The organism is Pseudomonas sp. EL_65y_Pfl2_R96 (genome assembly GCF_963970905.1).
Lineage (GTDB): Bacteria > Pseudomonadota > Gammaproteobacteria > Pseudomonadales > Pseudomonadaceae > Aquipseudomonas.
The window spans coordinates 1-115,030 of record NZ_CAXAQH010000015.1 but is presented as its reverse complement, the minus strand read 5'-3'; the positions used below and the strand labels follow the sequence as shown (position 1 = coordinate 115,030).

Below are 115,030 nucleotides of genomic sequence, written 5' to 3'. Positions count from 1 at the left end.
ACAATACGATCAGTGGCGCCGCGACACCTAGCGTGGCGTAACCCGGCACGCAGGCAATCAGCACGGTGCCGGCGGCCATCATCGCCAGTGTGATGATCAGGCCTTTGCGGCGGCCATGGCGGTCGATGTAGGCGCCGAGAAAAATCGCCCCCAGCGGACGCATCAGGAAGCCGGCGCCGAAAGTGGCCAGCGACAGCATCAGTGAAGCAAACGCGCTATCGGCAGGAAAGAAGGTTTTGGCAATGGCCGTGGCGTAAAAGCCGTAGACCATGAAGTCGAACATTTCGAGAAAGTTACCGCTGACAACGCGAAAAATCGCTTTGCCTTTGCTCGTGTTGGAAGACATTTGTAGGTACTCACGCTGGTAAGTCTTGTTTTGACTGACTGGCGCCGGGGCAGGCCTCGCTCCCATGCGCTCTGAGGCCCATAATGGCGGGCGCGGTTTTGAGGGGAGATGAAGATTTGTTAACTGGACGGTGGCGTGGGCTTGTGATGCTGGTCGGTGTTTTGTTCGGTTGCGGCAACGGCGACAGCCTGGAACGCTTCGACGGCCCGACCATGGGCAGCAGTTATTCGATCAAGTACGTGCGCCATGCCGGTCTTCCCGCCCCGGCGGAAGTCCGCGTCCAGGTCGAAAAGATCCTCGCTGATATCGATCAGCAGATGTCGACCTATCGCAGTGACTCCGACATCGAACGCTTCAATAACTTGCCCGCCAACCACTGCCAGACAATGCCTGCGCCGATCCTCGAATTGGTCCGCGTCGGCGAGCGATTGTCTTCGCAAAGCGAAGGCTCCTACGACCTGACGGTGGAGCCGCTGCTCAACCTCTGGGGATTTGGCCCGCAAGCGCGTGAGGAAAAAGTCCCGAGTGCCGAAGCGCTGGCCGAGGTGCAGCAGCGCGTCGGCCACAGCCACTTGCGCATCGACGGTGACCGGCTGTGCAAGGATGCTGCGGTCGAGGTCGACTTCAACAGCATCGCGGCCGGTTACGCGGTCGACACGATTGCCGCAAAACTTGAAGCGTTGGGCTTCCACGACTACCTAGCTGAAGCCACCGGCGAGCTCAAGGCCGTCGGCAAAAAACTCGACGGCTCACCATGGCGTATCGCCCTGGAAGAGCCCCGCGATGACCAACAAGTGGCCAAACGCATCATCGCTGTCGATGGCTATGGCGTGTCCACCTCCGGCGACTACCGTAATTATTTCGAGCAGGGTGGTCGGCGCTATTCCCACACCTTTGATGCCCGCACCGGAACACCGGTCCTACACACCCTGGCATCAGTCACGGTGATTCATCCTTCAGCATTGATGGCCGATGGCTTATCGACGCTGTTGCTGATTCTTGGCCCTGAACGGGGTTGGGACTATGCCCAAACCCACGACATTGCTGCATTCTTTGTGATTCGTGCCGATACAGGGTTTGTTACACGCACCAATCAGGCTTTTGAACGCCTGGCGGGTGATAAAACCGAGTGATTGCGGCATCAAAAGCATTTTTCGATGGCGTTGTAGTGCAGGCAAAACTAGCCTACGACGCGACCAAGGGTTAATGTGCGCGGCGTTGACGCTTCTATAGACTGTGTCCGGGTTCTGCACTGGCCCCAAATTGTTCCTTCGCGCCGCCGATCGGCGTGATTTAGCCGCAGGTGCCGAGGGCGCCGCGGCCTGTTCTGAGGAGTACGCATGGCTGTCTACAACTACGATGTGGTGGTGTTGGGTTCCGGCCCGGCGGGGGAAGGCGCGGCAATGAACGCCGCCAAGGCAGGGCGCAAGGTGGCGATGGTCGATAGCCGTCGGCAGGTCGGCGGCAACTGCACCCACCTGGGCACCATCCCGTCCAAGGCCTTGCGTCACTCGGTCCGGCAGATCATGCAGTTCAACACCAACCCGATGTTCCGGGCGATTGGTGAACCGCGCTGGTTCTCGTTCCCGGACGTGTTGAAAAGCGCTGAAAAAGTCATCTCCAAACAAGTCGCCTCGCGCACCGGCTACTACGCCCGTAACCGCGTCGACGTGTTCTTCGGCACCGGCAGCTTCGCCGACGAGCAAACCATCGAAGTGGTGTGCGCCAATGGCGTGGTCGAAAAACTGGTGGCCAAGCACATCATCATCGCTACCGGCTCGCGTCCTTATCGCCCGGCAGACATCGATTTCCATCACCCGCGTATCTACGATAGCGACACTATCCTCAGCCTCGGCCATACACCGCGCAAACTCATCGTCTACGGCGCCGGCGTGATCGGTTGCGAATACGCGTCGATCTTCAGTGGTCTGGGTGTATTGGTTGAGCTGGTGGACAACCGTGGTCAATTGCTGAGCTTCCTCGACTCGGAGATTTCCCAGGCCCTGAGCTACCACTTCAGCAACAACAACATCACGGTTCGCCACAACGAAGACTACGACCGCGTCGAAGGCGTAGACAACGGCGTGATCCTGCACCTGAAATCCGGCAAGAAGATCAAGGCCGACGCCTTGCTCTGGTGCAACGGTCGAACCGGTAACACCGACGCACTGGGTCTGGAAAACATCGGCGTGAAAGTCAACAGCCGTGGCCAGATCGAAGTCGACGAGAACTACCGCACCTGCGTGCCGAACATTTATGGTGCCGGTGACGTGATCGGCTGGCCGAGCCTGGCCAGTGCCGCTCACGACCAGGGCCGTTCGGCCGCTGGCAGCATTGTCGACAATGGCAGCTGGCGCTTCGTCAACGACGTGCCAACCGGCATCTACACCATTCCGGAGATCAGCTCGATCGGCAAGAACGAGCAGGAGCTGACTCAGGCTAAGGTGCCGTACGAAGTGGGCAAGGCGTTCTTCAAGGGCATGGCGCGTGCGCAGATCGCGGGCGAGCCGCAAGGCATGCTGAAGATCCTGTTCCACCGCGATACGCTGGAAGTGCTGGGCGTTCACTGCTTCGGTTATCAGGCGTCGGAGATCGTGCACATCGGTCAGGCGATCATGAACCAGCCGGGCGAACAGAACACCCTGAAGTATTTCGTCAACACGACGTTCAACTACCCGACCATGGCAGAAGCCTATCGGGTAGCGGCGTACGATGGCCTCAACCGGCTTTTTTGAGCGGCTCCGGCCGGTGGCCTGAGCCGGCCGGGGAGACCGATTTCAGCAATTCTCGAGCGTGGCGATGGCCAAACCGGGAAAGTCTGTAATCAGGCTGTCAACGCCGAAGTCGGCGAGCCTGCGCATCAGCGCGGGCTCGTTGACTGTCCACACCGACACATGCAGCCCCTGACGCTGCGCCTTCTGCAGGCGTTCCGGCGTACACAGGGTCCAGTTCAGCGCCAGCATCTCACAGCCATAGTTTTGCGCGACCTTCAGCGGGTCGAGCCAGGCGTACTCGGCCACCAGTCCGCGAGACACGTCCGGCACCAGGTCCAGCGCGGCTTTCAACACTTCGCGCGAACTCGACGTAATCGTGATCTTGTCCCGCATGCCGAAACGCTGCGCCATTTCACGGATCGCCAGCACGGTGGTCGCGGCACGGGTGCGTGAAGCGCTTTTGACTTCCAGCTGCCAATGATCGAAGTCGCATTTCTCGAATAATTCTTCCAGCGTTGGAATCGGGCAGGGCTTGATCCAGCCCGGGCCGCCCTTGCGCGCGTCGTAGGTCACCAATTGTGCGGCCGTGTGCTCGGCCACTTTGCCGCGGCGGTCGGTGGTGCGCTTGAGGGTCGGGTCGTGGATGACCATCAACTCGCCGTCCCTGGACAGGTGCAGGTCCAGTTCGCAGCGGCGCACGCCGTGCTTGAGGCATTGCTGAAAGCTGGTCAGGGTGTTTTCCGGTGCTTCGCCCTTGGCGCCGCGATGGCCGTAGATGAGAGTCACGGTTCTTCCTTAATTAATGGCCGGTTTCGTTTTGTTCGCGCGCCAGGCGTCGTTCTTGTGCCTGACGCTGCAAGATATAGCGGGCCAGCAATTGCCGCTGGGCATCGGACAAGTATTCGAACTCGGTGCCGATGTCATAGCCGTCGCCCTTGCGGTCGCAATGGGTGGCACGGGCCCGCAGCAACAGGCCGAGGGCTTGCGGCATCAGCACCAGTTTGACCGACAGGTGCGCGCCGATGGCGATGGGCGTCGGATGCTGAAAGTCGATGCCCCCTTCGGAGATGATCACTGGCTGCGGTTCGCCGATCTGTCCGAGTACGGTTAGGGCGACCACTTGGCTTAGCAGATCGATGCGTTTGTTCTGTGATTTCAGGAAAGCGGCAGTGTTGCGGTCGCGCTCGCTGATCTGGCGCAGCAGGTGTTGGGACTCGAATTCGCTCAGGTGCAGTTCGCTGAGCAGGTTGAACAGTGGGGAAGCATCCTGCAACACTTCCTGGCCTGCGGCTTCGGGAGCAGACAGGGGCCTAATTTCCAGTGCGATCGTGTCCTCGATACGGTAGTATTCGCGGCGATCTTCTTCATCTAATGTCGACATGGCGAACCCATGGTAGCGGCGGTGGTCTGAGTGTAAAGCTGGTTATCGACCCCCGCCACAAGGACGTTCCTTTTCCCTCCGAACAAGCCCCGACATGTTCAGACCTCTCTTCGTATTTATTGGCACGCGTTATACCCGTGCAAAGCGTCGCAATCATTTTGTGTCGTTCATTTCCCTGACCTCGATGATCGGACTCGCCCTCGGCGTGGTCGTGATGATCGTCGTGCTGTCGGTCATGAACGGCTTCGATCATGAAATGCGCACCCGCGTGCTGGGCATGGTGCCCCACGCGACCATCGAGTCCGGTGAGCCGATCAGCGACTGGCAAAGCCTGGCCGCCAAGGTCAAGCAGAACCCGCAGGTGGCGGCGGTTGCGCCCTTCGTCCAGATGCAGGGCCTGCTGACCAACAACGGCAAGGTGTCCAAAGTGCTGCTCAATGCCATTGATCCTGTGCAGGAACGGCAGGTGTCGATCATCGATAACTTCATGCAGCAGGGCAAACTCGACAACCTGGCGCCGGGCAGTTTCGGCATCGTCATCGGCGACAAGGCCGCGGCCAAGCTCGGCGTGGCGGTCGGCGACAAGCTGACGTTTGTCGCGCCGGAAGTCACCGTGACCCCGGCCGGGATGTTCCCGCGCATGAAACGCTTTACCGTGGTCGGCATCTTCCATGTCGGCGCCGGTGAGCTGGACGGCTATCTGGGCCTCACCAACCTGCAGGATCTGGCCAAGCTGCACCGCTGGCAACCGGATCAGGTCCAGGGTCTGCGGTTGAAGTTCGACGACCTGTTCCAGGCGCCGCGCACCGCGTGGACCATCGCCCAGCAGCTTGGCGATGACAAGTATTACGCCCGCGACTGGACCCGCACCCACGGCAATCTGTATCAGGCGATCCGCATGGAGAAAGCCATGATCGGCCTGCTGTTGCTGCTGATCGTCGCCGTCGCTGCGTTCAACATCATTTCCACGCTGGTGATGGTGGTGAACGACAAGAAGGGCGATATCGCGATTCTTCGCACTCTTGGCTCCACGCCGGGGCAAATCATGGCGATCTTCATGGTCCAGGGCACGGTCATTGGCGTGGTCGGTACGCTGATTGGCGCCGTGGTCGGGGTCTTCGCCGCGCTGAACGTCAGCGCCGCGATCTCGGCCCTTGAAGGGCTGATTGGCCACAAGTTCCTGAACGCCGACGTGTATTTCATCGATTACCTGCCGTCGCAAGTGCAGAGCCAGGATGTGTTGATGGTCTGCGCCGCCGCGTTGGTCCTGAGTTTCCTCGCCACCCTGTATCCAGCCTGGCGTGCCGCGCGCACCCAGCCTGCGGAGGCGCTACGTTATGAGTGAGTCGGGCATGAGTGATAAAGCAATCTTGAGCTGCCGCAACCTGGGCAAATCCTACGTGGAAGGCCCGGAATCGGTAGAGGTTCTGGCCGGTCTGCAACTGGAACTGCATCCGGGTGAGCGCGTGGCGATCGTCGGTACGTCGGGTTCGGGCAAAAGTACCTTGCTCAACCTGCTGGGCGGCCTCGATACACCGACCAAGGGCAGCGTCTGGCTGGCCGGTGAAGAACTGTCGGCACTGAACGAAAAGGCCCGTGGCCTGTTGCGCAACCGGTCGCTGGGTTTCGTTTACCAGTTCCACCACTTGCTGCCTGAGTTCACCGCGCTGGAAAACGTCTGCATGCCGCTGCTGATCGGTAAAACCGCGATCCCGCAAGCGCGTCAGCGTGCGACGGCGTTGCTGGAGCGGGTAGGGCTGGGCCATCGCCTGGAGCACAAACCGGCGGAATTGTCCGGTGGCGAACGCCAGCGTGTGGCCATTGCCCGCGCCCTGGTGAACAAGCCAGGCCTGGTGATGCTCGACGAGCCGACCGGCAACCTCGACTCCCACACCGCCCAGGGCATTCAGGATTTGATGCTGGAACTCAGCACCTCGATGCGCACGGCGTTCCTGGTGGTGACCCACGACATGAACCTGGCTCGCCAGATGGATCGCGTCCTGCATTTGCAGGAAGGTTGCCTGACCCCCATCTGATTGGCTGAAACCCGGCGCACTGAACAGTGCGTCGGGTCTTTTATTTTTATACGGTGCCCCAGCGAATGTTCAGACCGTTATCGATCTTTATCGGCACGCGCTATACCCGCGCCAAGCGCCGCAATCGCTTTGTTTCCTTCATCTCGATGACCTCGATGATCGGCCTCGCCCTAGGCGTGCTGGCGATGATCGTGGTGCTGTCGGTGATGAATGGCTTTCAGCGCGAAATGAGCTCGCGCATCCTTGGCATGGTGCCCCACGCGACCATCGTCGGCGTGAACCCTATCGACGATTGGCAGCCGGTGGCCGCCGCGGCGATGAAGAATCCTGAAGTCACCGCCGCCGTGCCGTTCACCGAGATGGAAGGCATGCTGTCCTACAAGGGCACGATGCAGCCGATCCAGGTCAGCGGTGTCGACCCGGCGCTGGAAGGCAAGGTGTCGATCGTTGCCAAGCACATTGTTCAGGGACGTCTCGACGCCTTGAAGCCGGGCGAGTTCGGCGTGGTGGTCGGCGAGATCACCGCTCGCCGCTTCCGTTTGAATGTCGGCGACAAGATCACCCTGATCGTGCCGGAAGTCAGCACCGCACCAGGCGGCATCACCCCGCGCATGCAGCGGCTGAACGTGGTGGGCGTGTTCAAGGTCGGCGCCGAGCTGGACGGTTCGATGGCGCTGATCCACATGGCCGATGCCGCGCAGATGCAGCACTGGCAGCCGAATCAGGTGCAGAGCGTGCGTCTGGCGGTGAAGGATCTGTACGCCGCGCCGCAAGTATCGAGCGATATCGCGACGGGCCTGGGCGCCGCTTACAAGGCTGACGACTGGACCCACACCCAGGGCAGTCTGTTCAGCGCAATGAAGATGGAAAAAACCATGATCGGCCTGTTGTTGCTGATGATCGTCGCCGTGGCGGCGTTCAACATCATCGCCACCCTGATCATGGTGGTGAACGACAAGGGCGCGGACATCGCGATCCTGCGCACCATCGGCGCGACACCTCGGCAGATCATGGCGATCTTCATGGTGCAGGGCACGGTGATCGGGATTGTCGGCACCTTGATTGGCGGCGTGCTGGGCGTGATCGCGGCGTTGAACGTCAGTGAACTGGTGGGCTGGATGGAGCGGGTCAGCGGGCAGCACATCTTCAGTTCCGATGTGTACTTCGTCAGTAACTTGCCGTCCGAATTGCAGGGGGCGGATGTGTTGTTGATCTGTTCCGCCGGTTTCATCATGAGCTTTCTGGCGACGCTGTATCCGGCGTGGCGGGCGGCGAAGGTCGAGCCGGCTACTGCGTTGCGGTATTCGTAAGCCTGTGTAGACCGCTATCGCGGGCAAGCCGGCTCCCACAGTGACCGAGTTGAATCACAATGCTGTGAACGACTCGAGACCCTGTGGGAGCGGCGATGCGGCGATCCGACTTGCCCGCGATAGGGCCGGCCCTGGGGCCCTCAATCCCCCTTCGGCAACTCAATCACAAACCGCGTCCATCCGTTATCCGATTCGCAACGAATCTGCCCACCATGGGCACGGATGATCGATTGGGTGATCGCCAACCCCAGCCCCGCATGCTCACTGCTGCCTTCCCGGCGCGCGGGGTCGGCCCGGTAGAAACGGTCAAACAAACGCGGCAACAAGTCTTCAGAAATCCCTTCACCACTGTTTTCAACGGTCAGGCTCAAGCCGATCGGTTGCTCGACAATCTTCACCCGCACCTCGCCACCGACCGGTGTAAACCGCAACGCATTGTCCAGCAAGTTGGAAAGCGCCCGGCGCAACATGCTACGGTCGCCCTGCATGCTTGCGCTGCCCTCACGACTCAACTTCACCTGAGCGTCTTCGGCCAGCGGCGCAAAAAACTCCAGCAACACGTCTGTTTCTTGCGCCAGTTCCAGCGGTTCGCGCTTGGGCATCAGCAAGCCGTGGTCAGCCTTGGCCAGGTACAACATGTCGTTGACCAGTTGCGCCATCCATTGCAGTTCTTCGAGGTTGCTGTGCAGCGCTTCGCGGTAATCCTCAAGGGGGCGAGGGCGTGTGAGCGTGACCTGAGTGTGGGTCAGCAGGTTCGACAGCGGCGTACGCAGTTCATGGGCGATGTCGGCAGAGAAGGCCGAAAGCCGCTGAAAAGAGTCGTCGAGGCGTCCGAGCATGGCGTTGAAGCTGTGGGCCATTTCTGCGAGCTCCGGCGGCATGTCTGCTTCTGGCAGCCGTGCGTTAAGCGATTGTGCGGAAACGCCGCTGGCCACCGCACTCATGCGTCGCAACGGGCGCAAACCACTGCGCGCCGCCCAGGCACCGAGCAGGGCGGTGGCCAGGGCCGACAAGCCGACCGTCAGCCAAATCAGATGCTGCATGCGCTGTAGAAAATGCTGGTGATGGGTGATGTCTAGCAGCAGGGTCAGTTGCGGCGAATCAGCTTTGTCGGGGTGCAACGGCGCGTTCAAGACGCGGTAATCCGTGCCGTCGTCGCTCATCGTCGACAGGCCTGGCTGGCGTGGCAAGTCTTTGGGTAAGCGGGCCGAGCTGTCGTACAGCCGTTGGCCGTCACTGCCAATGATGCGCAGCGAAAGATCGGCTTGTCGGCTCAATTCATCGGCCAGCCTAGCCTCGGCTTCGCTGGAGCGAATGTCATCCAGCGCCCGGCGCAAGCCAATCAGTTTGCCGTCCAGCAACTGCTGATCCAGCTCGACAAAGTGCGCCTCGCTGGCGCGGCTGAACAATACGCCGGCGAACAACGACACCACCGCGGTGCAGGCTGCGAACAGCAGCGCCAGGCGATTGCTTAATGAAAGTCGGCGCATCAGGCGGGGCGCTCTTCAAGGACGTAACCCATGCCACGCACGGTGTGGATCAACTTGTTCGGGAAATCGTCGTCGATCTTCAGGCGCAAACGGCGGATCGCCACTTCGATGACGTTGGTGTCGCTGTCGAAATTCATGTCCCACACCTGAGAAGCGATCAGTGACTTGGGCAGAACTTCGCCCTGGCGTCGTAGGAGCATTTCCAGCAAGGCGAATTCCTTGGCGGTCAGGTCGATGCGCTGACCGTTGCGTTCGACCCGACGGCGGATCAGGTCCAGACGCAAGTCGGCCAGTTGCAGGCTGGTTTCCTGAGGTGTGGCGCTGCCGCGACGCAGCAGGCTGCGAACCCGGGCCAGCAGTTCGGAGAAGGCGAAAGGTTTGACCATATAGTCGTCGGCGCCCAGTTCGAGGCCGTGGACCCTGTCCTCCACTGCGTCTCGCGCTGTAAGAAACAGTACCGGCGTGTCCAGGCCAGCACCGCGCACCGCTTGCAGAATCTGCCAGCCGTCGCGACCGGGCAGCATCACATCGAGAATCAACAAGGCGTAATCGCCGCTCAAGGCCAGTTGCTGGCCGGTGCTGCCGTCGGCCACCAGTTCGGTATTGAAACCGGCCTCGGTCAAGCCCTGGCGCAGGTAATGGCCGGTTTTCGGTTGGTCTTCGACAATCAGCAGTTTCATGGGCGACTCGGGTAGTTGGAACAGGTGCGTTATACCGTGGGCGGCGGCGATGCAGGCCAACCTGACAAAGTTGTAATCTGCCTGTCAGGTGGCTGGCAGAGCCCGCGGGTTAGAGTTTCCCACAAGCTGAACCTCATCTTGTTGGAGTGCGACTATGTTTTTGCGAAAGCGTCTGGGATTGGCCGCTTGCTTGCTGATACTGAGTGTAGGGCTAGAGGCCTCGCCGGCGCAGTCCTACGAATTCGGTCAACCGGCCTCGGCCGCCCAGGCTACCCGCAGCATTGAGGTGGTGATGGGCGACATGTCCTTCACCCCCAAGGCGATCGAGATCAAGGCCGGGGAAACCGTACGTTTGGTACTGGTGAATAAAGGCCAGTTGCTGCATGAATTCAACCTCGGCGACGCAGCGATGCATGCCAAGCATCAGCAGGAAATGCTCCAGATGCAGCAAAGCGGCATGCTGATGCCTACAGGCATGAAGGCAATGGATCACGGCTCCATGGCTGGAATGGATCACGGCGCCATGGATCACAACATGAAGCACGACGACCCCAACAGCGTGTTGGTGGAGCCGGGTAAAACCGCCGAGCTGACCTGGACCTTCACCAAGGCCACTAACCTGGAATTTGCCTGCAACATCCCCGGCCATTATCAGGCTGGTATGGTCGGCAATCTGACAGTCAGTCAGTAAGCACTCAAAGGCGGGAGCAAAGGCTGGTAGAATCCGCTGATTCTTCAGTCAGGTTTCCGCCATGCATCCCGCAGCCGAACATTCGCCGCTGGGCAAATCCAGCGAATACATCGCCACCTACACGCCGTCCTTGCTGTTCCCGATCCCGCGCACCGCGAAATGGGCCGAGCTGGGCCTGACGGCTGAAACCCTGCCGTACAAGGGCCTGGACTTCTGGAACTGCTTCGAACTGTCGTGGCTGTTGCCGTCCGGCAAGCCCGTGGTGGCGATCGGCGAATTCAGCATTCCGGCGGATTCGCCGAACATCATCGAATCGAAGTCGTTCAAGCTGTACCTCAACTCGCTGAACCAAACGGCGTTTGCCGACACCGCGAGCCTTGAAGCGACGCTGGTAAAAGACCTCTCGGCCGCTGCCGGCAAACCGGTGGGCGTACGGGTTCGCAGCCTGAAAGATGTTGAGGCAGAAGGCGTCGTGGCGTTGCCGGGTGTGTGCATCGATGACCTGGACATCAGCGTCAGCAACTATGAGCATCCGCGTCCGGAGCTGCTGCGGTGCGATGAGTCGCGCATTGTTGAAGAATGTGTGCACAGTCATTTGCTCAAATCCAACTGCCCGGTCACCAGTCAGCCGGACTGGGGCAGCGTGGCGGTGGAGTATCGCGGCGCGGCGCTGGATCACGCCAGTTTGCTGGAATACATCGTGAGTTTCCGTCAGCACTCGGATTTCCATGAGCAGTGTGTGGAGCGGATTTTCCTCGACCTTCAGCGGTTGCTGAAACCGGAGAATCTGACGGTGTATGCGCGGTATGTGCGTCGCGGCGGGCTGGACATCAACCCGTATCGCAGCACCGAAGAAGTGCAATTGCCGAACCATCGCCTGGTTCGTCAATAGAGATCCAATGTGGGAGCGAGCCTGCTCGCGGAGGCGGATTTTCAGTCAACATTAATGTTGGATGTGCCGGCCTCATCGCGAGCAGGCTCGCTCCCACAGGGGATTGCATTTGCAGACCCCGGATATGAAAAGCCCCGCTATCGATAGCAGGGCTTTTTTGCTTTTGGCGGGTTCAGATCCCCATGTTGCCCAAGGCTTGCACAATGTTGCGCAAGGTGCCGGCCAGGGTGGGATGTTCGAGTTCGAAGCGCTCAACGGCCAGGTTCACATTGTCGGCGAGGTTGGTGTCCTGGGTTTTGGTTTCCAGCTCAAGCTCCAGTTGGATCTGTTGCATCAGCGCGTGCAGGTCTTCGCGCTCGGCTTCAGTCAGTGGTGGATTCTGTTCCAATTGCTCGCGCAGTTTGTTGAGCTGTTCTTGCAGTTCGCGGGCAGGCATGGCGTTCTTCCTTTTCTCGATAGGCACTGGCATAGACCGCAGCAGCGCGCCGAAGGTCTATGGCTGACCTTTAGATTAATCCACTCCCGGGCAACCTGCATGCCTTCATGGGTGTGAGGCGGCGATCAGGGCTTTTCGCCCTTGAGCCGGCGCAGGCTGATGTCGGCCAGGCAGGTGTCGAGTTCGCCCAGATGATCGATCACCGAATGTACGCCCAGGCCGAACAACTGCACCGTCGCCTTGCCGCGCAGATGTTCCCGTTCCTTTTGACTCAAGGCCTGCCATTCGCTCGGCGCCAGCCCGCAGAGCGAGCCGCAGGACGCCAGGCCAATGGTCCACAGCCCGGCATTCAGGCCCGATTGCAGAAGACGCGGTTCGCCGCTGACCAGCACACAACCGTCCAGACGCTCGACATTCAGCGCCATCAAGGCTTGCCAGCAGGCATTCGGCGCCGGCCAGGGATTGATTGTTTCCGAGTGTTGCGAAGGTTTGACCCAAGCCGGGAGAGCCGCGGCCAGAGAATAGCTGAGGGCGGGGGACAGTTCATCGAGCCAGGCACAGGGGATCTGTTGGCGCAGCAAGCTCGACAGGCTCTCCAAAGCACCGTGCGTGACTTCGGCGTGCTCGGCAGAAACGGCGCCGTGCTGGCGCGTGCGGGCACCGAAATCCACCAGGCAACCACTGAGGCCGAACAGCACGGCGGTCAGACTCGGTGCGACAACGGGCAAGACTTCGGCATGCGGCATGGAAACGTCCCTGAAATAGCGACAAGGCTATTCAAGGGCGGTGACAATTGAATGACACGGATGTGAATCGCTCACGGTCAGGAAGAATCATCCGCAGACCCTCGCGCACGATGCTGCCTAAACCGGGATTTCCGTCATATACTAGCGGTCTTTGCGACTGGGCCAAGCGCCCGCGTCAGTACAATCCAAGGAGTTTCTCTATGCGCTGGAGCAATCGACTCGCTCAGCTTTGTATGTGTGCCAGTGTATTGCTGGTTCCGTTCGCGGCTCAGGCTGCCACGGAAGAAGACCCTTGGGAAAGCATCAACCGCCCGATCTACAAATTCAACGATTTTGTCGACACCTATGCACTGAAACCGTTGGCTCAGGGCTACCAGTTCGTCACGCCGCAGTTTCTGGAAGACGGCATCCACAACATGTTCCGCAACGTCGGCGACGTGACCAACCTCGCCAACAACCTGTTGCAGGTCAAACCCGCTGCGGCTGGCGTCGACACCGCGCGTTTGATCTTCAACACCACTTTTGGCCTGCTGGGCTTCTTCGACGTGGGCACCAAAATGGGGCTGCATCGCAACGACGAAGACTTCGGCCAGACCCTCGGTTACTGGGGCGTGGGCAGCGGCCCGTACGTGATGCTGCCGCTCCTGGGCCCAAGCACCTTGCGTGATGCGCCTTCCAGGTATGTCGACGGCTATACCGGTCCGTATCCTTACATCAACGACGTGCCGGTGCGTAACTCGATTTTCGGCCTGAACATCGTCGACACTCGCGCCAGCCTGTTGTCGGCCGAGAAACTGGTCAGCGGCGACAAATACACCTTTATTCGCAATGCGTACCTGCAAAACCGCGAATTCAAAGTCAAGGACGGTAAGGTCGAAGACGATTTCTAATCTCGACCGGTAATAAAATGAGGAAGGCGGCCATTTTGGCCGCCTTCTTTCGTTTGGTTTGCGGGTTGAATCGGGTTATTTCATCTTCAGGATTGTAAGGCCGAGTTTCTGACTTCCACCGTCCTGTTCTTTCACCCACACCACCTCGGTGTCGGCCTCAAGGCCTTTCAGCGCTGCGTGATCGGAATCGATCCGCACACTGAGCCGGTCGCCGACCTTGAACAAGCGGGGCGTCTCAACCTGCATGCCACTGCTGGAAAGGTCAATACAGACGGCTTGCACCTCATCGCCTTCATGAATCAGCGACACATCGGCATCAACCCGCATGCGGATGAAGTCGCGCTTTTCGCTGTAGTCCCGATCGGTTTGGCTCATGGGCTCGGTCCTTCCTTTGGGTTACGGATTTGCCTGTTCTTATAACTCCCGGTGATTTGACAAGTAAAGACGTCAAGCGACCATCGGCGTGAGCTTGAAACACCTCGCGGATGGGAGTACCGTCTGCGCCTTAGAAGGGCACCTCTGGTGGACCTGTGAGTAGGGCAAACGCTCGAAAACGGTGCGGCAGAGAGGCTAGAAAGCGAATCCAGTAGTGTGCGCAGGGCCAAATGCCCAGCCTGCTACGCCAACCTAATTCTGGCGCCGTTTGCCCACATGCCAAAAACCAGTGCCACGCTGCTGATAATCGATGATGACGAGGTAGTGCGCGCGAGCCTCGCGGCCTACTTGGAAGACAGTGGTTTCAGTGTCCTGCAGGCCAGCAATGGCCAGCAGGGTCTTCAGGTATTCGAGCAAAACAAGCCCGACTTGGTCATCTGCGATCTGCGCATGCCACAGATGGGCGGACTCGAACTCATTCGCCAGGTCACCGAGCTGTCGCCACAAACCCCGGTGATCGTGGTTTCGGGCGCCGGCGTGATGAACGACGCCGTCGAAGCCCTGCGCCTGGGCGCGGCGGACTACCTGATCAAGCCTCTCGAAGATCTGGCCGTGCTCGAGCACTCCGTGCGCCGGGCCCTGGATCGTGCGCGTCTGCTGCTGGAAAACCAGCGCTACCGCGAGAAGCTGGAAAAGGCCAACCGCGAGCTCGAAGCCAGCCTGAACCTGCTCCAGGAAGACCAGAACGCCGGTCGCCAGGTGCAGATGAACATGCTGCCGGTCAGCCCCTGGAGCATCAACGAGTTCCAGTTTGCCCACCAGATCATCCCGTCACTGTACCTGTCGGGCGATTTCGTCGACTACTTTCGGGTCGACGAGCGACGGGTAGCCTTCTATTTGGCAGACGTTTCCGGTCATGGCGCCTCTTCAGCCTTCGTCACTGTGCTGCTGAAATTCATGACCACGCGCTTGCTGTTCGAATCCAAGCGCAATGGCACATTGCCGGAGTTCAAGCCTTCAGAAGTCCTTGGTCATATCAACCGGGGCCTGATCAGTTGTAAGCTGGGCAAACACGTCACAATGGTCGGTGGAGTCATCGACGAGGAGACAGGTTTGTTGACCTATAGCATCGGCGGTCATCTGCCGTTGCCTGTGTTGTACACGCCAGACAGTGTTCGTTACCTGGAAGGGCGCGGTCTGCCGGTGGGCCTCTTCAATGAAGCCACCTACGAAGACCACGTACTGGAATTGCCACCAGTGTTCAGCCTGACGCTGATGTCTGATGGCATTTTGGACCTTTTGCCAGAACCCACACTCAAAGATAAAGAAGCTGCCTTGCCTCAACGGGTTAAGGCGGCGGGCGGCAGCCTGGATGGTCTGCGCCAGGTTTTCGGATTGGCCACGCTAGGGGAGATGCCGGATGATATCGCCCTGTTGGTGTTGAGCAGGAATCTTTAATGAGTACCGGTAGAATCCAGTTCGCCGAGCAGGACGGCACCTTCGTCCTGAAGTTCGTCGGTGAAGTTCGCCTGACCCTGTGTTCGGCGTTGGATGCGACTATTGAGCGGATCTTCACTGCGTTGAATTTCAACGCCATCGTGATCGACCTGACCGAAACCCGCAGCATCGACAGCACCACCCTGGGCCTGCTGGCCAAATTGTCGATCCTGTCACGGCAAAAGGTCGGCCTGCTGCCGACCGTCGTCACCACCCACGAAGATATCACCCGTCTGCTGCAGTCCATGGGCTTCGAGCAAGTGTTCAACATCGTTGATCGCCCGATTCCATGCCCTGAATGCCTGACCGACCTTCCAGACCAGGACCAGTCTGAAGAAGTGGTGCGGATCAAAGTCCTCGAAGCGCACAAAATCCTCATGGGCCTGAACGACTCCAATCGTGAGGCGTTTCATGACCTGGTGAATGCGCTGGAGCGGCATTGATCCTTTGAAGTGATGGAGGGTCGCTCTGCCCCCATCGCGAGCAGGCTCGCTTCCACACCAATCTCAGCCATACCATAAATCCTGTGGGAGCGGGCTTGCCCGCGAAGGCGTCCGTACACCCACCACGGCCGCCAGCCCGAAGCCAGCCCAATCCCCACTACCAAACGCGCACAAAAAAGGGCGAACCCGCTAAGGTTCGCCCTTTTTGACACTACAAACTAGATCACAGCTTGGCCTGCAACAACGCCTCAAGCTTCTCCTGATCCCGAGCGAACTGACGAATCCCCTCAGCCAGCTTCTCGGTCGCCATGGCATCCTCGTTGGACAGCCAGCGGAACTGCGCTTCATTCAAGCTCAGACGCGCCTCACCGGCATGCCCCGGCGCCAATTTACGCTCCAGCTTGCCAGTATCCGCCGCCAGCTTCTCCAGCAGATCCGGGCTGATGGTCAACCGATCACAACCGGCCAACTGCTCGATCTGATTCAGATTACGGAAGCTCGCGCCCATGACCACCGTCTTGTAGTCATTGGCCTTGTAGTAGTTGTAGATGCGCGTCACCGACTGCACGCCCGGATCACCCGCGCCGGTGTAGTCGTTGCCGTTGGCCTTCTTGTACCAATCGTAGATACGACCCACGAACGGCGAAATCAGGAAAACCCCGGCGTCAGCACACGCCGCCGCCTGAGCGAAAGAGAACAGCAAGGTCAGGTTGGTCTGGATACCTTCTTTTTCCAGCTTCTCGGCAGCGCGGATACCTTCCCAGGTGGAAGCGATCTTGATCAGCACACGGTCACGGCCAACGCCGGCCTTTTCGTACAGGTCGATCAGACGGTGCGCGCGCTTCAATACGGCGTCAGTGTCGAACGACAGGCGTGCATCCACCTCAGTGGAAATACGGCCAGGAATCACTTTCAGAATCTCTTGCCCCACCGCAACGCCAAAACGGTCACTGGCCAGGCCCACATCGCCCTTGCAGTCACTGACGCAAGCGTTCAGCAACTCGGCATAACCCGGAATGGCCGCCGCTTTGAGCAGCAGGGAAGGGTTGGTGGTAGCGTCCACGGGTTTAACGCGAGCGATAGCTTCGAAGTCGCCGGTGTCGGCAACCACGGTGGTCATTTGTTTGAGTTGTTCCAGCTTGGAAGTCATGGGCGTGCTCTGTCCTATGGGTCTAATGACATTACCCGAGCGCTGACAGCCACTCAAGGGTGCATGTACGTATCGATGGCCCCAGCGGCAACATCCTGAAAATGGATGTTTGAAAGGTGGGGCGTGGTGTTGGTAGATACGATGCTGAAATGGGGGGCAGGTTCAAAGCAACTGACCATTAACGCCCTTCCAACAACTCCGCCGCCTGATCCAGCAACGCCAAAGGCTCTTTAGCCTTGTGAATATCCACCGACAACAACTGCCGAAACTTCCGCGCCCCCGGAAACCCGGTGCCCAACCCCAGCACATGCCGAGTGATGTGGTGCATCGCGCCACCCGCCAGCAAATGCTCGGCAATATAAGGCCGCAACTGCGCCAGCGCCTCCGCCCGGCTGATCACCGGCGCCGTGCTGCCGAACAACTGCTGATCCACCTCAGCCATCACATAAGGGTTGTGATACGCCTCACGGCCCAGCATCACACCGTCAAACGTTTGCAGATGCTCGTGACAAGCCTCCAGCGTCTTGATCCCGCCGTTGAGGATAATCTCCAACTCCGGAAAGTCCGCCTTCAACCGCGCCGCCACGTCATAGCGCAAGGGCGGAATGTCGCGGTTCTCCTTCGGCGACAACCCCTCCAGAATCGCAATCCGCGCATGCACCGTAAAACTCGTGCACCCGGCATCCCGAACCGTGCCGACGAAATCACACAACTGCTCGTAACTGTCCCGCCCGTTAATCCCGATCCGATGTTTCACCGTCACCGGAATCGACACCGCATCACGCATCGCCTTCACACAATCGGCCACCAACTGCGGATGCCCCATCAGGCACGCACCGATCATATTGTTCTGCACCCGATCACTCGGGCAGCCGACGTTCAGGTTTACCTCGTCGTAGCCGTGGTCCTGGGCCATGCGTGCGCAGGCGGCCAGGTCCAATGGAACGCTGCCGCCGAGCTGGAGAGCTAGCGGGTGTTCGGCTTCGTTGTGACGCAGAAAACGGTCGTGATCGCCGTTGAGGAGCGCGCCGGTGGTGACCATTTCGGTGTAGAGGAGGGCGTGTTTGGAGAGCAGGCGCAGGAAAAAGCGGCAGTGGCGGTCGGTCCAATCCATCATGGGTGCCACGCTAAAGCGGCGGGAGAGGGCTGGCACAGAGTTTGGAGCAAATGATGGGAGCATTGGGTATCTGGGTGTGTGAGGCGAGGAGTGGGAGTTTATCAGGAATGTGTGTTGGGGCGGAGGAGGGGGCTGTAAGGCCATCGAACTGCGTTGGGATAGGCGAAAAATATTTTTTGTCCTCGCTCTCGCATGATCTTGAAAATGCCGAGTTTCTGACTAGCCTCAAGGCACTGAGGGTGTCAAATTGACATTTTCTGATTTGGATAATGAAGCTTTAGGCGCAGCAGTAATGTAAAGCAGGACGCATGCTTGATGATAAAGGAGCTATCAGATGATTGAGGTTCAACCCTGCAACCAAGCGTTATTTATTGGTCCGCTTCCTGCGCCGAATAATATGGGTGTTTGTTTTTCCCTATCGATCCATTGGTTAGCAAACGACTGTGAAGATGTAATGTTTCAATCTGTCGCAGATAGTGCATTGGCTGCGTATGGGCCTGGAAGTGCCAACCGATTAAATCAAATGCAAAATGCAGGTAATATGATGGCTGGCGGTGGTATTACGCTGCAAACGTTGGTTGCGATGGCCCAAGCATTATATTCAAATATTAACCAGGTGGTGCCTGTGCCGGCCAGTGCTCTATCGTTTGGCAATCTTTTTGCCGCGTTTACTCTTGCCTTGTACGATGAAAGTATTGTGTGGTTACAGAATCCTTTAGTTGCTGGAGATAGAGGGCATGTTGTTGCCTATAATCGTCGTTCAGGACGATTTTATGATGCCAACAACGGGAGCTATAACGAAGAAGTCGACCTGCACTCGGAAATGGCCAGCTTTATTGTTCATGAGTATGAGAATACATACACTCATTTTCAGGTTTTTTCGCTTGATATTCACTGAAAGGCGCGTGTAAAAGGTAGTGAGTAGATAGATTGGTCCCTTTTTTTAAATGGCTGAGAAAAGAAGTCTGCCCCTGAGAAATCCCCGATTTTTCTTACGATAAATCAAGAAGTTAGGAATTGAAGAGACCTGCATGGGTCGGCAGCTTGTATTGCACCACACAAAAACAAGACCCCGATCTTATGCAGGCCATCCGATTCTTACACAGCGCGCTCGCCCAAGCACTTCCCACTGTCCACTGTCCATTCTCGTCGTCTGAAAACGTTGATGTGTTGTGTCAGCGCATTACTCCAAGGGCGTCGGCTCACTCTGACGGGGCTTGGCCGATTCATGTCAGGCAAGGCCTACCCCAAACACGCCATCAAACGAGTCGATCGGTTACTGGGTAATCGATATCTGCAAACTGAGCGCTCGCTGTTTTACTGGGTCATGTTGCGAGCCTTGCTGGGGTCGCTGAGACATCCATTGATCCTGGTCGATTGGTCACCGATCGATGCGGCTGGAGAGTTCTTTTTGTTGCGCGCGGCCATTCCTTTGGCAGGACGTTCGTTCCCCATTTACGAGAGCGTTCATGAGCGCGAGGGTTGTCCGAAATATCAAAAACGGTTGCTGCAAACGCTGGCCGAAATGTTCCCCAAAGACGGTGTTCCGATCCTTGTAGCTGATACAGGTTTTCGCCGGCCATGGATCAAAGTCGTCGAGGCGCAAGGCTGGTATTACGTGGGGCGAGTGCGTAACCGGGACCTCTACCGCAACGACGCACACACTTGGCTACCGGTTAAAAACCTCTATGCCCTGGCATCGTCCTCACCGAAATCACTAGGTCGGATCGAGATGACCCAAAGCGCTCCGCACTTCATCCATTTGTACTGCATCAGGCATTCGGCAAAGGGTCGCAAACATCAGCGTGTCACCGGTTCAATCGCCAAAAACAAACTCAGCAGGCAATCGGCCAATCGTGAAACAGGCGCCAAAGCGAAGGGACTTGCAATGAGGCGCCGCCGATACACGGACACCCCTGTAAGTTAATACGTGGTGTCCGCCTAATTACTTAGTGAGGTCAGTACTAAGTAGTAGCTAAATTTTGAAGGTATACGGCGACCTCCAATTAATGCCATTGATTCTTGATTTCCTGCCACTGGTCGTCTGACAGCCACTTATCTGCCGCCGGAAAGAAAATATTTTCTTCAGCGTCCATATGATCGTAATATTTTTTAATGAAGTCATCGATAGTGTCTGCAATTACTCTCGTTTCCTGAGTTGTGTCCTCCAACATCTTCAGCTGTCCAGCAATGCGCCCAAATGCCTGATGATCTCGCTCGATATCCTTGACCCGTTGGTGGATCGGCGCCTCAGTTTCTAGCAAGGCCAGCCGAATAAGCTCTTCATTTTCATGGTGGTGTCGCTCTGCATCACCATGCAAGGCTTCCAGCATCTTGAACAACAGCTTACAGTCATCAGCCCCATCGGATTCATGTCTCATCTTTCTCAGCAACTCTTTGATCTGAGTGATTTTCATAGCCACTTCATGATGATAGGCCAGAAGTTCTTTCAACAGGACGTTCATATCAAATCCTCGTCACGACGCCGAATCATCACAGAAAGATGTTTTTAACCAGTAACTCCGAAGGATACCTAAACTTTTAAAGTTCAATAGTTTCAATATCTTGTCAAACGCATTCGCCTACGCTATTTAACCTTTTTAGTATAGGCGAGCAAAAAGCTCTCACCCCAGGAATTTTGCCGCCCTTGGAAAAAATTGAAATATCAAGTGTATGTTTATATGCACTATTTGATCTGCTGGATCTCCGCCAGCGAAAACGGAAGGAAAAAGCAGCGCCCAAATCGACGCGGTGGCAGCTGTGCGCGGGACTGCAAGACCGGGTAACCGGGAACCCGGCAGACCCGAAGGTCTCCCGCACAAAGCCGCCATTGAGCGGACACAAACGAGCGGTCGCTTCAGAAAAAACAAGGATGCTGAACAAACGCTGTCACTCATCAATGTTTCATCAAGTTTGGCGATTTTGCGGTATAGGATGACCACCTGTCGCCATGCTTCCACCCTACAGGAAACAGAAAAATGATCTCGAACCTCTTCAAAGCCATGCTGATCACCGGTGCTTTGCTCTTGAGCGCCTGTTCGGGTGTGAGCACCAGCACGTGTTTTTCAGAAGGCTGCCAATCATTCGATGGCCATGGTGCCAACAAGGTGAACGTTGGTGGGAGCGCGATCGGGAACAGCTTTAATGAGTACAGCTCAGGTTTGCTGCACGACTGAGGAATGACGTAACGGCTTGGGTATTTTCGCCGTTGCGTGATCTGCCTGATGCTCCGCGACGACGACGACGACGACGACGACTGCTGCGCAGCCGGACGCAGGCTTCGCCAGCTGCTACAGGAAGTGTGTAGCGGCAACTAATGGGCTATTTAGCCTCTGGCGTCGCGATCCACTGACCCAAAATTTTCTGGTGACTCCCCGTCACCTTAGCCAAGTGCAGCCACTGATCGACATACAACTTCCAGCTAATGTCATCACGCGGCAGCAAGTAAGCCTTCTCCCCATACTGCATAAATTGCGTCGGGTTAACCGCACACAAACCCGGTTTGAGTTTCTGCTGATACAGCGCTTCCGACGCATCGGTAATCATCACGTCAGCTTTCTTGTCCAGCAGTTCCTGGAAGATGGTCACGTTGTCGTGAAGCTGCAGTTGCGCTTTGGGCAGGAAGGCGTGAACGAAAGCCTCGTTGGTGCCGCCGGCTGGTTCGACCAGGCGAACCGAAGGCTGGTTGATTTGTTCTATGGTCTGGTATTGCGCCTGATCTTCGCAGCGCACCAGCGGGATTTTGCCGTCGACATCCAGCGTGGTGCTGAAGAAGGCTTTTTTCTGGCGTTCCAGGGTGACGGAGATGCCGCCGACACCGATGTCGCATTTGCCCGCGAGCATGTCGGGCATCAGGGTTTTCCAGGTGGTCTGGACCCACTCAACCTTCGCGCCCAGGCTGTCGGCCAGTGAGCGGGCCATGGCGATATCGATTCCCGAGTATTCGCCGTCTTCACCTTTGAAGGTATAGGGTTTGTAGTCGCCTGTGGTGCAAACGCGAAGTTGGCCTTGTTGCAAGACGGTGTCCAGGTGCGAAGGGCTCTGTTCTGCCTGAGCGCCGCAGGATAGAGCCAGCAGGCCACCGAGCAGCATTGTGCTTTTTATGGTTTTCATTGTTTTCGGGCTTTTGTGATGGAGTAGGGCAAGGCGGGATCAGTGTAGTGAAAGCGCTTCTTGGCTGTCATCCACGCTGAATGTGATGCTCCCCGGCTCTGGTTCAATGTGCTCAGTCAATCGCGGCTCGGCGCAGGCGCAAGGCGTTGAACACCACCGAGGCAGAGCTCACGCTCATGGCCAGTGCAGCCACCAACGGGGACAACAGGTGCCCGGTCAATGGGTAGAACAACCCGGCGGCGAGGGGGATGCCCATGGCGTTGTAGGCCAGGGCAAAAGCCAGGTTCTGGTGCATGTTGCGCACGGTTGCCACCGACAGCTTGCGGGCATGCAGAATGCCGAGCAGGTCGCCCTTGACCAGGGTGACTTGAGCGCTGTTCATGGCGACATCGGTGCCGGTGCCCATAGCGATGCCGACGTCGGCACGGGCCAGGGCCGGGGCGTCGTTGATGCCGTCGCCGGCCATTGCCACACGGTGCCCGCGTTCCTGCAATCCGGCGACCAGGCGCTCCTTGTCCTGCGGCTTGACCTCGCCATGGACGTCTTCGATACCCAGTTGGCGGGCGACGGCGCGGGCGGTAGTGAGGCCGTCTCCGGTTGCCATAATCACCTGCACACCATTGGCCTGTAGACGCTCTACGGCCAGCCGGGTGGTGGATTTGATCGGGTCGGCGACGGCGAGTAACCCCGCGAGCACGCCATCCACGCCCAGGTACATGATGCTGGTTCCGTCGCTGCGCAGTTGCTCGGCGTGGGGTTGCAGGGTTTCCAGGGCGATGCCGGCTTCCGCCATCAGTGCGGTGTTGCCCAGTTGAACACTGTGCCCGTCGACCTGGCCGCGCACGCCGATCCCTGACGCCGACTCGAACGTCTGCGGTGTGCTCAACACCAAGCCATTGGCGCGAGCACGTTCGACGATGGCATGGGCCAACGGGTGTTCGCTGCCCTGGTCAAGGCTGGCGGCCAGGCGCAGTACCTCGTCAGCATTGTAACCGGGCGCAGGTTCGACGCTGTGGAACGCCGGACGACCTTCGGTGAGGGTGCCGGTCTTGTCCACGATCAGGATGTCGATCTTGCGCAGGTTCTCGATCGCCGCCGCATCCCGGAAGAGCACGCCGCTGCCGGCCGCCTTGCCGGTGGCGACCATTACCGACATGGGTGTGGCCAGACCGAGGGCACACGGGCAGGCGATGATCAGCACGGCCACTGCATTGATGAGGCCGAACACCCAGCTAGGTTGCGGCCCCCACAACCCCCATCCGACAAAAGTCAGCGCGGCAATGGCGATCACTACCATGACGAAGTAGCCGGCAATCACGTCTGCCAGCCGTTGCATCGGGGCCTTGGAGCGTTGTGCCTGGACCACCATCTGCACAATTTGCGCGAGCACGGTCGCTTGGCCCACTTTCTGCGCCTGCATCACCAGGCTGCCGTGGGTATTGAGGGTGGCGCCGATCAGCCCGTCCCCAGGCCGTTTCATCACGGGGACCGGCTCGCCTGTGAGCATGGACTCGTCCACCGCGCTTTCGCCCTGCAGCACCACACCGTCGACCGGGACTTTCTCGCCGGGGCGCACGCGCAAGGTGTCGCCGCTGTGCACATGGCTCAGTGCAATGTCTGCTTCGCTGCCGTCGGCGTTGATCCGGCGCGCGGTCTTGGGCGTCAGGCCGAGCAGTGATTTGATCGCGGCCGAGGTTTGCGAGCGCGCCTTGAGTTCCAGCATCTGTCCGAGCAGCGTCAGGGAAATAATTACCGCCGCTGCTTCGTAGTACACGCCAACCCGGCCGTCCATCATGAAGGTGGCTGGAAACAGGCCGGGTGTCAGGGTGGCGGCAAGGCTGTAGAGGAAGGCTGCCGCAGTGCCCAGGCCGATCAGCGTCCACATGTTGGGGCTGCGCTGGATGACGGAGCGCGCGCCACGCACATAGAACGGCCAGCCGGCCCAAAGCACGACGGGCGTGGCGAGCACCAGTTCGACCGCGTTCTGTGTGGCGCCGTGAAACAGGCTCAAGCCATGGCTGCCCATCGCCAGCGCGGTCACTGCCAGGGTCAGCGGCAGGGTCCACCAGAAACGTCGGGAAAAGTCCGCGAGCTCAGGGTTGTCCGACTCCTCCAGTTCGGGCAACACCGGCTCAAGGGTCATGCCGCACTTGGGGCATGTCCCCGGACCGCGCTGGCGTATTTCCGGGTGCATGGGGCAGGTGTACACTTTTTCGGTCGTCGGCTCCGCTGCCTGCTGCGCCAAAGCAGGTGATTTGAGGTGATCCAGATGGCGATGCATGGGTCAGTGTCTGCCGCCGTGGTGATGCCCGAACAGGTGCATCAGCGGGCACAGCAATAGAATCAGGTAGGGCAGAATCGGGTAGATATGACCGTAGTGCTCACGAGCCAGGTAGAACATCCCGATCACCAGCAGCATGCCCAGCGCGATGCCGGGTTTGCTGCGCCAGAAAGAGGGGGCTGGCGGCGTCGAGGGCGATGAATGGTTCATGTGACTAGCTCCGTCCTGAGGTAAGTGTCCTGAGGGGCGTCCTGCCATGCCGGCCAGTGCGAACCTCCGCGACGGGGGGGCTATGGCGTGATGTTTATTGACCCATCGGCATCTTCATCATGCTGGATTGTTGATCCATCATTTTCATCATCATGTCCATCATCGCTGTATCCGAGCCGTTCTTGCCGCCGGACATGCCTTTGCCCATCCCCATACCCATACCTGGGCAATTGTCATGCATCATGCCGAGGCTGTTTCTCATCGTAGTCATGGCTTCCTGCATCGCCGCCCGGCGTTCGACCGGAGTTTTGGCGGCGATCATTTTGTCGTGAGCTGCCTGCATTTTCTTCATCTGTTCGCTCATGGCCTTGTCTTGCATGGGCATGGTTTGGGCTGCGTCATTGGCGGGGGCGGCGGGCGCCGTTTCGGGGTATTCGGTAGCCAGTGCCAGCAATGGGCCGCTCATGAGCAGAGCGGCCAGGAGGGGTTTGATGTAGATGTGCATGGCGATCTCCACAGTGATAGCGCGGATCGGCAGCGTCGGATGGCTGCGAACCAGAGTATGTCGTGTTCCCGTTAGAGGGAGTGATCTTGAACTTACGCCACGGTTGGAGGGCGTTGTTGATCCATATCAAACGACGCCCACAGAGCATCATTGTGCTTTTTATGGTTATCAGGCTTTTGTGATGGAGGGGGCAAGCGGGAATCAGTGGAGTGAAAGCGCTTCTCCAGTGTCCCAGCATCCCGATCATTCCAATGCGCGATACGTGTCAGGCAAGGCCCGACACGTATCCCTTCACATGAGTTGTTTATCCACAAGCCACGGACTTCGAACTCTTAAGATGCGCTTCAATCGAGTTGCTGGCAGAGTGGACTCTTACTCCCTTGAGTTTATCGAGTGGCGGCTCTTTCCAAAGTTTTGATGCGTCAATGGGAAGGATGACCTGTATAGCAGCCCCTTGGGGCGGATCAGCAACAAAATCGAAGTCTTGAATGCCGTCAGGCGGGAACTGGATATAAACCCGTGGCTCCAGTCTCGGGTTTGTCCATCCACCAGAATTCACCAAGCCAATTGCCGATATGTGTAGCTGCGGTGGGTTTGATTTAAGTATTTTTAAGTCGACATCCACTACTTTCATTACTTCAGCCATTTTCGAACTCCTTTCGATAATTGCGCCGCTTTTTCACCTTGGCGCTTGGGTGTTGAACCCTTTGGCTTGAAATCTGGTGTGGTTAGACGCTAGTAAAGGACCCTCTTCCTGTCCACCGACTGCCTGGCCGGTCATCGGATGTTGCAGATATACATTCTCTACAGTGCGTCCATCTCCGGACTCAACGTCCCCAGCCAAGCCACCAACCCCACAATCAACACCGCCGCTGCCAGCTCCACCACCACGCTGCGCCGCAGCGCATTGGCGGCGACCGCGTATTGCCCGTCCCGCAACGATCGCTGCAAAAACGGCCCAAGGTGAAACCGGTTCAACGCGGCGAGCACCAGCATGCCGGCAAACAGCATCACTTTGATAAACAGCAAAATCCCGTAAGTGCTGAGAAACACCTCATCGAGCTTCGGCCCAACGATGAACAGATAATTCACAACCCCCGTTACCGTGATCACCAATACGATGGCCGCGCCAACAACCTCAAACCGATTAACAGCGCGGACCAACAACCGGAGGCGCACTTCAGTTTGTAGGGCGTTGATTTTCGCCATCAACGCAAACGCCATCAACGCCCCAAGCCAAGCCCCCGCCGCCAGCAGATGCAGAATATCCACTGCGAAATGCCAATAACGACGACTGCCTTCATCCATCGCCCCATGCCCGCTCCAGGCCAGGCTGGAGAGGGCGATGCCGCCGGCAAAAACGGCGACCAACAAGCCGACACCCGGCGCACGGAGCATCACCGCTAAACCAGCGACAACCAGCGCAACGACGCGAACCGTCCAGGCCAACCCGACGTCCGTCTCCAACACCATCATCTCGATGTGCGGACGCAACTCGGCAAAGTCCGATTCCCCGCTCATGGCGCTCACCATCATCACCATGCTGGCGACGGACAACACCGCGCCAAGCACCGCCGTTCCCGCCAATATCGACCGGAACGGCAACACTGCTCCCGACACCCGTTCCTGCCCTTTAAGGCTGTACAGCCCAAAAAGCGCCACTCCAAACAACAGCATCAAATCCACATACAACGCAAACCGCAGGGCAATGCCGACCGAGTCGCTCATCAATCACTTCACTTTGAACGTAACATTACCGGTGATCGGGTGAGTGTCCGAAGACACGGCGCGCCATTCGACTTTGTAGCTGCCGGTGGGCAGGGGCGAGAGCGGGGTGATGACCATGGTTTTCGGGTCACTGCCACCGGAGACTTTGGCTTTCATGGGCATGGGGGAGTGGGCCATGCCGGGCATTTCGGTCATGACCAGTTTGGCGCCGGAGAATTGGGTCATGAGGTTTTCGGAGAAGTGCAGTTCGATATTACTCGGCGCCGCACCATCCGAGCCTTCGGTCGGGGTGGAGGAGAGCAGTTTCGGGTGGGCTTGAGCCAGTGCGCTCATGAGCAGCCCGGTGGAAAGTGCGATGACGACAGCAGTGGTTTTGATGATGCGCATGCAAGGCCTCTTACCGCTTCAAGCGGTTGGTTTTTAGGTTTTGAGTTGAAGCGTTTAGAACCACAGCCGAACGCCGAGGACCAGGCGGGCTTCGCTGCGGTCCTCGCCTTCGTCCCTGGCGTAGTCGGCGGTTTTGCCGTAGGTGCGGTTCCAGGTCACGCCGATGTAGGGCGCGAATTCCCGGCGGATTTCATAGCGCAGCCGCAGCCCGGCTTCGGTGTTGGACAGCCCGGAGCCGATGCCCCGTTGCGGGTCGTTTTTGCCGTAGACGTTGAGCTCGGCGGTCGGCTGCAAAATCAGCCGGTTGGTGAGCAGGATGTCGTAGTCGCCTTCCAGCCGTGCAGCGGTCTGGCCGCCTTCGCCGATGAACGCGGTGGCCTCGGTTTCGAAGTTGTACAGGGCCATGCCTTGCACGCCGAACGCGGCCCAGGTTTGCGGGTCGCCGGGTTTGAAGTCCTGGCGCACGCCAGTCACCACGTCCCACCACGGGGAGATGGCATGACCCCACAGGGCCTGGACTTCGGCGTCTTCGGTTTTGCCGTTGACGCGTTCGCCTTCGGAGCGCAACCACAGGCGATCGATGTCGCCGCCGATCCAGCCGGACAAATCCCACGCCAATGCGCTGCCGTCGTCGGCGTCCTGCCATTCGAGTTTGTCGGCGAGGAAGTAATAGTTGAGCGCACTGTCGTGCATGTCATGGCCGGCGGGGCTGACGAATACGGCGGCGCGGTCGGCGTCGGTCAATGTCGGGATCGGCGTGCGGCTTTGGGTCGGCGCGGCGGGCTGCATTTGCCCATCGTCCATGCTCTGCATTTGGCTGTGATCCATGCCTGGCATCTGGCTATGGTCCATGCCCTGCATGTCGTCGGTGGCGGCCATGGCCGAAGAGAGCGTCAGGCCCACGGTAACGAGGGCCAAAGAGAGCGGAGTGAGTCTGGTCATGGGGAGCGCCTTATTCTTCCACGCGAACTTCACGGAACATGCCCATTTCCATGTGGTACAGGAGATGGCAGTGGTAGGCCCAGCGGCCGAGCGCATCGGCGGTGACCCGATAGCTGCGCTTTGATCCCGGTGGCATGTCGATGGTGTGTTTGCGCACCATGAACTGGCCGTTCTCGTCTTCGAGGTCGCTCCACATGCCGTGTAAATGAATGGGGTGAGTCATCATCGTGTCGTTGACCAGCACCACCCGAACCCGCTCGCCATACTTGAGTCGCAGCGGTTCGGCGTCGGAGAACTTCACGCCGTTGAACGACCAGGCGAACTTCTCCATGTGGCCGGTGAGGTGGAGTTCGATGGTGCGGCCGGGCTCGCGGCCGTCCGGGTCTTCGAAGGTGCTGTGCAGGTCGGCGTAGGTCAGCACGCGACGGCCGTTGTCGCGCAGGCCGATGCCCGGGTCGTCGAGTTTTGGCACGGTGCTCATGGCTTGCATGTCCACCAGCGGGTTGTCTTTTTCCGTGTCGGGATGGGATTGCATACCGGCCATGCCACCCATGGCCATGCTGCTGTGATCCATTCCGGTCATGCTGTCCATGCCCTGCATGTCGCCGCCGTCCATGCCTTGCATGGCACCGTGATCCATCCCCGCCATGTCGCCGCCCATGCTGCCGTGATCCATGCCGCCCATGCCCATGTCATCCATGGTCACCAGCGGTCGCGGATCCAGCGCTGGAACCGGCGCCGACAACCCGGCCTTCGCCGCCAGGGTGCCTCGCGCATAACCCGTTCGATCCATCGATTGCGCGAACAGGGTGTAGGCGTCCTGGGTCGGCTCGACGATCACATCGAACGTCTCCGCCACCGCGATGCGGAATTCGTCGACGCTCACCGGTTTGACGTGCAGGCCATCCGCCGCGACCACGGTCATTTTCAAGCCCGGAATACGCACGTCGAAGTAGGTCATCGACGAGCCGTTGATAAAGCGCAATCGCAACTTTTCTCCCGGCCGAAACAGGCCCGTCCAGTTCATGTTCGGCGCCAGGCCGTTCATCAAGTAGGTGTAGGTGGCGCCGCTGACGTCGGCCAGATCGGTAGGGTTCATCTTCATCTCGGCCCACATCTTGCGATCGGCGACTGTCGAGCCCCAGCCTTTCTCGCTGACGTCGTGGATGAAGTCCCCCACCGTCCGTTTGTTGTAGTTGTAGTAGTCCGATTGTTTCTTGAGTTTTTTCATCAGGCCGACTGCGTCTTCGTCGGTCCAGTCGGTGAGCATCACCACGTAATCGCGGTCGTACTGGAAAGGCTCCGGGTCCTTGGCATCAATTACCAACGGCCCGTAAACCCCGGACTGTTCCTGAAAGCCCGAATGGCTGTGGTACCAGTAAGTGCCGTTCTGCCGGACTTTGAACTGGTAGACGTACATTCCGCCCGGTTCAATGCCGTGAAAGCTCAAACCCGGCACGCCGTCCATGTTGGCCGGCAGCAAAATGCCGTGCCAGTGAATGGAGGTGCTGTCCTTGAGTTTGTTCTTCACCCGCAGCGTGACGGTGTCACCTTCACGCCAGCGCAACAGAGGGCCGGGAATGCCGCCGTTGATGGTCATCGCGGTTCGAGGGTTGCCGGTGATGTTGACCGGGGTTTCGCCGATGAACAGGTCGAAGTCGGTACCGGCCAGCACATTCGGTTCGCCGGGGCTGGTGACCGCCCAGACCGGCGTGCGCCACAGTCCGAGGCCAGCGAGCACCCCGCCAGCGGCCAGGCCCTTCACGAAGGTGCGTCTTGAGGTGTTGGAATGCATGCCGTTTTATCCCGTCCGGTCAGCTTGATGAAGCCCTCAGGTCCATCCTGAGCGGAGGGCAGAGAGCTTGATGAGGAGAAGGCTAACGGGCGGTGCCTTTCAGCAGGCTGAGGTCAAGATTACAGTTTTGACAGTTTCACACGATGTTCAAGGACTGCTGTTGGACCTGGACGAATCCGCCACGGTGGCATTACCACAATTGATATACGAAGAAGACTTCAACCAGCGCTGATCCGGATAGTAAGAAAATAACAACTGCCCATCTTTCATCGAGTCGATCAGCTGATGCGCAATCGCAGGCCTCACGGCCGGGCAACCGAGACTTCTGCCGATCCGGCCATTGGCCCGCGCCAGGTCTGGGCTGACGTAAGGCGCGCCGTGAATGACGATCGCTCGCTCGAAAGCGTTGTCGTTGAAACCCGGTTCCAGACCTTCCATGCGCAGGGAATAACCGTTCTGCCCGACGTAGCTGGATTGGGTGCGGTACAAACCCAGGCTGGTGGCGTAGCTGGCATTCTGATTGGAGAACTGGCTGGCCATGTTCTCGCCGCTGTTGCGGCCATGGGCGACCAGTTCATGGAACAACAATTTGCGTTGTTTAAGGTCGAATACCCAAAGACGTTGCACGGTCGAGGGCAGGGAATAATCGATCACCGCGAGTCTCTGCACCGGGACCGCGTCTTGGGCTCGGCTGCATTGGAAGGCGCGTACGGCCAGGGCAATGACCTTGGCGTTGGCATCAGGGGCCGCTTTGACCAAGGCAGCTTCAAGCGAATCGGCGTAGGCTGCCGGTAATGTAAAAAATGCAGTCAGCAGCAGGGCCGTCATTAAGCAGCCAAAGCGGTGTGGGGCCATATGCAAGTCTCATCTGAATATTTCGAGTCTAGCAGCGCGCACGACGCTAGCCGGTTGAAAACGGGAGATTAAGGATTATCCATGGGGCAGTTAACAAGGTTATTCGTCATAAGCCGCATCTTCTTTATGGGCTTTCTGATAAGCGGCACGGCGATCGCACAAACTTCGCCGATTGAGCCGGTATCTCCTGTTAGCGCTGCGGCTGAAGCGGCACCCGGCGATTATGTCGGCCAAGCGATTCAGGCTGAATTGGCGCCATTGAGTTCGGCGTTTCCGCCGCTGCTCACGTCACCGGGCCATCAGCGCGTTGATGTGAACCGAGTGGTGATGGATTTCTATAGTCATCGTGGCTATCGCGCCGCCTGGACGGACGATGACGATGTCGCCCTGTTATTGAAAAGCTTGGGCGATACCCAGACCGATGGCCTGAACCCCGCGGATTTCCAGATCGCCGAGTTGGCCGAGGCCCACGCGTTGATGCAGACAACCACCCCAACCCCCGGGCAACGGGCAGCTTTTGATATCTCCGCCACCCAGACGTTCATCACGGCGCTGCTGCAGTTGCGGCGCGGCAAGGTCGACCCTTTGCGGCTGGACATCCACTGGAACTTCGACCCCGTTGGCGTCGATCCTCGGGAGGGCGTCAACAAATTTTTAGCCGCCCTCGACAGCCATGACATTGCGCGCGCCTTCGCTCAGGCGCCGCCTCAAGAAGCGGTTTACGGCACTTTGCGACAGGGCCTGGCGCAACTGCGCAAGGTTCGCGACAGGGGCGGTTGGCCAAAGATCCCGGAAGGGCAAACGCTCAGGCCCGGCATGGACGACGCCTCGGTCGCGCAGTTGCGAGCCCGTCTGGCGGCGGGCGGTTATCTCGCGCAAGCGACTGCTCGTACCGACTACGACGACACCGTCACCGCAGCGGTGAAAAAGTATCAAGCCGAGCAATACCTTGGGGCGGACGGTGTCGCGGGGCCAGCGACACTCGCGGAACTGAATGTGTCGGTCGAGGCACGCATCGACCAGGTTCGCGTGAACATGGAGCGAGCTCGGTGGCTGCTGTACAAACTTCAAGGCACCTTCGTTGTTGTCGATATCGCCGGGTACAAAGTCGCGTTCTATCGCGATGGCAAACCGATCTGGCGCTCACGGGTGCAGGTTGGTAAGCCGTTTCGCAGCACGCCGATTTTTCAATCCGCGATCACCTACATCACGTTCAATCCCACCTGGACCGTGCCACCGACGATTCTGCTCAAGGACATGCTGCCGAAGATTCGCGACAATCCTGGCTACCTTGAGGCAAGCCGGATTCGCGTGATCGATCGAGATGGCAATGTGCTCGATCCGTCGACTGTCGATTGGGACAACCCGCGCGGCCTTACCCTGCGTCAGGATGCGGGGTCGGATAACTCGCTGGGGCAGGTGGTGATTCGTTTTCCCAATGAGTATTCGATTTATCTGCACGACACGCCGCATCGCGAGTTGTTCGCGAAATCCAATCGCGCGACCAGCTCCGGCTGTATTCGGGTAGAAAACCCTCTGCAATTGGTGGAGCTGTTGTTCAACGATCCGGTTCACTGGAACAGCGAAGGGATTCAAAAGCAGTTAGCCAGCGGCAAGACAGAGAACATCAGACTCCCGGTGAAAGTGCCGGTGCTGTTGGCCTACTGGACGGTGGACCTGAGTCTTGATGGACGCCTGACATTCAAGCCCGATGTGTATGGGTACGATTCCCCGGTATTGCGGGCGTTGAATCGGCCTTCGGAGCGGCCGGCGCTGGACGGGAGGCGAGCGGCGCCTCCCTCGGTGGCAGCGGAGCAGAGTAAGTTGTAGGCCTTAAAGCCCCAAGCCTTCTTGCACAGCCAGCAGCAAATTGTGTTCCGTCAGTGCAATCGCATCCGGTTGCTGTCCGGATTGCTCGATTGCCTGAAGCCACCACTGTGTCTCGCCGTGTTCGTTCACGGTGCGTAACAGGGCGAGTTCCTTGCCTGTCGCGTGGATTTCGATCCGCCCGGCACCGTCGGCGGTGAAGCGAGCGACAGGATCGAAGGTGATGCTGTGGTGGTTGCCTTCGATCAGCAATTGGTCGATGGCGTAATCGTAGGTCGCACCGTCCGGAGCGCTCTCGAACACGTGAGTGGAATTGCGTCGCAGCTTCAGGCCCACTTCGATCAGTGGCTGCAACCAGGTTTCGATCTGGTGATACAGCTCGTAGACCTGGGCGGGCCAGCTGTCGATGGCCTGATCGGCGAAGGTCGCGTCGGCACTGGTTTGCCAGGATTGTTTCAGCTTCGCGGCGAGCTCGTCTGCTTTACTCATTTCGATTTCCTGTCGTGGTGTCAGTTAATCGTAGCTCTTTCAGCGTCATGCGGGTTTTGCTCTGCGTCATGGGGTTGAAACACTGGCGTGAAACATCGGAGGTTAATGCCCGTCAGTTCAGTGCAGTCCATGTGGGAGCGGGCCTTTAGGGGGGGCTGCTTTGCACGACCCAAAGCCAACGGACAGACTCAATTCCCCTGGTCGATTGAGTCTCCATCGATGCAGCGTTTTTCATTGAGTCGCTAAAAGGCATGGCGTCACGACCACTGATCCCCCAATCCTCCGCTTACCCCGCACAACCCATTAGACTAGCGCTCACAAAAATTAAGGGTTTTGGGCCGTTGCCCATGCCTTGCCCTTTCAGGACTCACTTTTGCCTATCCCCATTCACGATCCGCACCACGTGCCCGGCGGTGCCCTGAAGCGGCTGCCTTTGCTCAAGGCGGCGGTGCTGTTTATTGCGACGGTGTGCCTCTGTCTCTGTGGTCTGCTGTATCTGCAACTGGAGCAGTCGCGCCGGCACGACCTGGCGTTGGCCGAGGTGTCGTCGTCGAACCTGACCCGGGCCATGGCGCAGCAGGCCGAAGACACGTTCATGAAGGCCGATCTGGTATTGACCAGTCTGGTGGACTGGATCCAGACCGATGGTTTCGACGCTGCCCAGATGCCACGCTTGCAGAAAACCTTCGCCCGGCGGGTGCAGGCGCTGCATCAATTGCACGGGATATTTCTGTTCGACAAGCAGGGGCAATGGGTTGTGACTTCGTTCAAGAATCTGCCCCGTGGCCCTGGTGTGGCGGACCGCGAGTATTTCCAGTTCCATCAGCAGAACGCGTCTTCCGTGGCGCACATTGGGCCGGCGATTCGCAGTCGGGAGAATGGTGAGTGGATCATTCCTGTCTCCAAACGGATAAACGACAAGAACGGCAATTTTCAGGGCATGTTGCTGGCCGGGATCAAGATGTCGTACTTCGATCAGTTCTTCAAAAGCTTCAGCATCGATAGCAACGGTGCGATGTTTTTGGCGTCGACTGACGGAACACTGCTGGCGCGACGGCCGTTTGTGGAGTCGCAGATCGGCACGTCGCTGGCTCAAGGGGAGATCTTTCAAATGCTCTTGCCCCACGCGACTTCCGGTAACGCCATGATCGACTCAGTGGTGGATGGCATCGTCCGGCTGTATGGCTATCATCAGCTCGAAGCCTATCCTCTGGTGGTCGCAGCGGCGTCGTCCAGGGACGCGATCCTCAAGGACTGGTATGACACGGCGATTCAATCCAGTCTCATTGTCGCTCTGGTCGTCCTCGGTGTGGGGTTGTTCGGTTGGGTGTTCATTCATCAGGTGCGTGCGGGTGAGCGCATCGAGGCGGATTTGCGCAAGGCACAGAAAACGCTCGAATTGATCGCCACCCACGACAGCCTGACCGGTCTGGCCAACCGTCGATTGTTCGAGCGGGCGCTGGAGGTCGAGTTCGGGCGCGGTGCCCGGCGGTCGAGCCCGCTGAGCCTGATCATGCTCGATATCGATTACTTCAAACGCTACAACGACACCTACGGCCATGTGGCCGGGGACCATTGCCTGACCGAAGTGGCGCGGGCACTCAAGAGCTGCTGTCACCGCAAAGCCGATCTGGCGGTGCGCTATGGCGGTGAAGAGTTCGCGGTGCTGCTGCCGGACACCGACATCCATGGTGCGCTGACAATCGCCGAACAGATCCGTCGCAGCGTCATGGACAAGAACATCATCCACAGCGGCTCGCCCACGGGTTGCGTGACGATCAGTCTTGGCTGTTATTCGTTTGTGCCGACGGGGCACGACAGCACCAATATGTTCATCGAGCGCGCGGATGCGGCGCTGTATCAAGCCAAGCACTCGGGGCGCAATCGCGCGGCGGTGTTGTCGATGGAAGGGGGCGTCGAGGCACTGATGCGTTCGGATCGATGAAGTTTGCGGCCGTCGATTGGCAATGGCCCTCTGATCACTTCTTCAAGTGTGGCAATGACTTGTGTTATCCAGGGGCGATGATCGAGCACGACTGCTATGGTCAGTGGAGAGCCTGGCGGTCATGCACGACAGACCAGGCCTCGTCGGTCTCACCTGATCAGGCGATCGATTGACAGGATAAATGCATGGATTTGTCTGCCGTTACCACCGTCGCACCTGCGCGCCATACCCCAATTACCCGCAACCTGATATTCGTTGTCGGTCTGCTGTTTGTCGTTGGCGTGCTGATCGCGCTGATCGCCCTGTTCAGTATTGCCGGACGGCTCGATGCCCAGGACCTGGCCAAGACCACTTTCTATACCCAGCGCGCCCTGGAAAACCGCATCACCGCCACGAAAAACTACATCGCCAGTTATGCGAACTGGACGACGGCCTACGAGCATCTGAACGGTGAGGTCGATGTGCAGTGGGCCTACGTCGAGCAGAACATGGGTAAAACCCTGTTCACCATGGACCACTACGATGGTGTTTTCGTGGTCGATCTTCAGCGAAGCAAATACGCCGTGGTGCGCGGGCTTCAGGTACAGGACGAGGCCGCGGCCTATCTGTCGACATCGATGGCGCCGCTCGTTGAGGCGGTTCAGCGTCAGGAAAGCCTCATCAAACCCGTCAGCCAGTACACCTTGTTCGAGGGTAAGCCGGCGCTGTTGACGGCTGCCGCGATCGTGCCCAATGACGAGCGTTCGGCGGTCGATCCCACAAGCACTTCGGTGCTGATATACGTCGACGAATTGAACCCCGAGAAGCTCAGTGTCTTGAGTGCCGACTACGGTTTGCATGACTTGAGCCTGGCGGCCGACGACGCCATCGCTCCCGGTCTGCCGGCCGTCGCACTCGCAGGCACCGGTTACAGCCTGGTCTCCCGGCTCGAGCAGCCGGGTCATCAACTGCTCTGGTCGCTGCTGCCGCCACTGGGCGGAGCGCTGCTGATTCTGGCGTTGTTGACGGCCTACTTCTTTCGGTATGTCTTGCGCACGTCCGGGCATGTGGATGCCAGTTACACCAGCCTCGATTTGTCAAACCAGGCGCTGGAGGCCAGTGAAGAACGTTTTCGTGCCGTGGCCGAGGCCGCGTCCGACTGGATCTGGGAAGTCGACGACCAGCATTGCATCACCTATTTGTCGGGACGCTTCAGCATTGTTACCGGGTTCTCCGATCAGCAGTGGCTGGGGCAGAACATCGGGCAACTGCTCAACTGCGATACCACACCCTTGTCGCTGTGGCTGAACAAGCTCGATGAAGAGCAGGCTGTCAGCCACTTGCGCTGTTCCTACCGCGATCAGTCGGGGCAACAACGAGTCTGCCGGGTGTCGGCGCGACCGATCCGGCGCAAGGGCGCGGTACTGGGTTTTCGCGGGACGGCCAACGACATCACCGATGAGGTCGCCGCCCATGCGCAGATCCAGCATCTGTCGTTGCACGACGCCCTGACCGGTTTGCCGAACCGCAACAAACTGGCGCGCTACCTCGAAGAGGCGCTGGCGCTGAAAGAGCAGTCAACGGCGCTGACCCTGTTGATGATCGACCTGGACAACTTCAAGCCAATCAACGATTCCCTCGGTCACCCGGCCGGCGATGCGGTATTGCTGGAAGTGGCTGCCCGTTTGCGTGAGAGCACGCGGGACATTGATCTGGTCGCCCGATTGGGTGGCGACGAGTTCGTGCTGGTGCTCCATGGCATGGACAGTCACGCGGAAATCGACCGGTTTTGCGGGCGCTTGCTCGACAGCCTGCATCAACCGATTCACTACGACCATCACATGCTGCACATCGGCGCGAGCATCGGAATCGCCTTGAGTCGGCGCCAGGGGCATATTCCGCAGGAGCTGATTCGGTGTGCCGATATCGCGTTGTATCAGGCTAAATCCGATGGCAAGAAGACCTGGTGCTACTTTGCAACGCACATGAACGATCAGATCCAGCATCGTCGGCAACTGGAAACCGACCTGCGTCAGGCGATCAAGCACAACGAATTCGTGATGCATTACCAGCCGCGTTATCACGTCGATGGCAAACGGATCGTTTCGGTCGAAGCGCTGCTGCGCTGGCAGCACCCGGTGCAAGGCTTGTTGAGCCCCGATGCATTTATTCCGCTGGCCGAGCAGACCGACCTGATCGTGCCGTTGGGGCGTTGGGTGCTGCGCGAGGCGTGCGAGACGGCCCTGACCTGGCCCGGCGCGATGATGGTGTCGGTCAACCTGTCACCGGTGCAGTTTGCCCGTAGCGATGTGATCGAGGACGTCCGGGAAGTGTTGATTCAGACCCGCTTGCCCGCCAGTCGGCTGGAGCTGGAGATCACTGAAAACGTGATGCTCAATGACGTCGATGGCGCCCTGGCGACCATGAACGCGCTCAAGGAGCTGGGCGTGCGGCTGAACATGGACGACTTCGGCACCGGATATTCTTCGCTGGGTTACTTGCGCACGTATCCGTTCGATGGGATCAAGATCGACAAGCGCTTCATCTCGTCCATGGGCAATGGCAGCAATGATCGCGCCGTGGTGCAGGCGATCATCAACCTGGGCAAGGCCATGGGCCTGACGGTGACCGCTGAAGGTGTCGAGACGCTGGAGCAGCTGGATTTTCTGATCTCGGATCAGTGCCATGAGGTGCAGGGGTTCTACCTCAGTCGTCCGGTGGACAGGTATGCGTTGCTGCCGTTGCTCAATGCCTCGCAGGAATATTTTCCGCAGCAGGGCGCGCACCTTTAGTCGCCTGTTTCGTTCGTCACGGCAACTGCCGTGGCAGCCCTCGGTCACAACTGGATACCGACCATGAAGAACCTGAAAATCGCCACCTTCAACGTCATGCGCGGTGATCGCAGCACCGATTACACGGCGTGAGTGAAGCTTGAGTGTGGCTGGCAGAAGCGCGATTGCTGGTGCGTCGACTTACGGTCTGATTTTGTCCACACTCTCCTAGTAATAAGCTTGTCAATTTATTTTTTTGATATTGACATGTCCAGAAACAAGTGTGAAGGTATTGGTCGTGAGCAAGGATCGTACTCATTGTAATCAATAGAATTATATACGCTCAAGGGATTGGCATGTTTCATACCGCAGCTATAAATACGTCTTCTCCTCCACTTGTCTTTTCCTCCAAGGCACTCCGCGCATTATCAGTTTCCTCTCAACGCCGTTCTGGCGATAGGTGTCATTACGTCTTCGGCACGAGCAAGTCCCTCGCCGGCTGGCGATCGCTCGATATGAAGAAAGCATCTACGACATAACTTTTAGTTATGTTCGACGTCGTTCGTTTCCGCCTCTGAAATGCGCGAAGAACTTTATCGGCCGGAATGAATCGATATCGACACATTGAGTAGCTCGCGCACTATCAACAGGTATTAACCACCATTTCCTGCACGCTCGACCATTATTGAACGCGTGGTCTATTGGAGGCATGTAATGTTTGTGTTACGCGATTTCTGGGCCACGGAGGCAGCGCTGGGCGTCGATGCCCGCTCGCAACCTGATGAGCGTGTTTCGCCATGCAGTGGTGCGTTAGAAGATGCATCACACCCTGTCCACGCTTCACCATCAGGTACTGGCCGTGGGCGCCCTGTGGGATGACGATGCAAGAAACGTCAAGCCAGTCTTGCGCCTGGCCGTGGCGCGAAAACGACGACCGTGGTTTGAGGGCTTATGGGGCAATGTCGGTGAGCCAGTCGATCTCTCGCGAGTACATTGCTAATGAATAATTTCGGTTCAAATGTTATCGAGAGAATTGAGTGTTGCAGTGGCACTGCTGGGGTTTACCCTTGATTCAGATCCAATTTATCCAACAAGGCCACATGAAAATGAAAATATCATTCATCGCTTTACTAGGGGTTTTATCACTTATTCAAACATCACTGTCCTTTGCGGATGATGTCAATGGGAAGAATCTCTATTTGCAGAGGTGCGCCGTGTGCCATGGAGCAGATATCAAAGGAACCGGGCCATTGGCTAATAAAAGCAATCCTCCAACACCTGACCTTACAACCTCCGCTTTCAAGAAGCGACTAAATGATTATCCGGGCGTTATTGTGTCATCGATAATACTCCGCCCTAGTGGAAACTTGATTCCAAAAGTTTTGCGAGAGAACGGTGTAAAGATACCGCCGCACGCTTGGAGTGTTAATGATCTGCGCGATCTACATCAATACATGAGTGGTGTAATTTCAAAAAAACGATGATCTTGAGATGAGAGGCGGGCACAGAAATCCAAGAGCCATCTCAGGGTCGGTTGCAAACAAATCATTCAGCGAAGAGCTGATGGAGTATTAGTCATGGACAGTAGCTGTCGCTGAATTCTCTTAAAACCTTATAACTCAGAGGGACAAACCCATGCGGACAAAGGTTGCAATCGTTGGAGCCGGCCCGGCTGGATTAATGTTGGGGCAGCTTCTTTCTCTTATGAATATCAGCAACGTGGTTGTTGAGAGTCGATCAAGAAATTACGTAGAGGGCCGCAGTCGCGCAGGCCAGATCACCCCTGCTACGGTCCAGATTCTTACTGAAAGTGGTGTTGGGTCGAGGATTCAATCTGAAGGAATGATACATTCTGCGTTGCAGTTCCATTATGATGGATCGACGCGCGAATTGGATTTTCAAGCACTCACCGGGCGTACGGTTACCATTTATGGCCAACAGGAAATTATCAAGGATCTGATTGCAGCACGTTTAAAAACAGATTACCCACTTTTGTTCGACGCTGCAGATGTTCAGATTCATAATACCGATGGAAATGCGCCTTCTATTTCTTTTAGGCACGGCGACACACAACAGACTCTAGAGTGCGACTTTGTCGTCGGCTGCGACGGCTTTCATGGCATTTGTCGTCCGCATATCGCTGACTCTCTTACCCACTTTTCGCACACCTATCCTTTTGCTTGGCTAGCGGTTCTCGCCGAAATGTCACCCATTTCAGAGGATGTCATTTTTTCCAGCCACGAAACCGGGCTTGCATTATTCACCATGCGCTCCCCAAATGTTTCAAGAATTTATTTGCAGTGTTCTCCGGACGAAGATCTCAATGAGTGGTCTGGTTCGCGAATCTGGGATCTTTTGCAATTACGTATAGAGGGTAGGCCTGAGAAAGTTAATGGTGGGACGATTATCGAAAAAAGTATTGTGCAGCTTAGAAGTTTTGTTGCCGAAAAAATGCAAAAGGGAAGGCTCTTTCTAGCGGGAGATGCTGCACACATCGTGCCGCCTTCTGCCGCAAAAGGGCTTAATCTCGCAGTTTCCGATGCTAATATTCTTGCTCGCGCCTTTGAACAATTTTATGCCAGCGACAAGGATGAGCTCCTGCTGTCTTATTCCGACATCGCCTTGAAACAGGTGTGGAGGGATGTACAGTTTTCCCACTGGATGGCCATGTTGCTACATCGTTTCGACGACAACTCTCATTTCCATAGACGACTTCAGATAGCTGAACTTGATCGTATTCTCGGGTCTGGCCCCGCAGCGCAAAACTTCGCAGAACTATGGGTCGGGAATCCTCCATTCGCAGCGTCGATTTGAACCAGTCCACGATTAAGTTGCTAATCTGAAAACATGGAGTTGTGCAATGGGTCAAATACGGAAGATCCTGATTATCTTACATCAGGAGCAATCTACGCCTGGCCGAGTAGGCTTCCTGCTGCGTCAACTGGGATTCGAGCTTGATATCCGCAGGCCGCGATTTGGTGACCCTCTTCCGCAGAGTATGAGGGAGTACGAAGGTGTGGTCGTTTTCGGCGGTCCGATGAGTGCTAATGACAACGACGAGTATATTCGCGAAGAAATCAACTGGTTGGCCAAGCCGTTGAAGGAAGGGAAACCATTGCTTGGTCTTTGTCTAGGCGCGCAAATGCTGACTCGGCACTTGGGTGCGCGCGTCTACCGACTCGATAACGGAGGAACTGAGGCGGGTTATTATCCGATAACACCGCTTGCTGCTGCTCACGAGATAACCGCTGACGCATGCGCACCCTTTCCAGACCATGTCTATCAGTGGCATAGCGAAGGCTTCGATTTGCCCAATGGCGCTATGCAGCTCGCCGAAGGTTCGACCTTTCCAGTTCAAGCCTATCGATATGCAGGTAACGCCTACGCTTTGCAATTTCACCCCGAAGTAACTTACGAGACGATCAATCGCTGGGCAATGCGGGGTACCGAACGGCTCAAAGCGCCTGGTACGAAGCCCGCAGATGAGCATATTGCTGGCTGGCATCTATATGACTCCGCGGTCGCAACCTGGATCAAAGCGTTTCTTCCAAAATGGATAGAAACGCCTGCTTAAACCATTTGAGTGACTGGGTATCGAGATTCGGACTAATAACTTCAGTCAGTGCGGAAACATACGGGCTTCGACACTTATACAGGGATAGTGCAGTATGGGCTTTCAACTTTGGATATTGTTTTGCGTCGTATTTCTTTCAGCGGCGATCCTTCCGGGGCCGAATGTTGCCTTCTCTATGGCACAAGCACTGGATCATGGTTTCAAGGAATCATTTCCGGGCGCTGTTGGTTTCGGGTTGGCGAGCGGGGGGCACGCAGTTGTTGTTCTTTCGGGGCTCGGCATACTCGTCAGTAATAATCCTGACATTTTGTTTTGGCTTAAATGGGTGGGCGTTGCGTACCTGTTCTATCTTGCGCTGAAATCGTTGCGCTCGCACTCCCAAGTAGTTGTTGCGACATCAAGCAAGCGTACACCGCTTCAAATGTTCACGGGGGCGATAATTGTCTCATTCACAAATCCTAAGGGTATATTGACGAATATAATATTATTTCCGACATTCATAGATAAGACTTTGCCTTATGTTCCGCAGTGCATTGCATTGGTGGCGACGGCAATATTCATTTCTACGTCGGTGTATTCCATGTATATGCTTCTGGCTCGCCATGCGGCGAAGATTTTTCGAACCAAACGCCAAATGAGTGTGGTGACGGGCGTTTTATATGTCGGTGTCGCTGCTGCTATTGCGACAACGATCTGAGTGATTGTGACAGCTTGGTATCACCAGCATTCAAGTGAGGTTCATTTTGATTGGCGTATTTGATTTCGGTAGCGGCGGATTAACGGTGATGCGCGCGTTTGAATCCGTCTTGCAAAATGAACAATTCGTCTATTTGGGTGATCATGGAAACGCGCCCTATGGCAATAATGTATCCGACGATATCCATGATCTGACACAAGCCGCCCTTGATCGCCTTTTCAGGTATGGCTGCTCACTGGTAGTCATCGCCTGTAATACTGCGGTGGCAATTAGTCTGCGGAAATTACAGCAGGCGTGGCTTCCAGAAGTGTATCCAGGTCGGAGGGTGATCGGCGTGATCGCACCTGTCGCTGAAGCGATTACGGGAGCGCCTTGGAATCCGACATCCGCTGCCACGCATGATCACTCTGATTACCCTGTGGAGAGCGTCGCCATTTTCGCTACTCAGCACACGGTTCAATCAAATGCCTTTGCTGTGGAAATCAATAACAGACGTCCTGGAATAAACGTGTACCAACAAGCATGCCCTGGTCTCGCTTTGCTCATTGAGCAAGACGCACCTGAGGATAGAGTGCGCGCCGAAATCCGTAAAAATGTTAAAGCGCTTCTGAATGCCGCTGCGCAAACTCCAGATGTTTGCATTTTGGGATGTACGCATTATCCGATAGTTGAGCATATATGGCGAACGGAGCTCCCGGGCTCAATGCGTATAATTTCCCAGTCCGATGCTTGCGCACAGAGTCTGGTTGAATACCTAAAAAGTAACCCTCGCTTCTCTAATGCAAGAGTGGGAGATAATAAGTTCTTTACGACAGGCGATGTCAACACAGTTTCAGAGCGAGCATCTTTGTTCTACGGGTCAAGGGTGGAGTTTTCGAGAATAGATGCGTAGTTGCTTGTAGCAATCATGTGTGTAAGTTTCACTCTTTGTTCGCTTATGGCGCACAGAGTGGAGTGGTAGATAAAACGGACGATTAAGACTTTAGGAGAAAGTGATGAAACTTGTTGGCATGATGGGATCACCCTATGTTCGGCGCGTGGCAATTTCGTTACGGCTGATGGGCGTGGAGCATGAGCATCGGCAGATTTCGGTGTTTCGCGATGCTGATGAATTCCGAGCGATCAATTCGGTAGTCAAGGCACCCACTCTAATTTGCGATAATGGCGAAATGATCATGGACTCGTCGATGATCCTTGATCATCTGGAGTCGCTGGTCGAACCAAAACACAGTTTGATGCCAAAAGACTCGAGGCAGCATCAAAAGGTGCTTTCGCTCATTGGGCTCGGCCTCGCTGTTTGCGAAAAAGCTGTCCAACTCGAGTATGAGCACAACAAGCCGGTCGAATATCACTATGAGCCTTGGCTAACTCGTATCGCCGAGCAATTGCATGCCGCGTTGGCACTTCTGGAAGAAGCTGCGGTTCACGCCAATCCTTGGCTTGCAACCGCGCAAGTGTCTCAGGCCGATGTGACTGTGGCCGCAGCTTGGCGTTTCACGCAATTCAGGGTGTCCAACCTGGTCGATGTCAAAAGCTATACCGCGCTTGCCGCCTATTCCGACCAGATCGAGCAACTGCCGGAGTTCGTCGATACACCACTTAAATAAATTCTGTCCCTGCCCCTCCAGTGTAGGGGCAGGGTTTTAGTTGCATAAACCTTGGACTGGTTTGTCGATGAAGGGCGAGACCCTATAGACGAGGCAACTCTGTTATTGCGTGATTCACAGGAGACACAAGAATGTTGAGTCTAGAAGATTTTTTTGCCTACGGCGAAGCGGGGTATACCCATGTTCCGCTTTGGCAGAGCCTGCCGTTGCCGCCAGGGGTCGAAGCACTTTCGCTGTACCAAGGGTTAGCCAACTGCGGGCAAGACTACCTGTTCGAAACGGGGCACTGGCACGATGGCGTGTTCGAACAGGCGTACTCGGCGATTGGTCTGCCTTGCAGTCAACGAATCGAGCTCGATGAGGGCGTCTTGCGCCTGTATCGCGACGGCCAGATGTCAGCCAAGATTGACTGCGACGATCCGTTGGCAGAGCTGGCCAGGCTGCAAAAGGACTTTCGTATACCGCAGTGCCCCGGCCTCCCTTCCTTCAGCGGTGGGTTCTTCGGCTATTTCGGTTTCGAAACGACTCGGCTGATCGAGCCTCGTTTACGTCGCGTACCCCGCAAGCCCTCCGGTTTTCAGCTCCCTGACGTATTGCAATTGATCAGCACTGATCTGGTCGTGCTGGACCACCGCGCACGTCTGGCCTATTGCATCGTGCATGAAAGCCCGAAGGCCCTGGGCGATTACCAGTGCGGCCAAGACAGACTCAACCGACTAGTCGCGCATTTGCGCCCATTGCTCGTACCATCCGCGCCCTGCGGGCACGTGGTTGAGGCTACAACCCCTGCCGCCGAGTCGGCCTTCCCGCAGCCAGCGTTTGTTAAGGCAGTGACACGCATCAAGAACTATATCGCTGCTGGCGATGTGATGCAGGTCGTTTTATCCCAACGCATGAGCCTTCCTTTCGAAGAAGACGCCGTCGCGTTGTACCGTTCCTTGGCTGATTTGGGTCACACACCCTATCGCTACTTACTGAACCTGGGCGACTGCCAAGTGGTCGGCGCATCTCCAGAAATGTTGTTTCGTCAGGAAGAGCAAATGGTTACAACCCGGCCGATGGCAGGTACACGCCGTAGGGGCAGTGTGGTGGCCGAAGACAATCGGCTCAAGGAAGAACTGCTCGCTGATCCGAAGGAAATCGCCGAGCATATGATGCTCGTCGATCTGTCGCGAAATGACCTCGGTCGGTTGGCCAACGTTGGAAGTGTGCAAGTGACCCAATTGCTGAATGTGGAATATTTTTCCCATGTCATGCACATCGTCTCTACTGTTACCGGCCAGATACCTGACCACGTCAGTGGTTTGGAGCTGCTCAAAAGCATTTTCCCTGCAGGCACGCTGAGTGGGGCGTCGAAGGTGCGTGCACTTGAGATTATTGCCGAACTGGAACCCCATTCTCGCGGGGTTTATGGCGGTGCCATCGGCTATTTGGATTGGAGCGGCCGTGCCGACTTGGCTATCGCCATTCGAACCGGACTGCTTCAAGACGCTCGTCTCTACGTTCAGGCAGGCGCCGGAGTGGTGCAGGACTCGGTAGCAGATCGCGAGTGGCAGGAAACGATAGAGAAAAGCCAGTTGGTTTGGGTTGCAGCCAGCCGGTGTAGAGCTGTCGCGCAACGCCAGGAGGTGGCGTATGCATTTAATGATCGATAACTACGACTCGTTTACCTACAACATCGTGCAGTACCTGGGAGTTCTCGGGGCTGATATTGAAGTGCGTCGTAATGACGAAATTACCTTGGCAGAAATAGACGAACTGGCGCCAGAGTCCTTGATTATCTCTCCTGGGCCGTGTTCTCCAGCCGAAGCGGGTATTTCCCTCGCAGCAATCAATCATTTTGCGGGCCGTTTGCCTATATTAGGCATCTGTCTTGGTCATCAGTGCATAACCGCCGCTTTTGGCGGTGAGGTGCGCAGGGCCCGTGAGGTGCTTCATGGAAAAGTTTCACGTATCCGTCACGACAGACGTGACTTGTTCGACGGCCTGCCTGACGGATTGCAAGTGGCACGGTATCACTCGTTAGTGGCCGGTGTCTTACCCAGCCAATTAGTTGCCACAGCGCATGCTCTGGATGAAGACGGCATGCCGGGGGAGATCATGGCGCTGCGGCACCGAGAATTGCCGATCTATGGAGTGCAATTTCATCCAGAGTCATTGATGACGCAACAAGGCCTGGCGATGTTAGCCAATTACCTTCAACTGGCTGAGCGAGGCCGCGTCACCAGGGCCGCTACCTGATCGCTCGCTACGAAGCGCCGACACACTTACGGAGCATGATCATTGCCCATGAGGTGACCAATGTTGGTCATGACCGGACGCAGCTCAGCAATATGGCGAACCATGCGCGTAAAGAGATCGGCGCTGAGTCGCCGACGATGGGGCTGCCAGTCCTGCGCAATGCAGAGGCCGTGTACGACGGGCAAGGAGCGCCGTGTGAGGCGCTGGGGGCATGAAGCGATATTCGACGCGATGGCAGGTTCGGTTAGAAGATGATCCAGCGATGATGAGGGGGCGTCGACAGACCGTTGAACATCCTTTTGGAACGCTCAAGTATTGGATGGGGCTACCCACTCGAAAGGCTGCTTTGCAGGCCATATGAAAACGCACTGAAGGCCAGCCCAACAAACGCCCCGACTTGTACGGGACGTTTTTTTTGTGCGAGCGTTTTGCTGCGAGAAATCGTAGGAAGCGAAGGTTAGGGAAACCGGAGACATTTGACTTCCTGGGCTTCATACACTGTTGTAGTACCGTAACCGTCCGAACTACACCGCCTTGAAACTCAGACCTTAATGTCCTTCAGCCACTCATTGGCGCGCTCCCACTCGAAAACCGTTGGGTCGAAGCTATCCCCATGCCACTCCACCATGTCGTCGCGCTCTGGATGATCGGGATCAGCAATCGCTTCAAGAAATTCGGCATACCCCGGCGCATCGCCGATATCTTCCGGCGGACAAGCATTGGCGCCGTCGACGCAGTACGGCACCTGAGGGCAGGCCCCAGCAGGCAGTTTCTTTTCGACTTCGATCCGGTGATCCCAGCCGTCGCCAAAGTCGTAGAGATAGCTAAACGTCTTTTTCCCGTACAACGCTTTGATCAGGGTTTGGCGGGTTTCCGAGTTGACGCGTGGGCCCCATCCATCGGAATCGGGAATGCCGTAGTTTTCACCGGCAATTTCAAACTCATGCATATGCCCGCCCTCCCAGCCCATCGCGAACTGGATCACCGTATGCAATGTGCCCAACGTGATGTTTTCGGGTACTGCTACGCGGCGCCAGATGGTGGGTTCGACCCACTTCAACTCAATGTGTAACAGCAACAAATCAGGCTCGTGTTTTAGCAAACGTACATTTTTGGCCATGGGTCAGCAGCCTCCTCGGCGGCGAGCGGTGAAGCCTGGTCTTTATAGCCGTCGTAGAACTTGCGCCGGGCGTGAGCCCAGCACGCGGCTTCCTGAATGGTGTCCGTGGCATACGGCTGAGCAAAACCGGCGTAGCCGTCCGCCTGCAAGATGCCGCTGAAACTATTGAGATGAGCGCGGGGATGCTGCCCCTTGCGATCCGGCGAGTAGGTAAACGCCTGCCGACCTCTATATACCAAGGCCCAGAACCGTTCGTCCTTACCCAGAGGAACGCTTCGCATCACGTACCTGAGGCTGGAGCCGTATGCGGTAGTTCCGCACGTACGGACCTGTGTGGGGGGGCAGGTAACTGCCATCCCTACCGCGACTCGTGCTCAAAGAGTGCTGTTGAAACATCGCGCGTCGGCATATTGTTTTGTCTTCCGTGAGGAGTCTCGACAATAGCCGCAAAATGGTGGCGTTGGGAGGCAGTGGGCGAATGATTTTAGTGCTGGCGTCAGCGCACACCTCTCACTTGCGGGATGGAGTGAGGTCACACTATCCAAGCGGATCAGTGATGAATTTCTGGATAGATCGGATCGGGATACGCCATCCTGTCAATTTTGATTACTGAGATTTGCATGATGAAGGTTTGCATAAGGATTGAGCGATGAGCGAGCCACGACTGACGAATCTTGCCCTGTACCTGCAACGCCTGGGCATCGACGCCCCGCCGGCGCCAACCCTGGAAATCCTGCGGCAATTGCAGCTGCGCCATACCGGTGCCTTTGCGTTCGAAAACCTCACCACGCTGTTGGGGCAGCCGGTGCTCATCGACCTGCCGTCCATCGAGCAGAAAGTCCTGCACGACGGTCGCGGCGGTTACTGCTACGAACTCAACAACCTGTTCCTGGCCTTGCTTCAGACGCTGGGTTTCGAGGCGCGCGGCATCACCGGCCGCGTGGTCATGAACCAGCCCGAAGGCGCGTGGACCGCACGCACTCACCGTTTGAGCCTGGTGACCCTTGATGGCGTGCGCTACATCACCGACGTCGGCTTCGGCGGCATGGTGCCCACCGCACCGTTGATGCTCGACACCGAAGCCGAACAGCTCACCCCCCACGAACCCTATCGCATCGAACAGCATGCGGACGGCTATACCCTGCGCGCCAACGTTTGCGGTGAATGGCGAGCGATGTACATCTTCGACCTGCAACGTCAGGAGGACATCGACTATGACCTCGGCAACTGGTACGTCTCGACTCATCCCGAATCACCCTTCGTGACGCAACTGATGGTGGCGCGGACGGGGGAGGGATGGCGACGCACGCTGAACAACGGCAGTTTTGCCATTCATCGCATGGGCAGTGAGAGCGAGCGGCGGCAGGTGGCGGATGTGGATGAGTTGATCGGGTTGCTGAAAAGTGAGTTTGATATACGCGTACCACAGCACCCAGAGTTGGAGCGCGTTATAAATCAATTAATTACCAGTCGAAAGTAATACCCGTCGCGACCCGATGTCGCTGAAGCGAACATCGGGTGAAACGATTGTATTGTCCCTGCGTAGTTGCTTTCGTTTGCGCTTATGTCAAATTGCCATAATGTCGGTTATTTATATTATAAAAGAGTTTCCGTTTTGTTTGGCGGTCCTCGCGCATTCAACTACAAGTTAAGTCAGGCTCGTTTAAGTTGGGGCGCTTTTATAGATGCAGTCAATGGTGCGTTTGTCACAGGCGGGGTCGAGCAGTCATGCCGTAACATAGTCAGGCCAGCAATGTTGCAATAGGGACGGGGTAGGAAGTTAGACTGGGAGGTTCGCATCATGGCCAATCTGAATTATGTGTCGTACTTTGTTGCGGTGGTTTTTGGTGTGATTTTTCCGATAGGTATTTTTGTCGGAAGAAGTAATATTCGAGCAAGTCGATACGAAATTGTAGCAGACCTGGAAAAACTGTTCGGATTCGCAACGAAAGCGGGCGGAACGCCGCTGATAATCCCTTCCTTTGAATTGGTGAAATATAAATACAGGCCCGCTTCGGAGATCCAGAGTCGAGCTGATCAAGCCCATTCGGTTCTCTATTACATGATTCCGGTGTTTCTCTACGCCTTGATGTCGACGGTCGGTTTTTTGGCCGTTTTATTGACGCTTGGTGGAATAGAATCAGATGGCGCTTTTGGATGGGCTGTCGGTATAGAAAAGACGCCGCAAAATCTGAACTTTCTGGCGGTATTCTCTTTTACATTTTTGGGTGGTTATTTGTGGAGTGTTCAATATCTCCTGCGTAGGGTGGCAAATTTTGATCTGTCTCCAGTGTCCTTTTATCGTTCGTTAATGCATATTTTATTTGGTTTGTTTGTCATGTTCGCTATTTATTACAGTGGCTTGTTCTTGGCGACGGATCGCCGAATCGCAGCGGTCGCATTGCTGGTCGGGTTGTACCCATCGCTATGCATGAATGTCATTATCGCCAAATTCCCATGGGCCAGGTTGAAGCGTGTCTCGCGTTACAGCAAGGCACTTCAGGAAGAATTGCCGCTGGACGTCATTCTGGGGATCGACGCGTTCATGAAGTTCCGACTTGCCGAGTTTGAAATCGAGGACGTACAAAACCTTGCGACAATCAACCCCATTCAGATTTTTGTAGAGACACCTTATGGGCTCTATGAGGTGATTGACTGGGTCGCTCAGGCCCAGCTTATTCTCGCCGTAGGCCCCGAAAAGGCGTTGAAGTTGCGCGAGATGAACATCCGCACGATCTTTGATCTGGAAAGAATGATTTATAACCCTGCATTGAAGAGCCGGTTGATGGCGGTGTTGGCTGTCGGTGAGTCAGCGGATCCGGGTAATGACGTAGGCATCGAGCGTTTTCGGCTTTTTTCCAATAGCGAGGTTGACCTGAGGCACTCCGACCATGCTGAAGCATTGGTGTCTATCATCAGGGACGATCTGCATGTGAAAAGGCTTCGACAAATCTGGGATGTCATTGCTGAGCGTGTGGATGATCGTGCTACGAGTTCGACGTCTGTAATCAAGGGGGGGACGACCTGTTGCAAGTGCGGGGAGAGTCATGGACTTCCTCTGGCGCCTGTGATTTCCGAATCCCCACGCGCAAAATCTGACCGTCCAGAGCTTTCTGAGTTGGTGGGGCTTTAAGGTTCTGCGGACGATTGCGGGACTATTTGGTTCTTTGTCTTGATGAATAACTGTATACAATTCTATGGACAGTTGTCCTGAGTGTTGAATACAGTGTGCGCACAACAAAAAACCAGGGAATCCCCCAGCCATGAAAACACCCCATGTTTCACACCAACGGCCCGAGGATGAAAATCTCGGGATCGGCGCGAATATGGCTTACGGACTGCAACACGTTCTGACCATGTACGGCGGTATCGTCGCGGTGCCTTTGATCATCGGCCAGGCGGCCGGGCTCTCACCGGCGGACATCGGTTTGTTGATTGCTGCTTCGTTGTTTGCAGGGGGGCTGGCGACATTGCTGCAAACCCTGGGTTTGCCGTTTTTCGGTTGTCAGTTGCCGCTGGTACAGGGCGTGTCGTTCTCCGGCGTTGCGACCATGGTGGCGATTGTCAGCAGTGGTGGGGAAGGCGGCTTTCAGTCGATTCTCGGAGCGGTGATTGCCGCGTCGCTGATCGGCTTGCTGATCACGCCGGTGTTCTCGCGAATCACCAAGTTCTTTCCGCCGCTGGTGACGGGCATTGTGATCACCACGATCGGCCTGACGCTGATGCCGGTGGCCGCGCGTTGGGCCATGGGCGGCAACAGCCATGCTCCGGACTTCGGCAGCATGGCAAACATTGGTCTGGCGGCGGTGACGCTGGTGCTGGTCCTGCTACTGAGCAAGATCGGCAGTGCGACCATCTCCCGTTTGTCGATCCTCTTGGCCATGGTCATCGGCACAGTCATCGCGGTGTTCCTCGGCATGGCGGATTTCTCGTCCGTCACCCAAGGCCCGATGTTCGGCTTCCCGACACCGTTTCATTTCGGCATGCCCACCTTCCACTTCGCCGCGATTCTGTCGATGTGTATCGTGATCATGGTGACCCTGGTGGAAACCTCGGCCGATATCCTCGCCGTCGGTGAAATCATCGGCACCAAAGTCGATTCCAAACGCTTGGGCAATGGTCTGCGCGCCGACATGCTGTCGAGCATGGTCGCGCCAATCTTCGGCTCCTTCACCCAGAGCGCCTTCGCCCAGAACGTCGGGTTGGTGGCGGTGACCGGGATCAAGAGCCGTTTCGTGGTGGCCACCGGCGGTGTGTTCCTGGTGGTGCTCGGATTGCTGCCGTTCATGGGGCGGGTCATCGCCGCCGTGCCGACCTCCGTACTCGGCGGCGCCGGCATCGTGTTGTTCGGCACCGTGGCGGCCAGCGGCATTCGGACGCTGTCCAAGGTCGACTACCGCAACAACGTCAACCTGATCATCGTCGCCACTTCGATCGGTTTTGGCATGATCCCCATCGCCGCACCGAACTTCTACGAACACTTCCCCAGCTGGTTTGCGACGATTTTCCACTCGGGCATCAGTTCTTCGGCGATCATGGCCATCGTGCTGAACCTGACCTTCAACCACCTCACCGCCGGCAACTCGGATCAGCAATCGGTGTTTGCAGCCGGTACCGAGCGAGTCCTGCGTTATCAGGACCTGGCGGCGTTGCGGGAAGGGGATTACTTCAGCGAAGGTAAGCTGCATGACTGCGACGGGAATGAGATCCCGGTGGTGGAGATGGATCATGGGCATGCCGAGCCGCGGGCGGTGCATGCGAAAAGCAGTGAGCATGTCTGACGGCTTATAGCCGGAAGATCAAGAGATCGCAGCCTTTGGCGGCTCCTACAGGTGATTCGTGTGTGATGCGATCCTCTGTAGGGGCTGCCGCAGGCTGCGATCTTTTGACTTTATGGCAAGCACAAAAAAGCCCCTGAACCTTTCGATTCAGGGGCTTTTCGGTTTTGCTGTCTGGCTCCACGACCTGGACTCGAATAGAAAATTAACCGACTGTTTTACAAGGAAATTTTGTTGATTTCTAAAATCTTTATCCCTACGGTTATCCTAATTAAACCCGGATTTTATACGAACTCTTTGGATCCCTATGAACACGGCTGTTGCGTCCGTCCCGCCTACCGATCAGGGCAGTAGTTCGTTCCTCGTGATCACTGTGTCCGTCCGAAGCGGACCGAACTGGTCAGTCGTGACAGGCAACAATCGGCCGATTCTGTTGAAAAAGTCGGTCTGTCCAAACTGCCTGATCATTGACTGGTGAAAACGCCTTTTTTGCACGCTGCTACGTGAAATCCGAGTCCGGAAGCCTCTGCCAAAAGTAAAGATTTCAATCTCGGACGCGTACTTTTCTGATGCGCAAACCATGGCCGACTTTTTCAACAGAATAGGCCAAAAGCGGTCGTTACAGACCAGGCACATGTGTGACTTAAGAGGGTATGGGATGCATTGCTGAACGCTCAATAATCACCATTTTTTTGGGAGGAAAGCTTATCCCTATCCTGTCCCACACCCCCCTTGAACACGATGTACAGGAGTGGGCCGATGGAAACGAAAATGAGCGTAATCAACAGGTACGGAAGCACGCCTAACAACGAATGGCCTCTCAGTCTGCTGTCGTTAATCATCCAGAGGCATGCGAGCGCCGCCATCAAGTAGAGATCGATTACGACTTGCGCGGTGTCAGGCCGGGACATTAACTCGAGGCCAAAGGCGAAAAGCGACTGATCTGCCATTAGCAGCGTCCAGCCGGTATAAAGCGAAAAGGTCAATAACACGGGTAGTGCAATGTAGACGGCTCCCATGTGCTTCTCCTTGGTAGGTGGCGTCTACACAGTAGTGATAGTGTTGCTGGCCTCACAATGACCTGATAGGTCATGGACACTCTTCACATGGACAGTCAGAGTTGAATCATGAGCCACCACTCCTTTCATCCTACTTATTCCGTAGACGGTACTGCCGCCGGCGAGCACCTGAGACGGTTTCGTCAGCAAGCAGGGCTCAGTCAGCTGGATCTTTCTCTAATAGTCGGCGTTTCTCAGCGTCACCTTAGCTGTGTCGAAACAGGTCGCGCCAAGGCGAGCCCAGGCACACTGCACGCTCTTCTAAGAGCACTCGACGTACCTCTTGACCTCTGCAACGCAGTATTCGTTGTGGCAGGCTATGCGCCCCGGTACGTCGCCTCTTCGCTCGACGCTCCAGCGATGGAGGTGGTACACGACGCGATTAATCACATCCTGCAAGCCAACAACCCTGCGCCAGCCATTGTCATCAGCAGCAACTGGGACATTACCGCTGCCAATGCCAGCGCGGGATTGCTATTGAAAATTGGGAGCTTCGATTTCTATCCACATTTACAACTTTCGGGATGCCGCTCGATATTACGGTTGCGTCATTGCGCATCGAACATCTTATCCCTGCCGACGCTCCTACCTGGCAGAGGATGAAATCAGCTTACGATCAGCGGTTGGCGGTTGGCGGTTGGCGCCAAGACGCCAAGACGCCAAGACGCCACAAAGATAACCCTTTATGGCAGAGAAACGAGTGCAAAGAGAATTTGTTGGCCAGGGGCTGTTGGCGCTGATTGAGAACTGACCCAAGCGGCCGACTCTTCCTGACCCAAGCTGAACCATCGAAAGCCGCGCTGACACTCGTTTTGTGCGTAGTAGGCTGGGTCAACGGATTCCGGCACCAAAGGTCAATCTGGCGTCGGCGCCAACAAACAGCCGAACGGGAGTCTTTTGGCTTTCAAAAAACCTTGGCCCAGCGCTTACCAAAAGCAATAAAGCTGACCGACAGGATGACTTTTAAAACAAAAAAAGGCGCCACACCAGAGCGCTGATTCAAAAAAATGTGGAACCACTTACTTTGAGAGCAACCGAATGAAACGTACGTGCACCAGCCTGATGCTCACGGGATCCTTATTGGCCGGGGGCCAGGCAATGGCCGGCGACTTGCTGCAATGGCAGAACAACAGCCTGACCTACCTCTATGGCAAAGACTTCCAGGTCAACCCGCGCATTCAGCAAACCGTCACTTTCGAGCACGCCGATGCCTGGAAATACGGCGACAATTTTGTATTCGTCGACAAGATTTTTTACAACGGCAAGGACGACCCGGGCGTCGGCTCGAACACCTACTACGGCGAAATCAGCCCGCGCTTGTCGTTTGGCAAGATCTCTGAACAGAAACTGGAGTTCGGTCCGGTCAAGGATGTGCTGCTGGCCATGACGTACGAGTTCGGTGAGGGCGATACCGAGTCCTACCTGATCGGTCCGGGTTTCGACCTGGCGATTCCCGGGTTCGACTACTTCCAGCTGAACTTCTACCAGCGTCACACCGAAGGCAGCCGTCCGGGTGACAACGTCTGGCAGATCACCCCGGTTTGGTCCTACACCATTCCGGTGGGCGATTCGAACATCCTGATCGACGGTTTCATGGACTGGGTGGTCGACAACGACAAGAACAGCCAGGGCACCTATCACGCCAACCTGCACTTTAACCCGCAGATCAAGTACGACTTGGGCAAAGCCTTGCATTGGGGCGAGAAGCAGCTGTACGTCGGTGTCGAGTACGACTACTGGAAGAACAAGTACGCCATCGAAGACACGAAAGACTTCACAACCAATCAGAGCGCCACGAGCTTGCTGGTGAAATACCACTTCTGATCCAGAGTCAAAAGATCGCGGCTTGGCCAGCATCTGCAGAAGCGTATCCGATGCAGGCGCTCAGGCAGCAAAAGGCCATCCGGATGGGCCTTGAAGCCATGCTGCGATCAGTTGTCTGGCAAGCGCTATTTCCACCAATCACTGTCCTGATTCAACGAGTCAAGCCCTGACTCCGGCACGTCTCCCGATGTGTTGCGCCACCGCGATTTTCTTGGCCATCAGCTGCAGGCAGGTGATCTGCGAGCTACCGATATAGCCGAAGAAAATCACCCGAACTGAGTGTTTCTGCCCGGCCCGCCACGAACGCGGTGCTGCCTGTTGCAGCGTGTAACCGTGAGTGCTTTGGCGACGATGGATTGTCTTATCGTCAGCCCCCCCATCGAGCCGCCATGGTGCTTGCGCGGGTGGTGGTCGATAGGAGCCCCTCAGTGCTCCATGTAGTCGGCTATGGGATACATCGTGCACAACGCTTCGGCCTGTAAACGGAATTGCTCCTGTAGCGCGGGTTCCAGCGTGTATTTTTGCTCGTTGAGCGGCGTCACCTTGTCCAGGATCCGGCAAACCAAATCGACGACTTGGTGGCATCCCAGGGGGTCAATGTGACGTTGCGCCATGGAGCCGGTGCCGATACGCAACCCACTGGTAACGGATGACGATCGGGTCTCGCCCGGCACGCGATTTTTGTTCACGATGATCCCGCAGCGCTCTAGCGCCGACTCCGCGATAGAACCGGTGATGGCTCCACGCAACCGGATCAGAATCGTGTGGTTTTCACTGCGACCTCCCACGACCTCGTATTCATGTGCCTGAAACGCACTGGCCATCTCATCAGCCGTGTTCCGAATCCGTTCCATGTAGGCGTCGAACTCTGGGGACATTGCGTAGCCCAGCGCGGCAGCCTTTGCAGCGATCATGTTGACGGCTGGCGCGCCCTGCATTCGAGGAAACACGGCTTGATCGAGGATACGACGGAAGGTTGATTTCAGGCCGGGAACCTTTTTGTTGGCGTCTCGGCCTGAAAGGATCAGGCCTCCGCGAGGCCCCATGAGTTGCTTGTGCGTGCAAGTCGTAGTGACGTGGGCAGCGTTGATCGGGCTCGGATGTCGCCCAGTGGCAACAAGTCCGGCGATGTGCGAAATGTCAGCGAGCAGGATGGCCCCGGCTTCATCGGCTATCTTGCGGAACCGCTCGAAATCTACGACCCGCGAGTAGGCAGTTGCACCGCAGATGATGATGCGCGGGCGATGAGCGAGAGCCAGTTTGCGCACCTTGTCGTAATCGATGAGGCCCTCTGATGTCGTGCCGTATCTGATCGCCTTGTAGTAGGCGCCCGTGAATGTGACGGGGCTGCCGTGTGTAAGATGTCCTCCGTGATCGAGGGCCATTCCGAGTAGAGTATCCCCAGGCTCAAGTAGGGCAGAGAGCACTTGGTAATTGGCACTCGATGCCGAGTGTGATTGCACGCCTGCGTATTGGGCGCCGAACAGTTCCCGAGCTCTTCGGATTGCCAGAGATTCGACCAAATCAACGTTCTCGCAGCCTGCGTGATAGCGCCTGCCTGGCGTGCCCTCTGCTGTGACGTTGACCAGCGCCGAAGCTGATGCCGCCAAGGTTCGAGGCTTGACCGCGCAGGAAGAAGAAACCAATGACAGCGTTCGGTGTTGACGCGTGACTTCAGCGTCCAAGATCCTCGCCAGCTCGGCGTCTTCTGCTCGCAGATCCGCTAAGCCTCGTCGCAGTAGGTCTGCTTGGTTCTTAAGCTGTTCAGTATTGACTGCCATTATTCGGTGTCCCTTCCTTGTCTGTTGCGTGCTGCGAACGACAGCACGGTTTCCTGGATTTCGCGTTCGTGTGTGCGTATGTAGTAGTGCCAGCCGTCGGTTCGATCACTTCCGTGAACCTCCCCACAGGCCGCAGATATTGAGCCCATGCCGAGTCAGAGGTGCTTTCGGCTTGGCGTATTGCCGTGTCCGGGGTTTCTATTGGTCGCGATACGGCGAGCACCAATGAGAGGGAACTGATCGTGGAGGCTATCGCCGAAGCAATGCAGGTCCCCGCTGCTGCCCCAGCGTAATGTCCGTAGACAATGAGTTGATCTGCATCCATCTTTTCAATCGCTGTGGCGAGGGTGTTAACCAGCGCAGGAAAAACGACTACGTCCTCTACTTCGAGCGCCCCGAAGTCCACTCCGAAGACACGCATGTCCCTATTTGCGCGAAATAGGTCGCGGTAATAGGGCAGCGCCGGACCTGACCGTAGGCTGTACGAGGTGCGCAATCGACGCGATTCTCAGCTCAACTTGCGACTGACCTGAGCGGCCGGTTAGCAGCAGTAACGTTTACCTCAGCGCGTCGATCAATTCGTCCTGGACAGTGGAGGGCTGACCACCACAGAGGAAAAAGCCCTGAATGCCTGGATTCGTCGTAATCGTTGTCGTGTGGAGTTTGTTTGGGACGAATCGAAAGAAGAGGTAACCGAAGAAGAACTGCTTTTGGAGTTCTCGGCAGGAGGGCCAATGAGGCCTTTCCCATAGTTCGAGGTGAGGTGGAAAAGCAGCTCAATCTCGTTTTTTGCAATTTTTCACGTAAGCCATTGAAATACATTGCTTTATTTATCATAAAGAACAAAATTTTCATCCCTAAAGCTTCCCTTTCGTCCATGATCCATCAAGCCATACTCGTGAGGACGGTGTTTTTTGGCACCTGCTCTCTCAAAAACAAATAGCTGTATATACAGCCAGCACCCCATTAGAGTTCACCTCTCCTCGTGTGATGATGTGAGAAGAGGATTGCTCAAAGCAGCATAGGTTTTTTAGCAAGAAACTCCACTTAATTAATCAAAAAATTAAACATTTATCAAATTAAATGATTCTTTTTTTTCTGGTCGTGGGATTTCGTGAGCAGTAAATTCTTAAAAAAGAGGCGACACTAGCCACCCAGGCTGAGCCGTCTTGATATCTGGATGATCGACTCCACAGCAGGAAGAGCTTTAGGCTTCGGGAAAAAAGGGGCTTGAAGAATCATCAGATCATGCATTAGGTCGAAGCTGCAGGGCCCTGACGACTAAGGTTCACACACTCTGCGATACCAACGGGATACTCCTTTACCTCCAATTGTCAGGCGGCCAGGCCCGCGATATCTCGAATGCGCCCCCCTTGCTTGAACAGGTCAAAATCGCTGGTCGGTAAGGGCGGCCTTCCAAGCGTTGCCGGTGGCCATTCGCTGACAAGGACTACGACGCCGAGCATCTGGGCCTTTATTGTTATAGCTAACGCATGCAACACTTCATCCCGCTGCGAGCCATGAAGCGCAAACCCGAATCGGACGGCCCCAGCGATTTGATAGCCTCAAGTAGCGGCAGCGAAACATTAAACGGACGGATGTAGGCTGGCCAAAGGAGGCCTACAGAGTTGGTACGGGTGACGAAAAAATCGCGAAAAGTTTTGCCGCAATGATCTCGCTGGCCTAGTCATCTTCGTCGAGCAGCTGAATGACCATTCATGGCATGATATCCATAGAAGTACAATTTGTTACAGCTATAAAGAAGTGGTGGGCATTTTATGCATAGAAGAGAAAAAATAGAGTGCTTGAAAAGCAACATTAGATACTTGATAAAAAGTCGCGGAGAGACGCAGTTGTCTTTGTGCAATTCCAGCGGGCTGACCAGAACTACTATATATAATATTTTGGAAGGAAGGGTGGTAAATGTACAGCATTCCACGATTCGCAAAATTTCTGATTTCTTTGGAGTGTCTTATGAGGAAATAGAGACTATTGATTTTGAAGAGAAGGAGATAATAGAGAGTAGTATCTCTCTGCAAGGGAATATGAATCCGGCTGCAGTCCCTATAATTAAAGAGAGCTTGGTTATTCAAAGCTTGGATAAAAGGATTGGTGAGCTAGCCACCATCTACCCTTTGACTTATTATTTCGGCAAATCCTATAACTTAATAGGCGTGCTTTTGGAGAGCGAAATTAGTGGTATGAATGAGCCAGGAGACCTATTGATAATAAAGAAAGGCTCGTCGAGTGGTGATAAAGAAAAGCTGGTGTATGACAGAACAACTAAAAAACTGTTCATAACAAACGAAGCATGTTTTAGTTCGGATCGTATCTGTGTTGTGGGAGATATAATAGAGGAGCGGTTTAATGACGCGTGATGGCGAAATTGAAAACAGCAAATACAAGTTGTTAGGGTTTGAGAACAGCAAAAGTCTTGCTGTGATTATGATCATCGCTACAGGCAAAGTTATCAGGGTAAAATTAAGCGAAGTATTAAGCAGTGAAATAATGGACAATTTAAATAAAATGGAGATCAAAAACTTGTATAAGAAATTTTATTCTCAAGGGGGTGCATTAACCGCGTACGAAATGAATGATCGTCATGAAAACTCATGGATGATTTATATTATTCTAAATCTACTGCTGTTTACATTTTACATCTTTACCAGTATTGCTGCGACAAAGCCTATTTATTTGGAGCGCCTTGATATCATTGTTACTCCGGGCACTTTTCTTTACCCTCTGACGTTTTTAATAGTTGACTTGCTGAATGAGACTTACGGTCTTAGGCTTGCGAGGAAAGCCATACTATTTGCTTTTGCAAGTAATGCTATTATTATTGTTTTGCTGAATGCTTCTACCTATCTCCCGGGGCTGCCTGGCTGGAAGCTTGATATGCCTTATAATGAGGTTATTACTCATGTGTCTTCTGTGCTGGTAGCATCCTCTGTTTCTTTTCTTTTTTCTGAAAATATAAACTCGTATTTGTTGTGCAAAATAAAAGAGCTGACAAATTCTAGATTTCTATTTTTGCGCGTGTTTTTAAGTACTTTTTTTGCGGTGATAATAGACAGCTTCCTTTTCTGCTACATTGCATTTTATGGGAGTATGCAGAATAGCGATATACTTAATATGATTTATGTTCAGATAGCTATAAAGGTGTGTTTTGCTTTTTTTAATATCTTGCCTGCATACGGCGCAAGGTCATTGTTTAAAAAATATATAACTGCAAGTCATGTTAAATAAATAGGGCTATGGATTTTTTTTAAACAGTATACTGCTCTAACAAAAAGTGCACTGATGGCTTCTTTGCACAAAGCTGTTGGGTTCAACGCTCACTTAGTATGTGGCTGTAGTGATGAACCCATTTGCGAGCGTGTCTAAGAACGCCAATAATTAGGGTTGTGCCTGGCATGTTTAAGTGAGCGTTTTCTGAATGTATCCTATTGGGTTTTTATTTTAACTTTAGTTTGGCTTTTAAACTGTTCATGATCTCTGTTTTATTCCCCAGGTAATCATTTAATCCTTTTGAGCGTAGATTGCACGCATCGCAGTTAGCGCACCCACTTCCCTTTATGCCATTGTAGCAGGACAGTGTGTGGTGACGAATCAAGTCTAATTTATTATGGTAATCAGCTAAAGCCCAAGTTTCCGCCTTATTCAACCACATAAGCGGCGTTTCAAGAAGCAATTTGTATTCCATGCCTAATTCAATGGCTTTGTTCAATGCCTTAACAAACGCATCTCGACAATCAGGATAGCCAGAGAAATCTGTTTCACAAACGCCTGTGATTACTGCTTTAGCTTGCACTTGATATGCATAAATAGAAGCCAAGGTTAAAAATAGAATATTTCTTCCTGGTACGAAAGTGCTTGGCAAACTTTCTCCGGAGCTATTCATGGCTGGAACTGGAATATTGTCGCGTGTCAGGCTGCTGATGGCCAGCTCATTTAGCAAGGATGTGTCTAGTACTTTGTGCACTATCACGCCAAGCTTTTTTGAAAGGTGTTGTGCGACTTCAATTTCTGCGCGATGGCGCTGACCATAATCAAACGTAATACAGTGTATTTCATCATAGAGAGGCAATGCATGGATTAAACAGGTTGTTGAATCTTGTCCGCCACTAAAAACGATAACTGCTTTTTTACTCATGGTTCTGCTCCCTGCAGTAATATAGTAAGTGTAACGCTTGAAACAAAAGTTCGAGATCCAGCCGCCGGTAGAATCCAGGTGCTCATACTCAAGGATTTCATTCCTGGAGACTCCAGACCTAAGACTGGGCAGGCAAAACCATACCAGCAATGGTTGGGCGTGACAGCAGGAAAATTCTGAAGGTTTGTGAGGTCCCGGGGACAAAACTCTTGGTAAACGCTCCATAAACCCCACATTCAAAGCCGCCACCTGATCCCCGATGCTGTGCTCCCGATTTCTTTCCGGAGCCAGCACCTCATGATGCGTTCCGACGCAAAAGTCGAAAAAGTCTATCTCTACCCCAAGTAGCAGTAGTGTCCTGGTTGAAGACGCATTGGGCCCCACCGCATGTAGGCATGCGGCAGGGTGTTTACGGTGCAGATCAAAACGGTTCATCGTCCTCGATACCATCTTCGTCCTCGCGCTTTCGTTCACGCGATTTGATCTTTGTCTGAGCGGCCAGCCATTCCTGGGTGGTCTTGACCAACATGAAAACACTCAGTGATGTCGTTGCCATGATAATGATTCCTGGTAGTTGAAGAGTGGGGAAAGCCAATCCAGAATACGAGTCATAACTCATATTTAAAACTCGCATCCCGATCATGACCAAACACCGCGAAATGCCGCCCTTAACCCCCCGAAAACTCCCGACCCAGCGCCGTTCGGCCAACACCGTTGACACCATTCTCGAAGCCGCTGCTCGCATTCTCGAAACCGACGGCCTCGTGGCGCAGCGCGCCGGCGTAAGCATCGGCTCGCTGTACCAGTACTTCCCCAACCGCGACGCCCTGACCGTCGCCTTGATCGAACGCGAAACCACTCAGTTGCTCGATGACGTCCAGCACGTCCATGAACACGACGACGCCCTCGCACGCATCCGCGCACTGGTCCAAGCCTCCGTCGCCCACCAGCTACGGCGCCCGGAACTGGCCAGAATCATCGACTTCGAAGAGCGCCGCTTACTGCTGCAAGAGCGCCATGAGCGCGTGGCCAACGTCATTCATGCCGAACTGATAGCGGCGCTGGCCCTTCCGTCAGCCCCGTGGGGCTGCGCCGATGTACTGGAGACCGCGCAAGACCTGCTGGCGATGGCCCACGGCATGATCGATGCGGCGGGGGAGCGGGGGGAGACGGATGCGGTGAGTTTGGAAGGACGGGTGATGCGAGCGTTGGTGGGTTTTCTGTGCGGGTAGTGGGCTATCTGGGCCGGCTCTTGGCGGCCAGGAGACAAGACCGGATGGCGTAAGGGTGGTGATCGATTGTGCTCGGCGAACCTCTGACTGGAACGGTGGGCGAAAGGTAACGCTATCGGAACTCTCTGGAAGCTCGGAGGGGGAAGTCCGGACATTTTACCAAAATCAGGAAGTCTTTTTCAGAGTTTCCCTAACACTGCCTCCAAGGCTGACCCTGACTTGTCGGCACTTTGGAACGTACCGCAAATGATGTTCCCTCCTGCCATAGCCCTGCGGTCCGACTTAGGATTGACCACCATCATAAACATCGGAAAGACTCCTAACCTTATGGCTGAGCGTCCCCGTCTGAATCACGATGGTTTTGGCATGCATGTCACCCAGTCGTGTTCTGGACTCCAGAAAAATCCATACCCAATCAATGATGATCAGCGCTCCGGCATTACGGGTAAACGACTGAGACACCGTGCAGCCGAGGAACGTTTTTCTATCGACAGCCGCAATACTCAACAAGCGCTTGCCGAGGCTTTGGCCATTAGGTAGGGCATCCGCAAAAAGCACGTAAGCGAAGGCGATCAAGCCCGCTGAAACAATCTGGACACTGGGCGTTATACCTGTGATGTAAGCAGACAAGGTGTCAGCGGTGACCTTGACGATAAAGAAGATCAACACCGCAATTACGCAATCAATTACTTTCGCGATAAACCGACGGCTGACGCTCGCCAGAATTTTAGGTTTTTTGCTGTTGCTTTTTGCGTCCATGGTATTTCCGAGATCAGTTGGGTTTTCGGGATTCATCAGCTAGACGGCTGTCCGGCATGCAAAGCTTCTGCCGCCAAAAGGCTGTTATTCGTTCCTGGCTACAGGTATTAGACGTGATAAATGTCAAAACGATATCATTCAAGCGTACCCCCGTATCTATTCATTTAGCTCGGTTCTTTAGGAACTTGGTGAGAGCAGCGACGGGACCCAGTCATCCCTGGATGCCGCTGCCGAAGGCGACCTCGGCGTCCGTTACGAGACTGGGCAAGGGGTTGCAAAGGACTAAGCAAGCGGCTTTCTGGTACCGCAAGGCCGCAGAGCAAGGTAGTTCAGTTGCCCAGCGCAACTTTGATATTCGCTACTCCGAGGGCAGGGGTGTGATGCAAGATAATAGCCAAGCGTATGTTTGGCTTTCTGTTGCTGCTGCCAATGGGCAGACAGAAGTCGAAGCTGATCGAAATTATGTAGCTGAAAAACTATCTAGATCCCACTGGAAGCAGCGCAAAAAATAGCAGGGTAATATTCTGAGAGATACCAACCGCATCGCTGATTTCTGGTGCGCGTATTTTTTATATGGGGGTGTGCTGCTGGTTGTTCAGCATCGCTATTGACCGCTTTTGGCCGATTCTGTTGAAAAAGTCGGATTTCAGCTCGTCTGAACTCAGGCACGACCACCACCGGAGAACCTAATCACCACATTGAGTGGTTTCTCGGCCCTTCGTTGACCTTTGTTGCTTTGTTATTGGGTTAATTTGAGGTTTTTGGCTTAGTGCAGGCGCACCTATCCCGTAGAAGGTGGCCCTTGAGATACAAGTTTGGCCAGACGTCGCAGGTTCTGTACCGCGGCCGCCAGCGTGAACTCATCGGATGCGCCACTCATGCCACGTAGCCGCAGGCGATCCAATTTCAGGATGCGCTTGAGGTGGGCAAACAACATTTCGACCTTTTTACGTTCGTGGCGAGAGCACTGATACGCCGGCGTTGCTGCAATGCGCCGAGCCACATCGCGAGCGGCTTCATGGACGCTGCGAGCGATCTTTCGGAATGCAGTGTTCGGGCAGCACTTGGCTTTCATCGGACACGTAGCGCAGTCGGTCTGCCGGGATCGGAAGATGATGGTGTTGGCTTTGGTGACGTGTGAACGCTCGTTCTTGAAGGCTCGCCATTCGCTGCGCAGTGGGTTGCCGGCCGGGCAGCGGTATTCCTCGGCCTCTTCATTCCAGTGGAAATCGTTACTCGAAAAGCTGTCGTTCTTGCGCTCGGTTTTGTCCCACACCGGCACATGCGGCTCGATGTCTTTTTCCTCCACCATCCAGGCCAGCATCGGCGCGGTACCGTAAGCGGTGTCGCCAATGAGGCGTTCCGGTTTGATGTCGAACTGCGCCTCGACCCGGTCGATCATGATCTTGGTGCTCTCGACCTCGGCCGTGCGATGAGCCGGTGTGGGTTCCACATCCACGATGACACCGTGCTCGGTATCGATCAGATAATTCGTGGAGTAAGCGTAGAACGCTGGGCCACCTGGAGCAGCGGTCCAGCGGGCTTGAGGATCAGTCAGCGACAGGCGCTTCGGTAGCGTTTCGGCCAGAGCCTCTTCATCAAGCGCCTCAAGATACTCACGCACGGCGCGGGTGCTCAGGGCCGGATCGCTCCAGTTGACCTGTTCATCACCCGGTACACCGCGCTGCCGGCAGGCATCCGCTTTGATGATGCTGGCGTCCACGGCAAAGCCTTCACCTTTGACCAAGCCTGCATCCATGCAACGACGTAGCACTTCATTGAACAGCCAGCGAAAGAGATCGCTGTCCCGAAAACGGCCGTGTCTATTTTTGGAAAAGGTCGAGTGATTGGGGACTTCATCTTCAAGGCTTAACCGGCAGAACCAGCGATACGCCAGGTTCAGATGGGCCTCTTCGCACAACCGCCGCTCTGAGCGAATGCCGTAGCAATAGCCGACGATCAGCATGCGGATCATCAGTTCAGGGTCAATCGACGGACGCCCGATCGGGCTATAAAAATCGGCGAGGTAATGGCGCAGGTCGCTCAGATCAAGACACTGATCAATGCTGCGCAGAAGGTGATTGGCGGGGATGTGATCTTCAAGGTTGAACGAGTAAAACAGCCGTTCCTGCCCACTCGATAACTGTCCCATCATGCTGCGTGCTTCCCTGCTGGCCAATGTAGAGATTTTGCCGGAGGCCAGATAGGGGAGTTACTTTTTCAACAGAATCGGCCGTTTTCTGACCTTCGCTTAGGGGGTGAACTGCCAGGATTTTCCTAGACGATGAGTGAGTAATTGCATGGTCAGCAAATAGTAATAGCGCGTCGATTCAGTGCGCTGGTTTAGATGTTGATTCAAAAACCACGCAAGGTGTTTTCTCTGCCAAGTCCATGGATTATCGCGTTGCCAGCGCTCAACGACTGCTGCTTGGATAGTCTTTGCCTGACGAAGGTGGCGTTGGCGTGTGGAATGCGATCCGGTCAGAACGCCGGCCAGGAATAGCTCCATATCGAATGCCTTGCTCATGTTCGACTGCCAATGTAAGCCGACACCACGTCGATACGGCCGTGCCCGAGTTCATAGCTGATTTGTACTCGGGCCTCCTGATCTAGCCGTCGGTCGAGCTGATAGCAGCGGCCACCGTTGATGGAAGCGGGGTGACGGGTGATTTGCTCATAGCGTTCGCACGCGTAGGCTGCCCGCAATTCATGGAAGCCTTTGAGGTTGTGCTGATGGAGGATGTCCCGTGCGGGGCGGACGATTCCCTGCAAGAAATCGAGGTAGCGTTCGTTCGGTGCAAGCAGGTTGCGGCTGCCGTCGGGCGAGACTTTTTCGGCAAACCTCAGCGCGTCACGAATATGATCATCTACCGTAATCCTGCGAGGCGCCGATGCGCCTGAGCGACCACCTTTGGTGCCATCCTGGATGTTGATCTTCCCGTAGTGTTCGGCCTCACGCTTCAGGCGCGGAAGGTCGGCCAAAATGGCCTCGCGCAATCGCATGCCTGTGGCTCGCGCTAACGCCGCGATGGCCGCGGCGAGCGGCATCTGGCGTTCGCAAAGCACCTCTACTATCTGCTTCACGTGTTCGCGGTCTTGGCCTTGCGGCACTGAGCGACGAACACTGGTGCGCCGCATTCCCAGCGCCTTGCTCGGGCTCGGAACTTTCACATGCTGATCACCGCGAAGCGCGGCCATGGTCCGATTCACACTAGACAATCGATTTTGCGCGGTGGCGATGGCAAGCTCACCATGTTCAACTTGCTGCCGCAGATGTCCGGCATAGTCCAACAAGGTCTGCCGATTTATCTGCCGCGCATCGTTAAACCCCGGCCCATCCTCCGACCGACACCAGCGCACAAACGCCCGCCAGCGATCACTGTGCGCTTTGACGGTCCCGTAATGCCGGCTGCCAAAGAGATCTTTCAATGCCTGCGGCCCGGCATAACTCAGTTGCCGTCCATACCCAAAATTCCGCCCGTCCCGTCTACCGACCAACGCCATGATCAAACTCCTCTCAAAGCCAAACCCTTGAAGCTTTCCCCACGTCATCCCGCCATGGATGTTGAGTGTTATCAGGGATCAAGGCCCCTGCGACCTGTGAGGGTTGTCCACTAGCGCAGGACTGGCGGCTCCTTACGACCGGGAGCTTGGGCATCTCATGATCTGGCCTCCTGAACACTTCCGAGGAAGTGGGCGGGTGGAGGCTGCGCTGGCTGACGAGACCGGCGCCGCGAGATCCTGAGTCGGGTGAAGGCAGTGATGCGATGACCGGGGCATGCTTGACTGTCAGTCAGGTGCAGTCCATTCCGTGGGCTGCGGCACCATCATCTGCATCGCTGTTGCTGGTGACTTCGGTGTTTGTCACGCCGATTGTCACGAGGGGGAATGCCGCAAAGCCTTGTACGAGGTGGGCTGCAGCAGTGGTAGGAGCGCCCGTCTCTTTCCGGGAGAAAGAGACGGGCGCAGGTTGGCGCAATGAAATGGCCGCGCGGATAGGTTGCTGCAGGGCAGTTGGGTAGGGGGATGTATTTGCCGCATGGCAATGATCTGAAGTGGGCATCCATCACTCGGTGAGTGACCGTGCGAGCCGCCGGACGCTAATCGTACTTTGGGAGAACCACCACGGCGTGGCGTAGCCTTAAAGGTTCTGGCTACCTGGGTTGCTGTCAACGACAGCGCTTTGCCCGACCTTTTCTACGCCTGTGGAGAATTCGGGTCAAGGCTCGAATTTTCGGGAGTTCTGCGGCTGTGGATGAAATTATCCACTAATGGAAATCAGTGGTTTTCCACAGACAATTGCGTGGGCTTTAGATTTTTTAAGTGAGGTCCATCCAGACAGGGCGGCTTTGCAGCCCTGTCTGGATGGACCCGCGTGGACAAGCGGATCACTGAGATATGAGAACCGAGCGCTTACTCAGTTGCGCCACGTTTTGCTTTTAGTCGAGTGACATTCGCACCCGTCTGATTGGCGAATTCGCGTGGGCTGACATGCTTCTGCTGATTAGCCTCAAGGTAGCGACTCCACCAGTTCATGATCAGTCTGCGCTCCTCGATGAGCTCAGCCTTGTGGATGTAGGCCGCTCGGACGTTGTTGCGTTCCTTGTGGCTCATCTGCCGCTCGATGGCTGTGTCCGTCCACAAACCCGACTCGATCAGTGCGCTGCAGGCCATCGAACGAAAGCCATGGCCGCAGATCTCGGTTTTGGTGTCGTACCCCATCTTCCGAAGCGCGCTGTTCACGGTGTTTTCGGACATTGGTTTCCAAGACTTGGTATCGCCTGCGAACACCAAGTCAAATTTGCCTGTGATTGCGTGGATCTGCTCGAGCAGGGCGATCGCTTGCGGCGATAAGGGTACAAGATGGATATCGCCTGCCATCTTCGTACCCCTTGTGGAAAAGGGTACGCCTTCCAACGCTGGTCGCGTGTCGGGTATTTCCCAGGCGCCACGTTTGAGGTCGAACTCGCTCCAGCGGGCGAAGCGCATCTCGCTGGAGCGTACAAACACGTGCAGCGACAGCAAGACCGTCAGCCGGGTAAGTGCGCGGCCTTTATAGGTGTCGATCCGTTCCTGCAATTCAGGCAAGCGCGATAAGGATAAGGCGGGGCGGTGGACGACCCGCGAGGCTTTGATCGAGCCTACGAGGTCGTAAGCAGGGTTTACGGTGATAAGCCGGAGTCGCTTTGCCTCGCGCATGATGCTCTGCAGGTAGTTTTGTACCCTTAAAGCAATGTCTATCGTTCCGCGCTTCTTAATCGCGTCCAGGGGCCGCATAAGGTCGTGGGTATCAAGGTCGACAATGGCGCGGGCGCCGATCAGCGGGAAGAGGTGAGTTTTGAGGCGACTCATCACTGTCTTGGAATAGTCCGGTGCCCACTTGGCTGACATTTCCGTGTGCCAGCCGAGGGCAACACTTTCAAAGGTGCGGCCTTTGATCAGAGCGTCCGTCTTGGCTTGGTTCTTGGCGCCTATGGGGTCAATGCCATCCGCCAGCATTCGCTTGACCTCCAAGCGCTTGCGGCGCGCATCGGCGAGGCCAACGATGGGGTAGTTGCCGAATGAGGTCAGTCCTTCCCGGCCATCAGGTTTGACGTATCTGAGACGCCAGCCTTTGCGGCCATTGGGTTGGACTAGAAGGTAAAGGCCGTCGCCGTCGAAAAGCTTGTAGGCGCGGTCTGTGGGCTTGGCCGAACGGCAAGCGGCGTCGGAGAGTGGAGCAGTAGTGCGCGACATAAGGGTACTCCCTTTTATCGAACTGACCTTTATCCCAAACTCTACCCTTAAAATGGCTGGTACCTACCGGAATCCGACAGAACGCCAAAACGAAAAAACCCGCCAGAAGGCGGGTTTTTCGGGGGTTTCAGAGACTTTGTTAGCTTTCTCTGGAACCTTGTCTGGCTCCACGACCTGGACTCGAACCAGGGACCCAGTGATTAACAGTCACTTGCTCTACCAACTGAGCTATCGCGGAATGGCGTCTATGTTACTGATTCAAAAAGAGAAGTCAAGCCTCTGTTGGTAGTTTGGTGTTTTCATCGGATCAGAGGGTGGTTTATCGGCTATTGGCGGTTACCAGAATTGCGGTAGAGGTCTACCATGGCCGCCCGGAAGTGGTGACACGCGCTGCCGGCCCTCAGCCGAAAAGGTACGCGCCATGAATCATCCAATCCTCACACCTCAAAACAACGGGGTGTTCGTATGAGCATCGCTCAGATAAGCCTGCCCAAAGGTGTGGGCCCGCACGCCGAGAAGCTGTTCGACGCAATCACTCAGGCCAGCACCGCTGACGAATTGAACCGCGCGGGCGGCAAGGCTGAAGGTTTTGTCCTGGGCCTGGAAAGCACCAAGGCGATCAAAAGCCAGGTGGCCGAGTCGCTTTACGTCGCCTACGACGACGCGGCCAGCCAGCGCGCGACCGAACTGGCCTAACCGCCGAAGGTAATGGTGCCGAGCATCAGCTTGGCGTACAACATCGTGGCGGCCAGTTGCACCAGCCACAGTGCCAGGCCGCCAAGGAACACGCCTGCAGCCACTTGCAGCACCAGGTTGTTACCGCGTTTGGCCGAGGAGCGGGGCACGAAGTGGTCCAGCTCGTCGCGGTCAGCGCGTAGGTCATCGTTTTTCATGTGGGCTCTCAAGAATTCTCGGGTGTACTCATAACTTGGGGGGCGGGCTTGCTCGCGAAGGCGGCGGCAAATTCAGCATCAATGTGACAGATAGACCGCTTTCGCGAGCAAGTCGGATCGCCGCACCGCCGCTCCCACATTTTTGATCTGCGTGCAGTCTAGAGCGACCGGTCGTCGAACTGGGAATTATCGAAGACAAATAAAAAACGGGAAGCCATGTGGCTTCCCGTTTTCATATCACACAAAGACTCAGATCACCTGAACGATGGCCTTGGTCACGGCGTCGATGTTGTTCTGGTTCAGCGCGGCAACGCAGATGCGGCCGGTGTCCAGGGCGTAGATGCCGAACTCGTTGCGCAGACGGGTCACTTGCTCAACCGTCAGGCCGGAGTAGGAGAACATGCCGCGCTGGCGACCGACGAAGCTGAAATCGCGTTGCGGAGCGTTTTTCGCCAACAGGTCGACCATCTGGGTGCGCATGCCGCGAATCCGCAGGCGCATTTCTGCCAGTTCCTCTTCCCACTGCGCACGCAATACCGGGCTGTTCAGCACGGCGGCGACGATGCTAGCGCCGTGGGTCGGCGGGTTGGAGTAGTTGGTGCGGATCACGCGTTTGACTTGCGACAGCACGCGCGCGCTTTCTTCTTTCGACTCGCTGACGATCGACAGGGCGCCAACGCGCTCGCCGTACAGCGAGAAGGATTTGGAGAACGAGCTCGAGACGAAGAAGGTCAGGCCCGATTCGGCGAACAGGCGCACGGCAGCAGCGTCTTCATCGATACCGTCGCCAAAGCCCTGGTAGGCCATGTCGAGGAACGGTACGTGACCTTTGGCTTTCACCACTTCCAGGACGTTTTTCCAGTCCGCCGGGCTCAGATCCACGCCGGTCGGGTTGTGGCAGCAAGCGTGCAGTACAACGATGGAGCCGGACGGCAAGGCGTTCAGGTCTTCCAGCAGGCCTGCACGGTTAACGTCGTGGGTCGCGGCGTCGTAGTAGCGATAGTTCTGCACCGGGAAACCGGCGGTTTCGAACAGTGCGCGGTGGTTTTCCCAGCTCGGGTCGCTGATCGCCACAACGGCATTCGGCAGCAGTTGCTTGAGGAAGTCGGCACCGATTTTCAGCGCGCCGGTACCGCCGACGGCTTGGGTGGTGATGACCCGGCCAGCAGCGATCAGCGGTGAATCATTGCCGAACAGCAGTTTTTGCACCGCCTGGTCGTAGGCGGCAATGCCGTCGATCGGCAAGTAACCACGGGAAGCGTGTTGAGCGGCGCGAATCGTCTCGGCTTCGACAACGGCGCGCAGGAGTGGAATTCGCCCCTCCTCGTTGCAGTAAACACCAACCCCCAGGTTGACCTTGTTGGTACGGGTATCGGCATTGAATGCTTCGTTGAGGCCCAGGATTGGATCGCGTGGTGCCATTTCGACAGCGGAGAACAGGCTCATTATTACGGCGGCTCTGAATGGAGTGTGGAGGGACGTGTCGCGCTCCAGCCGAATGCACTAGAGCGGTGCACAAACGGGGAGCTAGTATAGAGGCCATCGGCGATTGATGGCGACAGGCGATTCGGCTTTTACGGTAAGTTTTTCCAATTATTTTTCGATCGTTGGTCAAGTGACGTCGTCAAAGGTTTTACCCGATGTAGGACGTTTGCCTTGAAAGCGATGGCAATCGGCTCCACATTGAGCACAATCCAGTTTTTTCCTCGGGCGACATCGGTCGTTTGCGGTCTTTCTCGTTCCTGTCCGGTGTAACCGGGCAAGAGTGAACCAGAGGTATGTATGTCTGAATTCCAGCTAGTCACCCGCTTCGAGCCCGCCGGCGATCAGCCGGAAGCCATCCGCCTGATGGTCGAGGGCATTGAAGCCGGGCTGGCGCACCAGACGCTGCTCGGTGTGACCGGCTCGGGCAAGACCTTCAGCATCGCCAACGTGATCGCCCAGATACAGCGCCCGACCCTGGTGCTGGCGCCGAACAAGACCCTGGCCGCGCAGTTATATGGCGAGTTCAAGGCGTTCTTCCCGAATAACGCCGTTGAATACTTCGTTTCCTACTACGACTACTACCAGCCTGAAGCCTACGTGCCGTCGTCGGACACCTTCATCGAGAAGGACGCCTCGATCAACGACCACATTGAGCAAATGCGCCTGTCAGCCACCAAAGCGCTGCTGGAGCGCAAGGACGCGATCATCGTCACCACGGTGTCGTGCATTTACGGTCTGGGCAGTCCGGAAACCTATTTGAAGATGGTGTTGCACGTGGATCGCGGCGACAAGCTCGACCAGCGTGCGCTGCTGCGTCGCCTGGCTGACCTGCAATACACCCGCAACGACATGGACTTCGCCCGGGCGACCTTCCGGGTGCGCGGTGATGTGATTGATATCCACCCGGCAGAATCCGATTTTGAAGCGATCCGCATCGAGCTGTTCGATGACGAAGTGGAGAGCCTGTCAGCCTTTGACCCGCTGACCGGCGAAGTCATCCGCAAACTGCCGCGTTTCACCTTCTACCCGAAGAGCCACTACGTGACACCACGGGAAACCCTGCTCGACGCCGTCGAAGGGATCAAGGTCGAGTTGCAGGAGCGCCTGGAATACCTGCGCTCCAACAACAAACTGGTGGAAGCCCAGCGACTGGAACAGCGTACCCGTTTCGATCTGGAGATGATTCTCGAGCTGGGTTACTGCAATGGCATTGAAAACTACTCGCGTTACCTGTCGGGCCGTGCCTCCGGCGAGGCACCGCCTACCTTGTTTGACTATCTGCCGGCCGACGCCTTGCTGGTGATCGACGAATCCCACGTCAGCGTGCCCCAGGTCGGTGCCATGTATAAGGGCGACCGGTCCCGTAAGGAAACGCTGGTGGAATACGGCTTCCGCCTGCCATCGGCGCTGGATAACCGGCCAATGCGTTTCGACGAGTTCGAAAACATCAGCCCACAGACGATTTTTGTCTCGGCCACGCCGGGCAATTATGAGGCGGAACACGCGGGGCGCGTGGTCGAGCAAGTGGTGCGCCCGACCGGCCTGGTGGACCCGCAAATCGAAATCCGCCCGGCGTTGACCCAGGTCGACGACCTGCTCTCGGAAATCACCAAGCGTGTGGCCCTGGAGGAGCGGGTGCTGGTCACCACGCTGACCAAGCGCATGTCCGAAGACTTGACCGATTACCTGGCCGACCACGGCGTTCGCGTGCGTTATCTACACTCGGACATCGACACCGTGGAGCGGGTCGAAATCATCCGTGATTTGCGTCTTGGCACCTTCGATGTGCTGGTGGGGATCAACCTGCTGCGTGAAGGTCTGGACATGCCGGAAGTCTCGCTGGTGGCGATTCTCGATGCGGACAAGGAGGGTTTCCTGCGTTCCGAGCGCTCGCTGATCCAGACGATCGGCCGGGCGGCGCGCAACCTCAACGGGCGGGCGATTCTGTATGCGGATCGCATCACCGGCTCGATGGAGCGGGCGATCGGCGAAACCGAGCGTCGTCGCGACAAGCAGATCGCCTTCAACCTGGCCAACGGCATCACGCCGAAGGGTGTGTTCAAGGACGTCGCCGATATCATGGAAGGCGCAACCGTGCCGGGCTCGCGCAGCAAGAAGCGCAAAGGCATGGCCAAGGCCGCCGAGGAAAGTGCCAAATACGAAGCGGAGTTGCGCTCGCCGGGCGAGATCGCCAAACGCATTCGTGCGCTGGAAGAGAAGATGTACCAGCTTGCCCGCGACCTGGAGTTCGAAGCCGCGGCGCAGCTTCGCGACGAAATCGGCAAATTGCGGGAGCGGTTGATCACGGTTTGAGATGCGCAGTGAATGGGTGGGCCTCATCGCGGGCAAGCCCGCTCCCACAAGGATTGAGGGTATTCACACAATATGTGGCCACCTACGGATCCTGTGGGAGCGGGCTTGCCCGCGATGAGGCCCGTCGGAACACTACAAATATCAATTAGCGTGCTTTCCTAGCCTTCAGCCCTGCCTGCAACCTTCTGGTAGGCAGCACCGCCACCAAGCTGATCCCCCAATGCAATACTGGCTTACTATGCCCCACTCACTGGAGCCGGGCGGCTATCGCCTGTTACCATTCGCCTCTTGTTTGATTTCCGCTTTTATTCTTTTCGAGACATGCCATGACCACCGTCCGCACTCGCATCGCGCCATCGCCTACCGGGGACCCCCACGTAGGTACCGCTTACATCGCTTTGTTCAACTACTGCTTTGCCAAGCAGCATGGCGGTGAGTTCATCCTGCGGATCGAAGACACCGACCAACTGCGTTCGACCCGCGAGTCCGAACAGCAGATTTTCGACGCCCTGCGCTGGTTGGGTATCGACTGGAGCGAAGGCCCGGACGTTGGCGGCCCGCACGGTCCTTATCGTCAGAGCGAGCGCGGCGACATCTATCAGAAGTACTGCCAGCAACTGGTCGAACTGGGCCATGCCTTCCCGTGCTTCTGCACGGCCGAAGAACTGGACCAGATGCGCGCCGAGCAAATGGCCCGCGGCGAAACCCCGCGTTACGACGGCCGTGCGCTGTTGCTCTCCAAGGAAGAGGTCGCGCGCCGCCTGGCCGCTGGCGAGCCACACGTCATCCGCATGAAAGTGCCGACCGAAGGCGTGTGCGTGGTGCCGGACATGCTGCGTGGCGACGTCGAGATCCCGTGGGATCGCATGGACATGCAAGTGCTGATGAAGACCGACGGCCTGCCGACGTACTTCCTGGCCAACGTGGTCGATGACCACCTGATGGGTATCACCCACGTTTTGCGCGGTGAAGAATGGCTGCCCTCGGCGCCGAAACTGATCCTTTTGTACGAATACTTCGGCTGGGAACAGCCGCAGCTGTGCTACATGCCGCTGCTGCGTAACCCGGACAAGAGCAAGCTGTCCAAGCGCAAGAACCCGACCTCGGTGACGTTCTACGAGCGCATGGGCTTCATGCCGGAAGCGATGCTCAACTACTTGGGTCGCATGGGCTGGTCGATGCCGGACGAGCGCGAGAAGTTCTCCCTGCAGGAGATGGTCGACAACTTCGACCTGAGCCGCGTCTCCCTCGGCGGGCCGATTTTCGACATCGAGAAACTGTCGTGGCTCAACGGCCAATGGTTGCGTGACCTGCCGGTGGAAGAGTTCGCCGCTCGCCTGCAAAAGTGGGCACTGAACCCTGAATACATGATGAAGATCGCGCCGCACGTGCAGGGCCGGGTTGAAACCTTCAGTCAGGTCGCACCGCTGGCCGGTTTCTTCTTCGCCGGTGGCGTGAACCCGGACGCCAAGCTGTTCGAATCCAAGAAGCTCTCGGCTGATCAGGTTCGTCAGTTGATGCAGTTGATCCTGTGGAAGCTGGAAAGCCTGCGCCAGTGGGAAAAGGACAGCATCACCGCGACCATTCAGGCGGTGGTCGAATCCCTGGAGCTGAAGCTGCGTGACGCCATGCCGCTGATGTTCGCCGCGATCACTGGCCAGGCCAGCTCGGTGTCGGTGCTCGACGCGATGGAAATCCTCGGTCCGGACCTGACGCGTTTCCGTCTGCGCCAGGCCATCGACCTGTTGGGCGGCGTGTCGAAGAAGGAAAACAAGGAGTGGGAAAAGCTCCTGGGCGCGATTGCCTGACTGCGTTTGACTCTGTAGGAGCTGCCGAAGGCTGCGATCTTTTGATCCTGATCTTCGGCGCTTCTCCCGAATTTACGGGGGGAGGGCGGTAAGTGTTTGTTATGTCGGCAAAAATTTTTAATTTTTTTGAAAAATAAGTTTGACAGCTTTCCGATGCGCCATTAAGATTCGCCCCGTCCTCAGCGATGAGGGGCTATAGCTCAGCTGGGAGAGCGCTTGCATGGCATGCAAGAGGTCGACGGTTCGATCCCGTCTAGCTCCACCAATTTACACTTCAAGGTCTGGCCACACCGGCCTTGAAGCGATCAACACTCAGCGTTGATCAGTTGTATAGAAGGGTTTGCGTCCCCTTCGTCTAGTGGCCTAGGACACCGCCCTTTCACGGCGGTAACAGGGGTTCGAGTCCCCTAGGGGACGCCAGTTTTACAGAAGCGATGTTGCAAAATGTCGCTCCGCCGCGAGGCGAAAAATCCGGGGCTATAGCTCAGCTGGGAGAGCGCTTGCATGGCATGCAAGAGGTCGACGGTTCGATCCCGTCTAGCTCCACCAATTTTACAGTTCAAGGTCTGGCCACACCGGCCTTGAATCGATCAGCTCTCAGCACTGATCAGTTGTATAGAAGGGTTTGTGTCCCCTTCGTCTAGTGGCCTAGGACACCGCCCTTTCACGGCGGTAACAGGGGTTCGAGTCCCCTAGGGGACGCCACGATTACCCGCTTTGCGGGATTTTTAAGGGTCATTCAATTATTGAATGGCCCTTTTGTTTGTCTGGCGTTTGGCCAAATCTCCTTTTTCCTCAAAACTGTTCTTCAGACCAGCGGTCACATCCACGACTTGCGAAAAATTATTATGAGAATAATATTCTAGTCGTAATATTCGGAGGCAACGATGAACGATAAAAAAGCTCAAACCCGCGAACGCATCCTCAAGGCTGCCAGCGCAGCGCTGATCCAGCGCGGCCCGGCCGAGCCGAGCGTGGGCGAAGTGATGGGGGCGGCCGGCCTGACGGTCGGCGGCTTCTACGCGCATTTCGAAAGCAAGGACGCATTGATGCTGGAGGCGTTCAAGCAGCTGCTCAGCCATCGTCGTGGCTTGATCGCCGACATGGACGCGCAGTTGACCGGCGAAGAGCGTCGCGCGTTGGTCGCTGCGTTCTATCTGTCGCGTAAACACCGTGATTCCACCGAGCAGGCGTGTCCGATTCCGGCGTCGGTCGGTGAGTTGGGCCGTCTGCCGGACGAATTTCGTGTGGCGTTGAATGAGCATGTTGAGTTGATGGTCGCGCAGCTGGCGACCAGCCCGGAAGACACCGACAAAGTCTTGGCCGACATCGCCTTGATGGTCGGTGGTTTGGCTCTGGCGCGGGCGCTGGGGCCTGGAGAGTTGTCCGATCGATTGCTGCGCGCCGCCAAATCGGCGGTGCTGTGACCTAAAGGCATCCAGCCTGAGGAAATGAGCGATGAACACGTTGAGCTGGGTTCGTGGCGTTAATGGCACCTTGGGCTGGTTCGCACCGAAGCTGGTGGCGAGCAAGATGCGCCTGGCATTCATGACCCCGCGGGAATTGACACCGCGTGACTGGGAATTGCCGCTGCTGGCGAAGTCCGAACGAATCACCTTGCGCTTCGGTCTCTCGGCATTGCGTTGGGGGCAGGGGCCGGCGGTGTTGTTGATGCACGGCTGGGAAGGCCGGCCAACGCAGTTTGCCGCGCTGATTACGGCGCTGGTCGATGCCGGCTACACCGTGGTTGCCCTGGACGGTCCGGCTCACGGTCGCTCGCCTGGGCGCGAGGCCAATGTGGTGCTGTTCGCTCGGGCCATGCTCGAGGCCGCCGCTGAATTACCGCCGCTGCAAGCGGTGATCGGTCACTCCATGGGTGGCGCCAGCGCCATGCTTGCGGTTCAGTTGGGCCTGCGTACCGAAACCCTGGTCACGATCGCCGCCCCGGCGCGAATTCTTGGAGTGCTGCGCGGTTTCGCGCGCTATGTGCGGTTGCCGCCCAAAGCCCGTTCGGCGTTCATTCGTCAGGTCGAGAAAGATGTCGGCATGCGCGCTTCGTCGCTGGATGTCGCGCACTATCAACTCGACATGCCCGGCCTGATTGTCCATGCCGAAGACGACAACTATGTCTCGGTCAAGGAATCGCAGTTGATCCACGAAGCCTGGTTCGACAGTCGTCTGTTGCGCCTGGAAGAGGGCGGTCATCAGCGGGTGCTGGCTGATCCGCGGGTGATCGAAGGCGTTCTTTCGCTGCTGGCCGGTCGAAGCCTGCAATCGCGCCAATCGGCCTGAGCATCCGTTACACTGCCCCGGTCGAAATCATCTGACCGGGAGTGGGGCATGGGCTGGGATCGGGCAACGCCGTTTATCATTGATCTGGAAGTAGGCGCCGAGGACATCGACGGGCTGGGGCATGCGAACAACGCGGTGTATGTGACCTGGCTCGAGCGCTGCGCCTGGCGCCACTCGCAACGGCTTGGTCTGGATCTGGTCGAGTACCGTCGGCTGGACCGGGCGATGGCGGTGGTGCGGCACGAGATCGATTATCTGGCGGCAGCCTACGAAGGCGATGAGCTGCAGTTGGCGACCTGGATCGTCGATTGGGACCAACGCCTGAAAATGACCCGACACTTTCAGTTGAAGCGCCCCAGCGACAACACCACGTTGCTGCGGGCGCAGACCACTTTCGTGTGCATCGAACTGTCCACTGGCAAGCCCAAGCGCATGCCGGCGGAGTTCATCGAGGGCTACGCCCCTGCGTTGCAGATTTTGGATACGACCAAAATCTAATGTGGGAGCGAGCCTGCTCGCGAAGGCGGCGTATCAAACAACTTCTGTTTCGACTGACACACCGCTTTCGCGAGCAGGCTCGCTCCCACAAGGGAATCTGCGATGTTCTGCAGATTCCTCGCGCAATCCAGTAAACTGCCGCACGTTTTTCGTTGAGTGTGTTTTTCATGCAAATTGCTTTGGCGCCCATGGAGGGGTTGGTCGACAACATCCTGCGGGACGTGCTGACCCGTGTGGGCGGTATCGATTGGTGCGTGACCGAGTTCATTCGGATCAACGATCAACTGCTCACGCCTGCCTATTACCACAAGTTCGGCCCGGAACTGTTGACCGGCGCCCGAACCGCGTCCGGCGTTCCGCTGCGGGTGCAACTGCTCGGCTCCGATCCGGTGTGCCTGGCGGAAAACGCTGCGCTGGCCTGCGAGTTGGGTTCCGAGGTCATCGACCTGAACTTCGGTTGCCCGGCCAAGACCGTGAACAAGTCCCGTGGCGGCGCGGTGCTGCTCAAAGAACCTGAACTGCTCAACGAAATCGTCGAACACGTCCGTCGTGCCGTCCCCGCGCACATTCCGGTGACTGCCAAGATGCGCCTGGGCTTCGACAGCCCGGACGGTGCGCTGGTCTGCGCCACGGCCTTGGCCGAAGGCGGCGCGGCGCACATTGTGGTTCACGCACGGACCAAGACTGATGGCTACAAGCCGCCGGCTCACTGGGAATGGATCCCGCGGGTGCAGGACGTGGTCAAGGTGCCGGTGTTCGCCAACGGCGACATCTGGAGCGTCGAGGACTGGCGCCGCTGCCGCGAGATCAGCGGCGTCGAGGACATCATGCTGGGTCGTGGTCTGGTATCGCGCCCGGATCTGGCCCGGCAGATCGCCGCTGCCCGCGCCGGTGAAGAGGTCGTCGAGATGACCTGGGTCGAGCTGCTGCCGCTGATTCAGGACTTCTGGCTGCAAGCCAAGGCACAGATGACGCCACGCCAATCGCCAGGTCGCTTGAAGCAGTGGCTGGCGATGCTGACCCGTAATTATCCCGAAGCGGTAGAGTTGTTCACCGTCCTGCGTCGAGAAACCGAGCTGGATCAGGTCTCGCGTTTACTGGGTTTGCAGGTGTCTGAAGCAGCCTGAATCTGCTTGAAAAAAATCTGAAAATAATCTCTTGAAAAGTAATCAGCGATCCTTATCTAAGGATTACGCGATGCCGAATTCGGGTCGCGGAGACAAAAAACTTGCTGATTATGTTCAGGAGATTTGAATCATGAGTACTGCATTTTCCCTGGCCCCACTGTTCCGTTCCTCGGTAGGTTTCGACCGTTTCAACGACCTGTTCGAAACCGCCCTGCGCAATGAGCCAGGCAGCACCTATCCACCCTACAACGTTGAAAAATACGGTGATGACCAATACCGCATCGTCGTAGCGGCCGCCGGTTTCCAGGAAGAAGACCTGGACCTGCAAGTGGAGAAAGGTGTGCTGACCATCAGTGGCGGCAAACGTGACGCGGACGAAAGCGTCACTTACCTGTACCAAGGCATCGCGCAACGCGCCTTCAAACTGTCGTTCCGTCTGGCGGACCATATCGAAATCAAGGCCGCCGAACTGCGCAACGGTTTGTTGAGTATCGACCTGCTGCGCGTGATACCGGAAGAAGCGAAAGCCAAACGCATCCCGATCAACGGGATGCAGAAGCCGGCTCTGCAGCATTGAGTCATTCGAAGAAATACATTCGTTTGAACAGTCTGTAACCCGCTGAATGAAGGCCCCGACTTGTCGGGGCCTTTTTGTTTCCAGGCAAAAAACAGCAATGCAAGCTTTGCCGCCCTGCGACGGTTTCTCTACAATCCGCGCCAGTTTGCCGACCCCCATCCTGCCTGGTCGGCCCGGAGCTTTTTTTCATGGAAGAGATACAACAGCGTTGGCTGTGCGGTCTTTCTGCGCCGATGGTGGCCCTCAATCCTCGCGCCCATTATGACGAGCCTGCTTTCTACTCCGATCCGCAATTCATCGACCTGCAATGCAGCTGGGGCATCAGCGACCGGCCGCAGCTATTAAGCATGCTCGAAGGGATGGCGGACGACGGTCATGCCTCTCATCTCGATGGGGCATATCGGTCGTGGCAGCGTTGCTTGCCGAGCGAATGGCAGGCACTGCTTGAAGCACTGTCGCCCCGCGAACGCGACTTGCACGAATTCGCCGGGCGTACCTTCGGTGGATGCGGGCCGGGTGGCATCAGGGCCTGGGATCTCGGGCGAATGGGGTTTCTCTTGCGCTGCGGCTTGCGCAATGAGTGGATCAATGTAACTGAAAGTCTTTGGCTACATGGCCGACTCGCCGTAAGAGCGCAATACCATTACGGCAGTTGGTTCTCCTATTTCAATGGTTTCCTGGCCGGTCATGCGTTCTGGAGCTGTCTGGGTAACAGTGACGAACAGATGGCTCACGAGCTTGATCGGCAAGGGGAGTTTTCCCGTAGCGCTTTCATTGCGCGTGGTCTTTCGCGCGACATCCCTTCTTTCCTGGTAGACCTGCCCTGGCACACGGACCTCAACCCACCGCCACGCCCGGCGTCCCTTGAGGAGTTCGACTGGTCATGAGTTGCTGGATACGCTTGGGTATAGAACCCACCAAAGACCAGACAATCATTCGAAATGCCTACCGCGCGCGTCTGCCGGAGCACCATCCGGAGAGTGATCCTGAGGGCTTTCAGGCACTGCGTGAGGCCTATGAAAGTGCCACCCGCTTCGCTCGTCAGGAAGAGGACGAAATCGAAGATGAAGGTGCTGCTGCCCCCGAGGTTCCGCAGACCTTGGTGGATTTTTACGCGTTGCTCGAAGATCCGGCCCGGCGCTTCAATCCAGAGGCTTGGCAAGCGTTCGTTAAAGCGTTGGATCAACTGCCTCTGGACGCTTTTGATGACCTCGGTTGGGGGCTGTTCCATGCATTGGCCAATGCCGGATCGCTGTCTTACCGCTGCGCAAATCTGCTGGCGCAACGGATGGGGTGGGAGCACCAGCTGTTGGATCTGGGGTTCGAGCAGGCGAATAAAGTCGAACAGTTCCTGCAACGCATCAAGGCGCCAGACCCGTTCGACACGACACTGATGAGCGGCTGGTCCGAGCCTGCGCAGATAGAAACGCTGTGGCATGCCCGCAGCCTCGACTACCTCTTCAAACATCGTCCGCTCCATGAGTTTGAAGACTTCGCCAGCCATCACACCTGTTTGCCGCTGCCGGCGGACGAAGCATTCATCGAGCGTTTGCTGGTGCAGTTCACTCAGGCGGGTATCGGTGGTCCAGGTCTGCAGCAGCTGTGTGTCGAACAACAGAGCCAAGCGCCAGACGATGTCGATTGGCTTTATTTGTTGGCTTGTCAAAACGACTTGTTGGGGCTTGAGGATGAGGCGTTGCCCTGCTGGATCCGGCTTTGGCTGGAGCATCGTCACCCGAAGGCTGAGAGCTGTTTGCTGGAGCTTTGCGCCAAGCGTCAGCCGGATTTCCTCCCGCTGCTGATTCAGGCATTTGACCGTCTGGAAAATTTCCGTGACTGGTCCCATGACCTCGACGATGTCACTCAAGAATATGGCAGCCCTTCACAGCGGCCCGAAACGCTGGCTCGCTGGCTTGGGGTCGGGCAACTCAATCTGCAGGGTTTGGCAGCCTCATTTGTCGATTGGCGGATGACGGGGGATGAACTGCCTCTGCTGGCATTGCTTCTAGGGGAGCATGCGGATTCCCGCTTGCAGCGTCTGTACCGGCATGCATGGGCCTTGCATCGTGGCGATACAGGGTTGTTGCAACAAATACTGGAGGAGCCGCATCCGTTCGATGCCCTTGAGGGGTTGGTGCTGAGCGGGTTCAAGTATCAGGCAGAGCAGCAACTCTGTTGGTTGAATCAGGCGCCGATTCCGTTGGCAATGAAGGCCTTTCTCAGCAGTCGTTCAGTTGAGCCGCAACTGGCCGAGGAACTGACAAAAGGCGAGCCGCACAAGATTTGTCGCCTGTGGCTGGGCAGGTTGCGGGCTTACGACCCGTCTGCCCTGGTGCGGATCGATCAGGCATTTGACTTGCTGGACGCAGAAGCGGACGCGAACTTGCGGAGCTTGAGCCTGCTGGTTCAATTGGGACAGCGAGGTGCAGTCCTGCCGGACATTGCCCAAGGCGAGGCAGCATGGCAATGGCACGCTCAAACGGTCTTCCTGCTGGCATTGCTTGAACAGCCTGAGCGTTGGCTGACGTTGATCGATACGCAATGCCTGGAGCGACTGGAGGTTAACCCGGCTCATCCCCTGAGTCGGCTCCAGCCGTTGTTGCGACGTTTGCAGCGTGAGCAAGGTAACTGCACCGGTTTGCTGGGGTGGCTGCAAGGTACCGATCCGGTCCATGGCTTGCTCGTGCAGCAGCTGTTCAATGTGCAACAGGCCCTCGACAGCGCAGCGCTGCCCGGTAATGCGCAGCTCTATACCTGCATTGAAAGTGATCCTGATGCGTGTGGCGAGGATTTGTTGGGGTTGATGCTGCTCTGGGGTGTGCTGTATCACGATCCGAGCCTTGACGCGGAGCAGCATCGCGCACTGTTGCAATCCATCGCCGCTATCAGTTGTGAAGATGACTGGTTCGAAGCGTTTCGTAATGGTTTGATCAAGGGGGACCCTGTTTGGCCACCGCGCAAAGTGCTGACGGATTTCGACGTCGACAAGCTGCTGGTCTATGAAGTCCTCGATACGCTGAGAAGCCTGATTCGTTATGGCGCGGCAGGAGTGCCGAGGACCAAGGTGCTGCAACAGTTGCAGCGCGGCAAGGATGACGCCGCGAACAGTGTGGGCCTGCGTCTGGCATTGACTGCCTTGCTGTCCTGGAGTGAACGCCTGCTCCTGGCTAAAAGCGACACTCGCCCGGTGCCGTCTGCTGCGGTCTGGCGCTTGGGAACGCGATTGGGGCGCAAGGCGTTTATCGGGCAGGTACTGGGGTGTGTGGTGATCACCCCGATCGTGGCGCTGCTCAGCGGCACCACCATCTCGGGGATTGTCATGCTGCTACTGGGCATCACATTGTTGCTCAGTGCAATTCTGCGCCGGCTGCATGATATCGGCCGCGGGATTCCCACACTGCTGATTATCGCCTGCCTGACGCCGGTATTGCCGTTCCTGCCTCTGGTGTTGTTCGGCTTTCCCGGCGACAAGCTGCCTAACCGCTATGGTGTGCCGCCGGACAGCGCCGGCGAGGCCGCGCTGCCCGGTGGTTTGCAGGCGACCCTGCGGCGGCTTAACGGCTAAAGGCGCAGTTGATCCAGCGCTTTATTGAGTTGTGACCGATGGCTGGCAATCTCCACCGATTGCTGGCCACCGAGCACGGCGGTAAAGGCATCCAGCCAATCGGCAATTTGTTCGCGCTCATCGCCCAGGCTTTGCGTCCACGCACGCTCCAGTCGTGCCAGCAGGGTGCGATTGGGCAGCGCATCCCGTGGATGGATTTTCAGGGCGCTGAGCCGTTCATGGCTGTTTTGCCGTGACTGCGGGTCGAGCCCGGTGGGGCTGCGATCAATGCTGTGGCTGTGGCGTTCGCCGCTGGCCAGCAGAGTGACGTCAACTTCAAGCAAGCCGTTGATATCGTAGCTGAAGCGTACATCCAGGGCCTGTGTCTGGTCGCCGGGTGTCACCGCGACGTCGAAGGCATCGATGAAAATATTGTCCCGTACCCACGGCCGTTCACCCTGATAGACCGCGATCCGGATGTGGTCTTGCTGCGGATGGGTGGTGTAAAAGCGTTGCACCCGAGAGGTCGGGATCACGGTGTTGCGTTCGATGATCGGCGAGAAGGCGCCGCTGACGTCTTCACCGCGACTGGTCGAGATGCCCAGCGTATATGGGCAGACGTCGGTCAGGATCAGCTCCTCGATTGCGCTGTCTCGGGCCTTGCACGCCGCCTGGGTGGCGGCGCCCAGTGCGACAATCGTGTCCGGGTCGAGGTGGCGATAGGGCAGGCGCCCGAACAGTGTGGCGACCATCTGCTGCACGGCTGGCATCCGCGTAGCACCGCCGACCAGCACCAGGCTGTCGAGATCCCGGGGCTTGAGCCGTGCATCGCGCAGGGCTTGTTCGATGGGAGCGCGCAACCGGGCCAGTAGCGGCTCCCAGATTTTCAGCGCGGCGGCCTCATCCAGCGACCACTCGCGCAAGACGCCGGCGCCGTTCCAGTTCAGATGCTGAGTGCCTTCACTGAGTTTGCATTTGAGTTGCTCCAGAGCATCGCCCAGGCTGGCCAGCCCCTGGCCGTCGATCACCTGCGGAGTGAGTTGCCAGTCTTTCAGGCAGGCCTGTAACAGCGCAGCGGTGAAGTCTTCACCACCGAGGAAGTTGTCGCCGGTGGAGGCATGCACTTCAATCAGCGGCAGTGCGTATTCCAGTACCGTGACATCGAAGGTGCCGCCGCCGAGGTCGAAAATCAGCGTGCGCTCGAACTTCTGCTCGTGCAGCCCGTACGCCATGGCGGCGGCGGTCGGCTCGTTGATCAGCCGCGACACTGTCAAGCCTGCCAGTTCGGCGGCAAACAGCGTGCGTTTGCGTTGCTCGTCACTGAAGTAGGCGGGCACCGAAATCACCGCCTCATGCACCGGATGGCCCAGCCAGGCTTCGGCATCCTGTTTGAGTGAACCGATCACCAGCGCTGACAGTTCTTCCGGGCTGAATTGCCGTGCGCCCAGTTCGAACTGTTTGTCGCTGCCCATAAAACGCTTGAACGCCGCCACCGTGCGTTCCGGATGGGTGGTCAGGCGAGCGCGGGCGGCCTTGCCCACCAGAATGCTGTCATCCTCATCGAGGCTGACCACTGAGGGGGTGAGGACATCGCCAAGGGCATTGGGAATCAACTGTGCCCGACCTTCCTGCCAAACGGCGATCAGGCTATTGGTGGTCCCAAGGTCGATACCCAGCAAGGCCGGGCGGGGGAGGGTTGCATCCTGCATGGTTGATCTCTTTGAGGCAGTGCAAAAAAACGCGACCCTACAGGTTGAGAGAAAAACTGGCAATTGGAGTGCCTGTTACGGAACGTCTCCCCCTCAGTGCATCAGTGACACCGACTATTTAAGCAGCTTCTGAAACTCCTCCACCGGCAACGGTCGGCTGTGCAAATACCCCTGATACAAATGGCAGTCCAGCCCCTGCAAAAACTCCAGCTGCTCTGCGGTTTCCACCCCTTCGGCGATCACGTTCAGCGCCAGGCTGCGAGCCATGGCGACGATGGCGCGAATGATTTCGGCGTCGTTGGGGTCGGTGGTGGCGTCGCGGATGAACGACTGGTCGATTTTCAGGGTGTCTACCGGCAGGCGCTTGAGGTAGGTCAGTGAGGAATAACCGGTACCGAAATCGTCCATGGCAAAGCTCACGCCGAGTTTTTTCAGGCGACGCATTTTGTTGATGGTGTCGTCCAGGTTCTGGATGACGATGCCTTCGGTGATTTCCAGTTTCAGCAACGAACAGGGCAGGCCGTGGCTGCTGAGGCTGTATTCGATACGTTCGACGAAATCGTTCTGGCGAAATTGCCGTGGGCTGATGTTCACGCACAGGCTGAAATCGAGCGGGTCGATCAGGCCCTTGGCGATCAGGTGTTTGAAGGCCGCGCAGGCTTCGTCGAGGATCCACGTACCGACTTCCAGAATCAGCCCGCTGTCTTCCAGGACCTTGATGAACTCGGTGGGCGATTGCGCGCCAAATTCTGGATGCTGCCAGCGTACCAGGGCTTCGGCACCGGTAATGCGGTTGTCGCGGGCGTCCACCTGAGGTTGGTATTGCACGCTGAATTCACCCCGGGAAAGGGCCAGGCGCAGGTCGGTTTCCATGCGCAGGCGTTCGCTGGCGGCCTTCTGCATGGTGTTGTGATACATCTGCGTGGTGTTGCGGCCCGAGTCCTTGGCGCGATAGAGAGCGATGTCGGCGCGTTTGAGCAGGTCGGTCGGGGTCGAGCCGTGGTCGGGGATCAGCGCAATGCCGATGCTCGGCGTCACTTGCAGGCGCTGTCCGTCGAGGAACATCGGCTCGGACAGCAGTTCGCGCAAGGTGTCCGCCACTTCCCGCACTTGAAGGCTGACGTCGCTGCGCGAGCCTTCCAGGCCGCTGAGCAGCACCACGAACTCATCGCCGCCCAGGCGTGCGACGGTGTCTTCCATGCGCACGCTGGCTTCAAGGCGCGCGGTGATGATCTTCAGCACGGTATCGCCCACCGGGTGGCCGAGGGAGTCGTTGATGTGCTTGAAATGGTCGAGATCGAGGAACATCAGGGCGCCGCGCAGGCTGTGGCGCTTGAGCAGGGCGATTTGCTGGCTCAGGCGATCCATCAGCAGGGCGCGGTTGGGCAGGTTGGTCAACGGGTCGTGGTAGGCCAGGTGACGGATCTGTGCTTCGGCGTTTTTCAGCAGGCTGACGTCCCGGGCGGTCAGCAGCAGGCAGGCGGTTTCGTTGAGGGTAATGGGCTCCACCGACACTTCGACGGTCAGCAACTCGCCCCGTTTATTGCGCCCGAGCATTTCCTGATGGTGAACCCGCCCCTTGATCTTTAGCTCCGCCAGCAGCGCCGAGCGTTGTTTCTCTTCGGCCCAGATGCCGACCTGATACACCGTGCGGCCGATCACTTCGTCGGCGCGGTAGCCGGTCAGGCGACAGAAACCATCGTTGACCTCCAGATAGCGCCCGGTGTCGCGTTCGGTAATGGTGATGGCGTCGGGGCTCGAGTGGAACGCCTTGGCGAACTTCTCCTCGCTGGCCTTGAGCGCCGCTTCGGAGCGTTGTTGCTGGGTGATGTCGCGCAGGGTGGTGACGATGCAGGGTTGGTCGCCGACGCTGATCTGGCGGCTGGAAATCACGCAGGTCAGGGACTGCCCGTCCTTGTGTTGAACGATGATCGCCACATTGTTCAGGCCCTGTTCGCGGATGACCCGCTCGATCCTTTGCAGGCTTTTCGCCGAAGCGTCCCACAGGCCGATTTCGTCGGCGCTGCGGCCAATCACGTCGGCGGCGCTCCAGCCGAAGGTCTGAGTGAAACTGGAGTTGATCTCGATGAAATGGCCGGTGTCCTGGCGCGTGACACAGATCGGGTCCGGGCTGACCTGGAACAAGGTGGCGAATTTTTCTTCCGAGGCCACCAGTTGCTGTTCGCGTTCCACCTGATCAGTGATGTCCAGCAGTGTGCCGGCCATGCGCAGTGGGTTGCCCTGTTCGTCGCGGTAGAGTCTGGCGCGGCTTTCCAGATAGCGCGAGCTGCCGTCCTGCAATTGCACGCGGTACGTCAGTTGATAATTGCCGGCCGGGCCTTCACGCAAACTGCGGTAGGCGTCGCGCATGGTGTCGCGTTCATCGCCGGGCACGCCTTCGAAAAATGCCTCGAAGGACTCATGGAAGGGTTTGGGCTCCAGCCCATGCAGTTGAGCGGCCCGCGCCGAACCGTAAAGCATGCCGCTGGGAATGTGCCAGTCCCAGGTGCCGAGTTGCGCCGAGTCAAGGGCCAGGTCGAGGCGTTCCTGGCTGTCTTTGAGGGCGTGTTCGGCGATTTTGCGTTCGGTGGTGTCGAGGAACGTGCTCAGCAGATAGGGCTGGCCTTCGAGTTCGACCTTTTGCGCGCTGAGGATGCCGTCGTGAACCTGCCCATTGCTGGCGCGAAACTGCACCTCCATGTTGATCAGCTCACCTTTGGCCTTGGTGGCCTTGACCAACTGCGTGCGTTGTTCCGGGTTGACCCAAAGGCCCAGCTCGAGCGTGGTTCGGCCGATGGCGTCTTGCACCGGCCAGCCGAACAGGCTTTCGAAATACTGGTTGGCTTCGGTGATCAGGCCGTCTTCCTGGCGGGTCAGCAGCACCATGTTCGGGCACAAGTGAAACAGCGTGGCGAAGCGTTTTTCCGAGCTGCTCAGCGCCTGTTCGCGCTGGCGCTGATGGGTGATTTCACGAATGACCCCGATCATTCGCGGCCGGCCGTTTTTGTCCGGCAACAGGCTGCCGTTGATTTCCAGCCAGTGCAGGCTGCCGTCGGGCCAGCGGATGCGGTGGTGCATCGCCTGTTCCAGCGGCGCGCCGGCGATTACCGCGTGGAAGGCGCGAATGGCTTTCGCCCGATCTTCCTGGGGCAGCAGGTCGAGGTATTCCAGGTCTTCGGGCAACGGCTGGCGGGGATCGAAGCCGAACAGCGCCTGAGTGCCCCGGGACCAGCTGATTTGCCCGCGCTCGATGTCCCAATACCAGGCGCCGAGCCGAGCACCGTTGAGGGCCGCCAGCAACTGCGGGGCGCTTTCCCAGCTCTGCTCGGACCGTTTTGGATCAAGTGCCTGAATTCGCGGCATCGGCGGCGTACGTTCAACAGATTTGGGCATGGATAACAGGCCTTGGGCTGAATTGGGCGTTAGGCACAGGTTTTTAGGCTCTATAGGCGTAGCACAAAAGAAGTAGCACAGCTTAGCCGCGAGTCCCTGGCTGATCGATTTGTGCATCCAGCAGGGCCATAAAGGCCCGCGCCGCGTTCGACAGCGTCCGTTCGGTGTGCAGGATATAGCCTAGCTGGCGAGTGAGCTGTATGCCCGGCAAAGGTATGCGCGCCACTTGATCGTCCAGCATGGTGCGCGGCAAAACGCTCCAGGCCAGCCCGATCGAGACCATCATTTTTATGGTTTCCAGATAATTCGTGCTCATGGCGATGTTCGGCGTCAGGCCCTGGGCTTCGAACAGGCGCTGCACGATGTGGTGGGTGAAGGTGTTGCCGCCGGGGAAAACCGCGGGGTGCAGGGCAATATCCGCCAGGCTGACCGCGCCGTTACTGATCAGCGAATGCTCCGGGGCAACCACGAAATCCAGCGGGTCATCCCACACGGGTGTGGCCTTGACCAGTGCGTGAGGCTCGGGTGCAAGGGTAATCACCGCCAGTTCGGCCCGGCCATGGAGGATTTCTTCGTAAGCCACTTCTGAATCGAGGAACTGAATATCCAGCGCCACCTGCGGGTAACGTCGAGTGAACTCCCGTAATAAGGGTGGCAAACGGTGCAGCCCAATGTGATGACTGGTGGCCAGTGTCAGACGACCGGTGACTTCGCCGGTCAGGTTGGTCAGGGCGCGACGGGTGTCATCCAGCACATTGAGGATCTGATAGGCCCGTGGCAGCAGGGCACGACCGGCTTCGGTCAAGCTGACTTCCCGGCCCAGTCGATCGAACAGTCGCACCTTCAATTGTTGCTCCAGCCCGGCGATGCGCTTGCTGATGGCCGGTTGCGTCAGATGCAGCCGTTCGCCAGCGCCGGAGAAGCTTCCAGTCTCGGCGATCGCGATAAAAGCGTTGAGGTTGGCCAGATCCATGTTCGTATTCCAGTTGGTTATCCAAAGCATAAAAAATATGAATTTGAGTTATTTAATGTAACCCCCTAGGATCGACCTCACAAGCCAAAGGGTTATTGAATTGTTCAAACCCGGGGCATAGAAACAAGCTGATGAGGAACCGTCTGATGGCCGGCAAAACGCTCTACGACAAGCTCTGGGATTCGCATTTGGTCAAGCAGCGCGACGATGGCTCGGCGCTGATCTATATCGATCGTCACATCATCCACGAAGTGACCTCGCCGCAAGCCTTCGAAGGCCTGCGTCTGGCCGGGCGCAAGCCGTGGCGCATCGATGCCAACATCGCGACCCCGGACCACAACGTTCCGACCACCCCGGAGCGCAAGGGCGGCATCGAAGCGATTGTCGACCAGGTCTCGCGTTTGCAGGTTCAGACTCTCGACGATAACTGTGATGAATACGGCATCGTCGAATTCAAAATGAATGACGTGCGCCAAGGCATCGTTCACGTGATCGGCCCGGAGCAGGGCGCGACCTTACCGGGTATGACTGTGGTCTGCGGCGACTCCCATACCTCGACCCACGGCGCGTTCGGCGCCCTGGCGCACGGTATCGGCACTTCCGAGGTCGAGCACGTGCTCGCCACCCAGTGCCTGGTCGCCAAGAAAATGAAAAACATGCTGGTGTCCGTCGAAGGCCAATTGCCGTTCGGCGTGACCGCCAAGGACATCGTCCTCGCCGTGATCGGCAAGATCGGCACCGCCGGCGGTAACGGCCATGCCATCGAGTTCGCTGGTAGCGCGATTCGCGACTTGTCTGTTGAAGGCCGCATGACCATCTGCAACATGTCCATCGAGGCTGGCGCTCGCGTAGGGCTGGTGGCTGCCGATGAAAAAACCGTGGCTTACGTCAAGGGCCGTCCATTCGCCCCGAAAGGCGCGGAATGGGACTTGGCCGTCGAAGCCTGGAAAGACCTGGTGTCCGATGCCGATGCGAAGTTCGACACCATCGTCGAACTCGATGCCACTCAAATCAAGCCGCAAGTCAGCTGGGGCACCTCGCCTGAGATGGTCCTGGCGGTGGATCAGAACGTTCCTGATCCTGCTAAGGAAATGGACCTGGTCAAGCGTGGCTCCATTGAGCGCGCCTTGAAATACATGGGTTTGACCGCCAATCAGGCGATCACCGACATTCAGCTGGACCGCGTATTCATCGGTTCCTGCACCAACTCGCGGATCGAAGACCTGCGTGCCGCTGCCGTGATCGCCAAGGGCCGCAAAGTGGCTTCGACCATCAAACAGGCCATCGTGGTGCCGGGTTCGGGGCTGGTGAAGGCTCAGGCCGAATCCGAAGGCCTGGACAAGATTTTCCTCGAAGCCGGTTTTGAATGGCGTGAGCCAGGCTGCTCGATGTGCCTGGCGATGAACCCGGACCGTTTGGAGTCGGGCGAGCATTGTGCCTCGACCTCCAACCGTAACTTCGAAGGCCGTCAGGGTGCCGGTGGCCGTACGCACCTCGTCAGCCCGGCCATGGCGGCCGCCGCAGCGGTGAACGGTCGTTTCGTCGACGTCCGTGAATTGATCTAAAGGAGCGCAGCATGAAAGCTTTTACCCAGCACACTGGTCTTGTCGCGCCTTTGGATCGTGCCAACGTCGACACCGATCAGATCATTCCGAAGCAGTTCTTGAAGTCGATCAAGCGCACTGGTTTCGGTCCGAACCTGTTCGATGAGTGGCGTTATCTGGATGTCGGGCAGCCGTATCAGGACAACTCCAAGCGCCCGTTGAACAAGGACTTCGTCCTCAACGCCGAGCGTTATCAAGGTGCGAGCGTATTGCTGGCCCGTGAGAACTTCGGTTGCGGCTCCAGCCGCGAACACGCGCCGTGGGCACTGGAAGAGTACGGTTTCCGCAGCATCATCGCGCCGAGCTACGCCGACATCTTCTTCAACAACAGCTTCAAGAACGGCTTGCTGCCGATCATCCTGAGCGACGCTGAAGTCGATGAGCTGTTCCAACAGGTTGAAGCGACTCCGGGCTATCAGTTGCAGGTTGATCTGCAAGCTCAGACAGTGACCCGTCCGGATGGCAAGGTGTTGAATTTTGAGATCGATGCCTTCCGCAAACACTGCCTGCTCAATGGTCTGGACGATATCGGCCTGACCTTGCAGGACGGCGAGGCGATTGCCGCGTTTGAAGCCAAACACCGCGCGAGCCAGCCGTGGTTGTTTCGCGACGCGTGATTGATCCGGGAATTGTAAGGATAGGACCGGCCTCATCGCGGGCAAGCCCGCTCCCACAGGTTTTGTGAACACCGCAAATCCCTGTAGGAGCGAGGCTTGCCCGCGAAGAGGCCCGCACGGACAACACAAGGCCAAACCCCAAAAAGGAAGTCCCCATGACCAGCACCGCCCAGCACAGTCAGGTAGTACAAAAGCAATTCGGTGAACAGGCCTCGGCCTATCTGAGCAGCGCCGTACACGCTCAAGGCACTGAATTTGCGCTGCTACAGGCTGAGCTGGCGGGGCAGGGCGATGCCCGGGTGCTCGACCTCGGTTGCGGCGCCGGCCACGTGAGTTTTCACGTGGCCTCGCTGGCCAAGGAAGTGGTGGCTTATGATCTGTCTCAGCAGATGCTCGACGTGGTGGCCGCTGCTGCCGTTGATCGTGGCTTGAGCAACGTGTCCACGGTACTGGGTGCCGCCGAGCGCCTGCCGTTCGCCGATGGCGAGTTCGATTTCGTCTTCAGCCGTTATTCGGCGCACCATTGGAGCGACCTTGGGCTGGCCCTGCGCGAAGTTCGTCGGGTACTGAAGCCGGGCGGGGTGGCGGCGTTCATCGATGTGTTGTCACCGGGCAGCCCGTTGTTCGACACTTACCTGCAAAGCGTCGAAGTGCTGCGCGACACCAGCCACGTGCGCGATTATTCTGCCGGTGAGTGGTTGCGCCAGGTCAGCGAAGCCGGGTTGCATACTCGCAGCACCACGCGCCAACGGCTGCGTCTGGAGTACACGTCGTGGGTCGAGCGCATGCGCACGCCGCAAGTGATGCGCGCGGCGATCCGCGAGTTGCAGCAATCGATGGGCAACGAGGTGCGCGAATATTTTGAGATTGAGGCCGATGGTTCGTTCAGTACCGATGTGCTGGTGCTGATGGCTGAACGATAAGCTCTAAATGAGAGCTACCGAGCGATAGAATTTTTCCGGACGCACCCGCGGGCGCGCCGACTGATGACATGAGGAAAGCATGAGCAAGCAGATTCTGATTCTCCCGGGCGACGGTATTGGCCCGGAAATCATGGCCGAAGCGGTCAAGGTGCTGGAGCTGGCGAACGACAAGTACAGCCTGGGCTTCGAACTGAGCCATGACGTGATCGGTGGCGCCGCCATCGACAAGCACGGCGTGCCGCTGGCCGACGAAACCCTGGCCCGTGCCCGTGCCGCCGATGCGGTATTGCTGGGCGCCGTGGGTGGCCCGAAATGGGACACCATCGAGCGTGACATCCGCCCTGAGCGCGGTCTGCTGAAAATCCGTGCGCAACTGGGCCTGTTCGGCAACCTGCGTCCGGCGATCCTGTACCCGCAACTGGCCGAGGCTTCCAGCCTGAAGGCAGAAATCGTGGCCGGTCTGGACATCCTGATCGTCCGTGAACTGACCGGCGGCATCTACTTCGGCGCGCCACGTGGCGTGCGCGAACTGGAAAATGGCGAGCGTCAGGCCTACGACACCCTGCCGTACAGCGAAACCGAAATCCGCCGTATTGCCCGTGTCGGTTTCGACATGGCCCGCGTGCGCGGCAAAAAGCTGTGCTCGGTGGACAAGGCCAACGTACTGGCCTCCAGCCAACTGTGGCGTGAAATCGTCGAACAGGTGGCCAAGGACTACCCGGACGTCGAACTGAGCCACATGTACGTCGACAACGCCGCCATGCAACTGGTGCGCGCGCCGAAGCAGTTCGACGTGATCGTCACCGACAACCTGTTCGGCGACATTCTTTCCGACGAAGCGTCGATGCTCACCGGTTCCATCGGCATGCTGCCGTCGGCGTCGCTGGATGCCAACAACAAAGGCATGTACGAGCCGTGCCATGGTTCGGCGCCGGACATCGCTGGCAAGGGCATTGCCAACCCGTTGGCGACCATTCTGTCGGTGTCGATGATGCTGCGTTACAGCTTCAATCTGCAGGATGCGGCCGATGCCATCGAGAAGGCCGTAAGCCTGGTATTGGATCAGGGCCTGCGCACGGGTGACATCTGGTCGGCCGGTTGCACCAAGGTCGGTACGCAGGAAATGGGCGACGCAGTAGTCGCCGCGCTGCGGAATCTGTAATCTCTCTGGCCCGCTGCAATTTTCAACCATGAAAGCAGCGGCCCACTTTCAAGAAGGTGTAGTTGCGATGAAACGTGTAGGTCTGATCGGTTGGCGCGGTATGGTCGGTTCCGTGCTCATGCAGCGGATGCTGGAAGAGCAGGATTTCGATCTTATCGAGCCGGTGTTTTTCACCACTTCCAATGTCGGTGGCCAAGGCCCGTCCGTGGGCAAGGACATTGCTCCGCTCAAGGACGCTTACAGCATTGAAGAGCTGAAAACCCTCGACGTGATTCTGACCTGCCAGGGTGGCGACTACACCAGCGAAGTGTTCCCGAAATTGCGCGAAGCCGGCTGGCAGGGTTACTGGATCGACGCCGCTTCCAGCCTGCGCATGCAGGATGACGCGGTGATCGTGCTGGACCCGGTGAACCGCAAGGTCATCGACCAGCAGCTCGACGCGGGCACCAAGAACTACATCGGCGGCAACTGCACCGTCAGCCTGATGCTGATGGGCCTGGGTGGCCTGTTCGAAGCCGGTCTGGTCGAGTGGATGAGTGCCATGACCTATCAGGCGGCCTCCGGTGGCGGCGCGCAGCACATGCGTGAACTGATCAAGCAAATGGGTGTGACCCACGCCGCTGTCGCCGATCAACTGGCCGACCCGGCGAGCGCCATTCTCGACATCGACCGTCGTGTCGCCGAAGCCATGCGCAGCGACGCGTACCCGACCGAAAACTTCGGCGTACCGCTGGCCGGCAGCCTGATCCCGTGGATCGACAAGGAACTGCCGAACGGTCAGAGCCGCGAAGAGTGGAAGGCTCAGGCCGAGACCAACAAGATCCTCGGTCGCTTCAAGAGCCCGATCCCGGTGGACGGCATCTGCGTGCGCATCGGCGCCATGCGTTGCCACAGCCAGGCGCTGACCATCAAGCTGAACAAAGACGTGCCGATCGCCGACATCGAAGGGCTGATCAGCCAGCACAACCCGTGGGTCAAGCTGGTGCCGAACAACCGTGAGATCAGCATGCAGGAGCTGAGCCCGACGAAAGTCACCGGCACCCTGAACGTGCCGGTCGGTCGTCTGCGCAAGCTGAACATGGGTTCGCAGTTCGTCGGTGCCTTCACTGTCGGCGACCAACTGCTGTGGGGCGCGGCCGAACCGCTGCGTCGCATGTTGCGGATCCTGCTTGAGCGTTGATCGATTGAAGTAATGAAAAACCCGCGCCTTGAAAGAGGGGCGGGTTTTTTTTGCCCACCGATCGTTCCCACGCTCTGCGTGGGAATGCATCTCGTGACGCTCCGCGTCACTGCCTCAACGGCGGACGCAGAGCGTCCATGGCGGCATTCCCACGCAGAGCGTGGGAACGATCAGGATGGGGTGTGAATTGCCTCGCTGCCAACCACCCGGTAAAGTGCCGCTCCCCCGTTTCGCCAGAGGTTGAACCATGAGCCAGTCCTTCGATATTGCCGTGATCGGCGCCACCGGTACTGTCGGCGAAACACTCGTCCAGATTCTCGAAGAGCGCGACTTTCCGATCGGCAACCTGCACCTGCTGGCGAGCAGTGAATCGGCCGGGCATTCGGTGCCGTTTCGCGGCAAGAACGTGCGGGTGCGGGAAGTCGATGAATTCGATTTCAGCAAAGTGCAGTTGGTGTTCTTCGCCGCCGGTCCGGCGGTGACACTCAGTTTCGCCCCGCGCGCCAAGGCTGCCGGTTGCGCGCTGATCGACCTGTCTGGCGCGTTGCCGGCCGATCAGGCGCCGCAAGTCGTGCCTGAGGCCAACGCTGCAATTCTGGCCGGCCTGAAAAAGCCCTTCCAGGTCAGCAGCCCAAGCCCTGCGGCCGCGACACTGGCGGTGGTGCTGGCGCCGTTACTCGGCTTGTTCGACCTGCAACGCATCAGCCTGACGGCCTGTCTGGCGGTATCTGCCCAAGGCCGCGAAGCCGTCACCGAGCTGGCCCGGCAAACCGCCGAACTGCTCAACGTGCGTCCTCTGGAGCCGGCTTTCTTCGATCGGCAGATGGCTTTCAACCTGCTGGCGCAAGTCGGTGCGCCCGATGCTCAGGGGCACACGCTGCTGGAAAAGCGCCTGGTACGGGAGCTGCGTCAGGTCATGGCTCTGCCTTTATTAAAGATTTCCGTCACTTGCATTCAAGCCCCGGTGTTTTTTGGCGATAGCTATAGCGTGACCTTGCAGTCATCAAGTGCTGTCGACCTGGCGAAAGTCAACGCGGCACTGGAAGCGGCGCCTGGTATCGAGCTGGTCGAGGCGGGTGATTACCCGACCCCGGTAGGCGATGCGGTAGGGCAGGACGTGGTTTACGTTGGTCGGGTTCGCAGTGGTATCGACGATCCGGCGGAACTTAATATGTGGCTGACGTCAGATAACGTACGCAAAGGCGCCGCGCTCAATGCTGTGCAGGTGGCTGAATTGTTGATAAAAGACCTGCTGTAAAAGATACTTGGCAACAATTTTTCGAATGATTCCAGCCAGGCGCCATATTTGGCTGGAACGCTTCAGGCGAGCCACCCCGCAGGGCTTTCGTCGCATGAATGAAATGATCGCGCGCAACGACCCTTCGTCGCCGCGCGCAACGCCTTACGGCAGCGGCAATCAACACCTTCTCGCTGGCCGAGGAATGTTCAAACAAAGGATGAGGCTATGGTTCAAGTTCGCAAACTGGTGTTAGCAATAGCGGCCGCCTCGGCGCTGTCCTCCGGTACGGCGCATGCCCTCGGGCTCGGGGAATTGACCCTGAAGTCGACGCTGAACCAGCCTTTGGTGGCGGAAATCGAGCTGCTTGATGTCAAGGATCTCACGGCTGCCGAAGTGGTGCCGAGCCTGGCCTCGCCCGAAGACTTCGCCAAGGCCGGTGTCGACCGCCAGGCGTTTCTCAACGACTTGACCTTTACCCCGGTGCTTAACGCCAGCGGTAAAAGCATCCTGCGCATCACGTCCAGCAAACCGCTGTCCGAGCCAATGGTGAAATTCCTGGTTCAGGTGATGTGGCCTAATGGTCGTTTGTTGCGCGATTACAGCGTGCTGCTCGATCCGTCCAAGTTCTCGCCGCAGACCGCCGATGCCGCCGCGCAACCGGCGCCAGCCCAAGCGGTGACCGCGCCGGTCACCGGTGCGACCAAGTCGTCTCAATACACCACCACGCCACGCGATACCCTGTGGGAAATCGCGGCGAAGGCGCGTAATGGCGGCTCGGTCCAGCAGACCATGCTGGCCATTCAGGCGCTGAACCCGGATGCGTTCATCGATGGCAACATCAACCGACTGAAAACCGGTCACGTGCTGCGTCTGCCTGATCAGGTGCAGAGCACCAGCCTGCCGCAACCCAAGGCCATCGCTGAGGTCGCCGCGCAGAACACTGCGTGGCGCCAGGGTCGTCGCTACGTGGCGAAACCCGGGGCCGGGCAGCAGCAACTCGATGCCACCAAGCGCGCTCGCGGTGAAGGCGCTTCGTCGCAAGCCGCCGCAGACAAGCTGAGCCTGGTCTCTGCCGACACCGGCAAGGGTCGTGGCAAGGGGGCCGCCGGTGATGCGAAAGCTTTGAGCAGCAAGCTGGCTGTGACCCAGGAAAGCCTCGACACGACCCGTCGTGACAACGCCGAACTGAAAAGCCGGATGACCGATCTGCAAAGTCAGCTGGACAAGCTGCAACGCCTGATCGAGCTGAAGAATAACCAGTTGGCCAAGCTGCAGGCAGAAGGCGCCGCAGGTGCGCCGGTTGCGGCGACTGCTCCGGCGATGTCGGCTGAACTGGCGGCTAATCCTGCGGCAACGCCTGCGGACGTGGTTCCGGCAGCGCCTGCCCCCGAGGCTGTCGCACCGCAAGCCGTTCCGGCGCCAGCCGTCGAGACGCCTCCTGCGACCTCCGACGATCAGAAATTCAACGAACTGCTGACCAATCCGATCCTGCTGGGTCTGGTGGGCGGTGGGGCGGTGGTTCTGCTGCTGTTGCTGCTGTTGCTGGCCCGTCGCCGCAAGGCTCAGCAAGAGGCCGAAAAGCATCTGCGCATGGCTCGTGCCTTGGCGGAGGAGCAAGAGTTCTCCGTCGACCAAGACCTGCCGGAAAGCAGCTTCGAAGGTCTTGAGGTTCCGCCGCCGAGCGTGAAACTCGCGACTGCGCCAACGCCTGCACCCGCACCGACCCCGGTGATTGCCCCGGTTGTGGTGACGCCGCCGATCGCTGCGCCGCTGGTATCGCCTGCCGCCGAACGCTCTGACGATGTGCTGGCCCAGGCACAGACGCACATCGCGGGCGGTCGCCTGAATCAGGCCGCCGCTTTGCTGGAAGACGGTATCAAGCAAGAACCACAGCGCAGTGACCTGCGCCTGAAACTGATGGAGGTTTATGGTCAGCAGGGCGATCGTGATGCGTTCGTTGCTCAGGAGCGTCAACTGGTAGCCAACGGCGACAACTTCGCCCGGGTCGAGCAGCTGAAAAGCCGCTTCCCGGCGATGGCTGTCGCAGTTGCGGGTGGCCTGGCCGCTGCGGCGATCGCTGCCGAACTGGACGCGCAGTACGTCAAGGACCTGCTGCTGGACGAGCCGCAAGCCCCGGAACCGGCATTGGCCGATGACGACTTCGACAGCGCCTTTGATCTGAGCCTGGACGATCTGGAGTCGGCTGCTCCAGTCGCGCCTGTCGTTGCGCCGGAGCTTGCGCCTGAACCGGAACCAGAACTCCAGGCTGAGCTGGACGATTTCCCGCTGGACGACGACCTGAGCTTTGAGTCGGTATTGCAGCAGCAGACCGAAATCAAGGAAAACCTCGATGATCTGTCGGACTTCGATCTGGGCATGGACCTGGGAGGCGATGCCTCGCCGGCGACCCTGGCCGAAGATGATTTCCTGCTGAGTCTGGATGACGACCTCAAGGGCTTGCCGGCCGCCGAAGTGCCGACCATCACTGAAGTGCCGACCGTGACTGAGGCGCCGCTCGACGACCTGGAGTTGCCGGCGGACTTCGACCTGTCGCTGGCCGATGAAATGGACGCCGTTGCGGATCAGCCGGATGCCTTCGAAAACGAACTCAACGATGTCAACGCTGAGCTGGATCGCCTGTCCCAGAGCCTAGGTGAGCCGAGCTTTACCGCGGAAGACGCTTTGGCCTCCGTGGCTGATGAGCCGGACTTCGATTTCCTCTCCGGCACCGACGAAGTCGCCACCAAGCTCGACCTGGCTCAGGCCTACATCGACATGGGTGACAACGACGGCGCCCGAGACATCCTCAATGAGGTGGTGGCCGAGGGTGATGCCGGTCAGAAGAGCGAAGCCAAGGAAATGCTGTCTCGTCTGGCGTGAGTCATCGGTAAGGCGTAAACAGAACGGCAGCCCATCGAGGCTGCCGTTTTTGTTTTGACGGTAATGCGATAGTGGCTGTTCGATCGCCTTCGCGAGCAAGCCCGCTCCCACAATGATTGGGGGGCATTATTTGCGGCTGGTACCAATCCTCTGTGGGAGCGGGCTTGCTCGCGAAGGGGGCATCTCATCCAGCATCAACATCGGCAGTTGAGCCGGTCGGGCAGGGCACAGAAAACACACGCCTCTGGCATCCCGGTCCGGCGGCCTTATAATGCCTGCCTTTGCGTAGACCAGCAGGCTGTCACCCCTTGGCAAATATAGATAATCCGGCCGCCGAAATGGCGGCCGACGGCTTTTTCCGGATCGCGTTGGGCGTTGAATACAAAGGTTCGCGTTATCGCGGCTGGCAACGTCAGGCCTCCGGTGTGGACACGGTGCAGGAAGCCCTCGAAAAGGCCTTGTCCAAAGTCGCCGACTCACCTGTGTCGCTGCATTGCGCCGGGCGCACCGATGCCGGGGTACATGCCTGCGGGCAGGTGGTGCATTTCGACACTCAGGTCGAGCGCTCGATGAAGGCCTGGGTCATGGGCGCCAACATCAACTTGCCGCACGACATCAGCGTTAGCTGGGCCAAGGTCATGCCGGCGCATTTCCATGCTCGGTTCAAGGCCATCGCCCGGCGGTATCGCTACGTGATCTACAACGATCAGATCCGTCCGGCGCACCTGAACGAAGAAATCACCTGGAACCACCGCCCGCTGGACGTCGAGCGCATGTCCGAAGCGGCGCAGTATCTGGTCGGCACCCATGACTTCAGCGCCTTCCGCGCCGGTCAATGCCAGGCCAAGTCGCCGATCAAAGAGCTGCATCACCTGCGCGTTACACGCCATGGCAAAATGATCGTGCTGGATATCCGCGCCAGTGCGTTCCTGCATCACATGGTGCGCAACATCGCCGGGGTGCTGATGACCATCGGTGCTGGCGAGCGTCCCGTGGCGTGGATGAAAGAGGTACTGGAGAGTCGCGTTCGGCGTTCTGGCGGGGTGACCGCCCATCCGTTTGGCCTGTATCTGGTGCAAGTCGAGTACCGCGACGAGTTTGAATTGCCCGAGCGCTACCTCGGCCCGCACTTCCTCACCGGCTTCTCTGAACTTGACGGCTGACGCCCTCGAACGCTTTTGATACCATCCGGGACTTTCCTGGATTTGCCCTGAGGTTCTATCGATATGTCGGCCGTTCGCAGCAAAATTTGTGGGATTACCCGCATAGAGGATGCGTTGGCGGCGGTCGAGGCCGGGGCCGATGCCATCGGATTCGTGTTCTACGCCCAAAGCCCGCGGGCCGTGACATTTCAGCAGGCGCGCTCGATCATCAAGGCACTGCCGCCGTTCGTGACCACCGTGGGATTGTTCGTCAACGCCAGCCACTGTGAGTTGGGGGAAATCCTCGATGCCGTGCCGCTGGACCTGCTGCAATTCCATGGTGACGAAACCGCCGCGGAGTGCGAAGGCTGGCGCCGACCGTACATCAAGGCGTTGCGGGTCAAGGCTGGTGATGACATCGCAGCAGGTTGCGATGCCTACGCCAGTGCCAGCGGGATCTTGCTCGACACTTATGTCGAAGGCGTGCCGGGCGGAACCGGTGAGGCCTTTGACTGGTCACTGATACCGCAAGGCTTGAGCAAGCCGATCATTCTGGCGGGCGGTTTGACGCCGGACAATGTCGCTGAGGCAATTGTCCGGGTTCGGCCTTACGCGGTAGACGTCAGCGGTGGGGTAGAGGCGAGCAAGGGCATCAAGGATCACGCAAAGATTCAGGCATTCATCAAAGCTGTTGCAGGAGCTGTGTAGGAACTTGCAGGAGCTGTCGAGTGAAACGAGGCTGCGATCTTCAGGATCAAAAGATCGCAGCCTCGTTTCACTCGACAGCTCCTACGTTGATGTGACGGCTGGCAGACTGCCGCCGTCCACTGCTCTGTATAAAACAGGTGCACCTGCACAAAGCAGGCAGGGCTGAGGATGTTTTGGGTTGTACGCAGGTCACGTTTCGCTGACCCGGCAAGCCATCGATCATCGCCACACACACACATGAATTTAGGTCAAGGGCATACGCGGGGCTGCGAACCAGAGCGTTCGGGCCACCGGTACTGGAGAAAGAAAGCATGAGCAACTGGTTAGTAGACAAACTGATCCCTTCGATCATGCGTTCCGAGGTCAAGAAGAGCTCGGTGCCTGAAGGTCTGTGGCACAAATGCCCGTCTTGCGAGGCGGTGCTGTATCGTCCGGAGCTGGAAAAGACCCTGGATGTTTGCCCCAAGTGCAACCACCACATGCGTATCGGCGCTCGCGCCCGTATCGACATTTTCCTCGACGCTGACGGTCGTGCCGAACTGGGTGCGGACCTGGAGCCGGTTGACCGTCTGAAGTTCCGCGACGGCAAGAAGTACAAGGATCGCCTGACCGCTGCGCAAAAGCAGACCGGCGAAAAAGACGCACTGATCTCCATGAGCGGTACTTTGCTGGGCATGCCGGTGGTGGTGTCGGCCTTCGAATTCTCCTTCATGGGTGGTTCGATGGGCGCCATCGTCGGTGAGCGCTTCGTGCGCGCCGCCAACTACGCCCTGGAAAACCGTTGCCCGATGATCTGCTTCTCCGCTTCCGGCGGTGCGCGGATGCAGGAAGCGCTGATCTCCCTGATGCAAATGGCCAAGACCTCCGCGGTGCTGGCGCGTCTGCGTGAAGAAGGCATTCCGTTCATCTCGGTACTGACCGACCCAGTCTACGGCGGTGTTTCCGCCAGCCTGGCGATGCTCGGCGACGTGATCGTCGGTGAGCCGAAAGCCCTGATCGGTTTCGCCGGTCCGCGCGTGATCGAGCAGACCGTTCGCGAAAAACTGCCGGAAGGCTTCCAGCGCAGCGAGTTCCTGCTGGAGCACGGCGCAATCGACATGATCATTCACCGCCAGGAACTGCGTCCGCGCCTGGGTAATCTGCTGGCGCAACTGATGGGCAAGCCGACACCGAAGTTCGTCGCTGCGCCGATCGAGCCGATCGTGGTTCCACCGGTACCTGCGAACATATGACCGAGCGCACCCTTGGCGAGTGGCTCGCTTACCTTGAACAGTTGCATCCTTCGGCCATCGACATGGGGCTGGAGCGTTCGCAACAGGTAGCGTCCCGCATGGGGCTGGGCAAGCCGGCGCCTCGGGTGATCACGGTCACCGGCACCAACGGCAAGGGATCTACCTGCGCTTTCGTGGCTTCGTTGCTGCGGGCGCAGGGCCTGAACGTGGGTGTCTACAATTCCCCGCACCTGCTGCGTTACAACGAGCGGGTGCAAGTCAATGGTGTCGAAGCCACTGACGCTCAGCTGTGCGAAGCCTTTGCAGCGGTCGAAGCGGGCCGTGGCGAGACGTCCCTGACTTACTTCGAGATGGGCACCCTGGCGGCGTTCTGGCTGTTTCAACAGGCTAGTCTGGATGCGGTGGTGCTGGAAGTCGGCCTGGGTGGGCGTCTGGATACGGTCAACGTGGTGGACGCCGATATCGCGCTGGTGACCAGCATTGGTGTCGACCATGCGGATTACCTGGGCGATACCCGCGAATCCGTGGCCTTCGAAAAGGCCGGAATCTTCCGCCAGGGTGCGCCTGCGCTCTGCGGCGATCTGAATCCTCCACAACCTTTGCTGGATAAAGCGCGCGAGCTCAATTGCCCGTTTTTCCTGCGTGGGCGCGATTTCGACCTGGGGATCACCGATCACAACTGGCAGTGGCGCGGTGTTGATGCCCAAGGGCGTGCGGTTGAGTTGCACGATCTGCCATTGCTTGATCTGCCGATGGAAAACGCCGCATTGGCCTTGCAGGCTTACCTGTTGCTTGGTTTGCCTTGGGTGGATGCGCAGATTATTGAAGCCCTGAAAGCGACGCGGGTGGTCGGTCGTCTCGATCGTCGTCAGTTCGACTGGCAGGGCAAGCGTCTGAATCTGTTGCTGGATGTGGGGCACAACCCCCATGCGGCAGAATATCTGACTCGTCGTCTGGCCAGCCGACCACCGGCCGGCAAGCGTCTGGCGGTGTTCGGGCTGTTGGCGGACAAGGACCTGGATGGTGTTGTCGGTGAATTGAATGCTAGTGTCCAGCATTGGGCCGTCGCACCGCTGGATTCGCCGCGGGCACGACCGGTTGCGCAGTTGCATGCGGCATTACAGAACCTCGGCGCCTCGGTAACGTCTTATGACAGCGTGGCCGCCGCCCTGGAAGGGCAGTGCGCGCAGGCGACGAGCGACGACGAAATTCTGTTGTTCGGATCATTTTATTGTGTCGCCGAGGCCCTTGAATGGCTGGCCCGGCACTCCACGGAGGAAGCGGCAAATGGCTTTGCTGGATAAGGCGTACAAGCAGCGCATGGTCGGCGCCCTGGTGCTGGTGGCGCTGGCGGTGATTTTCCTGCCGATGCTGTTTTCCCGTCAGGATGAGCAGCGTCAGGTGACGGTCGACGCGCCTGCTGCGCCGCACGCGCCCGCAATGCCGCAAGTGCAGATTGAGCCGGTGGTGGTGCCTGAACCGCAGGCATTGCCGCAGGAACCTGTGCCAGGCGACGACGAAATTGCCGAGCAGCAAGCGCCGTCGACACCGATCGCGCAAAGTGCTCCCGTGGCGCCAGCGCCGCCGACTGCCAAGCCGGTCGCGCCGCCTGCGGCACCAGTCGTCAAGCCCGTGCCGACACCTGCCCAGCCAATCGCTGCCGCACCGGCCAAGCCGGTCACTACCACCCCAAGCCGCGTCGATGCCAATGGCCTGTCGGTCAGCTGGTCGGTGCAACTGGCCAGCCTGTCGAGCCGTGAAAGCGCTGAAAGCCTGCAGAAAACCCTGCGCAGCCAAGGCTATAACGCCTATATCCGCTCCGCCGATGGCAAGAATCGGGTGTTCGTCGGGCCGTTGATCGAGCGCGCGGAAGCCGATCGTCTGCGTGACTTGTTGAGTCGTCAGCAGAGCCTCAAGGGTTTTGTGGTGCGTTTTCAGCCTGAGCGCGGTTAGAACAATCGCCCCGATTTGAAAAGCACTGACAATCTCAGCTTACCGACAGCCATGGGCTCTGCTAAAATGCGCCGCCTTATCCGTCTGTAGGCTGCACTGTGCCATTTACCTGGGTTGATTGGGCGATCGTCGCAATCGTCGCCATCTCCGCATTGATCAGTTTGAGCCGCGGCTTCGTCAAAGAAGCATTATCGCTGGTGACCTGGATCATCGCAGGAGTCGTCGCCTGGATGTTCGGTGGTTCATTGTCCGAGTACCTCGCCGGATACATCCAAACGCCATCGGCTCGTGTGATCACGGGTTGTGCCATCATGTTTGTCGCCACTTTAATTGTGGGCGCAATGATCAATTATCTTATCGGCGAGTTGGTTCGCGTCACCGGGCTATCCGGGACCGATCGATTCCTCGGCATGGCCTTCGGCGCTGCGCGTGGCGTGTTGCTGGTGGTCGTGGCGGTCGGGCTGTTGAGCCTGGGGCCGGTACAGCAGGACGGGTGGTGGAAAGAATCCCAACTCGTGCCAAAGTTTTTATTGGTCGCAGACTGGTCCAAAAACCTGATCCTCGGGTGGAGCAGTCAGTGGCTTGCCAGCGGAATCAGCGTACCCGCTGATATTCCGTTCAAGGAGCACCTCTTGCCGACGGCCAAAACGCCTCAGTGAGTTGTGTTCAGTTCAGTTCAGATCCATTAAGTAGGGGTTGCGTCGCATGTGTGGCATCGTCGGTATCGTCGGTAAGTCGAACGTCAATCAGGCGCTGTATGACGCGCTAACCGTCCTCCAGCACCGCGGCCAGGACGCTGCCGGTATCGTGACCAGTCATGATGGCCGGTTATTCCTGCGCAAGGACAATGGCCTGGTGCGTGACGTGTTTCATCAGCGTCACATGCAGCGTCTGGTCGGCCACATGGGCATTGGCCATGTGCGTTATCCGACTGCGGGCAGTTCGACCTCGGCCGAAGCTCAACCGTTTTACGTCAACTCGCCGTACGGCATCACCCTGGCGCACAACGGTAACCTGACCAACGTTGAACAGCTGGCCAAGGAGATTTACGAATCTGACCTGCGCCACGTCAACACCAACTCCGATTCGGAAGTGCTACTCAACGTGTTCGCGCACGAGCTGGCCCAGCGCGGCAAGTTGCAGCCGACCGAAGAAGACGTGTTTGCCGCCGTCACCGACGTGCACAATCGTTGCGTCGGTGGTTACGCGGTCGTGGCGATGGTGACCGGTTATGGCATCGTCGGTTTCCGCGATCCGCACGGCATCCGTCCGATCGTTTTCGGTCAGCGTCACACCGACGAAGGCGTCGAGTACATGATCGCCTCCGAAAGCGTTTCGCTGGACGTGCTCGGTTTCACCCTGATTCGCGACCTGGCGCCGGGCGAGGCGGTCTACATCACTGAAGACGGCAAGCTGCACACCCGTCAGTGCGCGACCAATCCTTCGCTGACGCCGTGCATCTTCGAACACGTCTACCTGGCGCGTCCGGACTCGATCATCGACGGCGTTTCGGTTTACAAAGCTCGTCTGCGCATGGGCGAGAAGCTCGCCGAGAAGATCTTGCGCGAGCGCCCGGATCACGACATCGACGTGGTCATCCCGATTCCGGACACCAGTCGTACCGCGGCCCTGGAACTGGCGAACCACCTGGGCGTCAAGTTCCGCGAAGGCTTCGTGAAGAACCGCTACATCGGCCGGACCTTCATCATGCCGGGGCAGGCTGCACGGAAAAAATCCGTACGCCAGAAGCTCAACGCCATCGAACTCGAATTCCGCGGCAAGAACGTGATGCTGGTGGACGACTCCATCGTTCGCGGCACCACCTGCAAGCAGATCATTCAGATGGCTCGCGAAGCCGGCGCCAAAAACGTCTACTTCTGCTCCGCTGCACCGGCTGTTCGTTACCCGAACGTCTATGGCATCGACATGCCAAGCGCCCACGAACTGATCGCCCACAACCGTTCGACTCAGGATGTTGCCGACCTGATCGGCGCCGACTGGTTGATCTATCAGGACTTGCCTGACTTGATTGAAGCGGTCGGTGGCGGCAAGATCAAGATCGAGAAGTTCGATTGCGCGGTGTTCGACGGCCAGTACGTCACCGGCGACGTCGACGAGGCTTACCTGAACAAGATCGAGCAGGCGCGCAACGATGCCTCCAAGGTCAAGACGCAGGCAGTCAGTGCGATCATTGATCTGTACAACAACTGAGTAACTACCGGCCCTGAGGGGCCGGTTTTGTATCTACTAAATAAAGAGCAAGGCAAGGAGTGACAGCATGAGTCAGGATTGGGATGCCGGTCGGCTGGACAGCGACCTCGAAGGCGTAGCGTTCGATACCCTGGCCGTACGCGCCGGTCAGCACCGCACGCCGGAAGGCGAACACGGTGATCCGATGTTCTTCACTTCCAGCTACGTCTTCCGTACTGCCGCCGACGCGGCTGCGCGCTTTGCCGGGGAAGTGCCGGGCAACGTTTACTCGCGCTACACCAACCCGACCGTACGTGCGTTCGAAGAGCGCATTGCCGCCTTGGAAAGCGCCGAGCAAGCGGTGGCCACGGCGACCGGCATGGCGGCAATCATGGCCGTGGTCATGAGCCTGTGCAGCGCCGGCGATCACGTGCTGGTGTCGCGTAGCGTGTTCGGTTCGACCATCAGCCTGTTCGAAAAGTACTTCAAGCGCTTCGGTATCGAAGTCGATTACGTGCCCCTGGCGGACTTGTCCGGCTGGGATGCGGCGATCAAGGCCAACACCAGGTTGCTGTTCGTCGAGTCGCCGTCCAACCCGCTGGCCGAGCTGGTAGACATCAAGGCACTGTCGGAAATTGCTCACGCCAAAGGTACGATGCTGGTAGTCGACAACTGCTTCTGCACGCCTGCGTTGCAGCAGCCGCTGAAGCTGGGCGCGGACATCGTCGTGCACTCGGCGACCAAGTTCATCGACGGCCAGGGTCGTTGCATGGGGGGGGTCGTGGCGGGTCGCAGCGAGCAGATGAAGGAGGTCGTTGGCTTCCTGCGCACCGCCGGGCCAACCCTGAGCCCATTCAACGCCTGGATTTTCCTCAAGGGTCTGGAAACGCTGAGCCTGCGCATGAAGGCGCATTGCGCCAATGCCCAGCAACTGGCCGAGTGGCTGGAGCAGCAGGACGGCATCGAGAAAGTCCATTACGCGGGCCTCAAGAGCCATCCGCAGCACGAACTGGCCCAGCGTCAGCAGAAGGGCTTCGGTGCGGTCGTGAGTTTCGAGGTCAAGGGCGGCAAAGAAGGCGCCTGGCGCTTTATCGATGCGACTCGCCTGATCTCCATCACCGCCAACCTGGGCGACAGCAAAACCACCATCACGCACCCAAGCACCACTTCTCACGGCCGTCTCGCGCCGCAAGAGCGTGAAGCGGCGGGGATTCGTGACAGCCTGATCCGCGTAGCGGTCGGTCTGGAAGACGTGGCAGACCTGCAGGCCGATCTGGCGCGCGGGTTGGCTGCCTTGTGATCGAGTTGTCCACGCCGACCACGGGTACCCATGGCCGCGTCGCTCTGGTCACTGGTGCGGCACGGGGCATTGGCCTGGGCATTGCGGCCTGGCTGATCAGCGAAGGCTGGCAGGTGGTGCTGACCGATCTGGATCGGGAGCGCGGTTCGAAAGTGGCGAAGGTGCTTGGCGAACACGCCTGGTTCATCGCCATGGACGTCGCGAATGAAGCGCAGGTGGCGCTGGGCGTGGCCGAGGTGCTGGGGCAGTTCGGGCGCCTGGACGCGCTGGTGTGCAATGCGGCGGTGGCCGATCCGCACAATATCACCCTGGAAAGCCTCGATCTGGCGTACTGGAACCGGGTGCTGGCGGTGAACCTGAGCGGGCCGATGCTCTTGGCCAAGCACTGTGCGCCGTACCTGCGTGCTCACAGCGGCGCCATCGTCAATCTGGCCTCGACCCGCGCCGGGCAGTCGGAACCCGACACAGAGGCTTATGCGGCGAGCAAGGGCGGTCTGTTGGCCCTGACTCACGCCTTGGCTATCAGTTTGGGGCCGGAGATTCGTGTCAACGCGGTCAGTCCTGGCTGGATCGATGCGCGGGATCCGGCGGCGCGGCGTGCCGAACCGTTGACCGACGCCGATCATGCGCAACATCCGGCGGGCAGGGTAGGGACGGTCGAGGACGTGGCGGCGATGGTGGCGTGGTTGCTGTCGAAGAACGCCGGTTTCGTCACGGGCCAGGAGTTTGTGGTCGATGGTGGCATGACCAAGAAGATGATTTACAGCGAGTAATAGGGCGGCGCGCTGTCTCCAGCATTGATGTTGGATGTGCCGCCATCATCGCGAGCAGGCTCGCTCCCACATTAGAAAGCATGTTGCCCTAAGAGACGCGGTTCACTGTGGGAGCGAGCCTGCTCGCGAAAGCGGTCTGGCGGTTACCGGCCTCGTTCGGATTGACACGATTTTGTCTTTTTCAGAAAAACTTCAAGCGGGGTATTGACTTAGCTTCGATACCTGCGTAAATTTCGCGGCCTCAGAGAAGCAAAGGGTGATTAGCTCAGCTGGGAGAGCGTCTGCCTTACAAGCAGAATGTCGGCGGTTCGATCCCGTCATCACCCACCACTTCTTGAGACTCTTGCGTAAGCAAGAGGGAAGCTGAAAAGCCTCCACCGACGCGCAGCGGTAGTTCAGTCGGTTAGAATACCGGCCTGTCACGCCGGGGGTCGCGGGTTCGAGTCCCGTCCGCTGCGCCATATTTTCCGAGTCAGGTTTATCTGCCTCGAGATTGAAAAGCTTCGAAGCTTTTCAGTCAGACGAGTTACTTGGGCGAAAGTCCAAAGCGATACGCAGCGGTAGTTCAGTCGGTTAGAATACCGGCCTGTCACGCCGGGGGTCGCGGGTTCGAGTCCCGTCCGCTGCGCCATATCTGCCTCAAGGCCCACTGAACGCCTTGGAGCTACGAAGCAAGCCGATGGCTATCTTCGAGTCGATAGCAAAGACCCTGGTCGAAAGACCGGGGTTTTTTGTGTCTTCAATTTGGCTTTTATGCCTCTCCAGTCTTCCCAATACGACCTTTCTGTACATTCGGTGCATAAAGGGCTTGGTTCGCGGCCTCGACATTAATTAGAATCACTCTCATTTACGATAATCCTTGGCACAGGACTTCTTGAGATGAGTGATGCAGCGATGCCGAAGGAGCAGACCCTCCACGATCTGTACCGCGATCACCGTGGCTGGCTTGAAGGCTGGTTGAGACGACGCATGGGCAACGCCTGTGATGCGGCGGACCTCAGTCAGGATACGTTCCTGCGTTTACTCGCCAGTTCTCAGCGAATTGCCGACCTGCAGGAGCCCCGTGCCTATCTGCTGACCGTGGGCAAACGCCTGCTGAGCAATTTCTACAAGCGTCGCAGTCTCGAACAAGCCTATCTGGCCGCGTTAGCGTCGATGCCTGAAGACTGCGTGCCATCACCCGAGCAGCGCTGGCTGCTGCTGGAAACCCTGCAAGCCCTGGATGAGTTGCTCGACGGGCTGCCGACGGCGGTGCGCAGGGCGTTTCTCTGGAGTCAGCTGGAAGGCTTGAACTATCAGCAAATCGCCGAGCGCCTGCGGGTATCTGAGCGCACGATCAAACGCTACATGGCGCACGCCTACGAGCATTGTCTGTTGGTGGAGCTGTGAGCAGTCCGGTACCCGACGCCCGTCAGGCAGTGCGAGCTGCCGCGAAGTGGCTCGCACTGTTGGAATCTGGGAGTGCCAACGAGCAGGATCGTGCGAATCTGCAGCGTTGGCGCGACAGTTGCGTCAGTCACGAGCAGGCTTGGCAGAAGGCTCAAGCCTTGCGTCAGCGGTTTGCCGATCTGCCTTCAGCCGTGGCACTCAAAAGTCTGGATCGCCCCGAGCCGGGGCGGCGTGTGGTGCTCAAGCGTGCATTGGGTGCGGTGGCGTTGGTGCCGGCGGCTTGGCTGATCAGCCGACAATTGCCCCTGGATGTCTGGCGAGCCGATCTGCATACGGCCACCGGGGAGCGCAAACAGGTGCAACTCGCTGATGGCAGTTCCTTGCGACTCAACACGGCCAGTGCCGTCGATGTGGATTTGCAGAGCCGGCGCTTGAAGCTGATTGAGGGCGAGCTGTCGCTGAAGGTGCCGGGCGCATCGCCGCTGACGATCCAAACGAAGTTTGGACAGATCATCGTCAGCCAGAGCGAAGTCTGTGTTCGTCAGGATGCGCGCGGTTGCCGCGTGTCGGTGTACAACGGCGCCGTGCAAATGCAGCCCTTGCGGGGGCCGGCGTTGGCTTTGCGCAGTGGTCAACAAGGCAGTCTTCAAGCTGCTGGCGTTGGGCCGGTCGGCCCATTCGATGTGCTTGCGCCAGGTTGGCGAGAAGGCGTGCTGATGGCGAAAAACCAGCCGCTGGGGGATTTCCTGCGCGAACTCGGCACTTATCGACCGGGTGTGTTGCGTTGGGAGCCGGAGCTTGAAGCGTTGCGTGTCACCGGCAGTTTCCGCCTGGACGACACCGATCGCGTCCTCGCGTTGCTGGCGGCCAGCCTGCCGCTGGAGGTGCATTTGCGTTCGCGATATTGGGTTACGTTGCTGCCGCGCAAAAATAGTGTGTGAAGCCTGTCCCCTTTTTTCGACTCGCTTGTCATTCAAGGCATGTGAACGAATCAAGAGAGCTATTTCAATGCCCGCAGTAATACCTTGCTGTCCGCGTCCGGCTTCTTCCCGCTTGCGTCCGTTGTTGCACTTGAGCCTGTTGTTGGGCCTGAGTGCCAGTCCGTTGTTCATCACTGTCAGTTGGGCCGAAGACAGTGTCCGGCGCAATTATCAGGTGCCTGCCGGCAGCCTGAGCGATGCGCTGACCCGCTTCGCCGGTCTGTCTGGCGTCAATCTCTCGGTCGACCCGGCACTGGTGGGCGGTCGCGCCAGCCCCGGTCTTTCCGGTGAATATGCGGTCGAGGAGGGCTTTGCCCGGCTGTTGCGGGGTTCCGGTCTGCAATTGCAGCCCGTGGGTGAACAGGCCTACATCCTGACCCCGGCGCCAGAAGGCAGCAGCCTGCAACTGGCCCCCACCTCGATTCTCGGTGCCACGGGCGGGGTGGACAGCGAGGTGTATGCCGGCGGCCAGGTCGCGCGCCGCGGTTCGCAAGGCTTGCTGGGCTCGAAAGATTTTATGGAAACGCCATTCAGCATGACCACCTACACCAACGAGGTGGTCAAAAACCAGCAGGCTCGTACCTTGGGTGACCTGATCGCCAGCGATCCTTCGGTACGCGCTACCAACCCGGCGGGTGGGCGTTATGAGCAGTTCACCATTCGCGGGCTCAGCCTGTTCAATAGTGATGTCGCCTACAACGGTCTCTACGGTGTCCTGCCGACTTATACGATCGACATGGAGATGGCCGACCGCGTCGACATCCTCAAAGGTCCGAGCCAGCTCATCAACGGCATCTCGCCGCGGGGCAGCGTGGGTGGCGGGATCAACGTGGTGCCCAAGCGCGCGACCGACAAGCCCATCACTTCGTTTACCGGGAGCTACGCTTCCGACAACCAGGTCGGCGGTGCCGTGGATGTCGGCCGGCGCTTTGGTGAAGACAACAAGTTCGGTATTCGTTTCAACGGTGTGAAGCAGTCCGGCGACACCGAATGGGATCATCAGAGTGTCGACCGCGAGATGGCCGTGCTGGGCCTGGATTTTCGCGGTGAACGCCTGCGACTCTCGACGGACCTGGGGCGCACCGAGCGTGATACCGACGCCCCGCAGGAACGTGTGCAGGTCGGCGCCAATGCGAAAGTTCCAAATGCAAACGATGTGCGCCACAACTATGCGCAGCCCTGGAGCAAGGCGAGTACCCACGACACGTTCGGGACGGTGAACGGCGAATTCGATGTCAGCGACTCCGTCATGCTGTACGGCGGTGTGGGCGCGCGTAAAAGCAACCATGACTTTCTCCGGCATGCCGTTGCGGTCACCAACGACGCCGGCGATTTCAGCGTTCAGCCGCGTGACTTTACCCGTGACGAAAATGTCCGGACGGCCACGGCAGGGGTGCGCAACTGGTTTCATACCGGCCCGGTGAGCCATGAAGTCAACCTGGCCGCCAGCTATTTCTACATGGACTTCGAAAATGGCGGCGCCCGTTATGCCGCGGCCCGCAGCAACCTCTACGACCCCGTGGAAACACCAACACCTGGCAGTCCCACCCGACTCGATTCGAAGGTCTACACCGAGAACCGTTTCAGCGGCGTGGCGTTGTCCGACACCCTGGGTTTCTTCGATGACCGGTTGCTGCTGACCCTCGGCGCTCGCTGGCAGCGCGTGAAGGTTGATGACTGGGCGGATGATGTCAAAGGCACCACGGCCTACGATGAGGAAAAGGTTTCGCCGTCGGGCGGCATCCTGTTCAAGGCAACCGATAAGCTGTCGCTGTATGCCAACTACATGGAGGGGCTGAGCCAGGGCAAGATCGCGCCGTCGACCTCGGTGAACGAGGACGAGATATTCCCGCCGTTCATCAGCCGGCAGGTCGAAGTCGGCGCCAAGTATGACGCGGGTGCGTTCGCCGTGACCGCCGCGGTGTTCCGGATCAAGCAGCCGGCCTATGAGACCAACGCCACGACGCGGGTTTTCGGCCCGAACGGCAAGCGTCAAAACGACGGTGTGGAACTGAGTGTGTTCGGTGAACCGCTCGATGGTTTCCGTCTGCTCGGCGGTGTCATGTACATCGACAGCGAGTTGACCGACACCACCAATGGCACCTTCGACGGCAACCGCGCGCCTGCCACGCCGAAATACAACGTCAACCTGGGCGCCGAGTGGGATGTGCCGACCGTACAGGGCCTGACCCTGACCAGCCGCGGCATCTATTCCAGCTCGCAGTATCTGGACCAGTCCAACAACAAGGAAATCGACGCCTGGGAGCGTTTCGACGTGGGTGCACGCTATGCGTTCAAGATCGATGAAAAGAACATCACCCTGCGTGCCAATGTCGAGAACGTGGCAGACAAGCGCTACTGGAGTTCGGCCGGGGCTTCGGATGACAGCGAGCCCGGGTTGACGCTCTCGACCCCACGAACCTACCTCGTTTCGGCGACAGTCGACTTCTGAATCGATCCAACCGTGCGCTGCGCCGCAGGGAAGGGCATTGCCGTGTTGTCGCGGGTGGACGTGGCAAGATAGAGGCACTGCGTAATGCCAGTCAGTTAAGCGCAATCCATGTGGGCTTAACTGACTGGCATAAGCCGTATTCAACGGCCCCTTTCACCTCTAGCGGTCAGTATCCGAACTTGTCCCGCAGTCCGTAGTACCAGGCACCCAATGCCGCGAACGGTGTACGCAATAATTGCCCGCCGGGGAATGGGTAGTGGGGCAGGTCGGCAAAGGCGTCGAAGCGCTCGGCCTGACCGCGCAATGCCTCGGCCAACACCTTGCCCGCCAGGTGCGTGTAGGTCACGCCGTGGCCGCTGCAACCTTGGGAATAGTAGATGTTGTCGCCCAGGCGTCCGACCTGGGGGAGGCGCGACAGGGTCAGCAGGAAATTGCCGGTCCAGGCGTAATCGATTTTCACGTCCTTGAGCTGTGGGAAGGCCTTGAGCATCTTTGGTCGAATGATCGCCTCGATGTTCGCCGGATCCCGTGCGCCATAGACCACACCGCCGCCGAAAATCAGGCGTTTGTCAGCGCTCAGGCGATAGTAGTCGAGCAGGTAGTTACAGTCTTCGACGCAGTAGTCCTGGGGCAACAGGCGCTTGGCCAATTCATCGCCCAAGGGTTCAGTGGTGATCACTTGAGTCCCGCAGGGCATCGACTTGGCCGCCAGCTCCGGCACCAGATTGCCGATGTACGCGTTGCCGGCGACGATGATGAATTTGGCCCTGACCTTGCCCTGAGGTGTATGCACCACCGGATTGGCGCCGCGCTCGATGCGCACCGCTGGCGACTGTTCGTAAATAGTGCCGCCCAGCGATTCCACGGCCGCTGCCTCGCCCAGGGCAAGGTTGAGCGGATGAATATGCCCGCCACTCATGTCGAGCATGCCGCCGACGTATTGATCGCAAGCCACCACTTCACGGATGCGTCGCTGATCCAGCAATTCAAGCTGAGTGTGACCGAAACGCTCCCACAACCGCTTCTGGGATTCCAGATGGCCCATCTGCTTGGCGGTAATGGCGGCGAACACACCGCCATCCTTCAAGTCGCACTGGATATTATATTTGGCGACCCGCTCACGAATGATCCGCGCCCCCTCAAACGCCATCTGCCCCAGCAACTGAGCTTGCTTGGGGCCGACACTGCGCTCGATCACATCAATGTCACGGCTGTAGCTGTTAACGATCTGGCCACCGTTGCGCCCCGATGCGCCAAAACCCACTTTGGCCGCCTCCAGGACCGTTACCCGAAAACCGTTCTCCAACAGAAACAGGGCAGAGGAAAGGCCGGTGTAACCGGCGCCGATTACACAGACATCAGTCTCTACATCATCCTGCAAGGCCGGGCGCGGTGGCGCTGCATTGGCCGACGCGGCGTAATAGGACTCTGGGTAGGGAGTGTTCGCCATCCTGCAGCCTCTGTTTAATATATTTTACGAGTGCATCGATCCTACCCGAGTTAAAAATCAGCCGCCAGTCACCGGAAAATCTTCTTTGTGAGCGGAAAATTAAATATTTTGCATATTCATAGGGTTAGGTGAAAAAAAGGTGTTGACACCCCTCCGGAATTCCGTAGAATGCCGCCTCACAGCAGGCACGTAGCTCAGTTGGTTAGAGCACCACCTTGACATGGTGGGGGTCGTTGGTTCGAGTCCAATCGCGCCTACCAAACAAAATCCGCTCTGCTGGGCGGTCTAGAAGGGTTCACCGAAAGGTGGGCCCTTTTTTGTTGCTTCGGATTTCATGCAGAACGTTCACAAAATATCGGGTTCGTTCACACGGAGCAATGCGAACGCCTAAAGCGAATGATTCTGTTGCGGTTTCCTCGATAGCTGAATGTGCGACGCAATACACTAGGCCATCAAAGATTTACTGATGGCCTAAATGGTTTGAGGGAAGGGGAGGTGTCAATTTAGCCTCGGTGGTTCGTCATCATGCTCCAGCTGCGGATTCCACGCCATCCGGACACTCAGCCCACCAACATCCGGACACCTGTTCCACGCTCATTCGGACAAGCAGTCGGAGCGCAGCGACGCAGGTTCGCATTGTTAGTCTGAAGTCCCTATTGCCG

At 57.7% G+C, this 115,030-nt stretch carries 98 protein-coding genes, 9 tRNA genes and 7 pseudogenes (1 of these 114 cut by a window edge); 72 read left to right on the top strand and 42 right to left on the bottom strand.

What is annotated here, in order from left to right; all coding sequences use genetic code 11:
* Positions 1–346: the start of an MFS transporter gene (locus tag AACY49_RS16875; RefSeq protein ID WP_258696492.1), read on the bottom strand. Its footprint begins 956 nt before the window's first position; only the first 346 of its 1,302 coding nucleotides appear in the window; it begins with the start codon at positions 344–346; its stop codon lies beyond the left edge, outside the window.
* A gap of 146 nt (positions 347–492) precedes the next feature.
* Between AACY49_RS16875 and AACY49_RS16870 the strand changes: the two genes are divergently transcribed.
* Both AACY49_RS16870 and sthA read left to right on the top strand, forming a co-directional pair.
* Entirely contained in the window at positions 493–1,479 is a 987-nt protein-coding gene (locus tag AACY49_RS16870) for an FAD:protein FMN transferase (protein WP_339525197.1), read from the top strand.
* A gap of 207 nt (positions 1,480–1,686) precedes the next feature.
* Complete coding sequence (sthA, locus tag AACY49_RS16865; protein WP_105346766.1) at positions 1,687–3,081, top strand: Si-specific NAD(P)(+) transhydrogenase; 1,395 nt, start codon at positions 1,687–1,689, stop codon at positions 3,079–3,081.
* 42 nt (positions 3,082–3,123) lie between these two features.
* Here sthA and AACY49_RS16860 read toward each other — a convergent pair whose 3' ends face one another.
* Positions 3,124–3,846 carry a glycerophosphodiester phosphodiesterase gene (locus AACY49_RS16860; RefSeq protein ID WP_339525193.1) on the bottom strand — a complete coding sequence of 241 codons (723 nt, stop codon included), beginning with the start codon at positions 3,844–3,846 and terminating at the stop codon, positions 3,124–3,126.
* 13 nt (positions 3,847–3,859) lie between these two features.
* Complete coding sequence (locus tag AACY49_RS16855; protein ID WP_339525191.1) at positions 3,860–4,441, bottom strand: PilZ domain-containing protein; 582 nt, start codon at positions 4,439–4,441, stop codon at positions 3,860–3,862.
* 94 nt (positions 4,442–4,535) lie between these two features.
* Here AACY49_RS16855 and AACY49_RS16850 point away from each other — a divergent pair, with 94 nt between their 5' ends.
* The 3 genes from AACY49_RS16850 (at position 4,536) to AACY49_RS16840 (ending at position 7,787) form a co-directional block, all read left to right on the top strand.
* Positions 4,536–5,786, top strand: a complete 1,251-nt coding sequence (locus AACY49_RS16850) for a lipoprotein-releasing ABC transporter permease subunit (RefSeq protein WP_339525189.1) — start codon at positions 4,536–4,538, stop codon at positions 5,784–5,786.
* Between the two features lie 7 nt (positions 5,787–5,793).
* Positions 5,794–6,477 carry a lipoprotein-releasing ABC transporter ATP-binding protein LolD gene (gene lolD / locus AACY49_RS16845; protein ID WP_258696486.1) on the top strand — a complete coding sequence of 228 codons (684 nt, stop codon included), beginning with the start codon at positions 5,794–5,796 and terminating at the stop codon, positions 6,475–6,477.
* Positions 6,478–6,542: 65 nt separating this feature from the next.
* Positions 6,543–7,787, top strand: a complete 1,245-nt coding sequence (locus AACY49_RS16840; RefSeq protein WP_258696485.1) for a lipoprotein-releasing ABC transporter permease subunit — start codon at positions 6,543–6,545, stop codon at positions 7,785–7,787.
* A 140-nt stretch (positions 7,788–7,927) separates the two neighbouring features.
* On the opposite strand, the gene AACY49_RS16835 is transcribed toward AACY49_RS16840, so the two are convergent.
* Entirely contained in the window at positions 7,928–9,277 is a 1,350-nt protein-coding gene (locus AACY49_RS16835; RefSeq protein WP_339525187.1) for a heavy metal sensor histidine kinase, read from the bottom strand.
* A complete protein-coding gene (locus AACY49_RS16830) occupies positions 9,277–9,957 on the bottom strand; it encodes a heavy metal response regulator transcription factor (RefSeq protein WP_339525185.1) in 681 nt (226 codons plus the stop codon). Before AACY49_RS16830 ends, AACY49_RS16835 begins: the two co-directional genes overlap by 1 nt.
* Before the next feature lie 154 nt (positions 9,958–10,111).
* Here AACY49_RS16830 and copI point away from each other — a divergent pair, with 154 nt between their 5' ends.
* Positions 10,112–10,648: a copper-resistant cuproprotein CopI gene (gene copI, locus AACY49_RS16825; protein ID WP_339525183.1), complete on the top strand. Its 537-nt coding sequence runs from the start codon at positions 10,112–10,114 to the stop codon at positions 10,646–10,648.
* A gap of 61 nt (positions 10,649–10,709) precedes the next feature.
* Positions 10,710–11,540 carry an NADPH-dependent 7-cyano-7-deazaguanine reductase QueF gene (gene queF, locus AACY49_RS16820; protein WP_339525181.1) on the top strand — a complete coding sequence of 277 codons (831 nt, stop codon included), beginning with the start codon at positions 10,710–10,712 and terminating at the stop codon, positions 11,538–11,540.
* A gap of 172 nt (positions 11,541–11,712) precedes the next feature.
* On the opposite strand, the gene AACY49_RS16815 is transcribed toward queF, so the two are convergent.
* The gene (locus tag AACY49_RS16815; RefSeq protein ID WP_019649409.1) at positions 11,713–11,976 is read right to left on the bottom strand and encodes a DUF4404 family protein; all 264 of its coding nucleotides are present in this window, start codon (positions 11,974–11,976) and stop codon (positions 11,713–11,715) included.
* Between the two features lie 125 nt (positions 11,977–12,101).
* The gene (locus tag AACY49_RS16810) at positions 12,102–12,722 is read right to left on the bottom strand and encodes an HAD family phosphatase (protein WP_339525173.1); all 621 of its coding nucleotides are present in this window, start codon (positions 12,720–12,722) and stop codon (positions 12,102–12,104) included.
* Between the two features lie 200 nt (positions 12,723–12,922).
* On the opposite strand from AACY49_RS16810, the gene AACY49_RS16805 reads away from it, so the two are divergent.
* On the top strand, positions 12,923–13,612 hold the full coding sequence (locus AACY49_RS16805) for an MlaA family lipoprotein (protein ID WP_320391091.1): 690 nt from the start codon (positions 12,923–12,925) through the stop codon (positions 13,610–13,612).
* Positions 13,613–13,687: 75 nt separating this feature from the next.
* Here the strand turns inward: AACY49_RS16805 and AACY49_RS16800 are convergent, their stop codons facing one another.
* Positions 13,688–13,987, bottom strand: coding sequence for a PilZ domain-containing protein (locus AACY49_RS16800; protein WP_258696478.1), 300 nt, complete (start codon positions 13,985–13,987; stop codon positions 13,688–13,690).
* A gap of 276 nt (positions 13,988–14,263) precedes the next feature.
* Here AACY49_RS16800 and rssB point away from each other — a divergent pair, with 276 nt between their 5' ends.
* Entirely contained in the window at positions 14,264–15,445 is a 1,182-nt protein-coding gene (gene rssB, locus AACY49_RS16795) for a two-component system response regulator RssB (RefSeq protein ID WP_258696477.1), read from the top strand.
* Entirely contained in the window at positions 15,445–15,927 is a 483-nt protein-coding gene (gene rssC, locus AACY49_RS16790) for an anti-sigma factor antagonist RssC (RefSeq protein WP_007935262.1), read from the top strand. The genes rssB and rssC overlap by 1 nt, the downstream gene beginning before the upstream one ends.
* 223 nt (positions 15,928–16,150) lie before the next feature.
* Here the strand turns inward: rssC and tal are convergent, their stop codons facing one another.
* Both tal and dusA read right to left on the bottom strand, forming a co-directional pair.
* Positions 16,151–17,077, bottom strand: coding sequence for a transaldolase (gene tal, locus AACY49_RS16785; RefSeq protein WP_258696475.1), 927 nt, complete (start codon positions 17,075–17,077; stop codon positions 16,151–16,153).
* A gap of 178 nt (positions 17,078–17,255) precedes the next feature.
* A complete protein-coding gene (gene dusA, locus AACY49_RS16780) occupies positions 17,256–18,257 on the bottom strand; it encodes a tRNA dihydrouridine(20/20a) synthase DusA (RefSeq protein ID WP_339525163.1) in 1,002 nt (333 codons plus the stop codon).
* Between the two features lie 271 nt (positions 18,258–18,528).
* On the opposite strand from dusA, the gene AACY49_RS16775 reads away from it, so the two are divergent.
* Both AACY49_RS16775 and AACY49_RS16770 read left to right on the top strand, forming a co-directional pair.
* Entirely contained in the window at positions 18,529–19,092 is a 564-nt protein-coding gene (locus AACY49_RS16775) for a hypothetical protein (protein ID WP_258696427.1), read from the top strand.
* Positions 19,093–19,274: 182 nt separating this feature from the next.
* Positions 19,275–20,058, top strand: a pseudogene (locus tag AACY49_RS16770) (IS4 family transposase); the annotation flags it as partial.
* Positions 20,059–20,200: 142 nt separating this feature from the next.
* On the opposite strand, the gene AACY49_RS16765 reads toward AACY49_RS16770, so the two are convergent.
* Entirely contained in the window at positions 20,201–20,659 is a 459-nt protein-coding gene (locus AACY49_RS16765) for a hemerythrin domain-containing protein (RefSeq protein WP_320391081.1), read from the bottom strand.
* A gap of 513 nt (positions 20,660–21,172) precedes the next feature.
* Between AACY49_RS16765 and AACY49_RS16760 the strand changes: the two genes are divergently transcribed.
* Positions 21,173–21,370 (top strand): hypothetical protein, encoded by a 198-nt coding sequence (locus AACY49_RS16760; protein ID WP_258696425.1) that lies wholly within the window; start codon positions 21,173–21,175, stop codon positions 21,368–21,370.
* Between the two features lie 145 nt (positions 21,371–21,515).
* On the opposite strand, the gene AACY49_RS16755 is transcribed toward AACY49_RS16760, so the two are convergent.
* The 10 genes from AACY49_RS16755 to AACY49_RS16710 form a co-directional block, all read right to left on the bottom strand.
* Positions 21,516–22,307: a transporter substrate-binding domain-containing protein gene (locus tag AACY49_RS16755; RefSeq protein ID WP_320391080.1), complete on the bottom strand. Its 792-nt coding sequence runs from the start codon at positions 22,305–22,307 to the stop codon at positions 21,516–21,518.
* 112 nt (positions 22,308–22,419) lie between these two features.
* Positions 22,420–24,588 carry a copper-transporting P-type ATPase gene (locus AACY49_RS16750; protein ID WP_445262647.1) on the bottom strand — a complete coding sequence of 723 codons (2,169 nt, stop codon included), beginning with the start codon at positions 24,586–24,588 and terminating at the stop codon, positions 22,420–22,422.
* A gap of 3 nt (positions 24,589–24,591) precedes the next feature.
* Positions 24,592–24,798: a DUF2933 domain-containing protein gene (locus AACY49_RS16745; protein WP_258696423.1), complete on the bottom strand. Its 207-nt coding sequence runs from the start codon at positions 24,796–24,798 to the stop codon at positions 24,592–24,594.
* A 94-nt stretch (positions 24,799–24,892) separates the two neighbouring features.
* Complete coding sequence (locus AACY49_RS16740) at positions 24,893–25,303, bottom strand: hypothetical protein (protein ID WP_339525159.1); 411 nt, start codon at positions 25,301–25,303, stop codon at positions 24,893–24,895.
* Positions 25,304–25,607: 304 nt separating this feature from the next.
* On the bottom strand, positions 25,608–25,949 hold the full coding sequence (locus AACY49_RS16735; RefSeq protein ID WP_038980048.1) for a hypothetical protein: 342 nt from the start codon (positions 25,947–25,949) through the stop codon (positions 25,608–25,610).
* A 158-nt stretch (positions 25,950–26,107) separates the two neighbouring features.
* A complete protein-coding gene (gene copD / locus AACY49_RS16730) occupies positions 26,108–27,031 on the bottom strand; it encodes a copper homeostasis membrane protein CopD (RefSeq protein ID WP_339525153.1) in 924 nt (307 codons plus the stop codon).
* A 3-nt stretch (positions 27,032–27,034) separates the two neighbouring features.
* Complete coding sequence (gene copC / locus AACY49_RS16725) at positions 27,035–27,418, bottom strand: copper homeostasis periplasmic binding protein CopC (RefSeq protein WP_258696420.1); 384 nt, start codon at positions 27,416–27,418, stop codon at positions 27,035–27,037.
* Between the two features lie 54 nt (positions 27,419–27,472).
* Complete coding sequence (locus AACY49_RS16720) at positions 27,473–28,360, bottom strand: copper resistance protein B (protein WP_339525151.1); 888 nt, start codon at positions 28,358–28,360, stop codon at positions 27,473–27,475.
* Positions 28,361–28,370: 10 nt separating this feature from the next.
* Complete coding sequence (locus tag AACY49_RS16715) at positions 28,371–30,155, bottom strand: copper resistance system multicopper oxidase (RefSeq protein WP_339525149.1); 1,785 nt, start codon at positions 30,153–30,155, stop codon at positions 28,371–28,373.
* A gap of 147 nt (positions 30,156–30,302) precedes the next feature.
* Entirely contained in the window at positions 30,303–31,010 is a 708-nt protein-coding gene (locus AACY49_RS16710) for a murein L,D-transpeptidase catalytic domain family protein (protein WP_339525147.1), read from the bottom strand.
* An 81-nt stretch (positions 31,011–31,091) separates the two neighbouring features.
* On the opposite strand from AACY49_RS16710, the gene AACY49_RS16705 reads away from it, so the two are divergent.
* Complete coding sequence (locus AACY49_RS16705; RefSeq protein ID WP_339525145.1) at positions 31,092–32,840, top strand: L,D-transpeptidase family protein; 1,749 nt, start codon at positions 31,092–31,094, stop codon at positions 32,838–32,840.
* A 3-nt stretch (positions 32,841–32,843) separates the two neighbouring features.
* On the opposite strand, the gene AACY49_RS16700 is transcribed toward AACY49_RS16705, so the two are convergent.
* Positions 32,844–33,326 (bottom strand): hypothetical protein, encoded by a 483-nt coding sequence (locus AACY49_RS16700; protein ID WP_258696415.1) that lies wholly within the window; start codon positions 33,324–33,326, stop codon positions 32,844–32,846.
* 373 nt (positions 33,327–33,699) lie between these two features.
* Between AACY49_RS16700 and AACY49_RS16695 the strand changes: the two genes are divergently transcribed.
* The 11 genes and pseudogenes from AACY49_RS16695 to AACY49_RS31890 all read left to right on the top strand — a co-directional run.
* A complete protein-coding gene (locus AACY49_RS16695; protein WP_339525143.1) occupies positions 33,700–35,271 on the top strand; it encodes a sensor domain-containing diguanylate cyclase in 1,572 nt (523 codons plus the stop codon).
* Between the two features lie 185 nt (positions 35,272–35,456).
* A complete protein-coding gene (locus tag AACY49_RS16690) occupies positions 35,457–38,042 on the top strand; it encodes a bifunctional diguanylate cyclase/phosphodiesterase (RefSeq protein ID WP_339525141.1) in 2,586 nt (861 codons plus the stop codon).
* A 1,079-nt stretch (positions 38,043–39,121) separates the two neighbouring features.
* The gene (locus tag AACY49_RS16685; RefSeq protein ID WP_258700749.1) at positions 39,122–39,505 is read left to right on the top strand and encodes a cytochrome c; all 384 of its coding nucleotides are present in this window, start codon (positions 39,122–39,124) and stop codon (positions 39,503–39,505) included.
* 151 nt (positions 39,506–39,656) lie between these two features.
* The gene (locus AACY49_RS16680; protein ID WP_258696411.1) at positions 39,657–40,835 is read left to right on the top strand and encodes a 4-hydroxybenzoate 3-monooxygenase; all 1,179 of its coding nucleotides are present in this window, start codon (positions 39,657–39,659) and stop codon (positions 40,833–40,835) included.
* Between the two features lie 46 nt (positions 40,836–40,881).
* Positions 40,882–41,595 carry a glutamine amidotransferase gene (locus AACY49_RS16675; protein ID WP_339525139.1) on the top strand — a complete coding sequence of 238 codons (714 nt, stop codon included), beginning with the start codon at positions 40,882–40,884 and terminating at the stop codon, positions 41,593–41,595.
* Between the two features lie 94 nt (positions 41,596–41,689).
* Entirely contained in the window at positions 41,690–42,292 is a 603-nt protein-coding gene (locus AACY49_RS16670) for a LysE family translocator (protein WP_258696409.1), read from the top strand.
* A 46-nt stretch (positions 42,293–42,338) separates the two neighbouring features.
* Entirely contained in the window at positions 42,339–43,184 is an 846-nt protein-coding gene (locus AACY49_RS16665) for a glutamate racemase (RefSeq protein ID WP_258696408.1), read from the top strand.
* A gap of 103 nt (positions 43,185–43,287) precedes the next feature.
* A complete protein-coding gene (locus tag AACY49_RS16660; protein ID WP_339525136.1) occupies positions 43,288–43,899 on the top strand; it encodes a glutathione S-transferase family protein in 612 nt (203 codons plus the stop codon).
* 131 nt (positions 43,900–44,030) lie between these two features.
* Positions 44,031–45,554, top strand: coding sequence for an anthranilate synthase component I family protein (locus AACY49_RS16655; protein WP_339525134.1), 1,524 nt, complete (start codon positions 44,031–44,033; stop codon positions 45,552–45,554).
* Positions 45,535–46,140, top strand: coding sequence for an anthranilate synthase component II (locus tag AACY49_RS16650; RefSeq protein ID WP_339525132.1), 606 nt, complete (start codon positions 45,535–45,537; stop codon positions 46,138–46,140). The genes AACY49_RS16655 and AACY49_RS16650 overlap by 20 nt, the downstream gene beginning before the upstream one ends.
* 35 nt (positions 46,141–46,175) lie before the next feature.
* Positions 46,176–46,465, top strand: a pseudogene (locus AACY49_RS31890) (hypothetical protein); the annotation flags it as partial.
* Positions 46,466–46,681: 216 nt separating this feature from the next.
* Here AACY49_RS31890 and AACY49_RS16635 read toward each other — a convergent pair.
* Together AACY49_RS16635 and AACY49_RS16630 are read right to left on the bottom strand one after the other, a co-directional pair.
* Positions 46,682–47,260: a plasmid pRiA4b ORF-3 family protein gene (locus AACY49_RS16635; RefSeq protein WP_339525130.1), complete on the bottom strand. Its 579-nt coding sequence runs from the start codon at positions 47,258–47,260 to the stop codon at positions 46,682–46,684.
* A gap of 14 nt (positions 47,261–47,274) precedes the next feature.
* Positions 47,275–47,577: pseudogene (locus tag AACY49_RS16630) on the bottom strand (IS66 family transposase); the annotation flags it as partial.
* A gap of 332 nt (positions 47,578–47,909) precedes the next feature.
* Here AACY49_RS16630 and AACY49_RS16625 point away from each other — a divergent pair.
* The 3 genes from AACY49_RS16625 to AACY49_RS16615 all read left to right on the top strand — a co-directional run bounded on the left by AACY49_RS16625 (position 47,910) and on the right by AACY49_RS16615 (position 52,041).
* Positions 47,910–48,740 (top strand): arylamine N-acetyltransferase family protein, encoded by an 831-nt coding sequence (locus AACY49_RS16625; protein WP_339525128.1) that lies wholly within the window; start codon positions 47,910–47,912, stop codon positions 48,738–48,740.
* Between the two features lie 321 nt (positions 48,741–49,061).
* A complete protein-coding gene (locus tag AACY49_RS16620; RefSeq protein ID WP_339525126.1) occupies positions 49,062–50,393 on the top strand; it encodes a hypothetical protein in 1,332 nt (443 codons plus the stop codon).
* A 130-nt stretch (positions 50,394–50,523) separates the two neighbouring features.
* Positions 50,524–52,041, top strand: a complete 1,518-nt coding sequence (locus tag AACY49_RS16615) for a nucleobase:cation symporter-2 family protein (RefSeq protein ID WP_258696401.1) — start codon at positions 50,524–50,526, stop codon at positions 52,039–52,041.
* Positions 52,042–52,712: 671 nt separating this feature from the next.
* Here AACY49_RS16615 and AACY49_RS16610 read toward each other — a convergent pair.
* Positions 52,713–53,057, bottom strand: a complete 345-nt coding sequence (locus AACY49_RS16610) for a DUF2834 domain-containing protein (protein WP_339525124.1) — start codon at positions 53,055–53,057, stop codon at positions 52,713–52,715.
* 108 nt (positions 53,058–53,165) lie between these two features.
* On the opposite strand from AACY49_RS16610, the pseudogene AACY49_RS16605 reads away from it, so the two are divergent.
* Together AACY49_RS16605 and AACY49_RS16600 are read left to right on the top strand one after the other, a co-directional pair.
* A pseudogene (locus tag AACY49_RS16605) lies at positions 53,166–53,728 on the top strand (helix-turn-helix domain-containing protein); the annotation flags it as partial.
* A gap of 406 nt (positions 53,729–54,134) precedes the next feature.
* Positions 54,135–54,920 (top strand): outer membrane protein OmpK, encoded by a 786-nt coding sequence (locus tag AACY49_RS16600; protein WP_339525122.1) that lies wholly within the window; start codon positions 54,135–54,137, stop codon positions 54,918–54,920.
* A gap of 60 nt (positions 54,921–54,980) precedes the next feature.
* Here AACY49_RS16600 and AACY49_RS16595 read toward each other — a convergent pair.
* From AACY49_RS16595 to AACY49_RS31885, 3 genes and pseudogenes are all read right to left on the bottom strand, one after another.
* Positions 54,981–55,250, bottom strand: a pseudogene (locus AACY49_RS16595) (hypothetical protein); the annotation flags it as partial.
* A 95-nt stretch (positions 55,251–55,345) separates the two neighbouring features.
* A complete protein-coding gene (glyA, locus tag AACY49_RS16590) occupies positions 55,346–56,701 on the bottom strand; it encodes a serine hydroxymethyltransferase (protein WP_339525120.1) in 1,356 nt (451 codons plus the stop codon).
* Between the two features lie 557 nt (positions 56,702–57,258).
* Positions 57,259–57,408 (bottom strand): annotated as a pseudogene (locus AACY49_RS31885) (transcription termination/antitermination NusG family protein); the annotation flags it as partial.
* Between the two features lie 461 nt (positions 57,409–57,869).
* On the opposite strand from AACY49_RS31885, the pseudogene AACY49_RS16585 reads away from it, so the two are divergent.
* From AACY49_RS16585 to AACY49_RS16575, 3 genes and pseudogenes are all read left to right on the top strand, one after another.
* Positions 57,870–58,388: pseudogene (locus tag AACY49_RS16585) on the top strand (IS5/IS1182 family transposase); the annotation flags it as partial.
* 91 nt (positions 58,389–58,479) lie between these two features.
* Positions 58,480–59,079, top strand: coding sequence for a helix-turn-helix transcriptional regulator (locus tag AACY49_RS16580; RefSeq protein ID WP_339505451.1), 600 nt, complete (start codon positions 58,480–58,482; stop codon positions 59,077–59,079).
* Positions 59,069–59,947 (top strand): queuosine precursor transporter, encoded by an 879-nt coding sequence (locus AACY49_RS16575; RefSeq protein WP_339505449.1) that lies wholly within the window; start codon positions 59,069–59,071, stop codon positions 59,945–59,947. The genes AACY49_RS16580 and AACY49_RS16575 overlap by 11 nt, the downstream gene beginning before the upstream one ends.
* Before the next feature lie 208 nt (positions 59,948–60,155).
* On the opposite strand, the gene queC is transcribed toward AACY49_RS16575, so the two are convergent.
* Both queC and AACY49_RS16565 read right to left on the bottom strand, forming a co-directional pair.
* Positions 60,156–60,854 carry a 7-cyano-7-deazaguanine synthase QueC gene (gene queC / locus AACY49_RS16570; protein ID WP_339525117.1) on the bottom strand — a complete coding sequence of 233 codons (699 nt, stop codon included), beginning with the start codon at positions 60,852–60,854 and terminating at the stop codon, positions 60,156–60,158.
* Positions 60,855–61,275: 421 nt separating this feature from the next.
* Entirely contained in the window at positions 61,276–61,410 is a 135-nt protein-coding gene (locus AACY49_RS16565; RefSeq protein WP_339525228.1) for a hypothetical protein, read from the bottom strand.
* 85 nt (positions 61,411–61,495) lie between these two features.
* Here AACY49_RS16565 and AACY49_RS16560 point away from each other — a divergent pair, with 85 nt between their 5' ends.
* On the top strand, positions 61,496–62,086 hold the full coding sequence (locus AACY49_RS16560) for a TetR/AcrR family transcriptional regulator (RefSeq protein WP_339525115.1): 591 nt from the start codon (positions 61,496–61,498) through the stop codon (positions 62,084–62,086).
* A 282-nt stretch (positions 62,087–62,368) separates the two neighbouring features.
* On the opposite strand, the gene AACY49_RS16555 is transcribed toward AACY49_RS16560, so the two are convergent.
* Entirely contained in the window at positions 62,369–62,881 is a 513-nt protein-coding gene (locus AACY49_RS16555; protein ID WP_339525113.1) for an RDD family protein, read from the bottom strand.
* Positions 62,882–62,901: 20 nt separating this feature from the next.
* On the opposite strand from AACY49_RS16555, the gene AACY49_RS16550 reads away from it, so the two are divergent.
* Positions 62,902–63,357: a tetratricopeptide repeat protein gene (locus tag AACY49_RS16550; RefSeq protein WP_339525111.1), complete on the top strand. Its 456-nt coding sequence runs from the start codon at positions 62,902–62,904 to the stop codon at positions 63,355–63,357.
* Positions 63,358–63,626: 269 nt separating this feature from the next.
* Here the strand turns inward: AACY49_RS16550 and AACY49_RS16545 are convergent, their stop codons facing one another.
* The 5 genes from AACY49_RS16545 to AACY49_RS16525 all read right to left on the bottom strand — a co-directional run bounded on the left by AACY49_RS16545 (position 63,627) and on the right by AACY49_RS16525 (position 68,819).
* Positions 63,627–65,000: an IS1182 family transposase gene (locus AACY49_RS16545; RefSeq protein WP_339525109.1), complete on the bottom strand. Its 1,374-nt coding sequence runs from the start codon at positions 64,998–65,000 to the stop codon at positions 63,627–63,629.
* Positions 65,001–65,096: 96 nt separating this feature from the next.
* Entirely contained in the window at positions 65,097–65,372 is a 276-nt protein-coding gene (locus tag AACY49_RS16540; protein WP_339525107.1) for a hypothetical protein, read from the bottom strand.
* Positions 65,369–66,349: an integrase domain-containing protein gene (locus AACY49_RS16535; RefSeq protein ID WP_339525105.1), complete on the bottom strand. Its 981-nt coding sequence runs from the start codon at positions 66,347–66,349 to the stop codon at positions 65,369–65,371. The genes AACY49_RS16540 and AACY49_RS16535 overlap by 4 nt, the downstream gene beginning before the upstream one ends.
* A gap of 909 nt (positions 66,350–67,258) precedes the next feature.
* On the bottom strand, positions 67,259–68,581 hold the full coding sequence (locus tag AACY49_RS16530) for a tyrosine-type recombinase/integrase (protein WP_339525103.1): 1,323 nt from the start codon (positions 68,579–68,581) through the stop codon (positions 67,259–67,261).
* Between the two features lie 162 nt (positions 68,582–68,743).
* Positions 68,744–68,819, bottom strand: a tRNA-Asn gene (locus AACY49_RS16525).
* Positions 68,820–69,046: 227 nt separating this feature from the next.
* Between AACY49_RS16525 and AACY49_RS16520 the strand changes: the two genes are divergently transcribed.
* The gene (locus tag AACY49_RS16520) at positions 69,047–69,277 is read left to right on the top strand and encodes a hypothetical protein (protein ID WP_008007186.1); all 231 of its coding nucleotides are present in this window, start codon (positions 69,047–69,049) and stop codon (positions 69,275–69,277) included.
* Here AACY49_RS16520 and AACY49_RS16515 read toward each other — a convergent pair.
* Both AACY49_RS16515 and AACY49_RS16510 read right to left on the bottom strand, forming a co-directional pair.
* On the bottom strand, positions 69,274–69,474 hold the full coding sequence (locus AACY49_RS16515) for a hypothetical protein (RefSeq protein WP_007935214.1): 201 nt from the start codon (positions 69,472–69,474) through the stop codon (positions 69,274–69,276). The two genes, AACY49_RS16520 and AACY49_RS16515, sit on opposite strands and share 4 nt — an antisense overlap.
* 249 nt (positions 69,475–69,723) lie before the next feature.
* Positions 69,724–70,920 (bottom strand): amino acid aminotransferase, encoded by a 1,197-nt coding sequence (locus AACY49_RS16510; protein WP_258696393.1) that lies wholly within the window; start codon positions 70,918–70,920, stop codon positions 69,724–69,726.
* A gap of 336 nt (positions 70,921–71,256) precedes the next feature.
* Between AACY49_RS16510 and uvrB the strand changes: the two genes are divergently transcribed.
* From uvrB to AACY49_RS16445, 13 genes are all read left to right on the top strand, one after another.
* Complete coding sequence (gene uvrB, locus AACY49_RS16505; protein ID WP_258696392.1) at positions 71,257–73,272, top strand: excinuclease ABC subunit UvrB; 2,016 nt, start codon at positions 71,257–71,259, stop codon at positions 73,270–73,272.
* 326 nt (positions 73,273–73,598) lie between these two features.
* Positions 73,599–75,080 carry a glutamate--tRNA ligase gene (gene gltX, locus AACY49_RS16500; RefSeq protein WP_258696391.1) on the top strand — a complete coding sequence of 494 codons (1,482 nt, stop codon included), beginning with the start codon at positions 73,599–73,601 and terminating at the stop codon, positions 75,078–75,080.
* Positions 75,081–75,269: 189 nt separating this feature from the next.
* A tRNA-Ala gene (locus AACY49_RS16495) sits at positions 75,270–75,345 on the top strand.
* A gap of 79 nt (positions 75,346–75,424) precedes the next feature.
* Positions 75,425–75,500: transfer RNA gene (locus tag AACY49_RS16490), tRNA-Glu, on the top strand.
* Positions 75,501–75,553: 53 nt separating this feature from the next.
* Positions 75,554–75,629 (top strand) — tRNA-Ala (locus AACY49_RS16485).
* A gap of 80 nt (positions 75,630–75,709) precedes the next feature.
* Positions 75,710–75,785, top strand: a tRNA-Glu gene (locus AACY49_RS16480).
* Between the two features lie 182 nt (positions 75,786–75,967).
* Positions 75,968–76,507: a TetR/AcrR family transcriptional regulator gene (locus tag AACY49_RS16475; RefSeq protein ID WP_339525097.1), complete on the top strand. Its 540-nt coding sequence runs from the start codon at positions 75,968–75,970 to the stop codon at positions 76,505–76,507.
* 31 nt (positions 76,508–76,538) lie between these two features.
* Entirely contained in the window at positions 76,539–77,372 is an 834-nt protein-coding gene (locus tag AACY49_RS16470) for an alpha/beta fold hydrolase (RefSeq protein ID WP_339525095.1), read from the top strand.
* A 48-nt stretch (positions 77,373–77,420) separates the two neighbouring features.
* Positions 77,421–77,870, top strand: coding sequence for an acyl-CoA thioesterase (locus AACY49_RS16465; protein ID WP_339525093.1), 450 nt, complete (start codon positions 77,421–77,423; stop codon positions 77,868–77,870).
* 167 nt (positions 77,871–78,037) lie between these two features.
* Positions 78,038–78,997: a tRNA dihydrouridine synthase gene (locus AACY49_RS16460; protein ID WP_258696388.1), complete on the top strand. Its 960-nt coding sequence runs from the start codon at positions 78,038–78,040 to the stop codon at positions 78,995–78,997.
* Positions 78,998–79,127: 130 nt separating this feature from the next.
* A complete protein-coding gene (locus tag AACY49_RS16455) occupies positions 79,128–79,574 on the top strand; it encodes an Hsp20 family protein (protein ID WP_339525091.1) in 447 nt (148 codons plus the stop codon).
* Between the two features lie 188 nt (positions 79,575–79,762).
* Entirely contained in the window at positions 79,763–80,461 is a 699-nt protein-coding gene (locus AACY49_RS16450) for a DUF1266 domain-containing protein (RefSeq protein ID WP_339525089.1), read from the top strand.
* The gene (locus AACY49_RS16445; RefSeq protein ID WP_339525087.1) at positions 80,458–83,139 is read left to right on the top strand and encodes a DUF805 domain-containing protein; all 2,682 of its coding nucleotides are present in this window, start codon (positions 80,458–80,460) and stop codon (positions 83,137–83,139) included. Before AACY49_RS16450 ends, AACY49_RS16445 begins: the two co-directional genes overlap by 4 nt.
* Here AACY49_RS16445 and AACY49_RS16440 read toward each other — a convergent pair.
* The 3 genes from AACY49_RS16440 to AACY49_RS16430 form a co-directional block, all read right to left on the bottom strand.
* Positions 83,136–84,827 carry a molecular chaperone HscC gene (locus AACY49_RS16440; protein WP_339525085.1) on the bottom strand — a complete coding sequence of 564 codons (1,692 nt, stop codon included), beginning with the start codon at positions 84,825–84,827 and terminating at the stop codon, positions 83,136–83,138. The genes AACY49_RS16445 and AACY49_RS16440 overlap by 4 nt on opposite strands.
* A 114-nt stretch (positions 84,828–84,941) precedes the next feature.
* Positions 84,942–88,220 (bottom strand): sensor domain-containing protein, encoded by a 3,279-nt coding sequence (locus AACY49_RS16435; RefSeq protein ID WP_320391051.1) that lies wholly within the window; start codon positions 88,218–88,220, stop codon positions 84,942–84,944.
* Between the two features lie 82 nt (positions 88,221–88,302).
* Positions 88,303–89,193 carry a LysR family transcriptional regulator gene (locus AACY49_RS16430; protein ID WP_258696383.1) on the bottom strand — a complete coding sequence of 297 codons (891 nt, stop codon included), beginning with the start codon at positions 89,191–89,193 and terminating at the stop codon, positions 88,303–88,305.
* 146 nt (positions 89,194–89,339) lie between these two features.
* Between AACY49_RS16430 and leuC the strand changes: the two genes are divergently transcribed.
* The 22 genes from leuC (at position 89,340) to AACY49_RS16320 (ending at position 112,918) form a co-directional block, all read left to right on the top strand.
* A complete protein-coding gene (gene leuC / locus AACY49_RS16425; protein ID WP_008007198.1) occupies positions 89,340–90,758 on the top strand; it encodes a 3-isopropylmalate dehydratase large subunit in 1,419 nt (472 codons plus the stop codon).
* 11 nt (positions 90,759–90,769) lie between these two features.
* Positions 90,770–91,414: a 3-isopropylmalate dehydratase small subunit gene (gene leuD / locus AACY49_RS16420; RefSeq protein ID WP_258696381.1), complete on the top strand. Its 645-nt coding sequence runs from the start codon at positions 90,770–90,772 to the stop codon at positions 91,412–91,414.
* Positions 91,415–91,569: 155 nt separating this feature from the next.
* A complete protein-coding gene (locus tag AACY49_RS16415) occupies positions 91,570–92,337 on the top strand; it encodes a class I SAM-dependent methyltransferase (protein WP_258696380.1) in 768 nt (255 codons plus the stop codon).
* 79 nt (positions 92,338–92,416) lie between these two features.
* A complete protein-coding gene (gene leuB, locus AACY49_RS16410; protein WP_007935187.1) occupies positions 92,417–93,499 on the top strand; it encodes a 3-isopropylmalate dehydrogenase in 1,083 nt (360 codons plus the stop codon).
* 67 nt (positions 93,500–93,566) lie between these two features.
* Positions 93,567–94,679, top strand: coding sequence for an aspartate-semialdehyde dehydrogenase (gene asd, locus AACY49_RS16405; RefSeq protein ID WP_008075929.1), 1,113 nt, complete (start codon positions 93,567–93,569; stop codon positions 94,677–94,679).
* A 247-nt stretch (positions 94,680–94,926) separates the two neighbouring features.
* Entirely contained in the window at positions 94,927–95,937 is a 1,011-nt protein-coding gene (locus tag AACY49_RS16400) for an aspartate-semialdehyde dehydrogenase (RefSeq protein WP_339525079.1), read from the top strand.
* A gap of 207 nt (positions 95,938–96,144) precedes the next feature.
* Positions 96,145–98,799: a FimV/HubP family polar landmark protein gene (locus AACY49_RS16395; RefSeq protein WP_339525077.1), complete on the top strand. Its 2,655-nt coding sequence runs from the start codon at positions 96,145–96,147 to the stop codon at positions 98,797–98,799.
* Positions 98,800–99,137: 338 nt separating this feature from the next.
* Positions 99,138–99,962 (top strand): tRNA pseudouridine(38-40) synthase TruA, encoded by an 825-nt coding sequence (gene truA, locus AACY49_RS16390; protein ID WP_445262648.1) that lies wholly within the window; start codon positions 99,138–99,140, stop codon positions 99,960–99,962.
* A gap of 63 nt (positions 99,963–100,025) precedes the next feature.
* Positions 100,026–100,649 carry a phosphoribosylanthranilate isomerase gene (locus AACY49_RS16385; protein ID WP_339525073.1) on the top strand — a complete coding sequence of 208 codons (624 nt, stop codon included), beginning with the start codon at positions 100,026–100,028 and terminating at the stop codon, positions 100,647–100,649.
* Between the two features lie 311 nt (positions 100,650–100,960).
* On the top strand, positions 100,961–101,881 hold the full coding sequence (accD, locus tag AACY49_RS16380; protein WP_258696376.1) for an acetyl-CoA carboxylase, carboxyltransferase subunit beta: 921 nt from the start codon (positions 100,961–100,963) through the stop codon (positions 101,879–101,881).
* Complete coding sequence (gene folC, locus AACY49_RS16375) at positions 101,878–103,185, top strand: bifunctional tetrahydrofolate synthase/dihydrofolate synthase (RefSeq protein WP_339525071.1); 1,308 nt, start codon at positions 101,878–101,880, stop codon at positions 103,183–103,185. The genes accD and folC overlap by 4 nt, the downstream gene beginning before the upstream one ends.
* The gene (locus AACY49_RS16370; RefSeq protein WP_339525070.1) at positions 103,169–103,834 is read left to right on the top strand and encodes an SPOR domain-containing protein; all 666 of its coding nucleotides are present in this window, start codon (positions 103,169–103,171) and stop codon (positions 103,832–103,834) included. Before folC ends, AACY49_RS16370 begins: the two co-directional genes overlap by 17 nt.
* Positions 103,835–103,932: 98 nt before the next feature.
* The gene (locus tag AACY49_RS16365) at positions 103,933–104,493 is read left to right on the top strand and encodes a CvpA family protein (protein ID WP_258696373.1); all 561 of its coding nucleotides are present in this window, start codon (positions 103,933–103,935) and stop codon (positions 104,491–104,493) included.
* Between the two features lie 46 nt (positions 104,494–104,539).
* The gene (gene purF / locus AACY49_RS16360) at positions 104,540–106,045 is read left to right on the top strand and encodes an amidophosphoribosyltransferase (protein WP_007905939.1); all 1,506 of its coding nucleotides are present in this window, start codon (positions 104,540–104,542) and stop codon (positions 106,043–106,045) included.
* A 67-nt stretch (positions 106,046–106,112) separates the two neighbouring features.
* Entirely contained in the window at positions 106,113–107,324 is a 1,212-nt protein-coding gene (locus AACY49_RS16355) for an O-succinylhomoserine sulfhydrylase (RefSeq protein ID WP_320391045.1), read from the top strand.
* Entirely contained in the window at positions 107,321–108,097 is a 777-nt protein-coding gene (locus tag AACY49_RS16350) for an SDR family oxidoreductase (protein WP_258696372.1), read from the top strand. The genes AACY49_RS16355 and AACY49_RS16350 overlap by 4 nt, the downstream gene beginning before the upstream one ends.
* A gap of 254 nt (positions 108,098–108,351) precedes the next feature.
* Positions 108,352–108,427: transfer RNA gene (locus AACY49_RS16345), tRNA-Val, on the top strand.
* A gap of 54 nt (positions 108,428–108,481) precedes the next feature.
* Positions 108,482–108,558, top strand: a tRNA-Asp gene (locus AACY49_RS16340).
* 93 nt (positions 108,559–108,651) lie between these two features.
* A tRNA-Asp gene (locus AACY49_RS16335) sits at positions 108,652–108,728 on the top strand.
* Positions 108,729–108,976: 248 nt separating this feature from the next.
* Positions 108,977–109,486 carry a sigma-70 family RNA polymerase sigma factor gene (locus AACY49_RS16330; protein WP_339525064.1) on the top strand — a complete coding sequence of 170 codons (510 nt, stop codon included), beginning with the start codon at positions 108,977–108,979 and terminating at the stop codon, positions 109,484–109,486.
* On the top strand, positions 109,483–110,427 hold the full coding sequence (locus AACY49_RS16325; protein ID WP_339525062.1) for a FecR domain-containing protein: 945 nt from the start codon (positions 109,483–109,485) through the stop codon (positions 110,425–110,427). The genes AACY49_RS16330 and AACY49_RS16325 overlap by 4 nt, the downstream gene beginning before the upstream one ends.
* Positions 110,428–110,494: 67 nt before the next feature.
* The gene (locus AACY49_RS16320; protein ID WP_339525060.1) at positions 110,495–112,918 is read left to right on the top strand and encodes a TonB-dependent receptor; all 2,424 of its coding nucleotides are present in this window, start codon (positions 110,495–110,497) and stop codon (positions 112,916–112,918) included.
* 166 nt (positions 112,919–113,084) lie between these two features.
* On the opposite strand, the gene AACY49_RS16315 is transcribed toward AACY49_RS16320, so the two are convergent.
* Positions 113,085–114,368: an NAD(P)/FAD-dependent oxidoreductase gene (locus tag AACY49_RS16315; RefSeq protein WP_339525058.1), complete on the bottom strand. Its 1,284-nt coding sequence runs from the start codon at positions 114,366–114,368 to the stop codon at positions 113,085–113,087.
* A 183-nt stretch (positions 114,369–114,551) separates the two neighbouring features.
* On the opposite strand from AACY49_RS16315, the gene AACY49_RS16310 reads away from it, so the two are divergent.
* Positions 114,552–114,628, top strand: a tRNA-Val gene (locus tag AACY49_RS16310).
* Positions 114,629–115,030: the final 402 nt, after the last annotated feature.

Bases quoted from the DNA above. Each gene is read 5' to 3' on its own strand.
- lolD (WP_258696486.1), top strand. From the start codon at position 5,794: ATGAGTGATAAAGCAATCTTGAGCTGCCGCAACCTGGGCAAATCCTAC.
- truA (WP_445262648.1), top strand. From the start codon at position 99,138: ATGGCGGCCGACGGCTTTTTCCGGATCGCGTTGGGCGTTGAATACAAA.
- tal (WP_258696475.1), bottom strand. From the start codon at position 17,077: ATGACTTCCAAGCTGGAACAACTCAAACAAATGACCACCGTGGTTGCC.
- AACY49_RS16775 (WP_258696427.1), top strand. From the start codon at position 18,529: ATGATTGAGGTTCAACCCTGCAACCAAGCGTTATTTATTGGTCCGCTT.
- AACY49_RS16660 (WP_339525136.1), top strand. From the start codon at position 43,288: ATGAAACTTGTTGGCATGATGGGATCACCCTATGTTCGGCGCGTGGCA.
- AACY49_RS16460 (WP_258696388.1), top strand. From the start codon at position 78,038: ATGCAAATTGCTTTGGCGCCCATGGAGGGGTTGGTCGACAACATCCTG.
- gltX (WP_258696391.1), top strand. From the start codon at position 73,599: ATGACCACCGTCCGCACTCGCATCGCGCCATCGCCTACCGGGGACCCC.
- AACY49_RS16700 (WP_258696415.1), bottom strand. From the start codon at position 33,326: ATGAGTAAAGCAGACGAGCTCGCCGCGAAGCTGAAACAATCCTGGCAA.
- AACY49_RS16805 (WP_320391091.1), top strand. From the start codon at position 12,923: ATGCGCTGGAGCAATCGACTCGCTCAGCTTTGTATGTGTGCCAGTGTA.
- sthA (WP_105346766.1), top strand. From the start codon at position 1,687: ATGGCTGTCTACAACTACGATGTGGTGGTGTTGGGTTCCGGCCCGGCG.
- AACY49_RS16470 (WP_339525095.1), top strand. From the start codon at position 76,539: ATGAACACGTTGAGCTGGGTTCGTGGCGTTAATGGCACCTTGGGCTGG.
- AACY49_RS16745 (WP_258696423.1), bottom strand. From the start codon at position 24,798: ATGAACCATTCATCGCCCTCGACGCCGCCAGCCCCCTCTTTCTGGCGC.
- leuD (WP_258696381.1), top strand. From the start codon at position 90,770: ATGAAAGCTTTTACCCAGCACACTGGTCTTGTCGCGCCTTTGGATCGT.
- AACY49_RS16740 (WP_339525159.1), bottom strand. From the start codon at position 25,303: ATGCACATCTACATCAAACCCCTCCTGGCCGCTCTGCTCATGAGCGGC.
- AACY49_RS16520 (WP_008007186.1), top strand. From the start codon at position 69,047: ATGAGCATCGCTCAGATAAGCCTGCCCAAAGGTGTGGGCCCGCACGCC.
- AACY49_RS16855 (WP_339525191.1), bottom strand. From the start codon at position 4,441: ATGTCGACATTAGATGAAGAAGATCGCCGCGAATACTACCGTATCGAG.
- AACY49_RS16515 (WP_007935214.1), bottom strand. From the start codon at position 69,474: ATGAAAAACGATGACCTACGCGCTGACCGCGACGAGCTGGACCACTTC.
- rssB (WP_258696477.1), top strand. From the start codon at position 14,264: ATGCCAAAAACCAGTGCCACGCTGCTGATAATCGATGATGACGAGGTA.
- folC (WP_339525071.1), top strand. From the start codon at position 101,878: ATGACCGAGCGCACCCTTGGCGAGTGGCTCGCTTACCTTGAACAGTTG.
- accD (WP_258696376.1), top strand. From the start codon at position 100,961: ATGAGCAACTGGTTAGTAGACAAACTGATCCCTTCGATCATGCGTTCC.
- AACY49_RS16705 (WP_339525145.1), top strand. From the start codon at position 31,092: ATGGGGCAGTTAACAAGGTTATTCGTCATAAGCCGCATCTTCTTTATG.
- uvrB (WP_258696392.1), top strand. From the start codon at position 71,257: ATGTCTGAATTCCAGCTAGTCACCCGCTTCGAGCCCGCCGGCGATCAG.
- AACY49_RS16435 (WP_320391051.1), bottom strand. From the start codon at position 88,220: ATGCCCAAATCTGTTGAACGTACGCCGCCGATGCCGCGAATTCAGGCA.
- AACY49_RS16465 (WP_339525093.1), top strand. From the start codon at position 77,421: ATGGGCTGGGATCGGGCAACGCCGTTTATCATTGATCTGGAAGTAGGC.
- AACY49_RS16385 (WP_339525073.1), top strand. From the start codon at position 100,026: ATGTCGGCCGTTCGCAGCAAAATTTGTGGGATTACCCGCATAGAGGAT.
- AACY49_RS16400 (WP_339525079.1), top strand. From the start codon at position 94,927: ATGAGCCAGTCCTTCGATATTGCCGTGATCGGCGCCACCGGTACTGTC.
- AACY49_RS16510 (WP_258696393.1), bottom strand. From the start codon at position 70,920: ATGAGCCTGTTCTCCGCTGTCGAAATGGCACCACGCGATCCAATCCTG.
- AACY49_RS16550 (WP_339525111.1), top strand. From the start codon at position 62,902: ATGCAAAGCTTCTGCCGCCAAAAGGCTGTTATTCGTTCCTGGCTACAG.
- dusA (WP_339525163.1), bottom strand. From the start codon at position 18,257: ATGCTCCCATCATTTGCTCCAAACTCTGTGCCAGCCCTCTCCCGCCGC.
- AACY49_RS16565 (WP_339525228.1), bottom strand. From the start codon at position 61,410: ATGGCAACGACATCACTGAGTGTTTTCATGTTGGTCAAGACCACCCAG.
- copC (WP_258696420.1), bottom strand. From the start codon at position 27,418: ATGCGCATCATCAAAACCACTGCTGTCGTCATCGCACTTTCCACCGGG.
- AACY49_RS16600 (WP_339525122.1), top strand. From the start codon at position 54,135: ATGAAACGTACGTGCACCAGCCTGATGCTCACGGGATCCTTATTGGCC.
- AACY49_RS16395 (WP_339525077.1), top strand. From the start codon at position 96,145: ATGGTTCAAGTTCGCAAACTGGTGTTAGCAATAGCGGCCGCCTCGGCG.
- AACY49_RS16750 (WP_445262647.1), bottom strand. From the start codon at position 24,588: ATGCATCGCCATCTGGATCACCTCAAATCACCTGCTTTGGCGCAGCAG.
- AACY49_RS16650 (WP_339525132.1), top strand. From the start codon at position 45,535: ATGCATTTAATGATCGATAACTACGACTCGTTTACCTACAACATCGTG.
- AACY49_RS16615 (WP_258696401.1), top strand. From the start codon at position 50,524: ATGAAAACACCCCATGTTTCACACCAACGGCCCGAGGATGAAAATCTC.
- AACY49_RS16830 (WP_339525185.1), bottom strand. From the start codon at position 9,957: ATGAAACTGCTGATTGTCGAAGACCAACCGAAAACCGGCCATTACCTG.
- AACY49_RS16755 (WP_320391080.1), bottom strand. From the start codon at position 22,307: ATGAAAACCATAAAAAGCACAATGCTGCTCGGTGGCCTGCTGGCTCTA.
- AACY49_RS16810 (WP_339525173.1), bottom strand. From the start codon at position 12,722: ATGCCGCATGCCGAAGTCTTGCCCGTTGTCGCACCGAGTCTGACCGCC.
- AACY49_RS16735 (WP_038980048.1), bottom strand. From the start codon at position 25,949: ATGGCTGAAGTAATGAAAGTAGTGGATGTCGACTTAAAAATACTTAAA.
- AACY49_RS16670 (WP_258696409.1), top strand. From the start codon at position 41,690: ATGGGCTTTCAACTTTGGATATTGTTTTGCGTCGTATTTCTTTCAGCG.
- AACY49_RS16440 (WP_339525085.1), bottom strand. From the start codon at position 84,827: ATGCAGGATGCAACCCTCCCCCGCCCGGCCTTGCTGGGTATCGACCTT.
- AACY49_RS16690 (WP_339525141.1), top strand. From the start codon at position 35,457: ATGGATTTGTCTGCCGTTACCACCGTCGCACCTGCGCGCCATACCCCA.
- AACY49_RS16870 (WP_339525197.1), top strand. From the start codon at position 493: ATGCTGGTCGGTGTTTTGTTCGGTTGCGGCAACGGCGACAGCCTGGAA.
- AACY49_RS16610 (WP_339525124.1), bottom strand. From the start codon at position 53,057: ATGGGAGCCGTCTACATTGCACTACCCGTGTTATTGACCTTTTCGCTT.
- AACY49_RS16835 (WP_339525187.1), bottom strand. From the start codon at position 9,277: ATGCGCCGACTTTCATTAAGCAATCGCCTGGCGCTGCTGTTCGCAGCC.
- AACY49_RS16625 (WP_339525128.1), top strand. From the start codon at position 47,910: ATGAGCGAGCCACGACTGACGAATCTTGCCCTGTACCTGCAACGCCTG.
- AACY49_RS16715 (WP_339525149.1), bottom strand. From the start codon at position 30,155: ATGCATTCCAACACCTCAAGACGCACCTTCGTGAAGGGCCTGGCCGCT.
- AACY49_RS16710 (WP_339525147.1), bottom strand. From the start codon at position 31,010: ATGGCCCCACACCGCTTTGGCTGCTTAATGACGGCCCTGCTGCTGACT.
- AACY49_RS16455 (WP_339525091.1), top strand. From the start codon at position 79,128: ATGAGTACTGCATTTTCCCTGGCCCCACTGTTCCGTTCCTCGGTAGGT.
- AACY49_RS16555 (WP_339525113.1), bottom strand. From the start codon at position 62,881: ATGAATCCCGAAAACCCAACTGATCTCGGAAATACCATGGACGCAAAA.
- AACY49_RS16815 (WP_019649409.1), bottom strand. From the start codon at position 11,976: ATGCCTGCCCGCGAACTGCAAGAACAGCTCAACAAACTGCGCGAGCAA.
- copD (WP_339525153.1), bottom strand. From the start codon at position 27,031: ATGAGCGACTCGGTCGGCATTGCCCTGCGGTTTGCGTTGTATGTGGAT.
- AACY49_RS16680 (WP_258696411.1), top strand. From the start codon at position 39,657: ATGCGGACAAAGGTTGCAATCGTTGGAGCCGGCCCGGCTGGATTAATG.
- AACY49_RS16655 (WP_339525134.1), top strand. From the start codon at position 44,031: ATGTTGAGTCTAGAAGATTTTTTTGCCTACGGCGAAGCGGGGTATACC.
- AACY49_RS16635 (WP_339525130.1), bottom strand. From the start codon at position 47,260: ATGGCCAAAAATGTACGTTTGCTAAAACACGAGCCTGATTTGTTGCTG.
- AACY49_RS16450 (WP_339525089.1), top strand. From the start codon at position 79,763: ATGGAAGAGATACAACAGCGTTGGCTGTGCGGTCTTTCTGCGCCGATG.
- leuB (WP_007935187.1), top strand. From the start codon at position 92,417: ATGAGCAAGCAGATTCTGATTCTCCCGGGCGACGGTATTGGCCCGGAA.
- AACY49_RS16675 (WP_339525139.1), top strand. From the start codon at position 40,882: ATGGGTCAAATACGGAAGATCCTGATTATCTTACATCAGGAGCAATCT.
- AACY49_RS16530 (WP_339525103.1), bottom strand. From the start codon at position 68,581: ATGTCGCGCACTACTGCTCCACTCTCCGACGCCGCTTGCCGTTCGGCC.
- rssC (WP_007935262.1), top strand. From the start codon at position 15,445: ATGAGTACCGGTAGAATCCAGTTCGCCGAGCAGGACGGCACCTTCGTC.
- AACY49_RS16850 (WP_339525189.1), top strand. From the start codon at position 4,536: ATGTTCAGACCTCTCTTCGTATTTATTGGCACGCGTTATACCCGTGCA.
- leuC (WP_008007198.1), top strand. From the start codon at position 89,340: ATGGCCGGCAAAACGCTCTACGACAAGCTCTGGGATTCGCATTTGGTC.
- purF (WP_007905939.1), top strand. From the start codon at position 104,540: ATGTGTGGCATCGTCGGTATCGTCGGTAAGTCGAACGTCAATCAGGCG.
- AACY49_RS16800 (WP_258696478.1), bottom strand. From the start codon at position 13,987: ATGAGCCAAACCGATCGGGACTACAGCGAAAAGCGCGACTTCATCCGC.
- AACY49_RS16760 (WP_258696425.1), top strand. From the start codon at position 21,173: ATGATCTCGAACCTCTTCAAAGCCATGCTGATCACCGGTGCTTTGCTC.
- asd (WP_008075929.1), top strand. From the start codon at position 93,567: ATGAAACGTGTAGGTCTGATCGGTTGGCGCGGTATGGTCGGTTCCGTG.
- AACY49_RS16765 (WP_320391081.1), bottom strand. From the start codon at position 20,659: ATGAACGTCCTGTTGAAAGAACTTCTGGCCTATCATCATGAAGTGGCT.
- AACY49_RS16430 (WP_258696383.1), bottom strand. From the start codon at position 89,193: ATGGATCTGGCCAACCTCAACGCTTTTATCGCGATCGCCGAGACTGGA.
- AACY49_RS16315 (WP_339525058.1), bottom strand. From the start codon at position 114,368: ATGGCGAACACTCCCTACCCAGAGTCCTATTACGCCGCGTCGGCCAAT.
- AACY49_RS16560 (WP_339525115.1), top strand. From the start codon at position 61,496: ATGACCAAACACCGCGAAATGCCGCCCTTAACCCCCCGAAAACTCCCG.
- AACY49_RS16545 (WP_339525109.1), bottom strand. From the start codon at position 65,000: ATGATGGGACAGTTATCGAGTGGGCAGGAACGGCTGTTTTACTCGTTC.
- AACY49_RS16535 (WP_339525105.1), bottom strand. From the start codon at position 66,349: ATGGCGTTGGTCGGTAGACGGGACGGGCGGAATTTTGGGTATGGACGG.
- AACY49_RS16580 (WP_339505451.1), top strand. From the start codon at position 58,480: ATGCATAGAAGAGAAAAAATAGAGTGCTTGAAAAGCAACATTAGATAC.
- AACY49_RS16840 (WP_258696485.1), top strand. From the start codon at position 6,543: ATGTTCAGACCGTTATCGATCTTTATCGGCACGCGCTATACCCGCGCC.
- AACY49_RS16620 (WP_339525126.1), top strand. From the start codon at position 49,062: ATGGCCAATCTGAATTATGTGTCGTACTTTGTTGCGGTGGTTTTTGGT.
- AACY49_RS16370 (WP_339525070.1), top strand. From the start codon at position 103,169: ATGGCTTTGCTGGATAAGGCGTACAAGCAGCGCATGGTCGGCGCCCTG.
- AACY49_RS16720 (WP_339525151.1), bottom strand. From the start codon at position 28,360: ATGACCAGACTCACTCCGCTCTCTTTGGCCCTCGTTACCGTGGGCCTG.
- queC (WP_339525117.1), bottom strand. From the start codon at position 60,854: ATGAGTAAAAAAGCAGTTATCGTTTTTAGTGGCGGACAAGATTCAACA.
- copI (WP_339525183.1), top strand. From the start codon at position 10,112: ATGTTTTTGCGAAAGCGTCTGGGATTGGCCGCTTGCTTGCTGATACTG.
- AACY49_RS16575 (WP_339505449.1), top strand. From the start codon at position 59,069: ATGACGCGTGATGGCGAAATTGAAAACAGCAAATACAAGTTGTTAGGG.
- AACY49_RS16320 (WP_339525060.1), top strand. From the start codon at position 110,495: ATGCCCGCAGTAATACCTTGCTGTCCGCGTCCGGCTTCTTCCCGCTTG.
- AACY49_RS16540 (WP_339525107.1), bottom strand. From the start codon at position 65,372: ATGAGCAAGGCATTCGATATGGAGCTATTCCTGGCCGGCGTTCTGACC.
- AACY49_RS16330 (WP_339525064.1), top strand. From the start codon at position 108,977: ATGAGTGATGCAGCGATGCCGAAGGAGCAGACCCTCCACGATCTGTAC.
- AACY49_RS16445 (WP_339525087.1), top strand. From the start codon at position 80,458: ATGAGTTGCTGGATACGCTTGGGTATAGAACCCACCAAAGACCAGACA.
- AACY49_RS16415 (WP_258696380.1), top strand. From the start codon at position 91,570: ATGACCAGCACCGCCCAGCACAGTCAGGTAGTACAAAAGCAATTCGGT.
- AACY49_RS16355 (WP_320391045.1), top strand. From the start codon at position 106,113: ATGAGTCAGGATTGGGATGCCGGTCGGCTGGACAGCGACCTCGAAGGC.
- AACY49_RS16475 (WP_339525097.1), top strand. From the start codon at position 75,968: ATGAACGATAAAAAAGCTCAAACCCGCGAACGCATCCTCAAGGCTGCC.
- AACY49_RS16685 (WP_258700749.1), top strand. From the start codon at position 39,122: ATGAAAATGAAAATATCATTCATCGCTTTACTAGGGGTTTTATCACTT.
- queF (WP_339525181.1), top strand. From the start codon at position 10,710: ATGCATCCCGCAGCCGAACATTCGCCGCTGGGCAAATCCAGCGAATAC.
- glyA (WP_339525120.1), bottom strand. From the start codon at position 56,701: ATGGCAGTCAATACTGAACAGCTTAAGAACCAAGCAGACCTACTGCGA.